Source organism: Accumulibacter sp., from assembly GCF_036625275.1.
GTDB lineage: Bacteria > Pseudomonadota > Gammaproteobacteria > Burkholderiales > Rhodocyclaceae > Accumulibacter.
The window spans coordinates 1-113,073 of sequence record NZ_JAZKUD010000001.1; the positions used below are offsets into that span (position 1 = coordinate 1).

The following is a 113,073-nucleotide window of genomic DNA, read 5'->3' on the forward strand; positions in this document are numbered from 1 at the left end:
ATGGCCATTCCGGACGAGACGTGGGGCGTCGTGGCCGAACTGACTGTCGTCGAATTCGCTGCCCTCTTGAAAGAGTGGGCGGGCTACGCCCGACTGGCGGCCTACAAGAAGCCCCCCCGTGGCCCCAGGAAGCCCCACCCACCCCGCGAAAGGTGCGGCAAGATCAAGCATGTAGCCACCTCTCGCCTTCTACTCGTCAGGCGGCCCGCAGGCTGAGAAAAACACCCGCAAAGGGTTGGTTGTAGAAACCCATGCTCACCAGCGCGTCGAAGGCGGGTCGGAAGGTGGGCAATCCGGCGGCGTTGACCAGCGCCAGGCGATCCGGGGTGCTGACCGGAAACACCTCTTCGCTGGTCTTTTCCGGAACCCCCCCCGGACATCAGAAAGCTGGGGCCGACATCCGGCGCGCCGATCGCACACTCTTCTCGCTGGACCTCGAAACCACTCGCCGGGCGGGCGCCGACATTGAAGGCGTAGTAGCCGTCGCGGCCATCCGGCAGCCGGAAATCCAGTCGGATTCCAAAATGTGTCGGGTGGCCGCCGGAACGACGCCTCACCTCGGACAAGCCACCGCGCACCTGCAGTGCGTTTTCCAGGGAGCCCTGCAAAGCGTCTTTGACGAAGTGCAGAACATCCAAAAAGTTGCCCTTGCTCGAGCCGTTGGCACCCACCAGATACGAAACAGACCCGAGTTCCACATCGCACGCTGCGATGCTCCTGTAATTCTTCGCCCGAACGCGGCAGATGAAAACGGTGTTTTTCATGATTCGGTCCAAAGATCATTAGGGGGCATGCCTTCGAGTTGATTCCAGGCCATTGTGCGGCCCCGCCAGTGGCTCTCGATCTGCTGCGTGAACTCAGCCCGGACCAGCTTGGCACGCTGGTGCAGCCAAAGCTCGTCCTCCACCCGGATCACCACACCCTCCATGGGTCCGTCGCGGTATCGGCTGCGATGCTTGCTCAGCAGGCTCTTCAATCCCGGCAGATCGGCCGAACCATCCATTAGCGCGGGTATCGCTGGCAGGCCCAGGCAGTGCGCCCAGTCGTCGCGGCGGCGGGTGCACCAGAAGCGGCCCTCGCGCCGGTCATAAACATCGAACACCAGCCACCAGTCGGGTAGCGCCGTATAGTCCAGCGAATGCCGTGCTGCGCACCACTCGCCAAACGCGATCAGATGCGTATCCAGGGCGTCGAACAGGGCATCCTCATGGGCGGTCAGCCACGGCCCCAGGCGGGCGAACTGGCCGCCGAAGGGTGGACGCAGGAACTGCCCCCGGTTCTGCGCCCGCACGTGGCCGTCGCCGCCGACCGACAGCCCCAGGTTGGCACCATCGAGCTTTTCCTCCACCACGACGTCGGTGCTGAGCAGCGCCCTCGCCTCGGCCGCTGACAACACCTTGTCATCGCGCGGTTCACCCGTGCCGAGCCAGGCGAGATGCGGAGTGTGGGGAAAACGGAAGAAGTCGGTCATGGGCGATCCGGCAGCTCGGGGACCGGTTGCTTCGGGAACTTGGACGCATAAAACCGCAGCACGTCCGCGCGGCAAAGGAACTCCACCTTGACGCCATGTGCCGCGAGTTGCGGCCACCAAGCCAGCCACTTGCAGTCGGCGGCCTGCCAGACCGGCGGTTTGTCCGGGTGCGCATGGGCAACGGCGGCGAACTTGCGATCAGGCGCGTCGAACTGCGGCTGCGTAACTGTTCACACCCCCTCAACAATTTGCGCGACAGCGTGAAGTTGTATGTCATAATGCGCGGAACTTAACGACGACACGACGCGATGCACCTGCGCAAGCACGACCTTCTGCAAATGAACGACGAGTGGCTGAAGAAGCTACCGGCGGAGCGATTGCTGGAGGTGTCGAAGCGTCTGCTGGACGACGTCAAAGAGTGACATGATCGGCTGAACCAAAACCCGGACAACAGTTCGCGCCCGCGCACCAGCCAAGCCCCTTGGGAGAGAGCCAGCGACGCGGAGGTGAGCCGGGATTCGCCAAGCGAGAGCGACACATCAGAGGCGGATGAAGGGGAGAGGGAAAGCGGGGAGGTAACGGAAGAGACGGCCAAATCGGAAGTGAAGTCCCCCTCAGCGCCGAAGACGGCAAAGAAGAAGGCAGGCAAGCAGCTTGGCAGCCAGGGCTTTGGCCGCACCCAGAAACTGACGGTCACCGCCACTTGCGAGCACCGACCGGAGAACTGTGCGGCGTGTGCGTTAGCGCTGGCGGCGGATGCCAAGTCAGAGGCTTACACGGGCTGGGACGAAATTGACATTGCGCCGCAGGTCGACGGCACGATCGGGCTGCTGTTCAGTGTGACGCGTCACCTTCTGCTGGAAGTCGTCTGCTCCTGCGGCCATGTCAGCCGTGCGCAACCTTGGCGGGCGCCGCCGGACGGCCAGTGGGAGAAGGTCGAACTGGGCGAGTGGCGTCTGGTGGGTCCCCAGTTGGCCGGACTCCTCGTTTTCCTCGGGCTGCGTATGCGGCTGTCGCGGGGGCGTATTCGCGAGGGGCTGATGGAATGGTTCGGCCTGATGCTGAGCACCGGCGTGATCGACGAGACGATCCGGGAAGCGGGGCGCGCCAGTTTCCCGTTGGAGGACGTGTTGGTGGCCGACATCGTGCAGGCACCGCCACTGAATGTGGATGAAACGCCGTGGAAGGAATCCGGCCTGCTGCTGTGGCTGTGGGCTTTGGTCACCACCCACACGGTGCTGTTCCTCATTGGCCCGCGCAGCGCGGAAATGCTGGAGAATGCCTTGCAAGACGGCTTCTACGGCATTCTCATCAGCGATGGCTACGGGGTCTACCGCGCCTGGAAAAACCGCCTGCGCTGTTGGCCGCATCTGATGCGCAAGTTGCGAGGCCTGGCCGAATCGAGCGACCGACGGGTGTCCGGGGTCGGCAAAGAGATGGAAGGCCTCATGGAAACGCTGATGGCCGCCATCTACGCGGCCCGGATTGATCCGCCGCCGGAAGGGCTGCCGTTACGCTACGCCGCCGACATCGAACGGCTGCGGCACCTGTGCGAGGCGCATCGGATGGATGACCACAAGGGGCTGCGCAGCGTCGTGCGCGAATTCCTCTACGACTGGGAAGTGATCCTCCGCCCGGTCGCCGAGCCCCATCTGCCACTCTCCAATAACGCTGCCGAACAGGCGCTACGTCATTGGGTGATTGCGCGCCACATCAGCCACGGTACCCGCTCCGAAGCGGGGTCTCGCGCCTTCGCGCTCCTGGCCAGCGTCATCGAAACCTGCCGCCGTCGTGGGGCCTCCTCCTGGCGCTACCTCGGCACCGTCATCGCCGCCGCGCGCAAGGGCTTGCCGCTCCCTCCGCTCCCAGCCATCCCGGCAGCAGCATAGGGGGAGTGAACGATTACGCGGCTGCAGCGCGGCATCAGGAAATTCGGCAAATGCATCAGGCTGTGTCTCGGTGATCGCGATGCGATGAACGCGCTTGTCATTGGCGAGGTTTTGCAGCAGCCATTTGAGAAATGCGTCGCCCACGCCCTTGGGTTGGTTCGGACGCGTCTTGTGCTGGTACTCCTTCAGGATTCTGAAACCATCGTCGATCACCACCACGCCTGCCTTCTGGCGCGCCAGAAGCTTGCTGACGCACTCGGCACGGCATGTTGCAGACACGTCCTGATGACTCCCGTTGGCTACCAACAATACGTTGGTGTCGATCACCACAGCGTTCACGAACCTTCCCCATCGGCGATGGCGGCCTGTCGGTGCATTGCCGCCATCGTGCGCGCCGCGATGTCACCCATCTCGTCGCCGAAGAAGTTTTCGGGCCAGTTCTCGATCTCGCCGAACATGTTCAGGCGCAACTCCTCCATTTCTGCCGCCGCTCCCTTGCGATTGACGAAATAGATCGCCACGTCGCTGGCATCGATCACCTGTTCGGCCACGCGCCGCTGCAGCCGCGTCAGGAAGTGTTCCGAATGGGTTTCGACGATCAACTGCATGTTGCGCGGCGCGCCGTCCTCGTAGGACTTCACCGCACTGACGAACACGTCTGCCAGGTTGGACTGCGCCATCGGGTGCAGGTGAATCTCCGGCTGCTCCATCCACACCGTCGAACCAGGCGGTGCGTAAAAAGCCTGCACCAGTGCCGGCAAGACCTGCGACACCCCAAAGCCCACGTCGGTCAGCCGGACCTCGGGCGACTTCGGATGCGTCTTCACCAGCACTTCATATTCCTTGCGTCCCTTGGCGACCGGTCGAACGGCGAAGCTGTCGATGACGCCGAGGTCGGCCAGCCAGCGCGCGATGAACTCGTCGAACCGTTGGACACGTTGTCTATGCCCACGATTAAGTTTTCGCTCCTGCGCAGTTGCAGCCAGCAGCGCGGGAATGGCGTATTGACCCTGTGCCCCCACGTCCGGGAGGGTGTCCCCCGACCATTGATAGCTGCGGCGCGGCGGCTGACGGAGCGGTCCAAGGAAGTACAACTGTTCCAGCACACGCTCGGTCTGTAGCGCGAAGTCGGCCAGAAAGTCCGCGTTCTGGTAGCGCAGCAGGGTACGGTCGGAGAAACGGTAGAACTTTTCCGGCGGCTCGACCGGCCATCCTCGGTCGACCGCACGGACCAGCTTCAGCGGAGAACATTCGAGCTTCGCCTGTGACGTGCCGCGCGCATGCTCGACGGAGAGAACCCCGTTTTGCCGATCAAACAATTCGTACTTGAATGCTGCGGTCTGTGGCTGCTCGGCTTTGTCGGCGCGCAGAGTGCTTGAAAGCCGGAGTTCGTCGCCACGATAAATCTGCTTGGAATCCAAAGCGTTCTTCACGGTCAGCACCGAAGGCAGGCGCCAGCGCAGCGAGAATTCAAGCGATTGCGTCAAATCGTGGGCATATAGACAGTCAACGAAAGTGCCCAGATCAATCAACGAATTCTCGTCGCCCAGATGCAGGGCGCGCTTGCGGTCGGCGAGGGCAACGGTCTGTTTCAATGCAATCAAGAGGTGACCTAAGCTGGACTTGCCGGAGCTGTTGGCACCGAAGATCACGGTCAGCGGCGCCAGGCGAATCGGCCCGGTGTCCTGCCATGCCTTGAAGTTCTTGATCTGCAGCTGGGTCAGCATTTCGCCATCTCCATGGGAATTGTCATGTTGAGTTCGTCCCAGGCTTCGAGCACCAGCCGCCGCGTGCGGTACTCGCCGTAGGCGTGGATTTCTCCTTCCCTGACTGAGCACGCGGAAAGTTTCGGAGGGGTAGTCGGCGCCCATCACTTCGGCCGGGTCTAGGAGGTAGCGCAGTTCGGTGAGGTTTGCATGATCTTCGTCGGATTTTCCGGCCAGGAACCACTTGATGGCCACGCTGGCATCGACGACGACAATCATGTCATTGCCGGCCGGATTCCCGTGCAGCGCGAAATTCCGCGTCAGTGACGGCGGGAGCGTGCTTTCTGCGCTCCAGAATGCGTTGGCCAGCGGCCTCGCTTCGCTGCCGGCTGCGTGCCCGCTCGACGGCTTCCCGCATCAGGTCGGCGATGATGGCGCTCTTGTTCTGGCCCTGAAAGGTCTCGTTGAAGACCCGCTTCACTTCTTCCGGGACGCTGAAGTTGACGGTACTCATCGGGAGCCTCAATTGTTGAAGATTTCCACAATTGTCGACGGGGTTGCGGCAGAAGGTCAATCCCGATCTTACGTGTGCGGGCCGTCGATGAAGACCGCCAACGGGTATTCGTCGTAGAAGAAGTCTGCGCAGGTCTGCGCCGAGGCGATGGTGTGCTGCCCACGGTCGGGCGGTGGCCATGTTGCCCGACATAAGCCAGCCAGCATGCTCCAGCGAACTGCCTGCCGTGCGCGCCAGCTCGGCGCTGTGCTGCTTGGGCGCACGCCCGTGCGTGCCGAGCTTGGCTTCAGACTGCGTCAGGCGGCACAACATCCCGAGCACCAGGCCACCAGCCTCCTTGTCCTGTCGGTCGATGAGCGGGTGGTCAGGCTGGTTGTAGTAGGAAAGCAGGCATTTGTAGCAGCCGGCTTCGCAGAGGGGCTGGCCGTCGTCGCCCAACTCGTCGTCGAGCGCCGCCCTGACCCACGACTGTCCTCCGGCTGGGCGCTTGAAGTGCATGATTTCCAGCGCCTCGGCAGCCACGGTCGCCAGTGCGCTGGACTCGGTCGCGAGGCGGGTCAGGACGCCGGCACCGCCCTCGGCAGCTTCATAAAACAGGATCGATGGCCGGTTGTCACGCGTCGGCAAGGGCTCGGCCATCAGCTCGCTCTCTTCGAGCTGTGGTGTTCGCACTCCGTGGCGGGACGCACTAAAAGCTCACATCAGCACGATGTCGTATTGCTCCTGCGAGTAGCTGGGCTCCGCCTGAAGTGAAATCGGTTTGCCGATGAAGTCGGAGAGCATGGCCAGACCCTGCGACTCTTCGTCGAGAAAGCGGTCGATCACCGCCTGGTTGCCGAGCACGCGATATTCGCGCGCGTTGAACTGACGGGCTTCGCGCAGCAGTTCGCGCAGGATTTCGTAACACACGGTGCGCGCCGTCTTGACCTCGCCACGCCCGCCACAGGTCGGGCATTCCTCACACAACACATGCGCGAGCGACTCGCGCGTCCGTTTGCGGGTCATCTCGACCAGTCCAAGCGCGGTGAAGCCATTGACCGTCAGACGCGTATGGTCGCGCGCCAGGGCCTTGTTGAACTCGCTGAGGACCGCCGTGCGGTGCTCTTCGTTCTCCATGTCGATGAAGTCGATAATGATGATGCCGCCCAGGTTGCGCAGGCGCAGTTGGCGCGCGATCGTCTGTGCGGCTTCGAGATTGGTCTTGAAAATGGTGTCGTCGAAGTTGCGGACGCCGACGAAACCGCCGGTATTGACGTCGATGGTGGTCATGGCCTCGGTTTGATCGATGATCAGGTACCCCCCGGATTTCAGATCGACGCGGCGGGCGAGGGCTTTCTGCAATTCTTCTTCCACGCCATACAGGTCGAACAGCGGCCGTTCACCAACGTAGTGCTCCAGCAAGGGGGCGACCGTCGGGGTGTACTCGGCGGCAAAATTGGTGAGCCGCTGGAAGTTTTCGCGCGAATCGATGACGATACGTGCCGTCTCGGGGTTGACGAAATCGCGCAGTACCCGCTGTGCCAGCGACAATTCCTGGTAGAGCAGAGAAGGGGGAGCGGCGGTGGTCGATTGCGTCAGGATGTCACGCCAGAGTTTGCGCAGGTACTCGATGTCCTTGGCGAGTTCGGCCTCGCTCGCGCTCTCGGCCATGGTTCGGACGATGAAGCCACCGGCCTCGTCGCCGGGTACCAGGCGACCCAGTTTCTCGCGCAGCGCTTCACGTTCGGACTCTCGCTCGATGCGCTGCGAAATTCCGATGTGCTTGTCCTGCGGCAGGTAGACCAGCATCCGTCCGGCGATCGACACCTGCGTAGACAGGCGTGCGCCCTTGCTGCCCATCGGGTCCTTGATCACCTGCACCAGAATGCTTTGCCCTTCGAACAACAGGCGCTCGATCGGTCGCAGCGGTTCGTCGCTCGGACGCGGCTCGCGAATGTCGGCAACGTGCAGAAATGCGGTACGGCCGAGGCCGATGTCGATGAACGCCGATTGCATGCCTGGCAGGATGCGAACAATGCGTCCCACGTAGATATTGCCAACGAAGCCACGACTGGCGCTGCGTTCGATGTGCAGTTCCTGCACGACGCCCTGATGCATGACGGCGACGCGCGTTTCCTGCGGGGTAAAGTTGATCAGGATCTCTTCGGACATGGTGGGGCAATCTGGAGAATGGGAGCAGGAATGGGAGTAACATGGCGGTTTGCCACATTCTACCCGTGCCGAAGCTCTCCCGGATGCCCGCAGTCCTGAACGCTCCCGAATTGCTCGCGCCCGCAGGGTCGCTGGCGATGCTGCGCGCCGCCCTGGCTTTCGGTGCCGACGCGGTCTATGCCGGCCAGCCGCGCTACAGCCTGCGGGTGCGCAACAACGACTTCGGAGACCTCGCCACACTCGGCACCGCCATCGGCGAGGCACACGCCGCCGGCAGCAAATTCTATGTGGTCAGCAACGTCCTGCCGCACAATCGCAAGGTCCACAGTTACCTGGCCGACATGGCGCCGGTCATCGCACTTCGGCCTGACGCCCTGATCATGGCCGACCCCGGTCTGATCGACCTGGTGCGCGAGACCTGGCCGCAGATGCCGGTGCATCTCTCGGTACAGGCCAATACCGTCAACTTTGCGGCGGTGCGTTTCTGGCAAAAGCTCGGCATCGGGCGGGTCATCCTGGCACGCGAGCTGTCGCTCGACGAAGTCGCCGAGATTCGTCAGCAATGTCCCGACATCGAACTCGAAGTCTTTGTCCACGGTGCGCTCTGTGTCGCCTATTCAGGGCGATGCCTGCTTTCCGGATACTTCAACCATCGTGACCCCAATCAGGGCACCTGTACCAACTCGTGTCGCTGGGATTATCGACTTCAGGCAGGCGAAGTGGATGCGGCGGGCGATGTCCATGCCACCGGTTCGCCACAACCACCCAATTCACCCCATGCACGATCAGGCGATCGCGTCTGGCTGCTCGAGGAGAAGGCGCGGCCGGGCGAACTGATGCCGGTCGACGAGGATGAGCACGGGACCTATCTCATGAACTCGAAGGATCTGCGGGCCGTCGAGCATGTCCAGCGTCTGACCGAGATCGGTGTCGACTCGCTGAAAATCGAGGGGCGCACCAAGTCGCCCTACTATGTGGCGCGTACCGCGCAGGTCTATCGTCGTGCCATCGATGATGCCGTCGCCGGGCGGCCGTTCGACCCCGGACTGCTTGGCGAACTGGAAGGTCTGGCCAATCGCGGCTACACCGACGGTTTCTACCAGCGTCACCACGAACACGAGAGGCAGAATTACCTGCGCGGCCATTCCGAATCGGGACGCAGTCTCTATGTCGGCGACGTACTGGCGTGGGACGCAGCGCGCCAGTTGGCGCTGATCGAGGTGAAGAATCGCTTTTCGGTGGGCGATCGCCTCGAGATCATCCATCCCACGGGCAACCGCCAACTGGCTCTGGAGCGAATGCAGCACATCGATGGCGCCGAAATTCGCGTCGCCCCCGGCAATGGCCATCGCGTGTGGATTCCACTGCCGGCCGAATTGCCCGGAGCGTTGCTGGCACGCTTCGTCTGATTCGGCCATGATGCCGGACCTCCACCTCTTCGTCGACATCTCGGCACACGGCTTCGGCCACCTGGCGCAAGCGGCGCCGGTGCTCAACTGCCTGGCGCGGCAACTGCCGGAGCTGCGCATCACCGTCCGCAGTGCGCTGCCCACTGCTCGACTGCAAGCCCGCCTGGTGGCTCCTTTCAGGCATCTGGCGGAGAGCAGCGATTTCGGTTATGTGATGTACGACGCGATGCGCGTCGACCTCGATGCAACGGCCCGTGCCTACTGCACCCAGCATGCCGACTGGGAAGCTCGTGTGGACCGTGAAGCGCGCCTGCTCGCCGAACTGCAACCCCGACTGGTGTTCAGCGATGTCGCCTACCTGCCGCTGGCGGGTGCCAAACGCGCCGGCATTCCCGCACTGGCCATGTGTTCCCTCAACTGGGCCGGGCTGTTTGCTCACTTTTTTGCCAATCAGCCTTGGGCAGAGCCGATTCTTGAGCAGATGCTGGTCGCGTACCACGGCGCCGAGTGCTTCCTGCGGCTGACTCCCGGCATGGCCATGACCGAATTGTCACGGGTACGTCCCATCGGTCCGGTCGCCGATCTCGGCAACGACTGCCGCCAGGCCGTGCGGGCGCAACTACGCTGCGCCCGTGACGAGCGACTGGTCCTGATCGCCTTCGGCGGTGTCAGCCAGCAACTACCGATCGCCAACTGGCCGCGCATCGCCGGCGTGCGCTGGCTGATTCCGCAAGACTGGCAGGTGGCACACCCGAATGCCAGTAACTTCGAGCCGCTTGACCGACCCATGACTGATCTCCTGTGCGCGGTTGACGCGGTGATCGCCAAACCTGGTTACGGCACATTCACCGAAGCCGCCTGCAACGGTACACCGATTCTTTATGTGCGCAGGCACGACTGGCCCGAACAGGATTGCCTGATCGACTGGCTGCACAGGCACGCCCGGTGCCGCGAAATCAGCACGGCGGACCTGCTGGCCGGCCATCTCCGGGAAGCGCTGGCGAGTGTGTGGCAGCAAGCTGCTCCAGCGCTGCCTTTGCCGTCGGGTACTGACGAGGCGGCTGCCGCACTGCTGCCGTGGCTGACGAGGTGCTGCGGGAATGGCTGCCGGAAGGCATGACCGTGACCCAAGCCGTGGGCTAGCAGAAGATCCGTCAAAGCAACGGCGACTTTGGCGATACCGTGCCGCTCGGCAAGTTCGGTCGCTCGCGACCACAGATCTTCCGGAATGCGAGAACTGCGCGAGAGGGTGCTCCGCCATTACTATGGAAGTCGTGAGCGACTCTCGAATCTCCCCTCCCCCTCGCGGGGGAGGGGTCGGGGAGAGGGAAACGGTCATGACTTTCATCATCGGGGGTATCTTGCAAAGTCATGACCGTTTGGCTAGGGCGGCCGCGGCATCGGCCAGCTACGGGTCGGACAAGGAGCGGGACGGCGGCATCGGGAGAGTCAATACCGGTCTACCACGCGACCAGACCGCCGCAGCGTTCCTGCGCTGCCGGGGTGGCGACGATCAGCTTGCCACAGCGCCGGCGGCTGATGCCGTGTGTAGCGCAGAACCCGTAGAGTTTTTGCCGGCCAGTAATGCATAGCGCTGCCTTGAGCGAGCCTGTCGGGTAATACAGCCCGGCGTGGATCCCCTCGCTGTTGCGGGCGCTGGTTTCGCTGCCGAAGGTGTCGTTGCGTTCGAGAATCACGGTCTCGATACCCCGCCGTGCCAGCGCGCGGGTACAGGCCAGGCCGACCACACCGGCCCCGATGACGACCGCGGCAACGTTTTCCATGGCGCTCTCTCCGTAATCGATCCTGTCTCCCTGCAGGGGTGGCATAGTCAGGCTGCTTAGAAGCTTCTGTTGTATCGCTACTTCGTCAAGGTTATGGTGGAGACTCGCCTATCATAGCCGCAAAAAAACGCGACCTCATCGAGGTCGCGCCCAATCGTCCTTGCCCTGTTTTCCTGGATCAGAGCGCCTCTCGCTCAAGCGGCGACTTGCGTCGGCGGCTCATGAAGCCCGCAAGCGTAAAGCCTGCAGCGAGCAGGGCCAAGGTTTGTGGCTCGGGAATTACGCTCCCAACAATGGCCGTTCCCATGAAAAGCTGCTCATAGCCATTATTCAAGCAGGTGCCGTTGCCGTTGGCATACGCGGAAGACATCCAGGGCGACACACCCGGTGGCGAGCTGGTGATCGTGGTGTCGTAGCAGCCCATGCGGACGTCCAGGTGCAACGTGTAGTTGGCCAAAGCGGCATCGGTCACAGTGCTGAACAGACCTGCCAACGCGGCGTTCAGTTCCGGTACGATGACAGAGTAGGCGACGTGGTCCGCACCCAGATTGTGGTTGATCGGAGCCGAGATCGTCGTGCCGCCGACCGCAGTCGGATCGGAGCCACAGGGCACCGGCACCGGTAGCGGCAGGATGCCACCCGTCGCCACGCAATATTGCCCGCCAGCCATGAGAAAATCCGTTGTGCCTGGCGCTACTGAGGACGGGTTGCTGGCGCCCGCTCCTGGCGCTGTGTAGGTGGTCGGATCACCCAGGAAGGTCCCACCTCCACCCTGCGTGGTGAGGTCGTACTTGCTGTCGTCGTTGGTCAACTCATACGCGACCCCGACATTGTTGCCGCCTGCGTCGGTGATCCAGATCCTCGCCCATATGGCCAGGGTCTGGTCCGCAGCACCACCGGAATTCACCTGGTTGTTGTTGAAGAAGAACACCATCTGGTCACTGCCGAGGATACCCTTCAGCGCCGAGAGCGACGCGTCCCAAGTGTTGGCGCCGTTGTTGGCGATCGAAGCGCCGTTGGCATTCGGGGTGTTCAGGTTCCCTGCATTGGGATAAAAATAAGGCAGCCCCGCGTTCGGCGTCTCATAGGCGTTGTCCACGCCCGGAACGTTTTCCGTGACGGGTTTGCCAGTCGCTCCGGTGGCAATCACCGTCAGGTCTTTAATTGCCCCGGGAGTCGAGCTGATTGCATACGGGCCCGTGTTCGTGTTGAAACCGAACTGGTAATTGGCAACCGGCATCGAGTACACCAATGCGTCCCCGTGCTGAATGTAGCCTAAGCCTGTCAAGTCGATATTCGCGGCCTGTACGCCAGACACCACCAACGAGCTGAGCGCAAACACTGTACCCGCCTTCCGAATTGCGCTTGGGCGATATCCTCTCTTCTTCATACCATTCTGCTTCATTTCAGATTTCCTCCCGATGAGATTGGTGACAATTGAAGCCATGATCGAGCGGCAATTCTAGGAAATGCTGACACCTTGATAGCTCAGCAACGCTGCAAGCAATGTTCATGCCAGTTTGTTCATTTATTTTATATAATGAAATAATCTTTTTTTTGAGTTAAACCAATTGTCGCGAACTGTAAAATTTTCCGACAGTCCCGCTTGCGCCAGGACGGGAGGGGCACATTGGGGTTACGGCTCAAGACAATCGCCGGTTCGTCGAGGCGGTGCTGTATCGGTATAAAACGGGCATCCCCTGGCGAGACTTGCCCGAGCATTTCGGGGACTTCCGCGCGACCGCGCAGTTGGCGTCCGTTTCCCAGCAGGACACCGCGGGTCTCTCGGCAATCGCCTGCAGGGTGGGGTGACACCGGCCTTCCACAGGCTCTATGGATTTCAAATGGCGGAACCTGGGTACCGGCGACCCATCCTCCTTCGGCAGGGTCATGCGTCAGTACAGCCCCGATTGCACTTGATGGGACTGAATGTATCGAATCGACAGATTGCCCACGAATTGGGGTTGAATGAAAGCGATAGCCAGCAGATGGCGGATTTGCTGCGTCAGGGTGTCTTCAAACGTCGATCCGTGGTACGCCTGGAAGGCGAAGTGGCGTGTGACGAGGTCTATGGAATTACCGGACACCAGGGGCGGCCGGACAAGATCGAAGGGCGTAAAGCGCGACGCAATCGGCTCAAGGGGGCCTGCGGGCGGGGCACCTTGGCGAAGGAAAAGCCGCCGATCTTCGGGATGATTCAACGGAATGGGGAAGTGCGGATCGAGAGGCTGGAGAATGTACAACGGCTGACGATACGAGCATTGATCAAGCATAAAGTGGTCTCCGAAGCCAAGACAAAAATTAGCTCGGTTTAAGCAGCGCTTTCAACTGCGGTACAAGACAGTGCCGCGAGTTATTCATTACCATTCTGCTTCTGAATGACTGCCCTGAGGTTGTCTTCCCCGATTTCCGGGCAGACTTTTTCGATGAACGCCAGCGCATAGCTGCGCAGATAGGTGCCGCGGCGCACTGCCAGGCGGGTGGTGCTTTCCGGGAACAGGTGCGGCACCGGGATCAGTGTCAGGTTGCGGTCCTTGAAGCCGTCGTAGGCCATCGACGCAATGATGCCCACGCCGAGGTCGAGTTCGACATAGGTCTTGATCACATCGGCATCAATCGCCGAAAGCACGATGTCCGGCACGACGCCCGCGTCGGCAAAGGCTTTGTCGATATGCGTCCGGCCGGTAAAGCCCTCATGATAGGTGATAATCGGATACTCGCCGATCAACTCCAGCGTCAGATCCCTGACCTTCAGGAGGGGATGGCCGTAGGGAACGATCACCGCGTGGTACCAGCGATAGAACGGGAAGGTCGCCAATTCCGGAACCTGGTCGAGTCGTTCGGTGGCGATGCCGACATCGGCTTCGCCCGTCACGAGTTTTTCGGCGATGTCCACCGGACTGCCCTGGTGCAGGGCGAGATGGACGCGCGGGTAGTCGGTCTTGAACCACTTGATGATCTGCGGCAGCGCGTAACGCGCCTGCGTGTGCGTGGTCGCGACGACAAAGTGACCGGTTTCCCGGCTCGCGAACTGGTCGGCGATACGGCGCAGGTTATGGGTGTCGAGCAGAATACGGTTCACCACCTCAGCAAGTTCCTTGCCTGGCTCGGTCAGTCCCAGCAGACGCTTGCCGCGGCGCACGAAAATCTCGATGCCGAGTTCGTCCTCGAGATCCTTGATGTGCTTGCTGACTCCCGGTTGCGACGTGTACAGGGCATTGGCCACTTCGGTCAGGTTGAAGTCCTGGCGAACGGTCTCGCGAATGATGCGCAGTTGTTGAAAATTCATCCCGTCCTCAAGCCGCCCGGGCTTCCTCCGAGAAAACGCGGATGTGGCGCGGGCGCAGCGATACCGGGTCACCCTCCGCGAGACCGAGCAGGTGGAAGGTCTCGCGGGCGAGGCTGACCTCGATCAGTTCGCCGTCCGCGCGGCTCAGTTCGATCTGTGCGCTCGGTCCAACCGAGACGACGCGAACGATTCTGGCCGGCAAGCCACCCCCCACTTCCCAACCCGGTAGCAGATCGAACTCGTGCGGGCGAACGAAAGCCACCGCCTGGCCGTTGCTGCCGTCGGTCGAGCCGAGGGCCAGCGCGTCATCGCCGACATGCAGGTGCCCATTTTCCACACGGCCGTGGAACAGATTGACCGACCCGAGGAAGTTGGCGACGAAAGGCGTCGCCGGATGGTCGTAGACCGACTCCGGCGTCCCAATCTGTTCGACCTGGCCCTTGTTGATCACCACTACCCGGTCGGAGACCTCCAGGGCCTCCTCCTGATCGTGCGTGACGAAGACGCTGGTGACGTGGATTTCGTCGTGCAACTGCCGCAGCCAGCGCCGCAATTCCTTGCGCACCTTGGCGTCGAGGGCACCGAAAGGCTCGTCGAGGAGCAACACCTTGGGCTCGACCGCCAGAGCGCGCGCCAGGGCAATCCGCTGGCGCTGGCCGCCGGAAAGCTGTGACGGATAACGATCCGCGAGCCAATCGAGTTGCACGAGTTCGAGCAGGCGCTTGACCCGCCGTTTGATTTCGGCTTCGCTGGGACGCAGTCGCCGCGGCTTGACGCGCAGGCCGAAGGCGACATTATCGGCAACGCTCATGTGGCGGAACAAGGCGTAGTGCTGGAAGACGAAGCCCACGTGCCGGTCACGGACGTGGCGGGCCGATGCGTCGTCGCCTTCGAGCAGGATCTGACCCTGGTCGGCGAAGTCAAGACCGGCGATGATCCGCAGCAGCGTGGTCTTGCCGCAGCCGGAGGGTCCGAGCAGGGCGACCAGCTCGCCTGAAGGGATATCGATCGAAACGTTGTCGAGGGCCTTGAAGGCTCCGAACTGCTTGCTGATGTGACGAATCGCAATACTCATCAATCATTCTCCGGAAGGGGTGCCGATGTCCTGCAATGGGCGACGTGTCTGACGTTCGACCAGCGTCTTCAGGCCCAGGGTGACGATCGCCAGAACGGCCAGCAGGGAGGCCACGGCAAAGGCTGCGGCGTAGTTGTATTCGTTGTAGAGAATCTCGACGTGCAGGGGCAGGGTGTTGGTCTGGCCGCGGATGTGCCCGGAAACCACCGATACCGCCCCGAACTCGCCCATCGCGCGCGTTGCAGAGGATGACGCCGTACAGCAGCCCCCACTTGATGTTCGGCAGCGTGGTGTATCGGAAGACCTGCCAGCCGGACGCGCCGAGAACGACGGCGGCCTCCTCTTCCTCGTTCCCCTGCGCTTCCATCAACGGAATCAGTTCGCGGGCGACAAACGGAAAGGTGACGAAGATCGTCGCCAGAACGATGCCCGGCACGGCGAAAATGATCTTGATGTCGTGTTCGTAGAACCAGGGGCCAAGCCAGCCTTGCGCGCCGAACATCAGCACGTAGATCAGACCCGAGACCACCGGCGATACCGAAAAGGGCAGGTCGATCAGGGTGATCAGCACGCGCTTGCCGCGAAACTCGAACTTGGCAATGGCCCAGGAAGCGGCCAATCCGAACACCAGGTTCAGCGGCACGGCGATCACCGCGACCAGCAAGGTGAGCTTGATCGCCGACCAGGCGTCGGGGTTGACCATGGCGTCGAAATACGCGCCCCAGCCCTTGCGCAGACCTTCGGCGAAAACCGCGCCCAAGGGCAACAGCAGGAAGACGCTGAAGAAAGTCAGCGCGATGCTGACCAGAACCACCTTGACCCAGGCCGGTTCGCGGGTGCTGGCGGTTTCCTGGCGCTCCAGGCTGCCCGCAGGCAGTGCAATACTCGCGCTCATTTCAGTCTCCCCTGGCGTAGCGGTTCTGCATCCATCCTTGCAGGCCGTTGATGATCAGCAGGAGGACGAAGGAGATGATCAACATCACCGAAGCCACGGCGGTGGCACCGGCGTAGTCGTACTGCTCCAGTTTGGTGATGATCATCAGTGGGGTGATTTCGGAGACCATCGGTACGTTGCCGGCGATAAAAATGACCGAGCCGTATTCCCCGACCGCCCGCGCAAAGGCCATCGCGAAGCCGGTCAGCAAGGCGGGCGCGATGTGCGGCAGGATGATCTTGCAGAAGGTCTGCCAGCGCGAGGCGCCGAGACCGGCGGCGGCTTCCTCGACTTCCCTTTCGAGGTCGGCGAGCACCGGCTGCACCGTACGCACGACAAACGGCTGACCGATGAATACCAGCGCCAGCAGCACACCCTTGGGGGTATAGGCAATCTCGACACCCAGGGGCTCGAGCAGCTTGCCGACCAAACCGTTCTGCGAATGGATCGTCGCCAGGGCGATGCCCGCCACCGCTGTCGGCAACGCGAAAGGCAGATCGACCAGCGAATCGACCAAGCCCTTGCCGGGAAAGCGGTAGCGCACCAGAACCCAGGCAAAGATCAGACCGAAGACGACGTTGATGCCCGCCGCCAGCAAGGAAGCGCCGAAGCTCAATTGATACGAGGCCAGCACGCGCGGACTGCTCACCGCAGACCAGAAAGCTTCCCAGCCGAGGGTCAGCGTCTTGGCGCCGACTGCCGTGAGCGGAATGACGACGATGATGGCCAGGTAGACCAGGGTGTAGCCCATTGCCAGACCAAAGCCCGGCAATGGGCTGAATCGCCTCAGGCGGGTCATGTGCGACTCCCGAAAAACACTTGGATCATTCTTAACTCCTGCTGCGACGCAACATGACATGCCGCTAGTCTACGGTCAGGCAGGTTATGAAGAGAAATACTCAAATGTGAGAACGTAATGCCTTTTTGTAATAAGGCCGGACTGGACGCCAGTATCCTCGGCCCCGTCGTCGAGGGCTCAGCGTTTGCCGCCAGGGACGTAAATCTGGTCGAAGATGCCGCCATCGGAGAAGTGGGTCTTCTGGGCGTTGCGCCATCCACCAAAGGTGTCGTCGATGGTCACCAGGTTGACCTTGCCGAACTGCCGGGCGTACCTCGCCGCGATCTTGGCGTCGCGCGGGCGGTAGTAGTGCCTGGCGGCGATGTCCTGGCCTTCGGGGGAATACAGGTATTCGAGGTAGGCCTGCGCGACCTTGCGCGTGGCGCGCTTGTCGACCACCTTGTCGACGACCGACACCGGCGGCTCGGCGAGGATCGACAGCGACGGCGTGACGATCTCGAACTTGTCCGGACCAAGTTCCTTGATCGCCAGATAGGCTTCGTTCTCCCAGGCGATCAGGACATCGCCGATGCCCCGCTCGACAAAGGTGGTGGTCGAGCCGCGCGCGCCGGAATCGAGAACCTTGACGTTGCCGTAGATCTGGCCAACAAATTCACGGGCTTTTGCTTCATTCCCCCCGGGCTGTTTCAGTGCGTACGCCCAGGCTGCTAGATAATTCCAGCGTGCGCCGCCGGAAGTCTTGGGGTTGGGGGTGATGATCGAGACGCCGGGCCTGATCAGATCGTTCCAGTCCCTGATAGCCTTGGGGTTGCCCTTGCGGACCAGGAAGACGATCGTCGACGTGTAGGGCGCAGCATTGTGGGGCAGCCGTTTCTGCCAGTCGACCGGCACGATGCCCTTGTCGGCAATGGCGTCGATGTCGTAGGCCAGCGCCAGGGTGACCACGTCCGCGTCGATGCCGTCAATCACCGATCGGGCCTGCTTGCCCGAACCGCCGTGTGACGTATTGACCTTGACAGTGTCGCCGGTCTTCCCCCGCCAATGTTTGGCAAAAGCGGCGTTGAAGTCCTGGTACAACTCGCGGGTCGGGTCGTAGGAGACGTTGAGGATGGCCTGGTCGGCAGCGACGGCGCTGCCGACCAGCAGGGTGCCGACCAGCAGGCCGGCCAGCAGGCATTTGAACTTCATGGGAACTCCGTTCGATCAGGGGACGGGACAGAGTCTAGAAAAGTGCCGCCGCCCGGCCAACGAATCTTTGCTTATTAGCTTATAGGGTCTGGCCTCCGTTCCAGGCTTCCAGGCGCCGCGCACGATCGAAGCCGGCCTGGTGTACAATTCGCGGCCGCACCGCAACACCCACCGCAGCAAGGAGAAACTTAATGTCTGGTCAAGGATTTCATGTACACGGCCCGCACGATCACGAGGTCGAGCACGTCGCTCAACATGGTGGCGATCACTTCACCTCGCGCGTTGCCGTTCTCACCGCCGTGCTGTCCACCATCGGCGCCATTTTCGGCTACCTCGGCGGGCACTCGCAGAATGCCGCCCTGCTTTACAAGAACGAGGCCGCGATCCAGAAAACCGCGGCGTCGAATCAGTGGAACTACTATCAGGCCAAGAGCAACAAACAGAACCTTGCCGAGCTGTCGATTACCCTGACGAGCGGTGAAGCGCGCGAGAAATACGTCCAGGAAGTCGAGCGCTACAAGAAGGAAAAGCAGGAGATCAAGGCCGAGGCCGACAAGCTCGAAGCCGTCGCCAAAGCGGCCGACCAGAAAAGCGAACTCGAAATGCACGTGCATGAGCGCTGGGCGCTGGCCACTACGCTGCTCCAGGTCGCCATCGCGATGGCCGCGATCACCCTGCTGACGCGCAAGCGCTGGATGCTGTTCGGCGTTTATGGCGCCACTGCGCTTGGCCTGCTTGCCGGGGCCGCAGGTTATCTGCACCTCTGATCAACGAACGCTGCCGATTTGCGACGAGAGCCCGTGATGCCCATCCTGCCTCAGACGTCATCAGAAACTCCCCTCCGTGCCGGCGTACTGCTGCTTGCGGCCGTCGGACTGCTGGCGGGCTGTGCCGGCCAGCCGGTCAGCCATGGCACGTCGATCAGCCGCTGGACGCAACTCGGTGCGCAGGACACGATCAGCCTGCGAGCCATCGTCGCGGCTGCCGACACCTGCCCGACGGCGATCGTCGACGGCCGTGCCCAACCCTTGCTGCCGCGTAGCCGGGCAACGCCACCGCATACCCCGGCGCGTGACAACCCCGCGTTCGAGCCCGACTTCGCGGTGGTCTCGTGCGAACTCGATTTACCCCGGTCGGCGCGCCAGGCAAGCATCGATGGACACGCCATGCCAATGCCCGGCGCCGATCCTCCCCGGCGCATCGTCGTGATCGGTGACACCGGCTGCCGGGTCAAGGTCCCCGCCGATGCACCGGGGGACCCGATCCAGGACTGCAGCAGCCCGACGGATTGGCCCTGGTCGCGAATTGCACTGGCCGCGGCCCGCACGCAACCCGATCTGGTGATTCACCTCGGCGACTACCATTACCGCGAATACTGCAAGCAGCCTGCGCTCTGCTCGCCACTCCGGGAGAACGACGTTGTCGTCGGCTACGACTGGGCTGGCTGGCATGCCGATTTCTTCGCCCCGGCCACCCCGCTGCTGGCGGCAGCAGCGTGGGTCACGGTGCGCGGCAACCATGAGGACTGTGACCGCGGCGGCGAAGGCTGGATGCGCTTCCTCTCGCCGCTCCCTTACCAGGCCTGCCCCGACCAGCGCTTCAAGACCGGCAGCCAATCGGTACTGGCCAACAATCTGACCGCCGACGCCTACCGCATCGATCTCGGCGGCAAACTGACACTGGTCGTCGCCGACAACGCCGGCCACGAGGACTATCGCCCGGCCACGCCGCAGGAAGTGGCGATTTTTGCACGTACGCTGAGCGCGCTGACGACACTGCCGGCACTTCCGCAGGCGTCTCCGGTCTGGCTGCTGCTGCACCGGCCGATCTGGTACGACGGGCTTGACGCGGCAGCACCGCCCAACGCGCTGCAGACCGCCCTCGCCGGCAAGCTGCCGGCAAACGTGCAGTTCGTCTTCGCAGGCCATCAGCACGCTTTCCAGACGATCAATTTTGCTCATGCAGCCGACCCGGTCCACTATCCGGCGGGCCGGCCGGCGCAGGTGGTGATCGGCGCCAGCGGCACCCAGCTCGAAGCGCTCGATCCCGAGTCACCCGTCTACGAAGGGAAAGTCGGCCCCGGCGGCATGGAAAGGGCACACCCCGACGGCAGGCTCTACGATGGCGTCGTTGCCAGCAGCGGCATCTTTCTCAACCGCTACAGTTTCCTGCTGCTCGAACTTGACGATAGTGGCTGGGTAGGGACGCTGCTCGACGCCGACGGGAAAACGATCAGCCGCTGCCGTCTCAACGGCGAACGCAAGGAAATCGCCTGCAGTTTTCCCGGTGCCTGAGTCCTTGCTGCATGGGGCAGGGCGGAGCCTCCGGTCGTGTCAGTCCGGCGCAGTGTCGCACCGGAACGGCAGGTGCATGGCCGCTGCATCACGGTACTCGGCAACCGCTTCACTTTGCCGTGCCAGGTGACGGCTGAGTAGCTGGCGCATCTGCGGATCGCTGATCCAGTGCGCCGAATGCACGATGGTCGGCGTGAAGCCTCGTGCGAGCTTGTGTTCGCCACCGGCCCCCGGTTCGAAACGCCGCAGTCCCTCGCGCAGGCAATAAGCGATTCCCTGGTAGAAACAGAGTTCGAAATGCAGGCTGTGGTAGTGGCCGGAGCCTCCCCAGTAACGGCCGTAGAGCGCTTCGTCACTGCGAAAACACAGCGCGATGGCGACCGGCACGCCGGCATCGCGGGCAATGAAGGCGACCATCCGCCGCCCCAGCGCCGCGGCCAGATCGGCGAAGCAGGCCGCCGAAAAGGCGGCGTGATTGTTGAATCTCTCGAAGGTGCTGGCGTAGAGCGCGTGCAGCAGCGGCCATTCGGCCGCCTCGATCTGATCGCCATGGCGGGTCTCGATCGACAGGCCACTTTCTGCCACGCGTCGCCGTTCTGCCCTGACCTTGCGGCGCTTGGCGGCACTGAAAGTCGACAGATAACCGTCGAAATCGCCGCAGCCGGGGTCGACCCAGTGAAACTGCACATCATCGCTGATCAATAGACCTTCATTCTGCAGCAGATTGATTTCGTCATCGCCGGGCAGTGCGACATGCCACGAAGAAGCTCCAGCGTGCTTGCTCAGCTGTTGCGCGCCATCGACCAGAGCCTGCCGGATGGCAGTGGCGTCTGGCCCATCGGCGACCAGCAAGCGCGGGCCGGCAACCGGCGTGTGCGGCACGCAGCTCATCAGTTTGGGGTAGTACTCGCGGCCGAGTTGCCGGTAAGCCGCCGCCCACGACCAGTCGTAGATGAAGTCGCCATGCGAATGGGTCTTGACGTACAGCGGCAGCAGACCGACGATCGTGTTGCCGGCGTCGCTCGCCACGAGATGGCAAGGGGTCCATCCCCAGGGGCGAGCCGCCGCCCCGTGCTGCTCGATGATCGCCAGAAAATCGGCGTTCAGGAAAGGGTGTCCGGGCGGGCAAAGGCGGGTCCATGCCGCGCGCGGAATCGCGTCGGCAGAAGCTGCACGGCTGATCGAGATGGGCAAGAGGGGAGACAAGCAGCGGTTTCCGCAATCGTTAAGGCATCGTCATGATTGTACACGGCCATCGCATCAGTGCCGAAGTCGTATCCTTTCGGAAATGGTCGTTGACCCTCGGGCAGTGACGAAGGGGCGAGGGAAAGAGAAACTGGATGGGCTACGGAAGTCTTTGCAACTGGAGTCGGGTATCCCGTGCCATGACACGTTCGGCCGCGTCTTCGCGGCGATTGATCCCGACGAGTTGGGGGCGGCGTTCCTGCGCTGGGTGGGCCAGGTCATGCCGATCTTGACGTCAGGGGAAGTCGTCGCGATCGACGGCAAGACGAGTCGTCGATCAGGAAAGGTGGGGGGTACGCCGTTGCATCTGGTCAGCGCGTTTGCCGCCCAGGCGGGTTGGCGACCAGCCTGACTGCCTGCACGCCCCCGAGCGCTGGCCAGACCTGAAGTCGTTCGCGATGGTTACGAGCGGGCGGACGATCAAGGGACAAACCTCCGTTGGTCGCCGTTTTGTAACTGCTCAGGCTCCCATTCTGGCTGGGACGTGGAGAGGCAAGCGGTGCGCGATGCCATGCAGTCGGGATCAATCCGCCCGCCAACTGCGGACGCGAATCAGATTAGTATTGAATTTCAATGACATGGCGAGGTGTGTATGATGTCGCGTCTTCGACGGCAGCGGCGTCGGTGAGGAAGGCGATGATTCGCCTCTCGCCGCTGCAGCGTGGACAGACGAGCGGAAAGACCACATCGATCCGCGCCAGCAGCAGCGCCCAGGTGGTGCGGGCGGCGCGACGGAGGATCGCTGCCGCTTTCCCCGGTGCTTCCTCTGTCCCCTTGGACGACCGGCTTGGCGTGACGATTGGCGCAGCGATTGACCCGGTTGCGTCTGCCGCCGGGACCCGGCTTGAGGCGCTCATGGACCCGGTGTTCGGCGTCGATTTCACGCCAGTGCTCCAGCGCGAAGGCCGGTCGAGCGCAGGTGCGCAGCAACCGTTCCAGGTCCGGGCGGTCGGCGCCTTCGATGCGCACGCTGGCGTCGGGCGAGAAGCCGCCACCGTGCGCCGAGTTCGCCATCGCCTCGGCGTCTTCCGGCTCGAGCACACCGCGGCGGGTGAGCGCGCGCAGCAGACGCCGGCAGACCCTGGCCTGGACTTCGTCGAGCCACTTGAAGCAGTCCTCGCCTGCGGCGGGTAAGCCCGCAAGGTCATGGCGGGTGCCCTCTGCTCCGTGACCGGGCTCAGGTCGTCGACGCCGACGTTCCCAAATACAACCGTTTTGCAACGATGCTGTTTTTCTGTCCCGCGCCGAATCGCCATGGCTACCGCCCGTGCGCGCAGGGCCGTGCCTCGCCGGGTCGGGCTTCGTTCCCCGGCCCAGGCCGCGCGCCGTCGGCCCCTCTCCGATCGTCGCGCCGCCTGCCTGTTGGCGGAGCGATCGCCAGGGTTCACAATGCTCGGCGGGTGAGCAGGGAGGAGAACGATGACAACGCTCGAACGGGCAACGCGGCTGCTGCTGCCGCAGATGGGAAGCGAACGCCGCGACACGCTGCTGACGCTGGCCTTTCACGGCGAGCTGCGGCCGCTCTACGACGCCATCGACCAGGCCGGGGCGAGCGACGCTTTCACCGTCGCCTGCGTGCGCACGCTGCTCGAGCGCGGCTGCGTCGGTTCGCGGCATGCGCTGTCGCGGCTGCTCGAGGTGGCGCAGAGCCACGCCGGCGACGAGAAGCGCGCCGACTTTGCCGATCTGATCGGCGAACTCGACGCGGGCTGCGTCCGCGAGCCGGACGCCGACTGCCCGTACCGCGACCTGCGCGCCTTTCGCGAGGAGGACGAGCCGCTGTTCTTCGGCCGCGACGCCTGCACGCGCGAACTCGTCGCCGCCGTCGACCGCTGCCCGCTGGTCGCCGTCGTCGGTGCGTCGGGTAGCGGCAAGTCGTCGGTCGTGCAGGCCGGGCTGATCCCGCTGTTGCGCCGCCGCGGCGGCTGGGCGGTGGCGATCGTGCGACCGGGCCCGGAGCCCTGGCGCAGCCTTGCCGGCTGCCTGCTCGAGCAGATCGAAGGCGAGCCGGCGGCCGACCAGCGCGTGCAGCGGCAGTTGGCGATCGGCGAACTCGCCGGCGAACTGGCGCGCGGCGTCGCCGGCGGCGCCCGCGTCGGCCTGACGCACCTGGTCGACAGCCTGCTCGCCGTCCACCCGGGTAGCCGCCACCTGCTGCTGCTCGTCGACCAGTGGGAGGAACTCTACACTTACCGCGAGGCCGACGCCGCCACGGCCGCCGCTTTCGCCGACCGTCTCATCGAAGCGAGCGAGCGCGCGCCGCTGCGCATCGTGCTGACGCTGCGCGCCGATTTCACGGGTCGCGCGATCGACCACCGGCCGTTGCGCGACCACCTGCAGCAGGCGACCGTCTTCCTCGGCGGCATGAACCGCGACGAGCGCGAGCGAGCGATCCGTGGCCCGGCCGAGACGGCCGGGCTGCGCTTCGAGCCGGGTCTCGTCGCCCGCCTCCTCGACGAGGTCGGCGACGAACCCGGCAACCTGCCGCTGCTCGAGTTCTGCCTGACCCAGCTGCATGCGCGCCGCCAGGATGGCACGCTCTGCCAGGCTGGTTTCGAGGCGATCGGCGGCGTCCGCGGCGCGATCGTCAGGCGCGCCGACGAGCTCATCGACGAACTGGCGGCGCGCGCGCCCGGCAGTGAAGCGACCGCCCGCGACATCTTCCTGCAGCTCGTCCAGCTCGGCGACGGCAGTGACGACACCCGCCGGCGCGCGTCGCTCGGCGATTTCGACGAGCGTGCGCGGGCGCTGATCGGCGAGCTGGCGAACGCGCGCCTGCTGGTCACCGGCCGCGACGCCGGCAGTGGCCAGGAGACCGTCGAGGTCGCGCACGAAGCGCTGATCCGCAACTGGCCGCGGCTGCGCGACTGGCTGCAGCAGGACCGCGACGACCTGCTGCAGCGGCGCGAGATCGGGCGTGCGACGGCGGCCTGGACGGCGCACGGCGACAGCCATCGCTGGTCGGACGAGCGCGTCATGCTCGAGACCGCTCCGATGTTGCAGCGTCTGGCGCCGCGCTTCGCGCTGAGCGCGAGCGAACAGCGCTTTCTCGGGCCGCTGAGGGTCGACGAGATGCTGACGCTGCTCGACGATCCGGCAACGACGCACGCGCTGCGCGCGACGATCGGCGACCGCCTGGCGCTGCTTCCCGGCGGCGATCCGCGCCCCGGCGTCGGCCTGCGCGATGGCCTGCCGGACATCGTCTGGCACGAGATACCCGGCGGCGAGGTCGAACTCGCGGTCGATCCGTCCGGATTGCTGCGCCGCTGGCGCGGTCGCCCGCGCTTCGCCGCCGAGCCGTTCCACATCGCGCGCCATCCGGTGACCGTGGCGCAGTGGCGGGTGTTTCTTGCGGCGGCGGATGGCTATGACGCGCTGGTGCGCCGCGTGCGCGGCTGGGAAGCCGCTCGCCAGCGGGGTCGCGACAACCAGCCGGCGGTCGACCTGACGTGGTACGAAGCGATGGCTTACTGCCAGTGGCTCGGCGCTGCGCTCGGCCAGGCGATCCGGCTGCCGGCCGAGTGGGAGTGGCAGCTCGCGGCGAGCGGCAGTGATCCGCTCCGCGAGTACCCCTGGGGCGGCTGGCAGGAGGGACGGGCCAACACCTTCGAGAGCGGGCTCGGCCGGATGACCGCGGTCGGAGTCTATCCGCCGGGGACTTCGGAGCAGGGCGTATGCGACCTTGCCGGCAACGCTTGGGAGTGGTGCCTCAACCGGTTCGACAAGCCAGGAGACGTCACGACCGGTGGCGACGCCCGGCGCGTGGTGCGCGGCGGCTCCTGGCGCTACGACCGCGGCGTCGCGCGCTGCGCCTGCCGCGTCGTCGATGGCCCGGGCGGCCGCAGCGGCGGTCTGGGTTTGCGGTTGGTGTGTGTCTCCCCCATCCTGAAGCGCTGACCCCTGGATCTCTGATCTCTGTCATCTCTGCTGCACTGGTACTCTGAAACGCCGCGCAGCGGCGTTTTGCGGGGCGCGCAGCAGGCCCCTGTGCCCCCAGGCTTCGCCCCGCTCCGCGCCTTGCCCATGCAAGCCTGCCGCCGACCGCGGCAGGGATGACGCGAAGCCGAATGCGCCGCACCTGCCGGGCAGCGCGGCCTCGTCTTCCTGCCGCCGCGCTGCTTGGCCTGCGCCGGCGATGCCCAAGGCGCGGGCATGCCAGCGCTCGCCGGAGGAGCCGCGGCCGGCAGCGCAGACCCCGCCGGGCGGCGTTTTCGGTTAGCATCATCGCTGCGGCGCACCGACCATCCGGACGCCAGCCAGCCCCCCCATTGCCGCTACCGACCGCAAGCCATGGACGACTTCCTGCCGCGTGCAGCGCGACTGCTGCAACCCCATCTCGGCGAGGAGCACCGCGCCGCCCTGCTGGCGCTCGCCTTCCACGGCAGCAAGCGGGCGATCCTCGACGGCATTTCGCAGCGCGGCAGCAGCAGCGACTTCACGGTGCGTTGCGTCAGTCAGCTGCTCGACCGCGGTTGCGTCGGCGCGCGGCACGCGCTGTCGCTACTGCTCGAAGTCGTTCGCGCGGACGCCGGCGACGAACTGCAGGCGAGCTTCCAGACGCTGATCGACGAACTCGACCGCCGCTGCATCGCGATCCCGACCGTCGGCGCGGCCAACGCCGCCGGCAGCCCGTCGCCGCCGTCGACCAGCGCGGCAGCGGCTGCAGCGGGCGGCGCTACCCGGTGCGCGAAGCCCGCGCCAGCCTTTCCGGCCGACGCAGCAACGGCGCCGCGCGACTTCTTCGTCAGCTACAACGGCAACGACCGCGACTGGGCCGAATGGATCGCCTGGCAGCTCGAAGACGCCGGTTACAGCACGATCGTTCAGGCCTGGGACTTCCTCGCCGGCGGCAACTTCGTCCTGGAAATGGACCATGCGGCGCGCAGCAGCCGGCGGACGATCGCCGTCCTCTCGCCCGACTATCTGGCGGCGCGCTTCACCGCCGCAGAGTGGGCCGAGGCCTTCGCCCGCGATTCGACCGGCAGCGATGGCGTCCTGCTGCCGGTGCGGGTTCGCGACTGCGACCCCGCCGGGATGCTGCGCGCCATCGTCCATGTCGATCTGCTCGGACTCGACGAGCCGGCGGCACGAGACACGCTGCTCGCCGGCATCGGCGGCGGTCGGCGCAAGCCGTCGCGTTCGCCGGGTTTTCCGGGTCGGGGCGCGGCACCGGCGTTTCCGCAGCAGCGCCGGGAGGGCGCACTGCCGGCCGGACTGCTGGCGCTGCGGCAGGCGCTGCTCGCCGGCCAGCCGCTGCCCGAATTGCCAGCGGGCGCGCTGCAGGAGATCGTCGGCCACGCGCCGCGAACGCTCGCCGACTACCGCCTGGCGCGAATCGCCGAATGGTCGCAGCCGCGCCATGCGCTCGACAGGCGCTTCACGCGGCTGACGCTGCTGCTCGACCAGGGCCCGGAGGCGCAGGGAACGCGCTGGCAGCCGCAGCCACAGACTTTCGACGACCTGCGCGAAGTGCTGGCGCAGGCCGGCGAGCGGGCGCTGGTGCTGCTCGGTCCGCCGGGTTGCGGCAAGAGCACACTGCTGCGCCGGCTCGAACTCGACCTCGCCGCGGACGCCCTGCGGGCAGCGGCTGGCGAGGCGTCGCCGCTGAGCTTCCTCGTACCGCTCAACCGCTATCGACCGGCCCGCCCCGGCGAAGCCCTGCCCCTGCCGGGCGACTGGCTGGCGCAGGAATGGGCGCGACGCTGTTCGCAACTGCCGGCATTCGGCGAACTGCTGGCGAGCGGGCGGCTCGTCCTGCTGCTCGACGCCGTCAACGAGCTGCCGCACAGTGACCAGGCCGACTACCGCGAGCGCATCGCGCTCTGGCGCGACTTCGTCGGCGAGCTGCCGGCGGGAACGCGCGTGCTGTTCTCGTGCCGCAGCCTCGACTACAGCGCCAGCCTGTCGACGCCCGAAGCGCCGGTGCCGCACGTGCGCATCGAGCAGCTCGGCGATGCGCAGGTCGCAGCCTTCCTCGCCGCTTACGACGCCGAACGTGGCCCGCTGCTCTGGCAGCAACTGCGCGGAACGCCGCAGCTCGAGCTGTTCCGCTCGCCGTACTACCTCCGCCTGCTGCTCGCCCAGGCCGGCGCCGGTGGTCCGCTGCTCAACGGCCGGGCGGCGCTGTTCACCGCCTTCGTCCGCCAGGCGCTGCAGCGCGAGATCACCGCCGGCAATCCCTTGTTCCGCCCCGGCGCGCTGCTCGACCAGCGCGACCACGAACGGCTGGCGCAGAGCGCCCGCGCCTGGCGCAACGCCACCGACCTGCCGCAGCGCGGCCCGCTGCTGCCAGCGCTCGGCCGCTTCGCCTACGACCTGCAGTCGCGCCGCGCGCCCGGCGAAGCGTCGCGCCTGCGCGTGCCGTGGGACGACGCGCGCGAACTGCTCGGCGGCGAACGCGGCACGCAGCACGGCGACGATCTGCTGCACGCCGGCGTCGCGCTGCAGGTGCTCGACGAACAGTGGGACGACGTCTTCTACGTCCATCAGTTGCTGCAGGAGTATTTCGCCGCGCGTGCGCTCGCCGCCGATCCGCAGCCCGAACTCGCCGCCAGCGCCTGGCGCGCCGACGCGATGCGGCCGAGCCTGGCGGAGGTGCTGGCCGGCCTCGCCGACGCCGATCCGCTGCCCGAAGCGCCGGCGACCGGCTGGGAAGAGACTTTCGTGCTGGCTGCGGCGATCGCGCGCGACGCGGACGCTTTCGTCAGCGCGCTGGTCGACCGCAACCTGCCGCTTGCCGGCCGCTGCGCCGCGCCGCCCGACGTGCCGGTTTCCGTCGCGCTGCGCCGTCGTCTGCAGCAGGCGCTGGTCGAGCGCAGCCGCGACCCGGCTGCCGACCTGCGCGCGCGCATCGCCGCCGCCCGCGCGCTCGGCGAACTCGGCGATCCGCGTTTCGCGCAAGGCCGCGGCCCCGACGGTGACGACTTCCTGCTGCCGCCGCTGCGGACGATCGACGCCGGGCGCTACTCGGTCGGCAGCGACGAAGGTCTCTACGAGGACGAATCACCGGCGCACACGGTCGATCTGGCGGCCTTCGCGATCGCCTGCTTCCCGGTCAGCAACGCCGAGTGGCGGCTGTTCATCGCCGCCGGCGGCTACGACGACGAGCGCTGGTGGCAGGGCGACGCGGCGCAACGCTGGCGGCGCGGCGAGGGAACCGCCGACGGGCCGAAGCAGCAGGCGCGAGCGAACCGGGAGTGGTGCCGCGACGATCCGCAGCGAATCGGCGAGCTGCTGCGGGAAGGCCGCATGCATTCGCAGGAGGCCAAGTGGTGGGAAGACCTCGTGCGGATGCCCGACGCCGAATTCGAGGCGATGCTGGAAGAACGGTACCCCGGTGGCCGGCAGACGCAGCCTGGGTTCTGGAACGACCCGGCGTACCACGACGCGTCGCAGCCGGTGGTCGGTGTCTGCTGGCACGAGGCGCGCGCCTACTGCGCGTGGCTGTCGGCGCAGACGGGGCAGCTCTGGCGGCTGCCGAGCGAAGCCGAATGGGAAGCGGCGGCGCGCGGGCCGGAGGGCCGGCGCTACGCCTGGGGAGACGAGTTCGACGCGAGCCGCTGCAACTGTTTCGAGAGCCACGTTCTCGGCACGACGCCGATCGGCGTCTTTCCCGATGGCGACACGCCCGAAGAACTGGCCGACGTGAGCGGCAACGTCTGGGAGTGGACGAGCAGCGCTTATGAGCCGTATCCCTATGCCGCCGATGCCCGACGTGAGGGCGCCGACTCAGACGCCCGGCGCGTGGTGCGCGGCGGCTCCTGGAGCCTCTTCCGCGACCTCGCGCGCTGCGCCTTCCGCAACGACGATGGCCCGGGCGACCGCTACCTCAATCTGCGTTTGCGGTTGGTGTGTGTCTCCCCCATCCTGAAGCGCTGACCACTGGATCTCTGATCTCTGTCCACTCTGTTGCTCTGACACTCTGAAACGCCGCTGCGCGGCGTTTTGCGGGGCGCGCAGCGCCCCGCGCGCACGGGAAGCCCCTCGGTTTGCTCGCCTGCAGCCACTTGTCAGCGAAGCGCCGAGGCGCGATACTGCAGGCGCCGGTGCAAGCCGGCGGGGCGGCCTGATACGACCCGGCGCGTGGTGCGCGGCGGCTCCTGGAACAACAACCGCGACAACGCGCGCTGCGCCTACCGCAACGACAATGACCCGGGCAACCGCAACAACAATCTGGGTTTGCGGTTGGTGTGTGTCTCCCACATCGTGCAGGCCTTCTGAAAACCCGGCCCGCGAGGGCCGGGCCGGAAATGCCCGACAACCACGGTTGGCGGGCCGAGGCGAAGGCACTGTGGATGGCGCAGGCTGGTCCCGTCCGCACGGATTGCCCCCCGGGGCGCGCGCCGTCGGGCAGATAGAGAAGAGAGGCGCCTCCCGGGCGTAAGCCCCGAGGCGCCTCGCCCTGCGTCAGCGTGCGCTCTGCTTCAGCCAGCCGCCGAGCAGGCGGCCGATCTCGGCGACGATCGCGCTGACGTGTTCGTACTGGCCGGCGTTGAGCCAGCGCCAGTCCCACGCCAGGCGCAGGTACAGCCGCAGGTGGTTGAGCGCGGCGTCGGCGCGGCGAAGCGCGTCCAGCCGTGGCGCGCCGCGCTGGCTCTGCGCCTCGAACAGCGCTTCCTGCAGGTTCAGCGCGGCATCGATCAGGCGCTGCGTGACGGTGAAACGGAAGGCGCGCGGGAATTTCTCGGCTCTCGGCAGCAGCCAGGCGAGCAGGTCATAACAGCGGGTGAACACGATCATTTCTTCAGGCATCGGCTTCTCCGGTGAGCAGGCCAGCACTTCAGGGATGCCGGGTGCGGGCGCCAGCGCAGCGTACCAGCGGATTGCCGGCTGGGAGAACCTGCTGGCGTCGCATGGCAAGGCGGCGCGGGGCAAACGCGGCGGGCACGCGGCGGCGGCTTTCGAGTACCAGCTCGCCGACCACCTGCTGGCGATCCGGCGCGATCTGCAAGGTGGCAGCTACCGCCCGGGGCCCTACGTCCATTTTTACATCGAGGAACCGAAGCGGCGCAAGATCAGCGCCGCACCGTTTCGCGACCGGGTCGTCCAGCACGCGCTGTGCCGCGTCATCGAGCCCCGTTTCGAGCGCCTGTTCATCGCCGACAGTTACGCCAATCGCGCCGGCAAGGGAACGCACCGGGCGGTGGACCGTCTGCAGCAGTTCGCGCAGCGTTACGCCTACGTGCTGCGCGCCGACATCGTCAGGCACTTTCCGTCGATCGACCACGCGATCCTGCGCGCGACGCTGGCGCGGACGATTCCCGAGGACGACGTGCTGGCGCTGGTCGATCGCATCCTGGCGAGCGGTATCGGCGTGCTCGACGACGAGTACGAGATGGTCCATTTTCCGGGTGACGATCTGCTCGCCGCCTGCCGCCCGCGCGGATTGCCGATCGGCAATCTGAGTTCGCAGTTCTGGTCGAACTGCTACCTGCACCCCTTCGACCAGTTCGTGACGCGAGAACTGCGCTGCCCGGCTTACCTGCGCTACGTGGACGACTTTGCGCTGTTCAGCGACAGCAAGCGCGAACTGTGGGCCTGGAAGCGTGCGCTCGTCGACCGTCTGGCGCAGTTGCGGCTGACGATTCATGAGACCGAGGCGCAGGTGCTGCCGACGCGCTGCGGCATCCCCTGGCTGGGCTTTGTCGTCTACCCGACGCACCGGCTGCTGAAGGCGCGCAAGGTCCGCGCCACCGTCAGCCACCTCGGCGAGCGTCTCGACGACTACCGCGCCGGGCGGATCAGCTTCGGCGAGTTCGACGCCAGCGTCAAGGGCTGGGTGAACCACATCCGCTACGCCGATTCGTGGGGGTTGCGGAAGGAGGTGTTTCGCGGGCTTCGGTTCACGATGCGGCCGCGGTCGCCCAAGGCTGTGCCGGAGTGGGCGGCGATCGGTGATGGCGGCATGACAGGCGCAGCCTGCGAACCCGGGCGGCCGCTGCGCGTCGCCCGCAAGCCGTAGCTTGGGCTGAGCCTGCGAAGCCCAACGCCCGAGGGCAGCGGCGCCCCCAAAGGGCGAAGCTCGACGGCGAGGAGCCGCAGCCCGCCGTCGCGGGCGCGTTGCAGCTGTTGGGCTTCGTTCCTCAGCGCAACCTACGTGCTGCGTCCGGCCTGGCTGCCGAGGAGGCAGTGCGGCTGGCCGCCGCAGCCATTGCCGGCCGGTGCACGGACAGGTTGCTCGCCATCGATGGCGGCAGCAACGCAAAGGCGTCGGGCGGCCAGTTCACCCGGATTCGGCCGACCGTCCGGCAGCCACCCCCCCATTTTTTTGCGCGCGGGGCGCTTCGCGCCCCGCAAAACGCCGCTGCGCGGCGTTTCAGAGTGCCAGTGCCGCAGAGTTGACAGAGATCAGAGAACCAGTGGTCAGCGCTTCAGGATGGGGGAGACACACACCAACCGCAAACCCAGATCGCCGTTGCGGTTGCCCGGGACATAGCCGAGGCGGCAGGCGCAGCGCGCGACGACGCGGCCGTAGCCCCAGGAGCCGCCGCGCACCACGCGCCGGGCGTCGGCCCTGAGCGCCGTCTGGCGAGGATCTGCGTGCTCGCTGAGGCACCACTCCCAGACGTTGCCGGCGAGGTCGAGGACGCCCTGGGCGGAAGCCCCGGCCGGATACATGCCGACCGCCGTCGTTCGGCCCAGCCGGCTCTCCGAAGTGTTCGCACAGCCTTCCCGCCAGTAGCCCCAGGGGTATTCGTTGCCGCGTTGACCGCCCAATGCCGCCTGCTGCCACTCGGCTTCGGTCGGCAGCCTCACCTCGTGCCCCAGCCGCGCGCTCGCCCAGCGGCAGTAGGCGATGGCGTCGTACCACGAGACGTTTTCAGCCGGGCAGTTGCCGATCGGCCGAAACTGCTCGCCCGGTGAGGCTTCGCGTTGCAGCCCCTGCCACCAGTGCTGGTGGTCGGCGTAGCCCTGCGGGTCGGCGACGAAAGCCTGGTACTGCTGCCAGGTCAGCGGGTAGCGGGCGATGAAGAAGCGCTCGACTCGGAATTCGCCACGACCGTCTTCGAGTTCCACCGTCCCAGCCGGGATCTCGCACCAGTCGATGTCCGGCGCGCCGTCGGCCAGCATGCCGACGCCGGGCCGCGCATCGCCGATGCTCGCCAGCCGGTCGCCGATCTCGGCGCGGCGGTAGTGGCTCGTCGCCGGCTGAGCGATCTCGGCCAGGAGCCGTTCGGCTTCCGGACGCAGGAACGAGCACGCCGGCTCCGCGAGGTCCGCTCGGTCCTTGCCCAGCCGCGCCAGCGCTTCGAGCACCGGCTGCAGGCGCTCGTGCGGCCACAGGTGGCTGGTCGCACCGCCGCTGCGCTGCCATTCGGCGGCCGCCGCCTCGGCCTGGCGCAGCGTGCGCAGGTCGTCGGCGCGTTCGCCGATCCAGTCGCGCAGTCGGGGCCACTCGCGGAACAGCGCCTCGTGCGCGACTTCGATGACGGCGCCGGCGGCGCCCTGGCTGCTGACCAGCAGCCGCGCATCGATGAATGCGTCGAGCAGGCGTTCGGCGTCCTTGCCCGACGCCAGGCGCGAACGCGGCAGCCGCCGGCGGGTGGCGACGCCGCGTTCGTCGACTTCGACGAGTTCGCCGAAAACCGGCTGCAGCAGCGCCTGTGCGGCAGCCGGCAGCGCCTGGAAGGTCTTTTCGGCGCGGCGGCTGATCGCCCCGCGGACGCCGCCGAAGCCGTCGTAGGCGGCGTGCGTCAGGCGGCCGGCTTCGTTTCTCGCTTCATACAGCTCGTGCAGCGCGAAGGCGAGCAGCGCGAGCGCGCCGGCATCGCTGCCGGTCTCTTCGAGGATGCGCGCCGCGAGGCCTTCGTCGAGGTCGAGTCCGGCGCGCGCCGCCGGCGCGGTGATCATCTGGAACAGCGCGGCGAGGCCGGGGGCGACGACCGGCAACTGCTCGGCGCACAGCGCCTCGGGCAGCCGCGGCCAGGCCAGCCAGCGCGGATAGAAGTCGGCGCGCATGGTCACCAGCAGACGCAACCGCGGCGTTGCCGCCGCCGCCGCGAGCAGCTCGACGAAAGGCGCGCGCTGGCTTTCGGCGACGACGGTGAGCAGTTCCTCGAACTGGTCGATGAAGACCAGCATCTCGGCCCAGTCCGGCTGCGTGGCGAGGATCGCGGTCGCGTCGGCGGCGACGCTGGCGGGATCGCCGGCGAGCTTCGCCGCCAGCTCGCGCGGTGTGATCGGCTCCGGCAGCAGCGGCGCCAGGCGGGCGGCGAGTGCCAGGAAGGGGTTGTCGCCGAGTTCGCCAGGGGTGAAGCGCAGCCCGGACCACTGCCTGCGGTCGGCCGCGCCGGCCGGCTGTACCTGCGGCAGCAGCCAGCCTTGACTGCCCTCGATGGCGTTGTCGGCGAGCCGCGGCAGCAGTCCGGCGGCGACCAGCGACGACTTGCCCGATCCCGACGCGCCGACGATGGCGATGAAGCGGCCACCGTCGGCGAGCCGGCGAACGAGCTGGTCGGTTTCGCGGCCGCGGCCGAAGAAGATCGGCGCGTCGGCCGGCGTGAAGGCGCGCAGGCCGGGGAAGGGTGATCCCGTCCAGAGCGGCAGCGGCGCGGCAGCCGGTCCGGCGGGCGCGGCCGGCGCTGGGCTGGCTGCCGGCTGCGGTCGGCGGCGCAGCAATCCAGCGATCAGCGATCGCAGGTGCAGGCCGAGGTCGCGGCCGAAGGCTGCGGGGGCGGCATACTCGTTCACCCCGCCGCGGATCGACCCGTCGGGGTTGCGGAACGTGGCGAAGAACGCCTCGACGCGGCGGCGCTGGCCCAGCCGGTCGTCGAAATCGGCGTCGTCGGGGTCGAGCAGGCATTTCCCGGTGCGGCGATAGACGAGGATCTGCGGCCGCCCGCAGCGCTCGGCGGCCGCCAGCGCGTCGAGATACTCCCATTCGGTTCCCGAGACGTAGGTGCTGCCGTCGGGCTTGCGGTACGGGTCGGCCGGCAGTGGCGTTCCCATCCGCGACCAGACGATGACGACGACGATGTCGCATTGCGCAGGCCGCGGCAGCCCGGCGGCGATCGCCGCCTGTGGCGTCATCGTCGCCAGCATCGGCGTGCCGCCGCCGGGCTGGTCCCAGGCGACGGTCTCGATCGTCAGCTGGCCGCGCAGCAGCGGGTCGTAGGGGATCTGTTCGAGGACCTGCCGCGCCAGTCCACGCTCCTCGCTGACGTCGCCCGGCGAGGCGAGAAAGACGCGCAGGTGCAGTGGCGTTGCGGTGGCGCTGGTGGCGCTGGCGGCGGTCGAGGTGGTGGCGGGGATCATCGCCGCGAGCGCGGCGACGCGCGCTCGGCAGCCGTCTGCCACCCGCTCGCGCGCGAAGTCGAGCAGTTTCGCCAAGGCCGGCGGACCCGTCTCGTCAGCGCGCGCCAGCGCGTCGACCAGCCGCAGGACGAAGGCTTCGACCGGACTCTGCCACTCGCTGCCGGTGATCTGCCGCAACGCCGGGCTGTCGGCGCCCAGTGCCAGCGCCAGCAGCTCGCGGCGCCGGTCTTCGCGGGCGAAGATCGGCGCGAGCAGGGTGATCAGTTCGTGCCGGGTGGTGTCGTCGAGACGGATCATCGGGTGCTGTCGGTGGTGGTGGCGCAGCGGCGTCAGGCGTGCCAGTATGCCCCGGTTGGCGGTGCCGCGACAATCGTTTGCCGTCGCGGCAGGCCAGCGGATGGGTGTCCGTGGTGCCTGTCCCGCTTGCCACACCCGGCGAATGGTCAACCCCGCCGCGCATCTGGCCGACCACCTTCTTCCGCGACTGCCGGTTCGCAGGTGGCTGCGCTTTTCCCCTGCAGCACGATCCGGCGATCGAGACGCCGGCGCTGCGCATTTTCCGGAGCGTCGTCGAACGGGTTTTGCAAGGATAAGAAATCCAACGGCACCGACGAGCGTATATGAACCTTCATCAGGGGGCGTCAATCTCGACATCACCGACCAACTCGGGCCCGGCGGCGAAGGCGACCAGTTCAGCTTTGGGCAGGCCGTCTGAAGTCCCCGGCACCTCCATCGGGATGGTGCCAAGCCACTGCGGCGCGCCGGTCCCGTTGAGCTGGAAGATGCTGCCGCCACCGGCGGGAGGCGTTGCCCGGCTAAAGGCGTTCACCACGACTTGATGGGTGACCAGGATCACCGGCGGGCCATCGACGGGCAACCTGGCGAGGAAAGCCCGCAAGCCGTCGAGAATCACTGGCCTGTCGTCCTGCCTTTCAAAAAACGAATTCAGTGCAGGCAAGGGCTCTACCCGGCCAAGGTCCAGCAGGCGGGCCGTTTCGAGCGCGCGGCACCACTGGCTTGCGAAGACGCTCGCTTTCGCCACGCCGGCCGCACGCAGACGCTCTCCCAGCCGTCGCGCCTGAGCCCGGCCACTGGCATCGAGATTGCGCTGTGTGGAACAATCACCGATGACGAAATTCGGCGGGTCGCCGATCCCCGGCGCGTGCGCATGCCTGAGCATCAGCACCCGACCTGGCTTGGCCAGTTCGCCAAGCGGCAAGGACGACTCATCGGCACCCGCCGGCACGGAGGATGAGATGAGCACAAGAGAAAGAATGAACGCTTTGAACATCGTCGTGCTTCCTTCAGCGAACCCGTTCGATCGTCCGCAGATCGAGCCTGAACGGACCCAACTGTCGATCGGCGATCAGAAGACCCACCTGTCGTGCGCGTGAGAGGCCAAGCGGTGGCAGATGGTCGACGACACGTCCTCGCCAGGTCGGGACAAAATCGGCTGCGGCCAGTCGCAGTATCGTCCATTCGCCGGCAGGTGGCTGCAGAGCCGCCTGGTAACGGATGCCTCCCATCCGACCCGGCAGCAGCCGGGAACACTGGGCATGGAATCCATCGCCACGAGGGCTGCTAGCGGCCATCCGAAGAATCCGGGCTTTCCGAATCCTCGACGGGATCAACGTCCGCCACGTCAGCCGGACCTTTCATCACCATGACGATGAACGCGGCAATCGCGACCGTCAGCACCGCCGTCCGGTGCAGGACCAGAATACTGATCGCCACAATGTCGACCAGGCCAGCAGTGCCGGGACGATACTCCAGACGAAGCGCCATGTCCGCAGACTCGCACGCAGATCCCGAGTCATGGCGAATCCCCAATGCAGGGCGCCGACGAAGCTCGGGATCACCGTAGCGTAGGCAAGCCGCGCCTCGTTCCGGAGCTGCGCGTGCTGCGCATTGCCGAGGCTGGCGGACGCCAGGACGAGAAAGGGCAGCAGCCCGCCGTAACCGAGCCAGGCGACACGGCGCGCAAGGGGCTCAGGATGAGGGTGATCCATGCCGCCTTACCTGACCAGTGGTCGAAGGGTGGAAAAGCCGGCGTCCATCGACCAGACCTGACCGGTGACCCGCGCCGCCTTGTCCGAGAGCAGCCAGACCATCAGTTCGGCCAGTTCGTCCGCGGAACCGATTCCCGGCAAGGGGTACTGGCGAGCCGCTGCGTCGCGGCCCATCGCGCTGCCCAGAATGGCGGTCGCGGCCGGCGTGTCCATGATGCCGGGGGCGACGGCGTTGATGCGGATGCCATTGCCCGCATAGGTCGCCGCAGCACTGCGTACCAGTCCTTCGACGCCGGCCTTGGTGGCTGCTACCGCCTCGTGATTGGGAGTGCCGATGCGTGCCGCAGCCGACGAGACCAGCACCGCCGACCCGCGAGTCTTGGCGTCGCGCAAGGCACCGACGAAAGCCGCCAGGGTATGGAAGGCACTGATCAGATTGGCGTTGAGGCAGGCAGCAAAGTCGCTCTCGGCCTGTCGATGCAATGCGCCCAGCCGAATGTTGCCGACGCAGTGTGCGAACGCCGTGGGCAGCATCCGATGTGCCTTGGCCACCGCGAAAATGTGGCGTGCTCCGGCCACGCTGGAGCAGTCGGCGACCACCTGAAGAGGGTTGTCGCCGAAGCTGCCGGCCAGGCGCTCGCCATCCCGGCTGGTCACGATCAGTCGCCAGCCTGACTCAGCCAGCCTGGCCGCCATCGATTGACCCAAGCCGCCGGCTGCTCCCGTGACCAAGGCTATTCTTTCCATGACATCTCCGCGTCAGTCCTTCTGCTGCCCACCACGCCCCCGCCCTAAAGAAGTGCAGGACGCTTTGACAGGCCAGCGAGCAGCATCTGGGGAATTGTAATGGACACTAATGAAAAAAACGTTAAAATAAACCAGAAGTGGCTAGAATATAGGGTGTCAAATGCAAATTGTCCAGGACAATATTCCCGTGATCATGAAGACAGGCGATGGCTCAAGATCTGGCGTCGACCATTGACAGGAAAATCATGAATTCGACGCCGCGTGTTGCGCTGATCGGCGCCGGCATCGCCGGACTGTCCTGTGCCTCGCAACTACAGCAGGCTGGCCTCGAAGTCAGTCTGTTCGACAAGCGTCGCGGCGCGGGGGAACCCTTGGCAGGGAGACCGCTCGACGGTTGGCTCGGCCGCGCACCGGGCCTGCTCCCATGATTCCCGCGCGGCTGGCCTTCATCGCCCTGGAAACCACCGGGGCCAATCCGCTACGGGACCGCATCACGAGGATCGATGTGCTCGAAGCAGAGGGTGATCGGGTCGCGACCTGGAGCACCCTGGTCAACCCACAGCGATCGATCCCTGAGTTCATCCAGCAAGTCAACGGTATCCGCAACGAGACGGTAGTCGACGCGCCTCCCTTCGCTCAGGTCGCGGCAGAACTGGCCGATCGCCTGCATGGGCGTCTGTTGATTGCCCGCCATGCCCGCTTCAACTATGGCTTCGTCAAGAGTGAATTCCAGCGCCTGGGGAAGTCCTTCCGGGCCGACGTGCTGTGTACTGTGCGCCTGTCTCGCAAGCTTTTCCCGGCACACCAGAAACACAAGCTGGACAGTCTCATGATCCGTCATGATCTGGCGACGGGCGACCGCTGCCGCGCCTTGACCGACGTCCACCGGCTTTGGCAGTTCTGGCGCCTGTTGCAACGGGATTGCGGCGAAGAGGCTCTGGCCGAGGCCGTCCGTCAGCAGCTCGAACGCCCCAGCCTGCCGCCTCATCTCGATCCTGCCCTGCTCGACGATCTGCCCGAATCCCCCGGGGTGTACCTGTTCTACGGCGACAACGACGCGCTGCTGTACGTGGGGAAAAGCGTCAACCTGCGTCAGCGCGTACGGGCTCACTTCGCGTCCGATCTGCGTGATTACAAGGAGATGCGCCTCAGCCAGCAAGTGCATCGCATGCACTGGCATGAGACGGTCGGCGAACTCGGCGCCCTGCTGCTGGAATCGCGACTGGTCAAGGAATGCCAACCGATTCACAATCGTCGCTTGCGCCGCTCTTCGGATCTGTGCACCTGGCAGTGGGTGCAAGTGGTCCCAGGCGAATGCCGGCTCACACTGGTCAGTGGCCAGGCTGCCGATTTCGTGCGTTCGGAAGGTCTTTTTGGCCTCTTTGCCAACCGTCGGGAAGCCACCGAAACCCTGCGCGAGATGGCTGCAGCGCATCAACTGTGTCCGATCATCCTCGGTCTGGAAAGACCCGCCCGGCCTGGACGACCCTGCTTCGCCCACCAGGTCGGGCAATGCCGGGGTGCCTGCGTGGGCAAGGAAGCCCTTGGCGTGCACAGCGCTCGTATGCTGTCGGCGCTGACGAAGCTGAAGCTTGCCGCCTGGCCCTACCCCGGAGCGATCGGCATCGTCGAGCGGGACGAGCTGCGGGAAGTGGAGGAAGTCCACGTCGTGAACGGCTGGCGGCACCTGGGCAGCGCGCGCAGCGAGACCGGGATCCAGCAAATCCTGCTGGGTCAGTCGGGTCAGGGGCGGTTCGACCGGGATACCTACAGACTGCTCGCCGCGCATCTGGGAAAAGGGCGAGTACGGGTGCGCTTGTTGTCCGAGCGGTAAGGCCTCGCCAACGGTGCGAGATTCCTGTCGTCTGTTCAGATCTGGATTGCCGTGCCTGGCATGAATCTTCCCCGCCGGCCATGGCTGGTCCTCTACTGCGGCGATGAAATCGTTTTGCGCGCAGCGCCGGTTGATGCCACCGGGATCTTCGATGCGCTGGTGAGCCTGACCGCCGACTTCATGGCCGATGGCCGCGACGATGCCCCGCCGCAGGAGCGGGAAGCCCTCTGATCTGTGGCTCGCCGCCCACGTCCGTGCCGAAGGGTGGATCCTGGTGACCAACAACGAACGGGAGTTTATCCGCGTGCCGGGTTTGCAGGTGGAGGTCAAGGAAGGCCGGATAAATCGGCTAGAATCCTTCAGACATGACCTGCGGGGGGGGGCCTCCGCACCGTCACCCGGAAAACGGCCAGATCCTGGCGCAAGGGAGTTGGCGACTGCATGGACAGACTTCAGCACATGAAGGTACTCGTGGCCGTGGTTGATGCCAACGGCTTCGCCGGTGCGGCGCGCAAGCTCAACCTGTCGCCATCGGCAGTGACGCGAGCCATCAACGAACTCGAGCGGCAGCTCGGTGTTCGTCTGCTGGCGCGCAGCACGCGCATCGTCCGGGTGACTGACTCCGGTGCACGCTATGCCGATGACTGTCGGCGCATTCTGGCCGACGTTGCCGAAGCGGACGAGTCGGTCGGCGGCACGCACAGGGCACCGCGCGGACGCCTGACGCTGACGGCCCCGGTGCTGTTCGGTGCCCAGTTCGTCACCCCCATCGTCACCGAATACCTGTTGCGCTATCCCGAGGTCAGCGCTGTCTGTCTGTTTCTCGATCGTGTGATCAACCTGCTCGACGAAGGCGTCGATGTGGCGGTGCGTATCGGCGCACTGGCCGACTCCTCGCTGCAGGCCGTGCCGGTTGGACACGTGCGCCGGGTCATTTGCGCGGCCCCGGCTTATCTTCACCAGTGTGGCGAGCCGCGTACGCCCGATGACTTGTTCGGCCACCGGATCGTCTCGGCGGCAGGCGTCACGCCGACGCCGGAATGGCGACTGATGGAGAACGGTGCGCCACGCGTCGTCAAGCTGCAAGCGCGCATGACCACCACCAGCAACGATTCGGCGCTGGCGGCGGCATTGGGCGGCTTTGGCCTGACCCGTCTGCTCTCCTACCAGGTCGCTGAACACTTGCGCAGCGGCCGCCTGCAGGCCGTGCTCGGCGACTTCGAGCTACCGGCGCTGCCCGTGCACGTGCTGCACCGCGAAGGACGACATGCTTCGCAGAGAGTACGCGCGTTTCTTGATCTGGCGGTCGAACGTTTGCGGGCGGAGCCGGCGCTGAGTTGAATCGGCGTTTTCTGGCGGCCTGAACGCGGTAGGCAAGCCCAGGTTCTGCGGCCGTCCAGCCTGGCGTCAGCAAGAGCGTCCACTGCAAAAGCAGGGTGCCCGGGCCGCAGTTCACGCGCCCGGACCACAGTCGAGGCAACGCTCGACGGGCGGCGGCCCCATGCGCAATGCGCGTTGTAGTCCGCGCAGCGCCGTTCGCAGGCCCTCCTCGATGACCGGGTGGTAGAACGGACTGTCGAGCATCTCCTGCACGCTGTCGCCTCGCTGCACCGACCAGGCGAGCAGATGCCCCAGATGCTCCGCCGCCGGACCGACCATTTCGGCCCCCAGCAGGCGACCGCTGCGCCGCTCGGCGTAAAGATGCAGGGCGCCGCGATTCTTCAGCATCACACGGCTGCGCCCCTGATCCTCGAACGAGACCTCACCCACGGCAAAGTCCAGCCCGGAACGCAACAACTGCGCGTGGCTCTGTCCGGCGAGCATGACCTGCGGATCGGAGAACACCACCGACAGCGGGGCGCGACGCGGACGCACGCGCACATCGGGGAAGCGGCCGGCATTGTCACCGGCGATGCGACCCTCGTCCGCCGCCTCGTGGAGGATCTCCCGCTCATGGGTGGCGTCGCCGGCGATGAAGACGTGGCTGTCGGCGATCTGGCCCGTGCATGGATCGAACACGGGCACGCCGCGCGTATCTAGCGGCAGCCCACTATGCTCCAGGCCTAGCGCCTGCAGATTGGGACGGCGGCCGCTCGCGGCCAGTATCCACGCGTAGCGTTGTTCAGCGGCCGGCTCCTCGTCACCGACGCGGACGGCGACCTCGTTGCCGACACGCCGAAGGTGTAGGTCGGAAACGCCCAGGCGCATCGGCAGTTCCTCCGCGAAGATCTTGCGCGCTTCGACCTGCAGGGTGGGGTCGGTGAGCGGCCCGACGCGCTCGCTGCGGCCGTAGACACCGACGCGCACGCCCAGTCGATGCAAGGCCTGCGCCAGCTCCAGGGCAATCACCCCGGTACCGAGCACGGCGACGGACTGCGGTAGCGATTGCCAGGCAAAGACGTCGTCGTTGACGATCAGCCGATCGCCGGCGGCCTCGCGCCATTCGGCCGGCACGTTCGGGTGTGAGCCGGTGGCGATGACGATGCGCCGCGCCTCGACACGCGTGTGCTCGCCAACCTGCAGCGTGTGACCGTCGAGAAAACGGGCGTGACCGCGCAGGCGGTGCTCGGCCGGCCAATGGTCCACCGCCTCGGTGACGAAGCCGACGAAGCGGTCACGTTCATTGCGAACCCGCTGCATGACGGCGGCGCCATCGATGCGCAGCGAATCGGCGACGACACCGAAGGCGTCGGCGTGTCTTGCCGCATGCGCGGCCTCGGCAGCGGCAATCAGCAGTTTGCTGGGCATGCAACCGACGCGCGCGCAGGTGGTCCCGTACGGCCCTCCCTCGATTACCAGGACGCTGCGGGTATGCGCCAGCGCGGCGCGGTAGGCGGACATTCCGGCAGTGCCGGCACCGATCATGGCGACATCAACTTTCAACGTGTTCATGGACAAACTCCTTTCCTCGAGTCATTTCTTGCCGATGCCCGCTGCCGGCGAGAAGCTGGCATCGGCACCTTACAAGTCCAGCACCAGTCCTGTCGCGCTGCCGACTCCCGCCGCCGGCACCGAACAGCAAATCAGAATCTCGTCGGTCCCCATGGCGACCGCCGGCGGCGACGTGTAGCTGACCTGGCCTGCCATTATCCGGGTCTTGCATGTGCCGCACGAACCGCCTCGGCAACTGAATTCCGGCGTCAGCCCGCGCGCTTCGGCCAGTTCGAGCAGGCTGCCGTCACCCGCTTGCCAGCGGGCCTCCTTGGCCGACCGCGCAAACACGACCGCGACGGAAGTTTCGGTCACCGGCAGGGTGGGCCGGCGGTCTTCCGTGACCGCTTCCGTTACCCGCCGGCGCAGCGACGAGGGGCCAAACTGCTCGACGTGAATTCGCTCGTCGGCAATCTGCATCGCCCGCAAGCCGTCGTACAGGTCCTGGGCAAACGCCGCCGGGCCGCAGAGGTAGAAGTCAAAATCGTCGAAGGGCAGGATGGCCTTCAGCAAGCGCAGGTCGATGCGGCCCTGAACGTCATAGTCACGGCCGAGAACGGCCGTGGGTTCGGGCTGACTGAGAATGCGCACCGCCTCGACCGCACCATCGGCACGCTCGACCAGTTCCTGCAGTTCGCCGGCGAAGGCCCGCTCGGCCAGGGTGCGCGACGCATGCACGAAGAAGGTCTGGCGTACGCCGCGGGTACGCAGGCCTTCGTACACCACTTCGCGCAGCATGGCGAGCAAGGGGGTGATGCCCACTCCGGCCGACAGGAGCACCAGCGGTCGGGTTTCATGCGGGTCCACGACGAAATTGCCCAGTGGCGCACGGGCTTCGATTTCATCGCCGACGACGGTGTGGTCATGAAGGAACTGCGAAACCCGTCCTTCGCGTTTGACGCTGATGCGATAGCAGCCATCCGACGGCGCCACCGACAGGGTGTAGGTGCGAATGACCGGCGTGGCTCCCGCGCCGACGGCCAGCCGGATGGGCAGGTGCTGCCCGGCCTTGAAGAGCGGCAAACCGGCATCGTCGGCGGCTTCGAGATGGAACGACTTGATGGTCGAGCTTTCGTTGGTGATGCGTGCGATGCGAAAACGCCGCCACTGGTTGCGCAGTGCCTGTGCTTGCTGGCGGGCCAGGGCTTCTTCCCACGACCCGGTCAACAGCGAATTGGGAGAGACCTCTCCAGGGCGCCAGCGCAGTTTCAGCACGCCGCGGCGGCGTACCGCCTTGTCGACGTGCAGACGCCAAAGCCGCTCGGCCCCCTGAAAACTGCTGACTTCGTCGCCCGTCAGAACGAGGTCGGTGCGGCCGGTGAGCTGCAACAGATCGCCATTGGCAAAGTCGATGAACAGCAGGCCCGCCCGCGGATTGACCCGCAGATTGCCGAGCGTGTTGAAATGCAGGTTGCCGGCAAAATCGGGGATGGTCAGCACATCGCCGTCGATACGCACGAAACCGGCCTTGCCGCCGCGATGCGAGGCGTCGACCTGGCGTCTGCCGGCATCTCCCTCCGGATCCACGTAGCTGGCGACGAAGAAGGTGTCGGCAGCCCGGATCATGGCATTGGCCTCGGCGTCGAGTGTCGACAGGACTTCCGCATGACCGGTGAAAGGCTCGGCGGGATCAGCGGAAAACGTGACGCTTCTTGCCTGAATGTACTGCGGACAGTTGCCGAAGGCCTGCTCGACCTGCAGCGTCAGCCGGCGGTCGTCGCGCGCAACGACTCTGCCATTGACGCGGTTGCGGCGGCGCGTGTGCAGCTCGATGCCGAGCACGCCGATGCCGTCGCCCGGCCTCAGGGCATCGCCAGCGGGATCTCCCTGGCCGGGCAGGGCGTTGATCTGCAGGTGCTGCGCATCGGCTGACTGCGCCAGACCGGTGCGCGCCTCGACGAGTGTCGCCCAGGGATCGCCGGTGGCGTCGACGGCGGCGATCACCAGGAACGGCAGCTGCCGGTAGAACGCGCGATGCTGCTCCGGCATGAAGTCGCGGATGACCTGGCGACCAAAGACCTCCATGCGCTCGGCGACGCCAACGCTTTGTTGCAGCTCGCGTTCGCCGCGGTGCCAGGGGGAAGCTGTTGTGGCGTTCATCCTTGCCGACTCCCGGTTGCGGTGGTCAAGCCGCCAGTCCAGCGGCGGTCTGCTGCATGCCGACAAAGCCGGGCAGACCTTCGATCCTCGCCAGCCAGTCGCGCACCTTCGGGTAAGCGTCCAGGGACACGTTGCCCTCGGGCGCATGCGCGAGGTAAGTGTAGGCTGCCACATCGGCGATGGTCATTCCGTCACCGACGAGGAAGGCGTGCCGCGACAACTCCTCTTCAATGACCTTCAACACGGCGTGTGCAAGAGCAATCGCTTCGTCGGCATTCTTCTTCGCCCCGAATACCGTCACCAGACGCGCCACCGCCGGCCCGAAGGCAATCTGGCCGGCGGCCACGGACAGCCACCTTTGCACCGCGGCTTCGCCGACGGCATCGCTCGGCAGCCAGCGCTCGCCTCCGTACCGGCGTGCCAGATAGACGAGAATCGCGTTCGAATCGGCAACGATCGTTCCGTTGTCGTCGATCACGGGAACCTGCCCGAACGGGTTCAGGGCCAGGAACTCGGACTGCTTGTGCGCGCCCTTCATCAGGTCGACGTCGACGAGTTGCGTCGGCAAATCGAGCAGTGAGAGCATCAGTTGCACGCGATGGGCGTGACCGGACAAGGGGTGGCGATAGAGTTTGATGGGGGTGGCGGGGGTGGCGGACATGAGGATTCTCCAGAGGTGAGGGACGAGGCGATGACGCGGGGCAGTGGCCGGGAGGCCAATGCGAGCGCCAGTCACGGGTAGACATGGTCGGCGCAAAATCCTCTGAGGGGAATCGTCGTGCAGCGCAAATCACCATTCCAGTTCGCGCAATAATCCGTGCTTCGCCGCCACCCTTCGGCCGGCCACGGGTCGCCGTCAACGTCGACCCGCACGGGCGCCAAGTCTTCACGACATGGACGTCAGCCGAGAGCCGCTGGCGGCAGCAGCCGTGACCAATCCCTACCTGCGGCACCCTCGAATACACGCCCGAGGGCAACGCGGTCGCGCTTACTACGTGACTCGCACCGGCGAGCCAGGGGTCGTGCGAGGGGGACCGGATTGTCTTGCGTCGGGTTGTCGGAACGGGTTGGACGGTATCCACAAGATGGCTACCATGCCTATCTCTTCAGCCAGTCGGGCGCGTCATGACCATGCACAGTCAATAGCACGAGGCATGCCATGTACCTGAGTAGTGACGCCGTTTTTTACGTGCGCAGCCTGGTTCCCGATGCGCAACGATAAGATTCATGCGATTGCCCTGCCACAGGCCTCTGCCAACCGTGCCGACAGCCAGCTCTATGGTATGCTTGGCTCTCCGCCGCACACCCCCGCCACACCACGCCCCCACGCCAAGCGACGACATGAGCGACCAGCAGAAACCGGCCATTCACCTGTCCTTTTCGGACAAGTACACCGATACTCATTCACAGGAGTACTTCCGGAAGCACAACGAGAAAAAGCTCTCCGACCGCATGGAGCATCGCATGGCCGCCCGCGCCCTGGCCCTGGCCGGCAACCCGGCGTCGGTTCTGGACCTGCCCTGTGGCACGGGGCGCTTTTGGTCGATGCTGGCCGAGAACCCGCAACGCGAACTGCTGGCAGCCGATTACAGCGCAGCCATGCTCGAAATCGCCGGGAAAGTGCGCGACCCGGCCGTCGTGCGACGTTTCCACCTGTTGCAATGTTCTGCCTTCGAGATCACCTTGCCCGACGACCGTGTCGACTGCATCTTTTCGATTCGCCTCATGCACCACATTGGCGAATCGGCCGACCGCCTGGCGATGTTGAAGGAATTTCGTCGCGTGACCCGCGATACGGTGGTGCTGTCGCTGTGGGTAGACGGCAACTACAAGGCCTGGCGCCGCCGCCGGCTTGAACAGAAGCGCCTGCAACAAGGCGAAAAGAGCGACAACCGCTTCATCGTACAGCGCGCCCAGTTCGAACGTGAGTGCCGTGATGCCGGCTTCGAGATCGTCGGCCACCTCGATTTCCTGCCGCGCCTGTTCATGTGGCGCACCTATGTTCTGCGCAAGAAAGCCGTCTAGCCTGTGCATCGCACGGCATTCCCGGTGAAGGCTCGCGCTTGGTGAAAGCTCGTGATCTGTTTCCGGACGAGTTGGCGCGCGAGCAACTGAGCGCCAGCCAGCTCGCTGACTTCGAAGGGCTGTGGTCACTCAGCACCGACTGGCACGAAGCCCCCAATGAACGCCGTGGCGGCTGGAGTGGCGTCAGCCGGCATGTGCTCGATGATGGCAGCGCCATCTTCCTGAAACGACAGGAAAACCATCTCTGCCGAACGCTACGTCACCCCTGGCGCGGCATCCCGACCTTCTACCGCGAGTACCTGAACATCCTGCGCCTCAGTGCGCGCCAGGTTGGTGCCGTCGAGGCGCTCTATTACGGCGACCGGCAGGAATCCGCCCGCTGGCGTGCGATTCTGGTGACGCGCGCGCTCGACGGCTTCATCAGCCTCGATGAGTGGAATGTCGCGGTCGGGCATGGCCAGCCGTCGCAGCGTCCATCCCTGATCACGGCCATTGCCCGTGCCTGCGCCCGCCTCCATCATCATGGCCTGCAGCACAGTTGCCTGTACGGCAAGCATGTATTCGTCCGTCGCATACCGGCGATAGGCAACACCTATCAGGAAAGTGACGTGCGTTTCATCGATCTGGAAAAGCTGCGCCAGGGTATCAGTCGTGAGCGCGTGCGCAGGCATGATCTCGATCAGTTGCTGCGTCACACCGGCGGCTGGAATGATGGCGACTGGAACATTTTCCATGCCGCCTACCGGCAACAGCGAGTGGCTTTGCAGGAGCAAGCGGTCACGGTTCGCTGAAAATGCGTATCCTCATTCACTCCGCCGCAGTACCCACAGGTGCAGCAGAAGCGCCGCCAACGAAGCACAGGCCGAAGAGAAGGCAAAAGCCACGAGCGGACTGGCGAATTGCCACAACCCGCCGAAGATCACCGAGGCAGGCAGCAGCAGAATACCCGCGGTCAGGTTGAACCAGCCGTAAGCGGTGCCCAGCATTTCCTTGCTCACCAGGTCGGCGACCAGCGCCTTCTCAGCCCCTTCGGTGGCCGCCAGGAACAGACCGTAGAATGCGAACAGCGGCCACAGCAGCAGCGGCTGCGGATTTACCCCGAGCAGCAAGTAGAACACGCTATAGACGCCCCAGCCGCCAACGATCAGACGGGTGCGGCCGAGCCTGTCGGACAGTGCCGAGAGCGGCGTGGAAAAGAGCGCTGCACTGCAGGACACCAGCGCCCAGAGCAGCGGTATCTGGTATTCAGCGAGACCGAGTTCCTTTGCCCGTAGCAGCAGGAACATGTTCGATGAGTTGCCCAGGGTGAACAGCGCCAGTACTCCCAGGTAACGTTTGAACGGTGGCGGCAGGCCTTGCAAGCTCCAATTGAAAGGCTTTCCCGCTGCCGGCGCGTCCCGCTGCGGTTCCCTGACCGCCAGCGTCAGGGCAACCGTGATCGCGCCCCCCAGCGTAGCCCAGAGAAAGATGTTGGCCAATGGCACTCGCTCGGCGAGCAGCCAGGCCGCCAGCAGCGGCCCGACGACGGCCCCGGCGTTGTCCAGTGCACGATGAAATCCGAAGGCCAGTCCGCGCCGGCTCGGCTCCACCGTCAACGCCACCAGCGCATCCCGCGGCGAACTGCGCAGGCCCTTGCCGACCCGGTCGGCAAAGCGCAGCAACAGCAACATCGGCCAGGAAGTGGCGAAGGCCAGCAACGGGCGTGCGATCGCAGCCAGCGCATAACCGCCAACCACCCAGGGTTTGGCCGAGCCGCGACGATCGGCGAGCACGCCGGAAAGAAGTTTGAGCAGACTCCCGGTCGCTTCAGCAATCCCCTCGATGATGCCCAAGGCCTTCGGGCCGGCCATCAATACCGAGGCCAGGTAGATCGGCAGCAGCGGGTAGATCAGCTCGCTGGTGGAATCATTGAAAAAACTCACCAGGCCGAGCAGCCAGACGGTCCGCGGCAATTCGCGCAGGTTTCCGAGCATGTTCACGGTTTTTGCGTCAATCGTCCGTGGCCATATCCGGCGGGTCCAGGGCATCCGGATGGATGATCGCGAACTGAGCCGGGATGCGCGTGTAAAAGATGCGGAAATTCTCCCGGCGAACCAGATCGAGCAGGCGTTTTCCTTCTTCCTCGGTGACCATGAACTCGACCTCGATCCCGCCGCTTCCAGCCAGTTCAAAGAAACGGTCTTCATGCAAGGCATGACGTCGCCCGAAACCACCGATCGAGCGAAACGCCGAACCGCCCCGGATTCCGAGTTGGTTGCCTCGTTCGAGCAACCACTCCCAGAGCTGAACACCGTGACATTCCTCGCGTTCACTGACGTAGAATCTCAAAAATGAGCCTTCCATGCGGGTCTCCCTGTCCTTGAAACCTCTTTGTCGCGTCACTCCCGCCTGCCCCAGGTGGCAGCATCAGGCCGAATTCCTTACCCAGACGATGGTGGCCATGCCGGCAAAAGTCATGAAAACCGAGCCCACGACATGTGCCGCGACAATACCGAGAGCCCACAAGACACGCCCCTGCTGCAGCAGGGTCGCCAGTTCGGCGGAAAAAGTCGAGAAAGTGGTCAACCCGCCGCAGAACCCGGTAATCACCAGCAGACGCCATTCCGGAGAGAGGGCCGAGAACGAGGCGAAGAAAGCAATCGCCAGACCGATCACGTAGGCACCGATCAGGTTCGCGACCAGCGTGCCGGGCGGGATGGTCGGGAAAAGTGCGTTGAGCTTGATCCCGAGCTGCCAGCGCAGTAGTGCGCCGAGTGCAGCACCGACGGCGATGGCAAGGATCGATTTCCACATACACAACTGCGCCTTAGGAACATGTGGCGGGTGCGGTCAGGCAGGAAGCCTACACGGACCAGCCGCAAAGCATGAGGCCCCGGTCGCCGGCGGCTCCAGGAGGAATACAATCTTCCCTTCCGGAGACCCAATATAGCATTGGATCTTGTTTGCTGAATAGTCGCCATCGGGAGGCCCTCCCTAACCGTCATGATTTCCGAACGGGGGGTGTCGGTATCGCCATGACCGTTAGCGGGACTGACTCGCTACCTGTTCAACTGTAAGGAGAGAGATGAAACTTGTTCCTGCATTGGCCGGCTTGTTTGGCTACGATGCGATTTCCCGCCGCAAGAATCACCTGCAACTCGACAGGCACCTGCTGCACGTCCTCGACAAGCACGCGATTGATACGGTCATCGATGTGGGCGCCAATGCCGGGCAATTTTCATTACGCTTGCGCGCTGCCGGATTCGCCGGACGCATCGAGGCCTTTGAGCCGATTCCGGCGATGGCCCGTGCGCTCGCCGAGCAATTCGCCGCCGACCGTTTGTTCACGGCCCATTCTTGCGGGCTGGCCGAACAGGATGGGGCGATGGAACTCAACATCCTTGCCGGCAGCGATTTTTCATCGTTCCTGAAAACCAACGAGAAATCCGAGCAGTATTTCCCTCACCGCACCGGTCTGAAGGAAATCATCGAGGTGCCGGTCAGACGTCTGGACGGCATCGAGGGCATTGCCGCGCCGGACAATCGCCTGCTACTCAAACTGGACACGCAGGGATTTGACCTCAAGGTGTTCTCGGGGGCGACGGCCTTGCTGCCACAGATCAGGGCCGTCCTGATCGAGTGTTCGGTGATCCCGCTCTACGAAGGAACTCCTGGTTTCATCGAATCACTGTCCGTGTTCGAGGAGGCTGGATTCCTGCCGTCCGGCTTCTTCCCCGTCTCGCGCGACAAAACGACCCTGGCGATCATCGAATTCGACTGCATGCTGGTGCGTGGCCTGGCGGCAACCCAGAGGTTGCCGGCTTGAAGGGGATAGGAGCATGGCTTCGCGCGTCTGGTTCTTCCTTTCGATAACCTCAAAGCCAAAACCACGCAGGGCTTTGGCGATGTCTTCGGCGTCATGCACCGGGTTGGCCAGCTTGGGCAGGTTGTCGGGGTACTGGTAGTCGCCATTGCCGATCACCAGCGCAACGCGGCGCCCTCCACCGGAGGAGGGGACGGTAAGCGCTTTGTTGCCGGCGGCTGGCGTCGAGATGGCGGGGCCGGAGCAGCGGCGATCAACAGTTACTGTGAAAGTCGCGTACGCGACTCACGAACCTCCCCTCCCCCCTCGCGGGGGAGGGGTTGGGGGAGAGGGAAACGGTCATGACTTTCATGATTGGGGGGGCCTGGAAAAGTCATGACCGTTTGTCGAGTGAATCCAGGAAGCCAGGCTTCGTCGGCGGCTCCTGCTGCGCATGGACAGGCGAAAGGCAGACGGCCGCGATGGCAATCGCCAAAAGCAGGCAGGCTGACAAGATCGGAAGAAGTCTGGACCGCATAGCCAAAAAAATTTATCCTCCCAATGGCATCAGCACAAGATTTTCCATTTTTGCCTGAAGCGTCAGCGTTCTCGAAAATCACGCCGCCGTCAGAATGAAATCCACATGCACTGCATCGTAAGGAAAACGAAACCCCGCCTGGTCGCGCTCGATCAACCCAGTGGCCAGCAACGAATGGACGTCTGCATGCACGCCGCGCACGTCGCGCGCCACGCGCCGCGCAATTTCCCGTAGTGCGAGCGGCCCAGCACCCGTCATCACCTTGAGGATGTCCCAGCGTAGCGGCGTCAGCGCGCGCCATAGCGCGCGCTCATCGACAAAGCCAATGAAGGGTGCCATGCGCTTGCCGGTGGTCATTGCGCGTATGAAGCGAGCGTTGATCTCTTCGCGCGACGCGACGCCAATGGTTACGGTGTTTGTCATGTCATTTTCTCCAATCATCGACGGCGGCCCAGAAGTCCGCCAAAAGCTGTTCCAGCGAGGTGAACACGTACGGCGCCTCTGCTTCGCCGCGGTGGAAGTGGTCCCCCTTGCCGGCCTCGTTATCGAAGCGGAGCACGCACACCCCATTCACCACGTAAGCCAGGCTGTACTTCAGGTCGTGCATGCTGCCGGGCACCTGGGCCGGCACCCGGAATACACGCACAGCGACAAAAGCATGATCCCCTTGAGGGTAGCGGTCATCGAGGATCAGCATGGCTGACATGTTGTAAATGCTAACAACAGTGATGGGCGTTGTAAAGCAATGCAACAGGCGGCCACCCGCGGTTACAATACGCTGAATACGCTGTCAAGTTTTTCGGTTCCTCGATTGCGAAACGTTCCAAAAATGGCTGGCGCGTCTTTGCTGCTGCCCATCGCTGAGGGCGCTCTTCCGATAGCGAAGCTGACTGTCCGCTTTGAAGTCTACTCCCCCCCGCTCACGCGAGCCTGCCAGGCGCCCACGTCAGCGGCACGACACAACTCGTTGAGTAGTTCAAACGCGGCATGGGCGTGGCGCGTCGCGACGGGGCTCAACCCCTCCCCCAACTCGAAGCGCTCACCGCGCACACAGAGTATGAAAGCCGGCGGTGGCGCTTCGCGACTGATTCGCGGCAGGACGGCGAGCACCGATTCGGGAGGCAGGGAATGTGTGCTCGGACTGGCAGAGTCGATGGCCTGCGCCCGACGAAAGACAAAAGGCGCTGGCGTCTGCTGCCCGGCGTCGATGAACAGCGCTAGGCGCCGTCCGACGAGGTCCAGAGCATGCTCGACCTGCAACTGGAAGTCGGTGATCAGCTCGAAGTCGTCGGCCAGACCGGCGCAACCCGCGGTTTCGAGCCAGGTCTGCAGGCGATCGAGGAGGATCGGTCCGAGTGCGTCGTCACCGCGGCTGGGGTTGCCGCAGGCCAGGATTACGACCGGAGCGAGCGAGACCAGCGGCACTCCCGAGGCCTCAGTTCGCAGGTCGGGTTGGCGTCGCCCTTCGGCATTGCTCAGGACAGGCGCAACCCGACACTTCCGCCGCAGGCTGTTGGGTTACGCCCAGCGGGCTAACCCAACCTACGACTGGGCGCATCTCGGAGTCCGGGCGTTCGATGGGTCTGAACTGATTTGCTCGATGACGCGCCCGGCGGCATCCAGCAATTCAAGCTGCAGCGGCATCTTGCCGAGCGCATGCGTGGCGCAGGAGAGGCAGGGGTCGAAAGCGCGAATCGCAACCTCGATATGGTTCAACAAACTTTCGCTGAGCTGGCGACCGTTGAGGTAACGGCGGGCGACGCGGCGGATCGCCTCGTTCATCGGCTGATTGTTGTGCGTTGTCGAGACGATCAGGTTGCACAGGGTCACCAGATCGTCGTCGTCGACACGGTAGTGGTGGATCAGCGTGCCGCGCGGTGCTTCGATGACACCGACGCCCTCGCGCTTGCGGGTGCCGCTGCTGCACAGTTCGCTCCCGGAAAGATCGTCGTCGTAAAGCAGATCACCGATCTTCTCGGCAGCGTGCAGCATCTCGATCATGCGCGCCCAGTGATAGGCCAGCGGTGCGTGGATCAGTTGGCCATGGCCGTGGTCGATGAACTCGCGGCGCTCGACCTCGGCGAGGGGTGTCGGAATCGAATCGCAGTTCTGCACGCGCGCCAGCGGCCCGACCTTGTACCAGCCCTCCTGCGAGCCGAGCGTCGCGAGGAAGGGAAATTTCATGTAACTCCATGGTTTGACTTCCTCGCGGATCAGCTCATGGTAGTGGCTGACCGCGAAACCGTCGACGAGGATCTTGCCGTCGGCGTCACGCGCGCGCAGCGCGCCATCGTAAAAGTCGAGCGCACCGTCGGGGCCGACCAGCGACAGGAGGTTCGAGCGAAAAGTGCCAAAACCGTCGTAGAGATCCGGATCAGCCGCATGCAGACGCTTGACGAGTTGCACTGCCTGCCGGCTCGAGCAGATGACCGACCCGATTTCGGCCAGCAAGCCCTCGCGTTCGGAGCGACTCAAGGCGCGGTTGACGCCACCGGGAATCGCACCGGTGCCATGCACGCGCTTGCCGGCGGTCAGGCGAATCACTTCCTGGCCGAACTTGCGCAGCAGGACGCCCTGCTTGGCCACTTCGGGATACGCTGCTGCAACGCCGACGATGTTGCGCCGGCCAGCCTCGCTATCGAAACCGAAAAGCAGGTCCGGCGAGGAGAGATGAAAGAAATGCAGCGCATGCGACTGCAGAATCTGCCCGTAGTGCATCAGGCGGCGCAGTTTTTCGGCACTCGGCGTCAAGGGCGCGGCGCCGACCACCCGGTCGAGCGCCTTGGCAGCCGCCAGATGGTGCGAGACCGGGCAGATCCCGCACAGACGCTGCACCATCACCGGCACTTCCCAGTAGGGTCGTCCCTGGATGAACTTCTCGAAACCGCGGAATTCGACGATGTGCAGGCGAACCTGTTGCACCTGATCGTTCTCGTCGAGCAGCAAGCTCACCTTGCCGTGGCCTTCGACGCGTGACACCGGGTCGATCGCCACCCGGCGCAGCGTGCCGATGTCGGCAGGCGCGGTTTCGAGTGCAAACAAGGCGTCTGCCATGCTGGCCTCCATCAATCAAAATGCAGCAGGGGATATCCGAGCCGTGGTGTCCGCCCATCGAGCAGATCGGTCAGGAATTTCCAGATCGCGTCGCCCGACGGTGGGCAGCCGGGAATGAAGTAATCGACGCGGACGATTTCATGAATCGGGTGCACCTTGTCGAGTGGCAGCGGCAATTCCGGATCGTTGGGCACCTGCCCGTTGACGATTCCCGGCCCGGTCAGATAGACCTCCTGCAGGCACCGGCCGAGGTCGAGATGGTTACGCTGCGCCGGTAGCCCGCCATTGACCGCACAGGCGCCGATGGCGATCAGCACCTTGCAGTGGTGGCGAAACTCCTGCAGCACGTGGATGTTCTCGGCGTTGCAGATGCCGCCTTCGATCAGGCCGATGTCGCAAGGGCCGCAGGTCTTGATGTCGGTCAGCGGTGAGCGGTCGAATTCGACCCGTTCAAGCAGTTCCAGCAAACGCTCGTCGATGTCGAGAAAAGCCATGTGGCAACCAAAGCAGCCAGCCAGCGAAGTCGTCGCCAGACGTAGCTTCCGCAGTTTCCGGCTCTCGAGCACAGCGTTCATCTCAGGCCTCCTCCTCGGTCACACTCCGGTTGCCCAGGCGCTCGACCTGCATGCCGATCGGTTCGAGATCGAAGCGACGCTTGCCGATCGGGATCGCAAAGCCCTTGCGTTTCTCGATGATCACCCCGACCGGGCAGACATGCGCCGCCTGGTCGGTCAGCGAAAAATCGGTATCGGCCAGCCGCCCGGACTCGGCATTGACGATCAGATGCTTGGTCAGGCCTCGCCCGGAGAGAGCAAAGACATTCTTGCCATCGACGTCACGGCTGGCGCGCACGCACAGCTCGCAGAGAATGCAGCGATTGAAGTCGAGCAGCAGATCGGGGTGCGAAGCATCGAGCGGCCGGTTTGGGTAGAATTGGTTGAAATGTGGCGACAGCATTTCAAGTTCGTAGGCCAGCGCCTGCAGCATGCAGTTGCCGCTCTGTTCGCACGAGGGGCAGAAATGATTGCCTTCGACGAACAGCATCTGCAGCATCGTCCGCCGTTTGTCGTTGAGATCCGGCGAATTGTTCTCGACCTCCATGCCATCCTTCGCCGGCATCGTGCACGACGACACGTAACGGCCGTTGGCCTTCACCGTACAGAGTTTGCAACTGCCTTGTGGCTTGAACCCAGGGTGATGACAGAGGTGTGGAATGAAAATCTCGGCGGCCATCGCTGCGTCCATGATCGTCTGTCCGTCCTCGAAAGGCACCGGCAGACCGTCGAGCAGAATATGGGGCGTTTTCATGGCGCACCTCCCGTCAGTCGGGCGGCCAGACCGAAGTGCGCTGCCGCATCGTCGCGCCCGGTCATCTGGCGAGCCGCGTCGAGCGTCTGGTCGAGGTCGAACGCCGGCGCGAAGTCGAGTGAGCGCAGGCGTCGCTCATACGCCGGGCGAAACTTGTTGAGCGTATCGAACAAGGGATTGCACGCCGACTGGCCGAGCCCGCAATGGCTGGCGGCATGCAGCAGGCGATGGATCTTGAAAATCTCGTTGATGTCGTACTGCGAGCCCCGTCCGTCGGCGATCTTGTCCATGCAGTTGGCGACCAGCGCGGTGCCTACGCGGCAGGGCGTACAAAAGCCGCAGCTCTCGTGCGCGAAGAAGTGGGCGAAATTGCGCGCTACCTCGAACATGTCGCGATGCGCGCCGAAAACCATGAAAGCGCCTGCCGTCGGCACATCCTCAAAAGCAATGTGGCGGGAAAACTCGTGCATCCCGAGGCAGATTCCCGAAGGCCCGCTGACCTGCACCGCCTGTGCGTTCCCGGCGCCGCAGTCCTTGAGCACCTGCGCCACCGAAACGCCGAAGGGGTATTCGTAGATTCCCGGTGTTTCGACATCGCCCGAGATCGACAGAAGCTTGGTGCCGGTCGACTGCTTGGTGCCCAGACCGGCGAACCAGGCGCCCCCATGGACCGCGATCAACGCCGCCTTGCACAGTGTCTCGACGTTGTTCACCACCGTCGGCTGCCCGCGATAACCGACGCTGACCGGGAAAGGCGGGCGAATCCGCGGTACGCCGCGCTTGCCTTCGAGCGATTCGAGCAGCGCTGATTCCTCGCCGCAGACGTAGGCTCCGGCACCGAGATGAATGTCGATCTCGAAGTCACGACCCGCCTGACCGCACAGCGACTTTCCCAGGAGGCCGCTCTGCCGGCGTCGCGCGAGGTTGGCACGCAAGGCCGGCAGCAGGTACGCATACTCGCCGCGCAGGTAGAGCAGGCCCTTGCCGGCACCGATCGTCAAACCCGCGACGCTCATGCCGTCGAAAACCAGGTCGGCATAACTGGAGAGCAGCACGCGATCCTTGAAGGTGCCGGGTTCGCCCTCGTCGGCATTGCAGACCACGTAGCGGTCGGGGTGTTCGCCCTGGCCTTCTGCCCGGCGTGCCGACTCCCACTTGATCTGCGTGGTGAAACCGGCTCCCCCGCGTCCGCGCAGATTGGACGCTTTCATTTCGGCAAGCATCGCCTCGGCACCGCGCGCAATCGCCGCCCGAATCGCTTCGCCAGCCGGCCAGCACACGTTCAGCAGGACATCGCGGCGGCGCAGATGGTCATCGACCCGGAAGTATTCCCCCGGCCAGTCGGCCAGGGGCACCTGTGCCCGGATCAGTTCGCTGATGCGGTCGATGCGCTCGGCCGACAAGCGTGTCAGCGCCTGCCCATTGACCAGCAGCGCTGGCCCTTGGTCGCACATGCCGGTGCAGGAGGTGGTATCGACGCTGACCAGCCCCTCCTCGGAAACCTTGCCGCGCTCGATCCACAGCCGGTTGCACAGGCGATCCATCAGATCGACGCTGCCGAGCATGCGATCGGTGATGTTGTCCGAGAACAGCACACGATAGCGACCGACCGGCGCCAGGTGCAGGAAGGAATAGAAACCGGCAACGCCTTCGACGCGCGCGCGCGGCAGTTTGAGCGCCCTGGCGATCGCGGTCAGCGCCGCTGCCGGCAGGTAAGCCAGCGCGTCCTGCACTGCCAGCAGAATCTGCAGCAACTGGCCCGGATCACCCCCATGACGGTCGATGATCGGCGGCAGCAGTCCATCCAGCCTGGCGGCATCAAAACATTCTTCCGTCACGACAGTCTCCCGGTGAGTGCAGCGATTTCCGATCCACTCCGGAAAGCCTAGCCTCTCCATCGCAGTCCGTACTGATGCAGGTCAACAAAATGTCCAATCGGCCACCGGACAGTGCTGCGCAGACGCAGATCGCCATGGTATTTTGTGTTGCGTTGCAGCATAATGACATCCATCAGTGAGTCATTGCCGATTCCGGGGGGGGTCACTGCGGCGACTGGCCAGCCTCGTCGCTGCGAGAGCCTGCAGCGGGTCAGTGGCAGACTCCTGGGCAGTGGCGGGTACCTATCCCGACCGCGTTCTGATCACCCCTGCAATCGTCATTCGGAGCCCCAGCATGCACTTTGAGACCCCTCTCGAATTTCTCGAAAGTCGAACCTACGACGAGATCCATGTCGGTGACAGCTCGTCACTGATCCGCACACTGCGCCCGGAGGACGTCAAACTCTTCGCCCTGATGTCCGGCGACATGAATCCCGCACTGGCCAATGCCGAATTCCGCCACAGCGGCCTGTTCCAGGATTTCATCGCGCACGGCATGTGGACCGCATCACTGATGTCGACCACCCTGGGAACGCAGTTCCCAGGGCCGGGAACCGTCCTGATCGAATCGACCGTGCACTTTGCGCGGCCGGTGACCATCGGCGATACCGTCACCGTAACGCTCACCGTCAAACAGAAGTTCGACCACAACCACCACATCATCCTCGACTGTACCTGTTTCAATCAGGATCAGTTGCTGGTGGTGTCGGGCAGCGCCGAAGTGTTGGCGCCGCGGGAAAAAATCCGCACCAAGCGCACGACCATGCCGGAGATCACCATATCCGACAAATATGCGCGGCTGCAGGTGCTGGTCAAGCGTGCCGAAGGCCTGGCACCGATCGACATGACGGTGGTTCACCCCTGCGATCGTGAATCGCTCAGGGGCGCCCTGCTCGCCGCCGAGGCGAACCTGATCGACCCGATTCTGATCGGACCCGAGCAGAAGATTCGCGCCGTCGCAGAGGAAAATGGCTTCGACCTCGGATCGCACCGGATCGTGAACGTCAAGCACAGCCATGAAGCCGCGGCCATGGCCGTGACGCTGATCCGCAGCCACGACGCCGAGGCCCTGATGAAGGGCAGCCTGCACACCGATGAACTGATGGCCGAGGTGATTGCCCGCAGCACGGGCCTGCGCACCGAGCGGCGCATCAGCCATGTCTTCCTGATGGACGTGCCGACCTATCCGCGGCCGGTGATGATCACCGATGCGGCGGTCAATATCCTGCCGACGCTGCACGAGAAGGTCGACATCATCCAGAACGCCATCGATCTCGCGCACATCATCGGCACCGCCGAACCCAAGGTCGCGATCCTTTCGGCGGTCGAGACCGTCAACCCCAAGATCCAGTCTACGCTCGATGCCGCCGCGCTGTGCAAGATGGCCGACCGCGGCCAGATCAAAGGCGGCCTGCTCGACGGTCCCCTCGCTTTTGACAACGCCGTCTCGCTGGTCGCCGCCAAGACCAAGGGAATCAGCTCGGCGGTCGCCGGACGCGCCGACATCCTCGTCGTCCCCGACCTCGAATCCGGCAACATGCTCGCCAAACAGCTCGAATACCTGGGCAACGCACTCAGCGCTGGCATCGTCCTCGGCGCGCGCGTGCCGATCGTCCTCACCAGCCGCGCCGACACCGCCGAAACGCGCATTGCCTCGTGCGTGATCGCCGCGCTGATCGCGCACGCCGCCCGCGAGAAACAGGCGAGCTAACGGCCATGACTTTTCCAGGCACCCCCGATCATGACAGTCATGACCGTTTCCCTCTTTTTTCCACGGCAGGCGGCCCGATGCGCGACAGCGCATCGTCCACCAATCCACGGAGCCCTTTCCGCATGCCTTATGCCGCGGTTCGGATGGCGGAAGCGGGTGCCACGAAGTAGGCGGCGCCCGGTGTCTGGCCATCGAGCGAGCGATGGGGCCGTCGCTCGTTGTAAAAGCGCAGACGTGGCCAGGGTTGGCTTTCGCATCGGCGACGCTGTCATAGGCCTTGAGATAGACTTCCTCGTACTTGACCGTCTTCCACAGCCGTTCGACAAAGACCTTGTCCCGCCAGGACCCCTTGCCATCCAGGCTGATCCGGATGCCGTGCGCCTTGAGCATCCCCGTGAATTCGCCGCGGGTGAACGGGCCACCCTGGTCGGTATTGGAGATCTCCGGGCCACCGTGCCGGTGGATGGCTTCCCGGACCGCGTCCAGACAGAAGTCGGTGGAGGGTGTTGGACAGCCGCCAGGCGAGCGCCCGCCGCGAGTACCCGTCGATCACGGCGAACAGGGAGAGGAAGCCCCGGCGCATCGGGATGTCGGTGATGTCTGCCGCCCACACCTGGTTGGGCCGCTCGATCGCGAGATCGCGCAGGGAGATACGGATGGATTTCCTCGCCGCGCTGCCGGCGAGAGGTGTGGGGCTTTCGATAGAGCGCTTCGATCCCCATGCACGCCATCAGGGTGCCGAGGTGTCGGCGGCCGGCCTGGAAACCCTCACGGCGCAGCAGATCGTGCAACAGGCGGGCGCCGGCGAAGGGGGGCTCCAGATGCCACTCGTCGATCCGGCGCATTAGCGCCAGGTCCTCCGCCGAGACCTCGCGGGGCGTGTCGTACGCGCTCGAACGGGCTACCCCGAGGAGGGCGCGCACTGATGCGCGACAGGAAGCTTGTGCTTGCGGTCAATCCTCGTCTTGCGCTCAGCAAGCCCGCCTGGGTGAGCGCATGTTCTAAAAAATCGTTCTCCAGCGTCCGCTGTCCGATCTTGACGTGCCGTTTCGTCAAGTCCGGATCACTGCTCGCAGGACCTCCGGCATCCCCAAAAACCTGAACCGCACGCTCCGTCAGTGGCCGCTTCCAGTCCGTGATCTGGTTGGGGTGAATGGTCATCCTGCTGCGCCAGCTCGGCCAGCGTCTCGTCGCTCTTCAGCGCCACCAGCGCCACTTGCGCCTTGAATGCCGGCGTGTGGTTCCAACTCGTCCTTCTCGTCATGCTCTTGCTCCTGTTGGGGCTGCTTCCGCAGCCGTTCGTGGGGCAAGGCTACCCCTTATCCTGCTGTCCGAAATTCCGGGGTCACCTCTTCGATCAGGGTCCCGACGAGCAGGGCCGCCGGTTCGGGTGTCGCTCCAGCTTCCGCGCAGAGCCGCCAGGCATGCTGTCCGGCGGTGCTGCCCGCCGGCTGCCGGCTGGTGAGAGTGACCCGCGCGACGGCAGCCACCGAAGCCAGCGCTTCACCACGAAAACCGAGCGTGCCGACGCGTTCGAGATCGTCAAGCGAACTGATCTTCGAGGTCGCGTGCCGGACCAGTGCCAGCGCCAGCTCGTCGCGGGTGATGCCGCGGCCGTCGTCAATGACGCGAATCAGCTTGACGCCGCCTTCCTCGAGCTGGATCTGGAGGGTCGAGCTGCCGGCGTCGAGGGCATTTTCCAGCAGTTCCTTGAGTACCGAGGCCGGCCGATCGATGACTTCGCCGGCAGCGATCTGGCTGATCAAGCGATCGGGCAGGAGATGGATGCGGGGGGTTCAAGCATCGATCCATTCTACCGGCCCGGCTTCCGGTAGAATCGCGCCTTGCCTCCAGCCTCCCTTGCGACGATGGAATACCTGACCAGCTTTATCGACATCATCCTGCACCTCGACAAGCACCTGGCGATGCTGGTGCAGCAATACGGGCCGTGGATCTATGCGATCCTCTTCGTGATCATCTTCAGCGAGACCGGCTTTGTGGTGACACCTTTCCTGCCTGGTGATTCGCTGCTCTTCGTTGCCGGTGCGCTGGCAGCGCTGGGGGGCATGCAGATCGGCGTCCTGCTCGCAGTGCTGGCCACCGCCGCGGTGCTCGGCAACATGCTCAACTACCAGATCGGTCGCTATCTCGGGCCGAAGGTCTTCCACTGGGAACAATCGCGCTTTTTCAACCGATCGGCACTCGAAAAGACGCACGCCTTTTACGAGAAGCACGGTGGCAAGACCCTGGTCATTTCGCGTTTCCTGCCGCTGTTCCGAACCTTTGCGCCGTTCGTGGCGGGCATCGGCGCGATGAACTACGGAAAATTTACGTTCTTCAACCTGATCGGCGGGCTCGGCTGGGTTGGATCGCTGACCCTGGCGGGCTACTGGTTCGGCAACCTGCCGTGGATTCAGCAGAATCTGACCCTGGTGATCGTCGCGATCATCGTGATTTCGCTGCTGCCGGTATTCGTCGGTTGGCTGCAACACCATAAGGCTAGCGCATGATTACGATGGTGATCCTGATCTCCGGGCGCGGCAGCAACCTCACTTCGCTGCTGAACGCAGCAACCTCCGGAGCGATGCCGGCGCGTATCGTCGGCGTCATCTCCAACCGGGCCGATGCCCTGGGCCTGCAGACGGCCGAAGCACACGGCGTGCCGACGTGCGTCATCGACCATCGGGCGTTTGCCGAGCGCGAACAATTCGATGTCGCCGTCGCCGCAGCGATTGACAGCTTCGCACCGGACCTCGTGGTGCTGGCAGGATTCATGCGGATTCTCGGCAAGGCTTTCGTGCGTCGCTACGAGCATCGCCTGATCAACATTCACCCTTCGCTATTACCGGCATTTCCCGGTCTGCACACGCACCGCCGCGCGCTGGCCGAGGGCGTCCGGATTCACGGCTGCACCGTACACTTCGTGACCCCCGACCTGGATCATGGACCGGTCATCGTGCAGGCGGCCGTGCCGGTACTTGACGATGATGACGAAGCGACGCTCGCCGCGCGCGTCCTGGCGCAGGAACATCAGGTCTACCCGTTGGCGGTACGCTGGTTTGCCGAAGGTCGCCTGCATCTGCGCAACGGACGCGTATGGCTGGATATGCCGCAGGCTGGTGGCATGGCGCTGATCGCTCCGCAGTTGGTTGCGGGGTAGTTCGGCAAACCGATGCCTGTTGTTCTGATCATTGCCTTCGTTGCCTCGCTCGGAGTCCACTCGCTGCTGCTCTTTGCTCCGGATATCGACTTGTCGACCGGCAGCGAATCGCCGATGCTGGTCGCTGAACTGAAGATGCCGCCAACACCAATGTCAACACCAACGCCACAGCCGCCGGCGGCAAGGCCCGAGACCAAGCCCGTGGCGGCGAATCGGCGTTCTGTGCGACGCCCGGCGGCCATGCCAGCCGAGCCGTCGGTCATGGCTATGCGTGATTCGCCGGTGCCCATTCCTGCACCGGGGTCAGGGCAGGAACCCGGCCCGGAGCCCGGCCCGGAGCCCGCACAGGAGGGGATGCACCTGCCCGAGGCTGCACCGGATCTGCCGTCTTCCTTGGCGCCGGTCGCGGCGCTGCCGGTGGCGTCACAGTTGCCGACGCACGGCAGGATTCGTTACCGCGTCGATCGCGGCGATCAGGGTTTTGAGATTGGTTTCTCGATTCACGATTGGGAGGTCGTCGACGGCAGCTACCGGATCACAGCGGTGACCGAAACCAGCGGGCTGGTCGGGTTTTTCAGGCCGTTGCGTTTCGAAATCGAAAGTCGCGGTCGGTGGACTGTTGCCGGATTGCTCCCCGAGCGGGTCGTGACTCACCAGAGGGGGCGCGCAACCGGCCAGCAAGCCGAGTTCGACTGGGAGACAGGGCAGTTGCGTATCGACGGTCGGCCCGCGCAGGCCTTGCGCCCCGGTACTCAGGACTTGTTGAGTTTTCCTTATCAGTTGGGTTTGCTGCCTGACCTCGGCACGGGCCGCAGCTTGCCGATCGTGACCGGCAGGAGGTACGCGGATTTTCGCGTCGAAGTCGTCGGTGACGAGGACCTCGAAATTCCGGCAGGAACTTTTCGCTGCCGGCACCTGCGCGTACCCGGCGTGGCCACGACCGAGCTCTGGCTGGCCTATCAGCATGCGTTGTTGCCGGTGAAAATTCAGCATCTCGACCGCAAGGGCGATCTTTACGTGCAGGTTGCGACCGCCATTGAAATCAGCCAGGAACCGCAATGACTACCAGCAGCGCGCGTTTTACTCCCGCCCTTTTTCGTCATGCCGAAGCGTTGCTGTCGGAACTGTTGCGCTCGGTTTTCCCGGCTGACCTGGTGGTTTCCCGCTATTTTCGCCAGCATCGCGAACTCGGTCATGCCGACCGCGGTTTCGTTGCCGAGACGGTGTTCGCGGTGCTGCGCCGCAAGCGCTCGTTGTCGGCGCGTTGTGCCGACGAGCCGACCTCAAGGCGGTTGCTGCTCGCCGCGCTGGCCTGCCTGCAGGGAATGAACCGGCGCCAACTGGCGGATGTTCTGAGCGAATCCGAAAGCAAATGGCTGGCGCAGGCCAAGGCGGTGAAGATCGACGAACTGCCACCGGCAGTTCGCCTCGATCTGCCCGATTGGCTGTATGCCGAGTTCATCGCGCAGTACGCAGCCGATGAAATCGAGCGCCTGGCAAACGGCCTCAATCAGCCGGCGCCGCTGGATCTGCGCGTCAATCCCTTGAAGGCTGGTCGATCGGAAGTATTGTCGCGCTTGCTGGCCGACGGGCTGGCGGCCGAGGCCTGTCGCCATTCGCCGCTGGGAATTCGTTTGCTCGGCAAGCCTGCCCTGTCGAAACATCCATTATTCATCGATGGCAGCATCGAAGTGCAGGATGAAGGCAGCCAGTTGCTTGGTTTCCTGTTGCAGCCCCGGCGCGGCGAAATGGTCGCCGACTTCTGTGCGGGGGCAGGTGGCAAAACCTTGTTGCTTGGGGCGCTGATGCGTTCGCAGGGCCGGCTTTATGCCTTTGATGTCGCCGAGCGGCGGCTGGCCAGGCTGAAACCACGCCTGGCACGTTCTGGCCTGTCGAATGTGTATCCGCTGCAGATCGAATCCGAACGTGACACCAAAATCCGGCGCCTTGCCGGCAAACTCGATCGGGTGCTGGTCGATGCGCCATGTTCCGGCCTGGGCACCCTGCGTCGCAACCCGGACCTGAAGTGGCGGCAGATGCCGGCAAGTGTTGCCGAGCTGTGTGCCAAACAGGCGGCGATTCTCGCAGCCGCCGGAAGTCTGGTCAAAGCGGGTGGCCGCCTCGTCTATGCGACCTGCAGCCTGCTCGAAGTCGAGAACGAGGCAGTGGTCCAGGCTTTCCTGGCGCAGCACCCGGACTTTGTTCCGTGTTCGGCACAGGACATTCTGGCCAGGCAGGGGATCGTGATCGATGTCGGCGAGCGCCTGCGATTGCTTCCTCATCAACACGGGACCGACGCCTTTTATGCGGCAGTAATGGAGCGGCGATGAACGAAAAGGCGATGTTTGCCCTGCTGTTCGAACTCTGGCGGGATTTTCGGGAGCCCGCTTTTCTCTGGCAGGTGCTGGCGTTGGGTGCGAGTCTGCTGCTCGCCTGGGGAGGGTCGCGCTACGGTCGACGGCACGAGTTCGCGCGCGCGAGCACGGCGCATGGGGCCTTGCGCGCCTTCGGTACCGGCAGCCTGAAGCGCGTCGCTTTTCCCCTGCTGGCGCTGCTGTCGGTGCTGATTGTCCGCCAGAGCTTCAGGCACTGGCAGCTCGGGCCGGTCAGCCTGCTTGATCTGGCCGTGCCATTGCTGCTCTCGATGGCACTGGTGCGGGCGGCGATCTATGTTCTGCGCCACGCCTTCTCGCCGAGTGGCTGGCTGGCCAGTTCCGAGCGCTTCATCGCCACCGCGATCTGGTTTTGCCTGGCACTCTATCTGACCGGGCTTGCAGAACCTCTGATCGAGATCCTCGAACAGGTGAGTTTTCACGTCGGCAAGCAGAAGCTGGACCTGTGGACCCTATTGACTGGCCTGGTGACCGTCGTCATCACGGTTCTGGTCGCACTCTGGCTCTCGGGCGAGATCGAGGCTCGTCTGCTCGCCAGCGAGACACTGGACCCGAATCTGCGCGTGGTGCTGGGCCGCCTGGTCAAGGCGGTGCTGTCGGTGGTGGCCTTGTTGCTGAGCCTGTCGATCGTCGGTATCGACATCACTGCGCTGTCGGTGTTCAGTGGTGCACTCGCCGTCGGTCTCGGACTCGGACTGCAGAAAATCGCCAGCAATTACGTCAGTGGCTTCATCATTTTGCTCGACCGCTCGATTCGCATCGGTAACCTGGTCGCCCTCGACGCGACGACTTCCGGGGTGGTCACCCAGATCACCGCCCGTTATACGGTCCTGCGCACGCTGGCTGGCACCGAGGTGATCATTCCCAATGAGTATCTGGTGTCGAACATCGTGCGCAATGAGTCCTTCACCGATTCACGATTACGGGTGGTGGTGCCGGTGCAGGTAGCCTACGGTACCGATCTCGAACAGGCGATGCGCCTGATGACCGAGGCGGCGCAGGCGCAGCCCCGCGTATTAGCCGAACCGGCACCGCAAGCGTTGCTGACACTGTTTGCCGATAGTGGCATCAATCTCGAACTCGGTTTCTGGATTGCCGACCCGCAGGCCGGGACCGGTAGCGTTCGTTCGGCAATCAACTTGTCGATCTGGCGATCATTCCACGAGCATGGCATCGAGATTCCGTTCCCGCAGCGCGAGATCCGCCTGCTGGGTGGTGCGCTGCCGGCGACCGCAGGGGATGGTTCGAGCAACGAAAAAAATCCCGTGCCGAAGTCGGCACGGGATTGAAGGCCCATCGTTGCGATGGGCTACAGGGGAGGGGGTAAAATCAATTGCCGAGGCTTTCAAAGGGAGCCGCGGCGCTTGCGCCTGCTCGACCAGCAGCGTGCGCCGTACCAGATCAGCGCGCCGGTCGCGGCGATCAGCGAAGCCTTCAGAAGTTCCATTTCGCCGGCGCTGAGCACATCCCAGGCGACGATCCCGATGAAGATACCGATTCCTTCGGTTAGCGGGAAGGGCGGCGGGGGGTGCGCCACCGCCCTCATCTACCCGTATGTCCGCCGTGCTCTTTCTCGCCGCAGTGGTGGCTGGTGGAATCGTCTTCAGGAATGCCTTGCCGGCCGGCAGAGGCCGCGTCGCTGGCAAAAAGGTGTTGGCGTGAGGTGGCGAGAAAGTGCTCGCAGTGCAGGTTGAAATCGCTCATCTGGTTTTCCTTTGGCGTTGTTCTGTACATGGGAAGCGATGATAGGGGCGGACCAGACTGTCCGTCTGCAGCAATTGCGTCAGCTTTCCGTGACGTTCTGTGACAGAGGCCAGCTGAGCGTGAAACGTGCACCGCCAAGCGGCGATGCCGCGGCGCTGGCATTGCCGCCATGCTGTTCCAGCACCAGCCGTGCGATCGCCAGTCCGAGACCGTAACCTCCGGTCGCCCGGTCGCGCGAACGGTCGAGTCGGGTAAAGGCCGAGAAAACGCGTTCGCGCTCATCAACCGGGATGCCGATGCCGTCATCGTCGACGTGTACCTGGATCTGGTCATCCAGCACTTCTGCACTGACCATGATCCGTGTTCTGGCATACTTGATGGCATTGCGCAGCAGGTTGGTGATTGCATACGGCATGCTCTTGCGATCGAGTTCGACACGCAGCAGCGGCGGCAAGGTGCTGTGGTCGACCTGCAGTTCCAGCCTGCGCGCCAGCATGCGGCTGGCTTCCACCTGTTCTTCAAGCCAGGGAGCGATTTCGACTGCAGTCAGGTCGAGTTCAGGCTGTTCGCGCTCGAAGCGGGCATAGGTCAGACTGGAATCGATCAGGCCATCGAGTTCATCGAGGTCGGCTTCCATGGTTCGCGACAAACGCTCGCGCTCGCACGGGTCGGGGGTGTCCGCCAGTATCTCGAGCGCGAAGCGCAGGCGTGCAATCGGGGTGCGCAACTCGTGCGAGATGGCACTCGACAACTCCTTCTGTGTCGCGATCAGTCGCTGGATACGTTCGGCCATGCCGTTCAGGGTTTCTGCCAGTGGTCTGAAAGCGCTGCTGCGCATGCTTGGAGCGCGTGCTTCGAAGAGTCCCTCGCCGAGGGCGCGTGCGGTCTGGCGCATCGCTTCCAGGTCTCGCCAAACCGGATGCACCCATAGCCATACGACAATCGCCAGACAGACCCCGATCAGACTCCAGGTCAGCAGACTGATGCGTAGGTCGAGCGGAATCCCGCGCGGGTATTCCGGGTTGCGCTCGGGCGAGATTGGGCCGACCACCAGAATTTGCGGGGTTTGTTTGAGGCGGTGGTAGATGATGTCTCCCTGCACGTCGATTGCCAGTTCGCCACTATCGAGTCTCGCCGCCTGAGTGGGAGGTAGATTGAGCGTCCAGCGGTCTACGATGCCAAGTTTATAGGCGAATTTTCGATCGAGCGCCTCGATCGCCTTTGGCCATTCCGAACGCGGTCTGCGGAACAGTTCGTCTTCGATCAGGAGCACCGTGCCACGCATGAAGCGGCTGGTGTAGTCGTCGGTGATGCCCTTGACCGCCGTCGAAATGACGAAGTCGGCAAAGATCGCAATCGCTACGAAGGAGCCCATGACCAGCAGGTAAAAATTGAAAAACAGCCGGGACAGACTGTAGCGCCCTCGCCAAGGCGCCGGCTTGTAAGTCGCAAGGATGGCGAGCAATTTGTTGCTATTGCCAGTCATGCTTGCTGAACAGATAGCCCTTGCCGCGCACGGTCTTGATTCGCGTTGGGTTTTCCGGGTCGTCTCCGAGTTTGCGGCGCAGCCTTGAAATGCGGGCGTCGATCGAGCGGTCGAGCCCGTCAAAACCGATGCCGCGCAACTCCTGGAGCAGATCGTCGCGTGACAGGATGTTGCCGGCGTGACGGGCCAACAGCCACAACAGGTCGAATTCGGCCGTGGTCAGGTCGATCGTATCGTTGTCGAGGTGAGTGCTGCGTGTTGCCTGGCTGATGCGAAAGCGGCCAAAAGCCAGCTCGGAGGGTTCGCTCGGTTCCGCAGTGTCGCCGCCAGCGCTGCCCGGATGGACCGGCGAGCGGCGCAGCAGGGCCTTGATGCGCGCCAGCAGCAGGCGCGGCTGTACCGGTTTGGCAATGTAGTCGTCGGCGCCCAGTTCAAGACCCAGGATCTGGTCGAAGTCCTCGTCGCGTGCCGTCAGCATCAGGATGACCCCGCGGTAGTGCGGGCGGACGGCGCGACAGACTTCAAATCCGTCCTTGCCGGGTAGCATGACGTCGAGAATGACCAGGTCGGGTCGCTCGTCGAGAATGCGTGTCTGGGCGGTGTTGCCACGTGCTTCGATCAGGACCTCGAAATCGTTCTTTCGCAGGTACTCGGCAGTCAGATTGGCGAGGCGCTCATCGTCCTCGACCAGCAGGATACGTGTTTTCATTCGCCAATAATAACGGCTTGTGGCGGTGCGTACACACCCGCAGGCCAGAAGGCCAGGATTAGCCTGCCGGCAGCGTCGCTTCCAGGGGTTGTCAGGCCAGTGACAAGACGCTTTGGCGCAGCGGCTGATTGCCTTAGAATCGTGGGCCTGTTCCTCAGAGGATGGTGTTTATGTACGCTGGATTGGTCGATTGGCCCTGGTGGGCTTATATGTTGATGGCACTGGGTCTGACGCATGTCACCATCGCTTCGGTGACCATCTTTCTGCACCGCCATCAGGCACATCGTGCGCTGGATCTGCATCCGCTGATCGCACACTTCTTTCGCTTGTGGCTGTGGTTGAGCACCGGCATGGTGACCAGGGAGTGGGCGTCGATCCACCGCAAGCACCACGCCAAGTGCGAGACTGCCGAAGATCCGCATAGTCCGCAGGTGTTCGGCATCCACAGGGTTCTCTGGGCGGGCGTTTTCCTCTACGTCAGGGAAGCCCGCCAGCAGGACACCATCGCGCGTTACGGCCGCGGCACACCCGATGACTGGATCGAGAACCATCTCTACACGCCGTGGCACAAGCTTGGCGTATTGCTCATGCTGCTCATCGACCTTACGGTTTTCGGCGTGCTGGCTGGCACGCTGATCTGGCTGGTACAGATGGCCTGGATTCCGTTCTGGGCGGCTGGCGTGATCAACGGTCTCGGGCATTTCTGGGGCTATCGCAATTTCAGTTCTCCGGATGCCAGCACCAACATTGCTCCTTGGGGAATTCTGATCGGCGGAGAAGAACTGCACAACAACCATCACACTTTTCCGACCTCCGCCAGATTGTCGATCCACTGGTATGAGGTCGACGTCGGCTGGCTCTATATCCGCATCCTTGCGGCGCTTGGCCTGGCGCAGGTGAAGAAGGTGGCACCCAGGCCGCGTCTGGGTGATCTGCGGCCGGTCGTCGATTTCGACACTCTCCAGGCGGTGATCATCAATCGTTACGATGTGCTCTCTCAGTATGCCCGTTCGCTGAAACAGGTATACCGCGATGAACTTGCCACGCTGCAGAACGGTCGTCGCTTCAAGGGCATGAAGCGTTGGCTGGCGGCGGATGCCGGCGCCGTTCCGCAGGAGCAGCGCAGTCAGCTCGAGTTGCTGCTCGGCGAGAGCCGTGCGCTGCAAATCGCTTATGCCATGCGCCAGGAACTGGCAGTCGTCTGGGAGCGTTCGAATGCTTCCCGCGAGCATCTGCTGCATGTGCTGCAGGACTGGTGCGAGCGTGCCGAAAACTCCGGGGTTCGGCAGTTGCACGAACTCTCGCTGCGTCTGCGCAGTTATGTCCTGGCCTGATCGAATCCCTCTGATGCGTGTTTCGCCACGTGTCGCCTTTGGTCTGCTGGGGCTGGTGGCGCTCGGTTTGACGCTGGCCGGATGGTTGCTCGGCGAGGTGATGAAGCTGCAGGCGTGTCCGCTATGCATCTTTCAACGCCTGCTCTATCTGCTGATCGCCTTGCTCGCACTGGCTGGCGTACTGTTGCCCGGCGGATTCCGCTTCTGGAGCGTGCTGCTCGGCCTGACTGCAGCCGGTGGACTGGCGACTGCGGCCTACCAGAGCTGGCTGCAGTATCTGCCCAACGCGAGCATGGAATGTGGTTTTGGTGAGCCAACGCTGATCGAACAGATCGTCGACTGGTTTGGCATACGCTGGCCGTCGCTGTTCATGGCCACCGGTTTCTGTTCGAGCAAGGATTGGGTGTTCCTCGGACTGTCGATGGCCAACTGGTCAGGTCTTTGTTTCCTGGCCTTTCTCGTCGCTGTCGGGTTGCTGGTGGTGAGGCGTGGCGAGCGCAGGTAGAACGTTTCTCTACTGCCCTTCAGGAATGACCGGTGCTCCCGAAACCGCACGCGCCCCGTGCGCTGCCGATGAATTCTTCGACAACGTCGAACTTGACTCGCAGGACCGGGACCACCACCAATTGAGCCAGACGATCGAGTGGCTGCAAGGTGAAGGGCTGCTGACCGCGGTTCCAGGTCGACACCATGATCTCGCCCTGATAGTCGGAGTCGATCAGCCCGACCAGGTTGCCAAGAACGATGCCATGTTTGTGGCCGAGTCCCGAGCGCGGCAGGATCATTGCGGCCAGTCCAGGGTCGCCGAGGTGGATCGCGATGCCGGTCGGAATCAGCAGCGTTTCCCCAGGCCGGATTTCTACCGATTCGGCGATGCAAGCGCGCAGGTCGAGGCCGGCCGATCCGGGGGTGGCATAATGCGGCGGCTGGTCACGCAGGCGAGGATCGAGCAGCCTGACGTCTACCCGCAGGTCCGGGCGGTTCATCGGCGCTGCTCGAGCAGGGCGGCAATGCGGTCTACGAGCTGGCGCGCAAGCTGGAGCTTGGGCGCGGGTGCCAGCGGGTGCGCACCGTCATCGTCGAACAGGATCAGCGTGTTGTCGTCGCCGCCAAAGCCGTCTGCGATCAGGTTGCCGACGAGTAGCGGGATGTTCTTGCTGCGCCGTTTGTTTTCCGCGTATTCGTGCAGATTCTCGCTCTCGGCAGCAAAACCGACGCAGAGCGGTGGTGTGCGCAGAGCCGCGATCTCGGAGAGGATGTCCGGGTTCTGCACCAGTTCGATCGTCGGCGGCGTCGCCTGTGCGCCTTTCTTGATCTTTTGTGCGATGGGGTTGGCGGGGCGGTAATCGGCGACGGCGGCGACGGCGATGAAGACGTCATTGCCGGCGATCTGGCGGTGTACCGCGGCGTGCATCTGCAGGGCGCTGCTGACCTCGATGCGGTGGACGCCCTGTGGGCAGGGCAGGCTGACTGGGCCGGAGACCAGCGTTACCTGGGCTCCCGCTTCGCGGGCGGCGCGGGCAATCGCATAGCCCATCTTGCCGGTCGACAGGTTGGTGATTCCCCGTACCGGGTCAATCGCCTCGAAGGTCGGCCCTGCGGTCAGCAGCACGCGCCTGCCAGCGAGCCTCTGTGGCTGAAAATGGGCGATCATTTCGGCCAGAATCTCTGCCGCTTCGAGCATCCGTCCCGGCCCACTCTCACCGCAAGCCTGATCCCCACAGCCCGGACCGAGGATGTCCACACCGTCGGCGCGCAGGCTGGCGATGTTGCGGCAGGTAGCCGGGTTGTCCCACATCTGGCGGTTCATGGCGGGAGCCACCAGGAGCCGGCAGTCGCGTGCCAGGACCAGGGTGGTCAACAGGTCGTCGGCCAGTCCGTTGGCCACCTTGGCGAGAAAGTCGGCCGAAGCGGGCGCGACCAGCAGCGCATCGGCTTCCCGGGACAGATCGATATGTGCCATGTTGTTGGCCACGCGCGGATCCCACTGGTCGGTGAACACCGGCTTGCCGGAGAGCGCCTGGAATGTGACTGGTGTGACAAAGTGCGTCGCCGCCTCGCTCATCACCACCTGCACCGAGGCGCCCTCACCGCGCAGCAGGCGAACTAGCTCAGCCGCCTTGTAGGCTGCAATGCCACCGCTGACACCGAAGACGATACGTTTTCCTGCCAGTTCCATGGCGATGCCCTTCAAAGGCGAAAGGATTCGGCTGCAGCACGCAGGCGATGCGCTATCGTGGCGAGGTCGGTTGCCGTGGTGGATACCTGCGCAGCCGCCGAACTGTTCTCCTGCGATCCGATGGCGATGCCTGCGACCGCCGAGGCGATCTCGCCACTGCTTTGGCTTTGCGCACCGAGTCCCTGGGCAATCTGCTGGATATGGCTGACCAGGAGGCCGGTCTCGACGGCGATGGCGTCCATCGTCGCCTTGGCTGCCTGGACAGCGTGAATGCTTTCGCGTGCCTTTTCCGATCCCGAGCCCATCGCGTTGATGGCATTCTCGATGCCTGACTGGATCTGGGTGATCATCGCCGTGATGCGGTCGGTCGACTGGGCCGTACGTTCAGCGAGCTTTCTCACTTCGTCGGCGACGACCGCGAAGCCACGCCCCTGTTCGCCGGCGCGTGCCGCTTCGATGGCCGCGTTGAGGGCAAGCAGGTTGGTCTGGTCGGCAATCTCGCGAATCACGCTGACAATACTGGAAATCTCACGGGAATGTTCGCCGAGGGAGCGCATCGAATCCGCCGTGCCTTGAACATCACTGGCGAGGTGCTCGACCACCCGCGTCGTGCTGGTGATTTCAGCGCTACCCTGATCGCAGTGTTCACCGGCCTGCTGGACCTTGATTTTTGCGGCATCGGATTCTGCAGCCATCATCGAGAGGCCGCTCGACATCTGTTCGACGGTGGCGACCATGTCATTGACTGACGTACTCTGACTGTGCGCGCTGTCGGCAATGGTGGCGATCGTCGCAGAGAGCTGTGCGGCGGAAGTGCTGACCGTCTGGGCCGCCGCACGAATTTCTCCGACGGTTCGTCGCAGGTTGCTGGTGGTGGTATCGAGGGAGCGCAGCAGATCCCCGATTTCGTCGGTGCGCTCACTGGCTTGGGGTTGCTGGTCGAGCACTCCGTTGGCGATGTCGCCCAAACGTTTGCTTGCCTCCCGGATGCCCGCCAGCAGCGATCTGCCAAAGAAGTAGTTGGCAGCGGCGGCGAGTGCAGCACTCAGGACAAAGACCAGAAGCAGCACGCTCAGATCGGATCGGGTGGCGGTGGCCGTGCTGGTCTCAACGTCTGTTTGCTCTCGTGTACTCAAGGAAACCACATCGTCAATGGCCTTGCGATGTTCAACATAGTTTGCAGCGAGTTTGTTCATCGAGGTCCGCACCGCTGTCGCGTCACCGGTCTTGACGGCTGGCACGAACTCCTTGTCGGCAATCTCGAAGAATTTCATGGCGGGTACATGCGCGTCGTTCAGGAAACGGGTCTTGATGCCTGCGGGTAATGGTTGTCCGGACCAGAATCTGTGCCGCCCGTCGTAGTCCTGCCGCAGTTGCTGTAGCTTGCCGATCAGTGGGGCAAGCTCGTCAACCCGGTCGGGGTCGGCGATCTGCAGGACGGTGAGATAGGCCTCGATAATGTAGTTGGGGGGAGGGAGGATGTCCGCGACCAGATCCTTGTAGAGGACGATGCGATTGTAGTTCGGGCCGCCGACCTTGGTCTGGTTGATCGTGTGCCAGGTCCAGGCGCCGAAAACCAGGAAGCCGCTGGCCAGGGCCAGGGTCACCATCAGGAGTTGTATGCGTAGTCTGAAACGGGTCATCTGGAGGACCTCCGGAGCATCGGGTTGCGGGGTTGCGGGTTTGCGGTGGTTGATGATCACCGCTCCAGGTCAGCGCTTTGCCGAAGCAAACACCACGTCGCTGTGGCCACGACAGGGCTCGATTGTAGCGCCAAACGGCTGCAGCCGCCGTGCCTGCCGGCTGGTGACCGGGAGGTGTGAATGAAAGTGTTGGTCGAAATTACTCCGTATAAAGTGGCTTGGCTTCCTTTAGAACGGACTCCGCTATCACCGCTTTGAGGCCAGCGCGCGGCACCAGATCAACGCCGTCCGAACAACGCGGACAACTCGCGCTGCATGCGACGCAAGGCGAGAAAGCCGAGCCTGGCCTCTGGCCGAAATTCGACCAGCAGATCCACATCGTTCTGCGGCCTGAAGTCGACGCCGGTTGCCGAACCGAACACTTCCAGGCGGCTAATGCCATTGCGCCGGCAGTAGCCAGGAAGCTCAGTTTCCGGCAATTCGAGATCCTTGTGTACCATCCGAGCCTCCGTACCGCGCATTGGGTGACTCCCAAGGAGAGGAAATTCAAGCACCCTCCGGCAAGTATTTCCGCTCTGGCGATTCCAGAGAGAAGCTGCCCCCCGTGCTTGCAGCGGCGCATGGCTTCGCCATCGGTCTGGTCCAGCAGGCCGCGCCGAACGAAGAGGCTGACGATCCGTTGGCGCAGGGTTGCCTGCCGGGCTGGCCCTGACGCCGAACCCGCAAGCATCGCGCAGGTACCTGCCACGTGTCAGGCCTGTCCATCGGCGTCTGAGCAGCCGCTTACGCAGCGAGCCACACCTCGTTGCTTCCCTGCGGCCCGGTACCGCCGACCTCCTGGCCGGTCGCATCACGCAGGACAATGCGCACCGCGTTCGTGCCCTCGCGGCTGGCGAGGCTCCAGCTCCACAGATAGTACCACTGCGACAGATCACCACGCCGCTTGTCTGCCGGTTGCTGCAACCAGGCGTCGCTGACCTGCAACTGCAATACCTGGTCAGCATCGACATGCGCTGCAATGATGTGGGTGGCCTCCAGGCCCATTTCCCGACCGGCGACGACAAGAAGCCATGCATGAAACTGTCGGAGATGCCTGGTGCCGGCCTGACGGCGATTGAAGATGCCCAGGCCGTTGAGCACGATCACGACGATTACCGGCGCAAGTACGCCGACCATGCCCGCCGTCGTGCGTGCGACCTCGAATCTCATCAGGGCCAGAGCGATGGCCAGGGCAGTGAGCATCCAGGCCACCAGTCCCAGCAGCACGCGGCCAGCCCGAGCCAGGAAAATTCCGACGGTCATCGGCGGGAAAAGCACTTCACGCAATATGCTGCCGACGGCGTCGTAGTCGACGACGGTGGTCGGCCTTGTGGGGTCGATTGGCACGTCAGGTACCTCAGCCATGCGGTTTTCCTGATTTGCCCCCTGATCTTGCCCGGAGGGTCAGCCAGCGCATTCCCAGCGGCAGACCTGCCAGTACCAGCAAGCCGAGAATGACACAAATCCAGACGCCGGCAAGCGCGTCGCCAAGGAAGGTGGCGAGCGCCGGGTCTGCTCCCGTTTCCAGGACGGCATTGCCGGGCGCTTGCGGATCATGAAAAACGGCTACCGTGCCGCCATTCTGCAACCGCATCGAATACATCTCAAGTTCCTGCTCGACTGCGGCCTTGTCGCGGTTCGGGCGCATGCCCAAGCGGATGACGTTGCCACCATAAACGATATTGCCGACACGATAGCGGTAATGGATCTCGGCCAGCCAGGCTGGGCGCCAGCCGCGCCCAACACTCACCCGTGTTTCGTCCAGGCGAATGCTGCGTAGCTGTCCCTCGGTCACGGGCCAGGCGCGCGTGGCCTCGGCTCGTCGCCACTCGGTCGACAGGGTACGATAGTCGTTCCAGTACGTCGCAGCAGTGACCGCAAGGATACTTTCGAGAACCAGTACCATGACTGCCACACCGAGCCAACTGTTGCGCCGGTCGCGCACCGCATCGGGCGCTTGTCCCCACAGCACGCCTCGATCCCAGACAATGGCGAATCTGGCCGGATCGGGTGTCGCCGACGTTTTTTCCGGATCGACGCGATGCTGCATGGCGGTCACCGCGATATTGTTCGGCGGCACGGTGTCGCCAACGACCTGGTCACAGCGGATGCGGATCGATTCCTTGGGTTCGTTATCGTGATGCCCGGTCAGGCAGACAACGAGCTCGCGGGTGGAGGTTTCCGTCTGCAGTTGAATCGGGTGGCCCGGTACGGTGGCAATTACGGCGGATACTTGCCGAAGCAGCCGACGACGGAAGAGGTCAATGACCAGCAGTGGTGCCTGCAGCAGTAGTGCGGTGATGACCAGTAGGCTGATGAGGCCGGCCGGATCGGCTGGCTGTGGACCGTCCAGGGCAAGCGGCAGCGCGGCCAGCAACAGTCCGCCCAGGGTGACGGTGCGGTAAAGACGTACCATGGCCTGCCAGTGAGCAGAGGGGGTTTGCAGCAATGGATGAATGGGAAATGTCAATGATGAATCAGTCATGGGCATCCCGAGGTAGATACCGCCGCTTCGGAGCCGAGACAGTATCGTGCCTTCAAGACTGCGTCAATCCGGAAGACTGCGGAGGTGCTTTTCGGCAGGCATGCCGGAATGCGTCCTGCACGGGAAAGAAACGGCGATGACTTTCATGATCGGGGGTGCCTGGAAAAGTGATGACCGTTAGAATGCATGGCAGCACATTGTTGGGGGAGGCAAGATGGCGATTAGCGACTGGCCGGAGGATGAACGACCCCGTGAGCGCTTGCTTGCCCATGGCGCAGCCTCCTTGTCGGATGCCGAATTGCTGGCCATTTTCCTGCGCGTCGGCGTCAAGGGAAAAAGCGCCGTCGATCTGGGGCGCGAACTGATCAGCCGCTTCAGTGGCCTGAACCGCATGTTTGCGGCAAGCCAGGCGGAGTTTTCGGCACTGCCCGGCATGGGGCCGGCAAAGTACGCACAGTTACAGGCAGTCCTGGAAATGGCCCGGCGTGCGCTTGGCGAGGAAATGCGCCAGGGAATTGCCTTTGCCTCGCCCGGCGCGGTGCGCGACTACCTGCGGCTGCATCTCGCGGGCCTGGAGCACGAGGTTTTTTTTGCCCTGTGGCTGGATGCACAGAATCGCCTGATTGTCGCTGAAGAACTGTTTCGCGGCACGCTGACGCAGACCAGCGTCTATCCGCGCGAGGTCGTCAAGCGGGCGCTGCGGCACAACGCTGCAGCCGTGGTGCTGGCACACAATCACCCCTCCGGGGTGGCCGAACCGTCACGCGCCGATGAACTCCTGACCAGCGAACTCAAGCAGGTGCTGGCCTTGGTGGAAGTGCGGGTGCTCGATCATTTCATCGTTGCCCAGCAATCACTCCCCTTGTCTTTCGCTGAACGGGGGCTGTTATAGGCGCTTGCGAGCCAGTCAAACCCTGCACAAGGTGAAGGTATGCTAACGGTCATGACTTTTCCGGGCACCCCCCGATCATGAAAGTCATGACCGTTTCCCTCTCCCCCGATTCCTCCCCCGCAAGTGGGCAGGAGGAGATTCGTGAGTCGCTGACGCGACTTTCACCTTGAAAAGGTGACAAACTTTCGAGTGATCCGAGTTTGGATGACTACAAGAAACCCATGTAGGCACGAGTCAGAGGTTTTCCGCAAAACAGCGCCAGCATCCCTGCCACCGCCAGATACGGGCCGAAGGGAATCGGTACGCTTCGGCCACGTTTGGTTACCACGATCAGGGTGATGCCGACCACGGCACCGAGCAGTGACGAGAGCAAAATGGTCAACGGCAGCATCTGCCATCCAAGCCAGGCACCCAGCGCTGCAAGCAGCTTGAAATCACCGTAGCCCATACCCTCTTTGCCGGTTGTCAGCTTGAACGTCCAGTAAACCAACCATAGCGAGAGATAACCAGCGGCCGCACCGATCACGGCTGACGGCAGGTCGACGAAGATACCATACAGATTGAACAGCAAACCAGTCCAGAGTAAGGGCAAAGTGATCGAGTCCGGCAATAACTGGCTATCCAGATCGATACCGGTCAGCGCGAGCAGGCTCCAGATCAGCAGCATCGCACCGACAGCAGCCCAACCGTAACCGAAATGAAATGCGGCAAAAGCACACAACAGGCTGCTGGTCATCTCGACCAACGGGTAACGCAAGGATATCGGCGCATGACACGCCGAACAGCGACCACGCAGGAACAGCCAGCTCAGGACCGGAACATTCTCCAGGGCAGTAATCGCATGCCCACAGGCCGGGCAACGCGAGCCTGGCCTGGCCAGCGAGAGCACTTCACCCTCTGCAGGCTTTTCGCCTCTAAGCTCTGCGCAATGGATGCGCCATTCGCACTCCATCATTTTTGGCAAACGATGAATGACGACATTGAGAAAGCTGCCGACCAGCAATCCAAGAATGCCACAGAGGAAAATGAACAGTGTCGGTTCCAGTTCTGTAGCCAATCCAGAAAGCATTATCCGACCACAGCCCCCAGTTTGAAGATTGGCAGATACATGGCGATTACCATCCCGCCGATCAACACTCCGAGAACAACCATGATCATCGGTTCCATGAGGCTGGATAGTGCCTCGACTGCGTCGTCCACTTCTGCTTCAAAGAAATCGGCCACTTTGCCGAGCATTGAATCGAGTGCGCCGGATTCTTCTCCAATCGCCACCATCTGATTCACCATGTTCGGAAAGAGTTCGCTGCTCTGCATCGCTGAGGTGAGACTGGTGCCGATACTTACCTCGCTCTGAATTTTTCTGGTTGCCACCTTGTAAACATAGTTGCCGGCAGCACCGCCGACCGAGTCGAGGGATTCGACCAACGGGACGCCCGCTGCGAACATGGTTGCCAGCGTGCGTGTCCAGCGGGCGATGACCGACTTGCGAATGATGTCACCAAAGACCGGGATGCGCAGGAACATGCGGTCGAAAGCAATCTGCATCATCTCCGATCGCTTCAATGTGTAAAAAAAGGCAAAGATCGATCCGCCGATGCCTCCGAAGATCGCCCACCACCAGGCAATGACAAAATCCGACATGGCGATCACCATCAGCGTGGGTGCCGGGAGGTCGGCACCGAAACTCCTGAAGACCTCCTTGAAGGCGGGAATCACGAAGATCATGATCACCACCGTAATAATGAAGGCGACGAAAATGATGGCCACCGGATAAAACAGGGCGGACTTGATTTTTGCCTTGATGGCGAGCATTTTTTCCTTGTAGGTGGCGAGTCGATCAAGCAAGGTTTCGAGAATACCCGCCTGCTCTCCAGCAGACACCAGGTTGCAGTACAAGGTATCGAATTGCAGGGGGTACTTCCGGAAGGCTTGGGAGAGTGAACTACCGGTTTCGACATCCGACTTGATATCCAGCAGCAGCTTGCCGACAGCCGGATTGTCGTGGCCCCGACCGACGATCTCAAAGGTCTGGAGCAGCGGCACCCCGGCTTTCATCATCGTCGCCAGCTGGCGGGTAAACAACGTGATGTCCTTCTCGGAGATCTTCTGCCCGCCCTTGAAGCGTTGCCGAGATATCTTGCTGACCAGAATTCCCTGCCGCCGCAGAGTCGCCTGAACCACCGTCTGGCTGGAAGCCCGTTGTTCGCCACGGACGACTTTGCCAAGTCTGTTTTTCCCCTCCCAGAGAAATACATGTTCCTTGACCTCCGTCGCGATCTTCCTGGTAGGTTTTGCTGCGGTTGCCATGGCTACCTCTTTCTCAAACGTTGGTACTGCCGAGAACCTCATCAAGGGAAGTCAGCCCTTGCATGACCTTCAGCAAACCGGAACGACGCAGATCATTGACGCCTTCCTGGCGAGCCTGGATCGCGATATCCAGCTCGGTTCCATTGGCCATGATGATGCGCTGAATCGCTTCCGTCACCGGCATGACTTCGTAGAGGCCGAGACGACCCTTGTAACCACTTCCCTTGCAGAGTTCGCATTCTCCCGGGCCGTATAAGGTCCAGCTTCCATCAAGATCGCTTTCCAGAAATCCAGCATTGAGTAGCGTTTCGATCGGTGTATCGAGGGGTCTTTTGCAAGTACAAAGCCGACGAACTAGCCGCTGTGCAGTGATCAGCAGAATGCTTGCAGCCAGATTGAAAGTCGGAATGCCCATGTTCATCAGACGGGTCAAGGTTGCCGGAGCATCATTGGTGTGCAGGGTCGACAGAACCATGTGTCCGGTTTGCGCTGCCTTGATCGCGATCTCCGCCGTTTCGATGTCACGAATTTCGCCCACCATGATGATGTCCGGGTCCTGGCGGAGGAAAGCCTTGAGAGCCACCGGAAAGCTCAACCCGGCCTTGTCGTCGACGTTTACCTGATTGACCCCTGGCAGGGGGATTTCGGCAGGGTCTTCGGCAGTGGAGATGTTGACCCCCGGTTTGTTGAGAATATTGAGACAAGTGTATAGCGAGACCGTTTTTCCTGAACCCGTGGGCCCGGTCACCAGAATCATGCCGTAAGGGCGATGGATGGCGTCAAGCAATATCGCTCTCTGCTCAGGCTCATACCCCAGGGCATCAATTCCCATGCTGGCACTGGCCGGGTCCAGAATCCGCAAGACCATCTTCTCGCCGTACATCGTTGGCAAGGTGCTGACCCGGAAGTCGATCGATCGATGCTTTGAAAGCACCAGCCGCATGCGGCCGTCCTGGGGGACACGCTTCTCGGCGATGTTCAGGCGCGAAATCACCTTGATACGGGAGGCAATCTTGTCCTTGATGACCAGAGGCGGGGAGGCAACTTCCCGCAAGATGCCGTCAATACGAAAGCGGATGCGATAGTTTTTCTCGTAGGGTTCGAAATGGATGTCCGATGCGCCATCGTTAATGGCGTCGAGCATCATTTTTTGTATGAACCTGACGACCGGAGCATCATCAACTTCAAGGTTTGCGACCTCTTCCTTTTCCTGGCTTTGCTCGTCGGTGAATTCGAGATTGAAATCATCGTTACTGAAACCCTTCAAGGCGTCTTCGGCTGATTCGGATATCTTCGCGACCAGCGGAATAAGCTTGTTTTCCTCAACGATGACCGGGTCGACCGTTAACCCGGTCTGAAAGCGGATCTCGTCCAGCGCACGCAGATTAGTTGGATCAGCGATGGCAACCGCCAGGCGATTGCCGCGCTTGTGCAGTGGTACGACCTGGTGAGCCGTGATCAGCTTTCGGTCAATCGCATTTTTCTGGATGTTCGTGTCGTCGAAGGCGGTCAAGTCGAGCAGCGGAAAACCGAACTTGTCTGACGAAAACCGTGCCAATTCCAGGAAGCTCGCCTTCTTCGTGGCGACCAGTTGTTCGATGAGCGAAGTCTTCTTGGCAATCGCTTGCTCAAGCAGAGACTCTGCCTCTGCCTCCTTGAGCCGGCCGGCTTGCACAAGCGCACGGGCAAGCCCGCTCAGCTGGGATTGTTGCGGATTGACTGCCATTATTCGCGATAGGACTTTACAAGGCTTGTTAAACCATCAGATCCCGGTATACCCTGGCATACCGGGCTGGCCCAGTTTGATAATGCATTGGCTACGCGTGTTTGTAAAGAAGCGTCCCGAGTCCTTACTTGCTGGCGGCGTCCACCACGACCAGGGCAGTCATGTTCACTACCCGGCGAACGGTTGACGTTGGTCCAAGTACATGCACCGGCCGCGCGGCACCGAGCAGGATCGGGCCGACCGCCATACCATCACTGCCGATCATTTTGAGCAGGTTGAAAGAGATGTTGGCGGCGTCCAGGTTTGGCATCACCAACACATTGGCCTCACCGGTCAGTGGCGATTGGGGATCAAACTGCTTGCGTATCTCCGCTGAAAGTGCGCTGTCACCGCGCATCTCCCCGTCGACTTCCAGATCCGGCGCCTTGGCACGCACAATCGCCACGGCCTCGGCCACCTTGCGGGCCGAAACGGTCTGCGACGATCCGAAGTTGGAATGCGATAGCATCGCCAGCTTCGGACGGATCTTGAAACGGCGAACTTCTTCGACGGCCATGAAGGCAATTTCAGCCAGTTGTTCGGCGTCGGGATTCTCGTTGACATGGGTGTCGCAGATGAACATGGCGCGACCAGGGAGCAAGAGATGCGCCATGGCTGCCATCGTCTTGCAGCCCGGCGCTTTACCGATGATCTCGTCAACATGTCGCAGGTGATGCAAGAAACGGCCGGTCAGCCCGCAGATCATTCCATCGGCGTAGCCAAGCTTGAGCAGCATGGCGCCGATAATGGTGTTATCGCTGCGCAAGCGTGTCTTGGCAATGTCGATTGTCACGCCCTGGCGCTTCCTGAGCTGATGATAGGCCGTCCAGCATTCTTTGTAGCGATGATCACTGTTTGGATCGACGACATCGAAATCCGTACCGACTCGCAATTTCGAGCCAATCCTTTCCAGTCGCGTCACAATCACGCTCGGACGGCCAATCAGGATGGGACGGGTCAGCCCTTCATCAAGAATGATCTGGACAGCGCGCAACAGGCGCTCATCTTCGCCATCAGGATAGACAATGCGGGTCCTTCGCCCCCGTTTGGCGGCCGAGAACACCGCGCGCATGCCGACTCCCGTCTGGTAAACGAATTCCTTGAGCTTTTCCCGGTAAGCAGGCATGTCGGCAATTGGCCTGGTCGCTACACCGGAATCCATCGCTGCCTGCGCCACAGCTGGCGCAATGATGGTGATCAGGCGCGGATCGAAGGGTTTCGGGATCAGATAATCCGGGCCAAACGCAAGTTCCTCGCCAGGATAGGCCATCGCCACTTCAGCACTCACCTCTTCCTCGGCCATCGCCGCCAGTGCCCTGACACAGGCCATCTTCATGTGTTCGTTGATGCATGTGGCACCGACATCGAGTGCGCCGCGGAAAATGAACGGGAAACACAGAACATTATTGACCTGGTTGGCGTAGTCCGAACGACCGGTTGCGATAATCACGTCGGGACGGACCTCGCGAGCCAGTTCGGGCATGATTTCCGGAATTGGGTTGGCAAGGGCGAAAACGATCGGCTGCTTGGCCATGCGGGTGAGCATCTCCGGTTCGAGCGCGCCCGCGGCAGAAAGTCCGAGGAAGACATCGGCCCCCTCGATGGCCTCGTAGAGTGTGCGAGCCTCGGTGGTGCGCGCATAGGCTGCTTTCGTCGGTTCCATATTGGCGTCACGTCCGGCGTAGATCACTCCTTTCGAGTCGCATACGGTGACGTTCTCGCGACGAACCCCCAGCTCACACCAGAGATTGAGACAGGAGATCGCGGCAGCGCCCGCGCCGGAGCAAACCACTTTCACTTCGTCAATCGCCTTGCCGGCCACCTTCAGTGCGTTCAGGATCGCAGCCGATGAAATGATTGCCGTGCCGTGCTGGTCGTCATGAAAGACCGGGATCGACATCCTTTCCTTGAGCTTGGCTTCGATGTAGAAGCACTCCGGGGCCTTGATGTCTTCCAGATTGATGCCGCCCAGCGTCGGCTCCATGGCAGCAATCAAATCGATCAGCTTATCCGGGTCGCCCTCGCTGAGTTCAATGTCAAAAACATCAATCCCGGCGAACTTCTTGAACAGGCAGCCCTTGCCTTCCATGACCGGTTTGGCCGCCAGAGGGCCGATGTTACCCAGTCCGAGCACAGCCGTACCGTTGGTGATGACGCCCACCAGGTTGGCTCGTGAAGTGTATAAGCTGACCGCCGCCGGGTCATCAACGATGGCATGGCAAGCATAGGCAACTCCTGGAGAATAGGCGAGAGCCAGGTCGAGCTGATTACTCAGGCCCTTGGTGGGCTGTACCGCGATCTTGCCCGGAGTCGGGTAGCGATGATATTCGAGGGCGGCCTCGCAAGGACCCGCCTGACGGGGATTATTTTCCATGGTTGCCTCCTGATGCGGCGTTCGTCGACGTAAAAGCGCGTTACTTTAGCCGACTCGATCGATTTACACAAAACCGATGTGATTTGCAATGGCACGATGTCGCCCGGTTTTGCACGCCAGCGTTCGCAAGCAAGCGCACGACGAGCAAGCGTAGCGACTGTCACCGGGGTAAAATGATGAACGCACGCGCAGCCAACTTACCATGGGGTTATTTCTGCAGCTGCGGCTTGCGTTCGACTTGAATGGGAGATGATGAATGGGCCAAACCGCCACCAGTAACCTTCGCACCGTCGCTCTCGTCGGCCACGGTGCCGCCGGCAAGACGACGCTTGCCGAAAGCCTGCTCGCCGCATCCGGCGCAATCAGTAGCCGGGGTTCCGTTGAAAGAGGCAGCACGGTTTGCGATTTCGATGCGCAAGAAAAAGAATTTGGCTACTCGCTGAATTCGGCGCTGGCGAGCTTTACTTGGCAAGGGGTCCTGGTTCATTTGCTCGATACGCCGGGATTTCCCGACTTTGCCGGACAGGCGATTGCCGCGCTCGCTGCCGTAGACACGGCCCTGGTGGTCATCAATGCGCAAAACGGTATCGAACTCTCGAGCGAACGCATGATGAAGCTGGCCGCAGCTCGCGGTGTTTGCCGGATGATCGTGATCAACAAGATCGATGCGGAGAATGTCAATCTCCCAGCCTTGGTCGGCGAGATCCGTGAGCGCTTCGGTCGTGAGTGCATGTTGCTCGACCTGCCGGTGAAACAGGGCAGTGAAGTCGTCGAGTTGCTCGGCCATGACGATGGTGAAAGTGATTTCGAATCGGTAGCAGCAGCACACCGTGCGCTGATCGACCAGATCGTCGAGGAAGACGAAGATCTGCTGGCAAAGTACCTTGACGAAGGAATCGATCCGACTCCGGATGAATTGCATCTGCCCTTCGAGAAGGCGCTGCGTGCGGGCCACCTGATTCCAATTCTCTTCGTTTCAGCAAAGACCGGGGCCGGGATCCCGCAACTGCTCGACGTTCTCGCCAGACTCGCACCTAATCCGGCAGAGGGTAACCCACCGCCTTTCTATCGCGGCGAACCCGGCGAATCGGCCGAACCCTTCGCGGCCGAGCCCGATCCGCAGAAGCATGTACTGGCGCACGTCTTCAAGGTCGTCAGCGACCCGTTCATCGGTAAGGTCGGGGTGATCCGCGTCCATCAGGGAACGATCCGGAGGGATTCGCAGCTTTTTGTCGGTGATGGCAAGCGTCCGTTCAAGGTCGGTCACATCTATCGCCTACAGGGGAAGGATTATGTCGAGGTCGAAACGCTGGTCCCTGGCGACCTGGGTGCCCTCGCCAAGGTCGAGGAACTCGAATTCGACTGCGTATTGCATGACTCACACGACGAAGACCATATTCATCTGCGGCCACTCGAGTTCCCGCTACCGATGCACGGCCTGGCCGTTCATGCACGGCGCAAGGCCGACGAGCAACGGCTGTTCGAGATCCTGCACAAGCTCGAGGTCGAGGACCCCTGCTTCAGGATCGAACGTCATCCAACGACCAACGAGACGGTGATTCGCGGCCTCGGTGAAATGCATCTGCGCGCCAAGCTGACGCGCCTCGCTCAGCAGTACAAGCTGGAACTTGACACCAAACCGCCACAGATTGCCTATCGTGAAGCGATTACCGGCTCGGCCGAAGGGCACTGCCGGCACAAGAAGCAGAGCGGGGGCGCGGGCCAATTTGGCGAAGTGATGTTACGGGTCGAGCCGCTCGAACGGGGCGCCGGCTTCGAGTTCGTCGATATCGTCAAAGGCGGCGTGATTCCCGGGGTCTTCATGGCGGCAGTCGAGAAAGGCGTTCGTCAGGCGCTGGCTGATGGCGTCGTTGCCGGCTTCCCGGTGGAGGACCTGCGCGTCACCGTGCATGATGGCAAGTCACATCCGGTCGACGGCAAGGACATCGCCTTTTTCATGGCCGCCAAGAAAGCGACCGTCGAGGCGATTCGTGCCGCCAGGCCGATCATCCTTGAACCGGTCGTCGACATCGAAATTCTGGCGCCGGACGCACTCACTGGTGACGTGACCGGCGACCTTTCCAGCAAACGTGGTCATCTTACCGGCACCCAGCCGCGGGGCCCAGGGATCATGGCGATTACCGGTCAGGCACCGTTGGCCGAACTTGAAGGCTACCAGTCGCGCCTCAAGTCACTGACCGGCGGACAGGGTTCGTACAGCATCGCCTTCTCGCACTACGCACAGGTACCGCCAGCCACACAGCAACATCTGGCGGCACAGCACAAGGTCGTCGAGGAGGAATAAGCGGGACGACCAGAACGGGCAGCGTCGTCGTGGGGAAGATCTTCAAGATCTCCAACTGGTTCATTCCTCTGGCACGACGCCTGCTCTACGCTTGGGTACGGACCTCGGTTTTTCCGGAGAATCTGCAGGCTTTGGGCCTCGACCCGACGATACCGGTCTGTTACGTCCTGCAGGATCGACATCTCTCGAACCTGCTGGTCCTTTTCGAGGAATCGCGGCGAGCCGGTTTGCCGCGTGCCGAGGTGCCGATGGTGCTGGGCAGGCAACGACTGCTTCGCTCATTCTTCTTTCTCAACCGTGACCGCAGCCTGGCCGGCAGAGCACGCGACGGCGGCCACTACTCCGCCTTGCTGGCCAGCCTGATACGCCAAACGGTCGCCGACCCGACGCTCGACGTTCAGTTGGTGCCGGTGCTCATCCTCTGGGGACGCAGTCCCGACACACAGGATTCGGTCCTCAAGGCGCTGTTCTCGGAAACCTGGCGCCCGCCTGGCGCATGGCGGCAATTGCTGGCGATCCTGCTGCACGGTCGCAATGTTCTGGTGCGCTATAACACACCCATTTCGCTGCGCAATCTCCTGCAGGGAGGACTGGATGAGGAGCAGGCACTACGCAAGCTGTCGCGCGTCTTGCGGGTGCACTTTCGTCGCCAGCGCCAAATGGCCATCGGGCCCGACCTCTCGCATCGCAACACCCAGGTGGATGCGGTGCTTGCCGGCGAGCAAGTCCGTGCAGCGATCATCAGCGAAGCCGCAACACAAGGCATCCCGCTCGGCGAGGCCCAAGCAAGGGCTGTCAACTTCGCGCTGGAGATCGCCTCCGACTACTCCTATGGAGTTCTGCGTGCCCTGGAACTATTCCTGTCCTGGTTGTGGACTCACCTGTACGACGGCATTCAGCTGCATCACTTCGACGTTGTCACCCGCATCGCATCCGGGCATGAAATCGTTTACGTCCCCTGCCATCGCAGCCACATCGATTACCTGCTACTGTCCTACATCATCGTTCGTCAGGGGTTGACGCCGCCGCATATCGCCGCCGGTGCCAACCTCAACCTGCCGATCGTCGGATCGCTGCTACGCCGCGGCGGCGCCTTCTTCCTGCGTCGCAGCTTCAAAGGAGAACCCCTGTATGCTGCGGTATTCCACGAATACCTGCACCTGATGCTGGCACGCGGCTTCCCGATCGAGTACTTCATCGAAGGCGGCCGCAGTCGCAGTGGCAGAATGTTGACCCCCAAGGCAGGCATCCTTGGCATGACCGTGCAAAGCTTCATCCGGGAACACGTGCGACCGTTGGTATTCGTTCCGGTATACATCGGTTACGAAAAACTGATGGAGGGTCGCACCTACCTCGGAGAACTGGCGGGCAAACCCAAGCAAGGTGAATCATTGTTGGGCATTCTGAAAAGCGTGCGCAACATCAAGCGGGTATTTGGCCAGGTGCATGTGAACATTGGCGAACCGCTGCCGCTGGCCGGTTTTCTGGATGCCCATCACCCGGGCTGGAGCGAGGAAAATACCGCCAGCCAATCATTATGGGCGCGCGCCGCCACGCGCAACGCGGCAGCCGAACTTGCCAAACGGATCAACGAAGCGGCTGTGCTCAATCCGATCAACCTGATCGCCCTCGCCCTGCTGGCGACACCCAAGCACACCGCCGACGAGCACGCCTTGCAGCGGATGATCGAGCACTACCAGGCGCTCGCCAGAGAGGCCCCATATGCGCCGACGACCATCGCCTGCGGACTTGCGGCGCAACCCATCGTGGCTTACGCCGAGCGACTGGCCGTCGTCGAACGTTTCGCCGATCCGCTGGGAGATCTGATCCGGGTCCGCGAAGAACAGGCCCCTTTGCTCGCCTATTTTCGCAACAATGTCCTGCACCTGTTTGCCTTGCCGGCAGTGCTCGCCTGCCTGCTGAGCCACAATCGCCGCTTGGATGGCGCGCGCGCGGCCAAGGCGGTGACCGGCATTTGCGCCCTGATGCGGGCAGAACTGTTTCTTCGCTGGCCTCTTGATGAGCTGGCGACCGCCACCGAAGAGGTCATTGGCGTGCTCGTCAGGCGCGGCCTGCTGGGTCGCTCGGACGTATCGGGAAGGCTTGTCGCGCCTGAGCCGATCAGTCAGGAATTTGCCGAACTACACCTGCTCGGCGAAACTATCCGTCCACTGCTGGAACGTCACTTCCTTACGCTGTCGCTGCTGCAGCGACACGGGACGGGTCAATTGACCCGCCAGGCACTCGAAAATCACTGCCATCTGCTGGCGCAACGGCTCTCTCTGCTCTATCAGTTCAACACCCCGGAGTTTCCAGAAAAGGCGACCTTCTCCGCCTTCATCGCCAATCTGATCGAAGCGGAATTCCTGCGCGAGGACGACCATGGACTGCTGCATTTTGATGAGCGACTGATGACCCCACTGGCCCATTCCGAACTCGTCCTCTCGGTCGAGGCCAGACAAGCCATCCGGCGCATTGCGGGAGCTGGCGTGGCCAGTTGATGCGCCGCGCACGCCGTCGCAATGGGTACGTCCGCAACACAATCTTCAGACGCGTGCGCCAGAACTTCGCCTGGCTGCCTGCTCGAGTCGCTCCTTTTCGGCAAGAACCTTGTTGGCATAGCCTGTGTCAGGATCATCGGGCGCGCCACCATAGTGCTGCAAGCCGGCAGTCAGGCTGCCGCGCCAACGGATCGCTTCCTCGAGAACATGCACGCCGACCTGGATGTTGGTCACCGGATCGAGAAACGGCTGCAGCCCGGCACCTTGCGGTATCTTGTCAAGATGATAACCCGGGATCACCTGCATCAGGCCTTTGGCACCACTCGCGCTTTCGGCAAAGGGGTTGAAGCGCGACTCGATACCAATGATGGCAATGATCAGCAGGGGATCAAGGCGACGTTCCCGGCCAACCGCCTGCGCCGCCTCGAAGATCGGGACCAACGCTTCCGGCGCCACCCGATAGCGTCGTGAAACGAAATCCAGAACGCGTTGCAGACGCAGCGGCAACTCTTCTGCCGCGGGCTTGATGGCTTCCGTTTCGGGTACTTCAACAACGTTCGCAGAGTCGGCAGCAGGCTGGCTGTCTGCGATCGTGTTGTCGACAACCAAAGGCTTGAAGGTACCCAATGCGACCATCAGCCCAACGATGATCAGACTGTGCTGAATCAAACTCAAAGTGGCGTCAACATGACGCCCCTTGATCGTTCCAAGTGCAATTGTTGCGGACATGCTCTCTCCTTCACTGTGTTCGTCGCGCCAAGAAACAGCTCGACGACGGACGGTTACAGGCGGGTGCAAAGCCTCGAATACTTGGGGGACATTTCCCCTGAGGCCGGAACTCTGTGTGCTTTGATGGATAGCGGACAGAGCGGCGAGGATGCAGCTGTCTAGCTGCAATGCGTTCGTTTTCTACTGCAGGGAGCCCAGTCTATTGATAAGTATGAACTTTGTCAACCCGCTTCGAAATGGCACAAAAGTAACACTCGTTCCCGCCGCGCCAACAATGCCATTCGGATGCGGTGGGCACAAACCTTGACAGCTTCTCCCGTGATTACCAGAGAACCTTATAATGCCGTTCAATAGCGCTGCCAGCGTTGCCATGCACGAAAAATTCCCAACTACCGAGCCCTCGTGGACATTGCCCTGTTACTCTTTCTGATCCTGCTCAACGGCATCCTGGCGATGTCGGAAATCGCTGTCGTCTCTGCACGGCAGTCACGCCTGCTGAAGCTGGCTGACGACGGTAACGTGGGCGCGCGCTCGGCCCTGTCATTGCATCACGAGCCCTCGATTTTTCTTTCCACCGTCCAGGTCGGCATCACCACGGTGGGCATTCTCAGCGGCGCCATTGGCGAAGCCACCTTGGCCATTCCGCTCGCCGCATGGCTGGGAACATGGCCAGTTCTCGCAGACCACGCCAGCTTGATCGCACTGACGCTGGTCGTCGCCGTGCTGACCTATTTCTCGGTCGTGGTCGGCGAACTGGTTCCCAAACGTCTCGGCTTGCTGGCTCCGGAGCGCATCGCTGCGCTGATGGCGCCACCGATGAACCTGCTCTCGCGACTGGCGCGTCCCCTGGTATGGCTGCTTGCCTCGTCGTCCAACCTGCTGCTGCGCCTGCTTGGCGCGCATCAAACGCAGGAGTCGCCAGTGACCGACGACGAGATCAAGGTCCTGATGAGCCAGGGAGCCAAGGCAGGTGTCTTCCACGCAAGCGAACAGGCCATCGTCGCCAATGTGCTGCGACTCGACGAACAGCACATCGGTGCAATCATGACTCCGCGCAAGGATATCTACCTGCTCGACCTGAACGCGAGCGAAGCGGAAATTCGCAAGCGTCTTGCCGAGAGCCCTTACAAGCGGATTGTTGCTTGCCGCGATGGTCTGGAGAATGTGATCGGCATTTTGCGCACCAACGATCTCCTCAAGGGCGCTCTCTTTGGCGAGCCACTCTCGGTCGAGCCCTTTGTCCGGCCGGCGCTGTATGTGCCCGCCAGCGTCACCACCACCCAACTGCTTGAAACCTTCCGCCGCGCGCGCCAGCAGTGTGCGCTGATGATCGACGAATACGGCGACTTGCAGGGTTTGGTCACCCTCAGCGACGTACTGACTTCGATCGTCGGCGATCTTCCGAGTTGGGATACCGCCGAAGAACAGGAGATCGTCACCCGCACCGACGGTTCATGGCTGGCTGACGGCAGCGTCACCGTCGAGCGCCTGAAAACGATTCTCCAGATCAATGCCGAGCTGCCAGGCGAAGAGGAGAACGCCTTCAACACGCTGGGCGGCTTCATCATGTATGTCCTCGGCCGCATTCCGGTGGCAGCGGATCACTTCGAATGGGCCGAATGGCATTTCGAAGTCGTCGATATGGACCGAAATCGGGTGGACAAGGTGCTGGTTGCGCGCAGGCGATGCGTCAGCGAGGCGACGGTCAATACCGGCGAATGATTGCATCGGCGGCGGTCATGAAACAACATAGGTAGTAGGGTCGTCAACACCGGCTGCAGCAAAACCAGCTCGTCGCAATCGGCATGAATCACACCCCCCGCAGGCGCGCCCCTCCTGGTCGGCCTGATAACATGAAACCGTCAGTCCATAGTCGACACCCAGCTCGTTGCCCCGAGCAATGATCTCAGCCTTGCCCAAATTCAGCAGCGGCGCGTGCATGCGCAGCGTCGCACCTTCGACGGCAGCTTTGGTGGCGAGATTGGCCATGCTTTCGAAGGCTGCAATGTACTCCGGCCGGCAATCCGGGTAACCCGAGTAGTCGACTGCGTTGACACCGATGAAAATATCGCGGCTACCCAGCACCTCGGCCCAGGCCAGGGCGAGCGAAAGCATGACGGTGTTGCGTGCTGGTACGTAAGTGACGGGAATTCCCGGCTGCAGGCCAGCGACGGGAACAGCGATGCTGGTGTCGGTCAGAGCCGACCCCCCGAAATCTTCCAGCCGAAGGCGCAATACCCGATGCTCACGAGCGCCGAGTGCGCCGGCAACCGCCGCTGCCGCCCGCAGCTCGGCACGATGACGCTGACCGTAGTCAACCGACAGGCAGTAGCACGCGAAATCGCTCGCGCGGGCAATCGCCAGCGTGGTCGCCGAATCGAGTCCGCCAGAGAGGAGAACGACCGCCCGCTTTCCGGGAACTGGAAGGGGTATGTTCATGGTCTGGCTAACACGACGTGGGTCTACCCGGCAAGCAGCACCGCCAGCTCCCGCTGCAGCAGGTCGGCATCGCCAAGGTTGAGTTCGACCAGGCGACGCAGGTGAGTGACGCTGTCGATGTCGATGATCTGGCACTCCAGGCCGACCTGCCTGCCTTCGAGATGAGCGACGGTGGTCTGCATGCGAATCCGGCTGCCCATTTGATCGAGAGGCAGGTCCAGGTCGGCAGCCTTTCCCATCGTCAGATCGGCTGCATCCGGCAGATGCAGCAGCGCACCCTTCAAGGAAAGGTCCAGCACCTGCACCTCGAACGTTCGCTTGCCCAGCAGCAGTTGCGCGGGTGATGCAAAAGAGATTCGGGAATACTGGCGGCGTTCTTCGCTCACGGCACGGGTCTCTCTCAAGTTATCTACCCCGCATCTTACCCCAAAGCACTTTGTGGAGTTGCAACTGAAAGCGCACCGGTAGCCGATCGGTGAGTATCCAGTCCGCCAGCGTCGCCGCCGGGAGTTCCCCTTCGACAGGGGAAAGGAGCACCGGACAGAGCGCAGCAAGTTGGCGGTCGACGATCAACTGGCGTGCCCACTCGTAATCGACACGGTCCTTGAGAACCAGCTTGAGTTCGTCGTTGGCGGTCAGCAGTGCCAGGTTCTGCCAGCGATTGCGGTGGAATTCCCCGGAACCCGGTGCCTTGAGATCAACGATTCGTGAAACCCGTCGATCGACACCGCCGATGTCGAGCGCGCCGGACGTTTCCAGCGACACTGCATGGCCCGCATCGCTCAATTCGCTCAACAGCGGCAGACACGCTGGCTGTGCGAGCGGCTCACCGCCGGTCACGCAAACGTGAGGTACCGCGTGATGCGCCACCTCGGCGAGAATTTCCGGCAGGGACATGGCCTGGCCACCGCTGAAGGCGTAGGTCGTATCGCACCAGACACAACGTAACGGGCAACCGGTCAGGCGGATAAAAACCGATGGCAACCCGACACGCGAACTTTCACCTTGCAGGGACAGGAAGATTTCGCTGACCTTCAGCGCAAACGGTCGAGCAGGGGCCTTCACCAGCCTACTTCTTCAGGCGTTGCCTGGCGGTAGTTGCAGCAGTGCTGTCGGGATATTTGGCAAGCAGCGTGTCAAGCGTCATCCTTGCCGCCTTGGCGTCGGCAAGTTCCTGCTGGCAGGTCGCCATGTTGAGCAGCGCATCCGGTGCCTTCGGATGAGCAGGCCATTTGCTGGCCACTAGCCGGTGTGCATCGATCGCTTTCTTGCAGTCACGCAACGAGTAATGGGTATTGCCAAGCCAGTACTGGGCGCTGGGAGTCAGCGTACTGTCCGGATGTGCCTTGGCAAAAGATTCGAAAGCGGCGGCGGCTTCCTTGAGCTTGTTGGCTCGAAACAGGTTGAGGGCCGCCTCGTATTCGCGCGTCTCGGCTGCTGGATCGCTGACTGCTTTTCTGGGGGGATCAACCGACGGCTTGCCATCGTCCGCGGTCCTTGCCTCGGCGCTTTGCGCGGCCTGCGGTTCGAGCTTGCGCAGGCGACCGTCGAGGTCGACGTAGAAGTCCTGTTGCCGCTTCCTCGCCGAATCGAGTTCATAGGTCAGCGTCTCGACCTGGCCACGCAGACGCGAGTTCTCTTCGCGCAGCGCCTGAATCTGATTGGCCAGCTCGATCTGTCCCTTGGCGAAAGTATCGAGACGCTCGTTGGTCTTGATCGAGATGTCCCTGATTTGACGACGTGCTTCCTCGTCATCAAAGAGCCCGGCATGCACATGGCGCACGCCGAATAGGCATGGCGCGCCAAGCAACAGGGTCAGGATGAGAACGTGGGTTCGACCGGAGCATCGCCGCATCGACATTCCCGACATGCTAGAACTCGCCGTTGTAGAGCATGTCGCCGCGCCGGTTCTCGGCCCAAGCGCTCTCGTGATGACCCTCGTTCTTCGGCTTCTCTTCCCCCAGGCTGACCGACTCGAGCTGCTCCTCACGGGCACCGAGCAAGGCCATCATCTTCCGGATCGCGTCGGCGCGTTTCTGACCCAGCGCCAGGTTGTACTCGCGACTGCCTCGCTCGTCGGTATTTCCCTGGATCAGCATCTTGAACTGGCGGTTTTCGGTCAGAAACTTGGCGTGTGCGGTCACCAGATCCTTGTACTCGGCCTTGACTTCGTAGCTGTCGTAGTCAAAGTACACGCTGCGCTTCGACAGAATGCTCTTCGGATCGGTGAGGACCGCTGGCAAGCCACGGCCATTGACACCGTCGGTCGTCACCGTTGCCACTCCTGGTCCGCCTCCGCGTGTTTCGACAGGCGCTCCGGTGGCCTGCTGACCATTCTCTGGAGTCGAACTGCAGGCGGCAATCAGAAGGCTCAAGACGGCCGGGATGAAGAGTGGTTTCATGGGGTTACTCCTGCGCAAGAAGCTAAAGTGAAAATCGTGATTCATTTGTTGAAGGGCCCCCACGCCGGTTCGCGAACATCACCCGCCGTAATGGAAAGACGTTGCTTGATACGGCCATCGATCGAAACCGCCGAGAGCACCCCGCGACCGCCCACCTCGGTGGCAATCAGGATCATCCGGCCGTTCGGGGAAAAAGTCGGTGATTCATCCTTGTGCGAGTCGGTCAGAACCTGCACCTGCCGACTGGCAAGGTCCATCACCGAAAGACGGAACCCTCCGTCACGCCGACTGATGAACGCCATCGACTTGCCGTCAGGGGAAAGACGCGGAGTGACATTGTAACTTCCTTCAAAGCTCACTCTCTGGGCTTCGCCACCACCGACGCCGACCCGATAAATCTGCGGGCTACCGCCACGATCCGAGGTGAAATAGACGAATTGCCCGTCAGGCGAGAAATTGGGCTCGGTATCGATCGCATTGCTGTTCGTCAGACGCTGCGCACCAGAGCCATCAGCGTTGACGGTGAAGATCTGCGAACCGCCGTCCTTGCTCAGTACCACCGCCAGCTTGCGGCCATCAGGCGACCACGCCGGCGCCGAGTTGGAACCCTTGAAATTGGCAACGACGACCCGCTTCCCCGAGGCCAACGAGTGAACATAGACCACCGGTTTTTTGTTTTCGAAGGAAACATAGGCCAGACGGCCCCCGTCTGGCGACCAGGAAGGCGAGATGATCGGTTCCTTGGAGATCAGCGCCACTTGCGCATTCTGGCCATCCGCATCGGCGATATGCAGCTCGTAGCGCACGGCGCTGACCCTGAGTACATAAGCGACACGAGTGGAGAAAACGCCAGGCTCGCCGGTCAGTTTTTCGTAGATCATGTCGGCGATGCGATGACCGGCAGCGCGCAGCATGGCCTTTGAGGTCACAAAAGCGGAGCCGCCAAGAACGGCCTGCTTGTTGACGTCGTAAAGACGGAAACGTGCTTCCTGCCGGCCGTCGTCACTGCTGCCGATACTGCCGGCCGCCAATGCGTCGGCACCACGGCTTTTCCATTCCGGGTAGGCCGGGTTGGACGTCTCGGTCATGGCCACCCCGCCGGTGTCAATCATCTTGAACACGCCGCTCCGTTCAAGGTCGCCACGCACCACCGAAGTCACCACCCGCGAGGCGCTCGCCTCGCCGCCAAAATCGGCGATCGCCACCGGAATTCGATTGGCCCCGGCCCCGGTGATCTCGATGGTCAATTGGGCGTATGCCGACGCCTGTAGACAGGCCAGCACGATGACGGCAAGCAGGCCAATAATCCGGTGCAGTTTGAGTCCGATTCCAGACATGGGACAGTCCAATACAGAATGCGCGATTATATCGCCTCTGAAGGTTCTTGATTTGTAACCAAACGTGATCTTGTCTCGTGAAAGATGTCGAATGGGCGTGTTGCCAGATCGCTGCGCCGTAGTGCGTCGAGAGATCGCTGCCGGGCTGTCCTAGTCGTCACGCGGCCGGTAGGGAATCCTCAATATCCGCTCGAAGAGATCCGCCTGTGCAGGCTTGGGCAGTGGGGACGACTTGCGGATCGCTCGTTCAACGGCTGCATCAAGCGCCGGGTTGCCACTCGAACGGCGCACCTTGACATCAAGAACTTCACCCGAGGGAAGCTGAGTGACCTCGAACACGGCTTCCGGATTGCCCTGTATGCCGGGTGGCAAGGAAATATTGCCGCGAATCTTGAGACGCACTTTGTCGATGTATTCGCTCAGCCCGCGTCGATGTTCTGCCGCTGCCTGCTCGGCCTGTTGCTTGAGCTGGCGCGCCTCGGCGTCGGCCTCGGCAGCGCGCGCGCGTCGATCTTCAGCCGCCCTCTGCTGCTGCAACTGTTTCTGTTCCCGCTTCAGTTCATCGTCGAAACTTGGGCGGCGCTCCGGCTCCGGCTTTGTTTCTTTCGGTTTTGGCTCTTCCTTCCTGGGCGGCTCCTTTGGCTTGGGTTCTTCCTTTTTCGGGGGAGGGGGCGGTTCTTCCTTTCGGGACGGTTCCTTCACCCTGGGTTCTTCCTTCCGCGGCGTTGCCTTCGCTTTGGGTTCTTTGGGCGCTTCCGTCGGCTTGGGTTCCTTGAGCGTTTCCTTGACCTTGGCTTCCTTTGGTGGCTCCTTGGGCTTTTTCTCCTCTTTCAGGGGGATTTCCGGTTTGACGGGGGGCTTGACCTCGGGTTTCGGTTCCGGTTTTGCAACTGCCTTGGCAACGGGTTTGGGTTCTGGTTTGGTCTCCGGTTTCACCACTGCTTTGGCAACCGGCTTAGGTTCGGGCTTAGGTTCGGGCTTAGGTTCGGGCTTAGGTTCGGGCTTAGGTTCGGGCTTAGGTTCGGGTTTAGGTTCGGGTTTAGGTTCGGACTTGGGTGCGGGCTTGGGCTCCACCCTCGGCTCGGGCTGGCTGGCTACGGTTGGAGCCGGTGCAGCACGCCAGACTTCGACTTCGACTGAAGCAGGCGGCTGACTCTTCCACTGCACGCCCAGAAACAGCGCGCCGATCAGCAGCAAATGGACAGTCGCGGAGAGGGCCAGCGACGGCCATTTGGCCGGATCGTCCTGCGGCGGCCGGATGATGGGTTCGACAGCGTCCACGGATCAGGAACTCACCGGCCGCTTTGCTCGACGAGAAGGCCGATGCGTTTGACCTGCGCCTTTTGCAGCGCGGCCATCACATCCATCACCGCTTGATAGTTGACCTTCTTGTCGCCGGCCACGAGCACCGCTTGTTCGGGGGTCTTCTGCACCGCCACGACCGCTTCTCCCAGATCACCGAGATTCACACGCCTGCCCTCGGTCTTCCCGGGGAGGACCAGAGTCAGCTTGCCGTCAGTGGCGACGTCTACCCGCAGGGCTTCTCCAGGCGTCTGCGCTGCCTTGCCCACCGAAGGCACATCGATCGTGCCGGTGGTCATCATCGGCGCCGTCACCATGAAGATGACCAGCAGCACGAGCATGACATCGATGTAGGGGACGACATTGATTTCGTTCTTCAGACGGCGCGGACGCATGGCCTTACCTCATCTGCCGTTGCAGGATGTTCGAGAACTCCTCCATGAAGGACTCGAAGCGCGACGAGAGCCGATCGATCTCGTGCGCAAAACGGTTGTAGGCGACCACCGCCGGGATCGCCGCGAATAGGCCGATGGCGGTGGCGACCAAGGCTTCGGCGATGCCGGGGGCAACCGCGGCGAGCGTCGCCTGGCCAACGTTCGAGAGACCACGGAAGGAGTGCATGATTCCCCAGACGGTGCCGAACAGGCCGACATACGGGCTCACCGAACCCACCGATGCCAGAAAGGCGAGGTGCGAGTCGATGCTGTCCATCTCACGCTGATAGGTGGCGCGCATGGCACGACGCGAACCGTCGATGACGTCTTTCGGGTCGAGGTTCTTCTGGCTGCGCAGCTTGGTGAATTCGCGGAAGCCCGCTTCAAAGATGCGCTCCATGCTGCCGGTGCTGTGGCGATCGTTGATCGCGCTCTGGTAGAGACTGTTCAAGTCGCCACCGCTCCAGAAGTCGCGCTCGAACTGCTCGGTCTGCGCGCGCGCATCCTTGACGGTGAACCATTTGCGAAAGATGTAATACCAGGACATGAACGAGACACCGGCCAGCAACAGCATGACCGCCTGGACCACGGCACTGGCATTGAGGATCAGGTGCAGAATCGAAAGGTCTTGCGAGACATTCATTGCAGGGCTTCCAGTTTGGTACGCAGAGTTGCGGGAATCGGCGTTGCTTTCATCTGCGCCGAGTTGACACAAACGATGTGGATGGTGCCGCTGACCAGTTCCTGCCATCGCCCTTCGCCGGACGCATCGGCACGCCGGATATGCTGGCGAAAGAAGATCTGCGCGCGGCTGATCTTCTCCACTTCGAGGCTGACGAGCAGTTGATCGTCCAGTCGTGCCGGCTTCAGGTAATCGATGCTGACGCCGCGAACGACGAAGGCAATTCCCGGATCGCGCAGCAGTTCGGCCTGCTGATGACCGATCGCACGTAGCCATTCGCTACGACAGCGTTCGAAAAACTTCAGATAATTGGCGTAATAAACCACGCCCCCGGCGTCGGTGTCTTCGTAGTAAATGCGAACGGGGATGGTGAACGCGTTGTCCTTCGGTTGGTGTGGGTGTTTCATGGTCGGCGCCGATTCTACGGCAGCATTCTGGTGGTAAATGTAAGGGTTTGTGACCAGGCGGCGCCTCTCAGGGCGCCTGCCAGAGATCGCCCTGCGCTTCGCCGGGGATCGCCGCCAGTCCCAGATGACGGTAGACCGCCGCTGTCGCCACCCGACCGCGTGGCGTGCGCTGCAGAAAACCTTGCTGGATCAGATACGGTTCAAGAACGTCCTCGATGGTATCCCGCGCTTCGCCGATTGCGGCCGCCAGATTGTCGACGCCGACCGGGCCACCGGCAAACTTGTCGATTACCGCAGACAGCAGCTTGCGATCCATGACGTCAAGCCCGCCATGATCGACATCGAGCATCAACAGCGCCCGGTCGGCGACTTCCTGCGTGATCTGGCCGTTTGCCCGGACCTCGGCGAAATCGCGGACGCGCCGCAACAACCGGTTGGCAATGCGGGGCGTGCCACGCGAACGGCGCGCGATTTCCAGGGCGCCACCGGCGTCGGCTGGCACCTTGAGCAGTTGCGACGAGCGCGTGACAATCAGCGTCAGTTCCTCGGGCGTGTAAAACTCGAGTCGCGAGACAATCCCGAAGCGATCGCGCAAAGGATTGGTCAGCATGCCGGCGCGAGTGGTTGCACCGACCAGCGTGAACGGGGGCAGATCGAGCTTGACCGAACGTGCTGCCGGACCCTCGCCGATCATGATGTCGATCTGGAAATCCTCCAGTGCCGGATACAGGATTTCTTCGACGACCGGCGAGAGGCGGTGAATCTCGTCGATGAAAAGGACGTCGCGGGGTTCGAGATTGGTCAGGATGGCGGCCAGATCACCGGCGCGCTCCAGGACCGGGCCCGAGGTCGAGCGCAGGTTGACGCCCATCTCGGTGGCGATGATGTGCGCCAGCGTGGTTTTTCCAAGACCTGGCGGCCCAAACAGGAGAACGTGATCGAGCGTGTCGTTGCGCCGCCTGGCCGCTTCGATGAAGATCGTCAGTTGCTCGCGAATCTTGGCCTGACCGACGTAATCGCCGAGACGGCGAGGCCGCAGGGCGCGTTCGATCGCTTCTTCCTGGGTGGATTTCGCCTCGGCCGAGATCAGCCGGTCAACGGCGGAGCTGCCAAGATCGTCGGTTTCGATCATCGCTGAGAGATCTCCTTCGACAGTGACGATTCCGAATTGGCATGCGCCAGCCACTCGCGAACCAGCACCTGCCCGAGTGCCAGCAGGGTCGGCCCAAGGAACAGGCCGATGAAGCCGAAGACCAACACGCCGCCAAAGACTCCGACGACGATCAACAACAGTGGCAGGCTGGCGGTTCTCGAAATCAGGATCGGTTTGATGAAGTTATCGACGCTGCTGATGCCGAACATTCCCCAGCCGACCATGAACACTGCCCAGCCGGTCTGCCCCTCGTTGTACAGCCAGACGGCAGCACCCAGCCAGATCAGCGTGGCCCCGATCACCGGCACCATCGAAAAGAAGAAGGTGGCCACGGTCAGGATGATGATCCCTGGCACACTCGCGATGATGAAGCCGATCATTGCCACCAGCGCCTGTGCGGCCGCCGTCCCGACGATGCCGACCATGACCCCGGTGACCGTCCCTTCCGCCAGCGCCAGCATGCGCTCGCCGAGATCACCGGCGAGTGCGCGACTACCGGTGTGCAGTGCATCCGCATAGAGATGTGCATCACGAAAGATGAAAAAAACGAAGAAAATCACCAGCACCAGTTGCAACAGTCCCTGTGCCAGGAGCGCGGCGGTAGCCAGGGCCAGCCTGCGCGTCGGATCCACGAACTGATGCAGCAGGGCATTCATTTCCTCGCGACTCTCGATCAGTTCGTGCCAATAGGCAGCGGCATTGCGACCGACGACCGGCAGTCTCGCCAGCCAGGCCGGTGGGTCGGCAGGCAACCCTTTTTCCATCAATGGCTTGAGGTAGCGAATCGCAATCTCGACGCCGTCGGCAAGCGATCCCGACAGCAGCGCCACGGGCGCGACCAGCAACAGCAACAACAGGATCGACACCAGCAGCGCTGCCAGGTTGCTGCGCCCGCCGCAGAGGGTGAGCAGGCGATTGCGGATCGGCAAGGTGGTGACGCAGATGACGATGGCAAAGAGCAGCGTCCCGGTGAACGGCAACAACACGGCAATGCAGCCGACCAGCAGCAAAGCGACGAGCGCGATCTGGATAAGTTGTTTGTGACCGGAATTCATGATCGGTTCAGACTCTTGACAGCAGCTTGAGCGCCTGCCGAATGCCGTCGGAGGTCGTGACGTCGGCCGCTAGCTGTTTCATTGCCGCCCCTGCTTCACGGTCATTGTAACCCAGAGCCAGCAGCGCATTGAGAATGTCATTGTGCGCGGCAGCGGCAGGCACGGCGTTTGCCGGCAGCGCATCGGCGAGTTTCCCCTTGAGCTCGAGCAACAGGCGTTCGGCGGTCTTGGTGCCGATACCAGGCACCTTGGTCAGACGGCCGACCTCCTGCCGCGCCACGACTTGTGCGAGATCGTTCACCGACAGTCCGGACAGTACCGATAGCGCCAGGCGCGCGCCGACGCCCGAAATTTTCAGCAACTGGCGAAAGGCAAAGCGTTCCCCTTCGCTGGCAAATCCGTAGAGAAAATGTCCGTCCTCACGTACCACGAAGTGGGTCAGCAAACTGATTTGCTCGCCATTCGCCGGCAGATTGTAGAAAGTGCTCATCGGCACATCGAGTTCATAACCGACACCGTGCACGTCGACCACCACCTGCGGCGGATTCTTTTCCAGCAGGGTTCCAGTTAGTCGGCTGATCATCGCTGCTTCTCCCTGGCCACTCTCAGGCGGCCGTTGCGTACCTGCAGACCACTGCTGGCCAGTGGCCCAAGCCCTTGCCCACCATGCGCGTGTGCAATGGCGCAAGCCAGCGCATCGGCCGCGTCCGGGCGGGGGTCTGCCGACAAGGATAACAGGCGGCGCACCATGTGCTGCACCTGAAGCTTGTCGGCGTGGCCGTTGCCGACCACCGCCTGCTTGACCTGCAAGGCCGTGTACTCGGCCACCTCGAGGCCGCTGGCGACCAGCGCCGTGATCGCCGCGCCACGCGCCTGGCCGAGCAGCAGCGTCGATTGTGGATTGACGTTGACAAAAACGATCTCGACCGCAGCCTGATCCGGCCGGTGCTGCACCAGCAGTTCCCGCAGGCCGGCGTAGATCGTTCCCAGACGGCCAGGCAGCGAATCCCGGATGTCTGTACGGATGCAACCGCTCGCGAGGTAGGCCAGATGGTTGCCGGTTTTCTCGATCAGTCCGAAACCGGTGATGCGCAAACCAGGGTCAATGCCAAGAATTCGCAGCACCGGTCTTGCAGCGGCGCTCATCGGTTTTGCGCCCGCGCCAGGTAGACCCCGCCGACCGCCAGCAGCATGCCGGCCAGCGCCAGTCCGCCGAGCGTTTCGCCGAATACCAGCCAGGCGATCACCGCCGTGCTGGGGGGAGTCAGGTAGAAAAGACTGGCGACATTGACTGCACTGCCGCTGCGAATCAACACATTGAGCAGGCTGATCGCACCAAACGAGAGCACCAGCACCAGCCACAGCAGGGCAAAGGCAAACTGCGGCGTCCACTCGATGTGCATGCTCTCGCTGGTCCAGGCGGCGAGTGCCGTCAGCACCGCGGTCGGCAGGAATTGAATGACCGAACCGGTACGCAGGTCGAAATGCGGGCAGAAGCGCTTCTGGTAGAGCGTACCGAGCGTGATTCCGAGCAACGCGGCGAACGCCGGTAGCAGCATCGCTGCCAGTGGCAGGTCGCCGAGTTTGTTGGCAACCACCAACGCCACCCCGGCAAAGCCAAGCACCAGTCCCAGCCATTGCCGTGGCGACACGCGTTCACCGAGCAGAAAACCGGCACCACAAGCGGTCAGCAGCGGCTGCATGCCCACCACCAGCGCCGTTACCCCCGCCGGCAAACCATGCTTGATGGCCGTGAACACCCCGCCCAGGTACAGCGCGTGCACCAGCAGGCCGGAAATGCCGATGTGGACAAGCTGACGCCCATCGGCAGGCCATGGCGCACGCGTCGCCAGGGCAAACAGCGTCATCAGCACGAGCACCAGGAGGTAGCGGGCGAGCAGGAAAGTCAGCGGCTCGGCGTATGGCAGCCCGAACTTGGCGCCGATGAAGCCGGTGCTCCACAGGAATACAAAGAGAAAAGGAAGCAGCGATGGCAAGGGGCGCATGGGCTCGGCTTATGGATACAGACAGAAGTGTAGCAGGCAGCGCAACAGACCACGCTCGGAACGGCAGCCCCTGATCTGCGCAAGGCAGTAATGACAAACCCCGCCAAGGCGGGGTTTGCATTGCATCTTGCCAAGAAAGGCAGTGGAGGGTTACTTCTTCGCTGCAGCCGCATCCGTGCTCTTGGCATCGCTCGTGGCGTCTTTCTTGGCCACCGGTTTGGCCGCATCCTTGCTCTCTGCGGGTTTCGCTGGCTCGGTCTTGGCGGCAGCAGTTGCTGCAGGAATCGCAGCCGGTTTGACGGTTGCCGGCGCTGGCGCGCCTGCTGCGGCAGCGGGAGTAGTGACAGGCTTGGCAGCCGCTCCAGTGGCAGGAGTTGCCGAAGTTTTCGGAGCCGCCGTGGGCGCACTTGTCGGGGCAGAAGCACCTGCCGGGGGCACAGCCTTGGCGGGTTCGGCCTTGGCCGCCGGGGTTGCTGCAGTGGCTGGCTTGGCCGTTGTCGATCCGGTCAGGGTCACGTCGCTCTTCATCTTGCCGAGGACTGCCGGTCCAATGCCGGGCACCTTGGTGAGATCATCGACTGTCTTGAAGTCCCCATTCTTGGTCCGGTAGTCGATGATTGCCTGGGCCTTGGCCGGCCCAATGCCGGTGAGCATCTGTAGTTCGTCCTTGCTGGCAGTATTCACGTTGACCACGGCAAAGGCATTTGTCGCGATCATCAACAAAGCGACCAACAGGGTAAACAACTTGTGCATGGCATTCCTCCTGGTGAGATTGGGGTTACAAACCACCAGGCTCTGTCCACCTGGCGTCCTACGGCTCCATTTAACGCGCTGTAAGGGATTTGCGTTGACCGGACGGCATGACCTTTCCATGGACCCTGACCATGAAAGTCATGGCTGCGTCCCTCGCCTTCTTTCCCCGGCGCGCATGTCTGATGATGCAGTTTATGGGGTCACGGTAACTTGCGCAACTGCTGACGGGGTGCGTGTCAGAGTGAAGTTGTCCTGGCGGCTAACGGTCATGACTTTTCCAGGCACCCCCGATCATGAAAGTCATGACCGTTTCCCTCTCCCCCAACCCCTTCCACGGCCCGCGCTGCATCGCGGGCCGGCTACAGCGGCGCGGAGCAGTGCTCCGCGAAACCCCGCCTTCGCCCCCGCGAGGGGGATGGGAGGTTCGTGAGTCGCATACGCGACTTTCCCCGAAGTTTGACACCGAGACGGCGATTACACGCGGAGGTGGGACAACAGAATCCTCACCCGAGCGAACCATCCACCAACGCAACACGTGTACCCAAGGCCCGGCCCCGGTCGGCGTAGCTCTGCTTGATCGCCTCGCGCACCCAACCCAGTTGCACGTCACCCAGGTCCGGAAAGATGGATGGCAGCGAAGTTGTCGCGTAGCAGGGTAACGTTGTCCATATAAGGCGAGCGGCGCATTGCCCACTACTTGCAGCGGGTTGAAGCCCAAGCCGGCATAATTCACCTTGCACGGCGCATCGCCCCACAAGTCGCCCAGTTTTTCGTCGATGTCCTCGTCACTCGAAGGCTTCGTCGGTCAGCGTGTGTCGCTGCCCTTGTGTGCGTAGAAGCGCAGTACCCGCACCAGACGGGCGCGTTGGACGGTTTTTTTCCAGCAGCGTGGTATCCGGTCCAAACAGCGTTTCCGAAGGCTGGCAGGAAGCGTCGAACTGAGACTGTCGATGATGTCCAACAGGTCGAGCGCACGTGCGGTCTTGAGGTAGCGGCGGAACTTCACTTCCACGAATGCAAACTTCAAGCCACCGCGCCGCGCTGCCGTCACGTACAGCAAATCGGCACGCTGTCCGGTGGCATCCCTGTCCTTGCTCTCGCCCATCGGGCGGATCAATTCCGGCACATCGTCGAGAGGAACGAAAAAGCCAGCCGTTCGGAAAAACCGCGGGCCATCGGGTGCTTCTCGCCTTCTGGCGCGGGAGGGATGGAGGACAGCCAGCGCGGTATTGGCGCAGCCTCGAAGCGCCGATCCGGAGTCAAGGCAGGCCATGGACCTCCAGCGCACCATTGGGTAGCCGCACTTTACCCGGAGTGGATCATCCGTTATGGTTCGCAGGTATGGGAAACCCTCGACGACGAGCATGAGCGACTCTTGCCAGAGTTGCGGCGCCTGCTGCGCCACTTTTCGCGTCTCGTTCTACTGGGCCGAGGCCGACGACGCGCCGGGCGGTCATGTGCCGGTCACGCTGACCGAGGAACTGACGCCGCATCTGCGCTGCATGCGCGGCACCCATTCCCGGGCGCCGCGCTGTGTCGCGCTCGACGGCGAGGTCGGCGGCGCCGTCGCCTGCCGCATCTACCCGCAGCGGCCGTCGCCCTGCCGCGAAGTCATCCCCGGCGACGAACGCTGCCGGCGCGCGCAGGAACTCTGGGGACTGGCCGGGCCGAATTGAGCGGCCGTGCATGCAATCAGCGCGCGGATGGGGGCCTTTCCGGCCTGGCGCCACGGACGCGCTGGCTCAGTTGACGCTCCCGCGCAAACCCTGGAGTAAACCATTGCGCCGGTCTGCGGATCGCGCAGGGCGGTCAGCAACTGCTTGCGGTTGCTTCCCTGCCCCGGCGCCTTCGGCGAGATCTGCACCCAGCCCGAATTCGGTCCTGCGCGCAGGTCGAAGCATTCGACAATGATCGGGTTCCCGGTGCTCAAAGCGCATCGCGGATCGTCGCCAGCGCATCGCGGATCGCTTCCGGCACCTGGTCGGCAACGGCGATGACGAAATCGAGGTGCTCGCGCACCGACGCCGCTTCGCGCGGACTCGCCCCGCGCTGCAAAGCGAGGCGATAGGTGGCGACGATGGTTTCGGCCTGTTGCTGAGGTACGCCGGCCGACCCGTCACCGGCGAGCAGTTGCACCAACAGGCAATCGGCCGCACCGATGGCGCTCCAGAAATTCGGCTTCTCGGCATTGCGCTGGCGGGCGAGTTCGACCATCCGCTGGCAGTCGTCTTCGAGTGACCGGCGCCAGCCCATGTCCGGGGTGTACCCGAGCATCTCGCCGATCAGTGCGGCAAGCGCCCAGTTGCTGAACGGGTAGGGGTCGTCGTGCTGGCTGAGTTCAAAGGCTCGCAGGTAGAAATGGGCCATTTTCTGCACGGCTTCCAGGCGCCTCGACGGTGCCTCGATGATCCACGTCAGTCGTTTGCAGGCGCTGCCGAGCAGGCTGAGGCGCTCGACTGTCGGCGCCCGTTCGGCGATCAGCGCAAGTTCGCCGATGGCCCTTTCGATGCGGTCGACGAGTTCGTCCCGCAGGGCTTCGTCGGGCGCCTCGGTGGCGTTGCGCAATTCCTGCCAGCGCTGTCCGGCCAGTCGCACGTTGAAGTTCGCACATTGCTCGACGACCCGCAGCGGGCAGTCGCCGACGTTCGCGAGCAAGGCCTTGTCAAGCCATTCGACTGCCTGCGCATAGTCGCCGGTCTCGCCCCAGGCGAGGCCGATCGCCGCCGCCACGTCGGCGCGCTTGCGCCAGGCTTCGCGCACCGCCTGCGGCATCCGTTCGAGCGCATCGCCAACCTTGCTGCGATGTGCCGCCAACGGTGCCTCGTCATCGCCCCGATGGCGTTTCTCCATGCGGATCGACTGGCACAGGTTGTCGAGCGTGGCGACCAGTTCGCTCGGATCGCGGTATTCACCCGGCCGGCGGCCGTCGCTGGCGCGGCTATCGGCATGCAGCCTGAAGGCCGGGTCGCCATAACACTGATACGCTCCCCAGGTATTGACATCGGGGAAACGGACCCAGATCGCCTCACGGGCGAGGCGAACCGACTCGCCGAAGGGCAGGCCCTGCAGCAGGTGCGTATAGAAGCTCTCGCAGAAGGCTTCGGCGGCCGCGTCATCGACCGCCCAGCCAGCGGCGACCACCGCCCTGACGCCCATCTCGATGAACTGTACCGCCAGGTTCGCAGCCAGTTGCGGACTGCGTCCGTCGGAGGCCACGCTGGCCGTCTTGCCGAGGTGGCAGCAGTTGATGAAGACCAGTTCCGGCACCCAGCGCATCTGCTCGACGTCGCCGGGCGTCAGGAAGACGTCGTCGCCGATGACCATCCCCGAGAAAGGCTGCGAGGGTCCGTCACGGGTCTCGACCCGATGCTCGTGCACGCCGTGGCCGGCCAGATGCAGAATCCGCCAGGCATCCTTGTGCAGGCCGGACAGGATCGCGTCGGACTTCTCGTCGATGCACTCGACGCTGCGGTAGCCATGGCGACCCAGCACCTCGACCACCTTCTGCGCCTCGCGCCGGGCTCCCGGCAGTTCGCAGAACGCCGCCTTGCCGACATCGGGATTGCCGACGACGAAAGCGGTGTGGGCGCTGGCGTGGCCTGGATGCGGGCGAAAGCGCGCCGTCTTCAGTTGCCGGACAAGACCCGCCTCGACCGCTGGCGGCCGCTGGCTGTGACTCCAGCGGTCCTCGAGCAGCTCCCAGGGAAAGCAGGCCGACTCGCGGTCGACCAGCAGGACCAGGTCATCCTGGCGCGGTGCCAATTCCTTGAGCCGGTTCGGCAAGAGCATTTCGAACAGCGTCTTGGCCACCTCGGCATTGGCGGCCGGCGACTGGCTGGCCTGACGAACGAAGCCTTCGGCGAGCGCCATCTGGCCGGTCGCCAGCGTTTCCTCGGCACGCGCACGGTTGGTGGTGGCGACGAAGCGCAGCATGCCGCTGGACTTGTCCCGGCCGATGTCGAGGCGTTGCCACCAGCCGACGGTTTCCTCGAAGACGACGCGACGGTGGCCGCCGTCACCCGCGACGAGGATCCGTTCCGGCCATTCGACGTCGATCGCCAGTTGCCCGTCGTTCAGCAGATCCTCGAGCGCGCGTGCCGCGCCGATGGCGACGTCGTGCATCAGCTCGACGATCTCGAGGCGGTCGATGACGACTCGGTCTTCCATCCGCGCCTGCATCAGTCGGGTATTGGCCGCCGTCGCCGCGTGCAGCAGCGCCGCCAGCGACTCGCGCGCGGAGATGCCGCCGCCGGCCCCGGTGCCAACCAGCAGACAACTGAGTGCCGCCGAACGTGGCCGGTTCGAGGGACCATAGCGGTCGTCGTCTGGCCAGCGCGCCACGCGGATGGCAAAGTCGAGCATGGCATCGCGCAGCGCCCTGATCAGCAGCCCTGGCGACAACTCACCGATCTGGCCGAGACCGACGACGATGGCACCGCCGGGTCTGGCGTCCTTGTCGGCATTGAAGAACAGCGCGTGGCTACCGAGTGGCCCTGGGTAAAGTCCAAGGTCGAGGCGTTGCGTCAGCGCCTTGTCGAGACGCTCGTCGAGCGCCTGCTCGGCGTTGACGATGGTGTCGCCCTGGTAATGCCCGACGACTACCGGGTGCCGGACATAGGCCAGGTCGCCATGGACGATGCAAACGCGCAGCACCGGCACGCCGGCTGCCGGCGCCTCCTCGGGCGGCCGCGCTGGCCCGAAGCCGAAGCCGCGCACGTCGGAGGGAATGCCGTCAAACTGCGGCCTCGCCGGCAGCACGAAGGGTGCCGGCGCCACCTCGTCGCGCCGCCGTCCGGGCGGCGTTGCCGGTAGCCGGGTGGTCTTGCCGGTCATCAGCAGGTCGAGGTAGCCGGGAAAGGCTCGGGTCTTCGCACACAGTTCGTCGTGCGCGGTATCCTCGACGTACCAGGTCGGCACTTCACGGAGCAGGCCGGACTGCCATGTCACCGTGCCGTCACCTTCGGTGGTGGCGATGAATTCGAGTCGCCGGCGCTTCGCCAGCCAGGTCTCCGGGTACTCGGCGATGCGGTAATCGATGACTGTCGCCTCCTGGCAGCCGGCGATGTAGACCATGCAGTTCGGGTCGAGCGGTGCCTGCCTGAGCAATTCCCAGGTCGATCGCGCCCGTGCCAGCGAACCGGCATCGGCGACCGGCCAGCGGGCGTCGATCTGCTGCTTGATCGCTGTCCACCGTTTTTGTTCGGCAAAGGGCAACTGCGGGTCGTCGAAGGGCAGCAGTTCGAGCAGGCCGGGGAAATTGCGGACGATGTCGACGATCTCGTCGCTGCTGTGGGCGATGTCGAGCAGGCTCAGCTTGGCTTCGGTCGGGTTGGTACCGGTCAGCCAGCGCACCGCCTCGTGCGAACCGAGGTTGGGCGTGCCGAGCATCATCAGGCGGCTGTTCGGCAGGGCGACGATGCGCCGCCACAGCGCCGCGCCACGACCGCCGTCGGCGATCATCGCGCGCACCACCAGTCCGCCCATCGAATGCGCGACGAGATGCACCGGCTGCTGTTGCCGCTCGCATTCCGGCAGCCAGAGTTCGAGTTTGTCGACCAGCTCGCGGGCTGCGTCGCGCACCGACAAGCGCCAGTCGTAGGGGAGAATCTCGACGCGGTGGCTGCGCGCCAGAAATTCGAGCAGCGGCCCGTAGAAATCACCGAGCAGGTCGACTGCCTCGATCTCCGGCCGGCCCATGCGCAGGCGACCGAGGCCCCCCTTGAACAGCGCCCAGTAATCGAGCCAGACTTTTTCCCCCGACGCCTTCAGCGCGCTGCCCATGGTTCCCGGCAGCACGACCGCCAGCGGTCGCGGCGTCGTCACCGCCCGACTGCGGCCGACTGCCTCACGCCAGCGCGGCTCGACCGACCGGGCCTCGAGCAGCGGCTGGAAGCCGCCGTCGCTGCCGTCGGCCCGGCCGAGGCCGGACTGCAACCAGCGGACGCTGCGCTCGTTGAGAAAATAGCTGAAATGATTGACCTGCGCGCCGCGGTCGAGCAGGAAGCGCGCGCCTTTCTCCGGTCGGCGGATGCCACCGTACATCGAGCCGGTGTTGACCACCAGGTCGTGGTCGGCACCATAGAACCAGTCGCTGGCAAAGAGCTTGATCTGGCTCCACAGCGAATCGCCCTGTTCGAGATCGCCGGCAATCACCGTCAGGTCGGCATTGGTGACCAATTGCGGATGCTGCAGCAGACGAGTCAGCGCCGATCCAGGCAGCATCGCCTCGAGGCCCGGCAGCGTGCGCGGGTCGGTCCTCTCCTTGAGTACCGCCAGCAGGAAATCGAGCAGGTCTTCACCGGCACCGTCCGGCACGAAATACTTGAGCACCGATAGCCAGCGGTCGAGTCGGCCGGAAGCGAGCGTCGTGCCGCGCGCCGGACAGGCGACACGGACGAAGCGGCGCACGCGGATGGCTTTGGTGTCGAGAATTCCGAGCAGCTCGACCAGCGCAGCGCGGTCGGCTGCGTAGGCTTGGTCGCGCGCCGCCATCGCCGTTTCGTCGAGCGGGCTCAGCCCGAGTTGTGCGGCGACGGTGCGATCGGCCTTGAACAGGGTCTCGGCAAAACCTGGCGTGAGTGGATCGTCGCGCCGCTCGCGTTCGCCGAGGCACAGCAGTTCGCCGACCAGACCGCCGCGCGAATGCGAAACCAGATGCAGTTCTGCGTTCGGCGGCAGCCGTTTCGCCAGATCGAGCGCATTGCCGATCGGGCTGACCGTCAGGCTGCGGTGCTCGAGCGTATAAACGCGTTCGCCGTAGGTGGCCGCGAACTGCGCGAGTGTTGCCGTGCGGGCCTTGCTGCCGGGCTCCCATAGCTTGCCGTAGCTGCCCTTGAAACTCGACGCCGTGCCGTGCAGGAAGACCAGGAGCGGCCCCGTGGCGCCAGGAATGTCGGCGTCGTCAGCGAGTGCGGTCAGCCGGCCGTGATTGGTGAGGTCGCAGCGGTAAATGCCCGGTGCATTGCCGCCGAGCAGCCGCTCCTCGATCACCGAACCCAGTTTGGCCGCCGAGGTCCCGGTCAGGTCTACTCCGAAGAACTCCAGTGCCCGGACGCCGAGTCCCAGCCAGCCGCGACTGCCGGCGCGATCGGCAGCACGCGCGCGCGGCCGGGTGTCGATCTCCCAGGCGGCACCGCCGTCGCGTCCGACCGTCTGGCGGCCACGTTCGCGGATCAGGTCGTCGGCTCGCGACCAGAGCACGAAACCGTTCGCCAGTTCGAGCCGGACCGCTTCGTCGCCTCGCACCGTCAGCTCGCCGAGCGCTGCATCGCGCCCGCTGCCGGGAACGACACGGCGAGCGCTGGTGATGGCGATGCCGGGGAGGCTCGACTTGCTGATGTCGCTGACCGTGCCGCGGATCAGATAGGTCTTGTCACTGGACATGGGAGACTCCTCGCAGAGGGGCGGGGCGAACAGAATTTCCGGCGCCCGCCGCGACGGGCGGCGAGCCCCGGTGACGGCCATTCACTCGAAGACGCGGAAACGGCGGGCCGTGGCCGAGCCGAGGATCTGCGGCGACTGCGGCAGACGGGTGCTCGGCAGGTAGCCGCGAATCGCAGCGAACCAGGCCTCATAGGTCGCCGGCTTCTGCTCGCGCAGGCATTTCAGCGCGTAGTAGGTGAAGGCGCCGTTGGGCCGGCCACGGAAGCTGGTATCCCAACTGTATTCGGTGTCCTGGCAGCCAGCCAGGAGCAGGTCGCCACCGCTGCGCCGCAGACCACCGACCAGGGCGCGCGGCCGGTTTGCCGAAGCCGGCAGTTCGTTGCCCGGCATCCAGTCCTGCAAGGGCATATAGCGTGCCCGTGGCATGCCCGGATCGATGTCCGACTCGTCGCCGCGCGTGACCGAACCCGAATGGCAACTGTCCGAGATCAGCAGTACGCGCACGCCGGCGGCGCGCTGGGCGAACAGGACCCTGATTTCGTCATCGAGTAACGGCCCGACCGTGCTGATGTCCCAGGGGCAGAGGCCCTCGTCACGACCGTCGGGTTCGTCGCCGTTGCTGTCCGGTACCCAGGTGCCGTGGCCGGAATAGGTGATGACCACCGAATCATTGGGCTGGGCGCCGGTGATCAGGCCGCCGATGCCGGCGCTGATCGCCGCCCGTGTTGCCTGGGCGTCGATCAGCGTGGTAACGGTGAAGCCGCGGCCACCGAGTTCGGTCGCCCAGTCCTTGGCGTCATTGACGCAGCCCGACAGGTCGTTGCGGGTGCCCGGATAATCGTTGATGCCGATGCATAAAGCGCTTCTTGCCATGACAAGTCACCTCCCGAGGGTTGCAGGCCAGCGCGGAATGGCCAGCCCGGCATGGTTCGTCGGCCCCGGCTGGCACCGTGGCCAACAACAGACATGCGACATTGATACGACATTGCCAGTGCACCGCAGCACGCCGAAGCAAGGCCGCCGGCACTGACGGCCATGACTTTTCCGGGCACACCCGATCATGAAAGTCATGACCGTTTCCCTCTCCCCCAACCCTTCCCACAGCCCACGCTGCATCGCGGGCCGGCTACGGCAGCGCGGAGCAGTGCTCCGCGAAACCCCGCCTTCGCCACCGCGAAGGGGGAGGGGAGATTCTTGAGTCGCATACGCGACCTTCACATTAACGAAATCAGCATGGAACATGGCCACGCCGATGTCAAGGTGGCGGTCATGCCGTGATGCCGTTCATGGCAGCCCGATCGATCAGCCAGACGGGCGGGATGTTCAGGGGCCTCAGGATCGGCTGGCCTGGCGCCGCGGCAACGCCAACCGACCCCATTGAACGAGTCCTGCTCCGGAGGGGCATGGCCAAGAGGCATGGCGAAGATTCGCCGCGCGATTCTGATCCTATTGTGTTGCCCACGCTGCAGGCATAAGATTCGCGGGCCATGCCATTCCGATTGCTTCGAACGACATTCCTCTCTGTTCTGCGCGCGCTGATCGTGGCGGCAGCATGCCTTTCTGCCGCGCCTGCGCAGCCGCAGCCGGCGCCGCCGGGACGGACGGATTCGCTCGGCAAACCCCTCGCTCCGTCGCCCGCCGGATTGGCGCCGGGGACGGCAAGCCGAATGGCCGGCGTCACCCCCTCCAGTCAGGGACGGCGCATCGCCCTGGTGATCGGGAACAGCGCCTATCAGCACCCCGACAACCTGCCCAAACTCGTCAACCCCGCGCATGATGCAGAGGACATCGCCGCTGCCCTGCGCCGCTTCGGTTTCGAAGTCATCGAGCGAAAGAACCAGACGCTCGAAGCCATGCACCAGAGTATCGCCGAATTTGGCAGCACAATCGGTGGCAGCGAAGCGGCCTTGTTTTTCTTTGCCGGGCATGGCATTCAGGTCAAGAACCAGAACTATCTGATGCCGGTCAATGCGAGGGTGGAAAGCGAAGCGATGGTTCCCTACCAGGGCGTCAACGTCAACCAGATCCTCGACGAAATGGACAATGCCAAAAGCAGCGTCAACATCGTGATCCTCGATGCCTGCCGCAACAATCCGGTCAGTGGCAAGTTCCGCTCGGGCCGGTCGCGCGGCCTGGCGAGCCCTGACGTCGTACCCAAAGGTACGGTGATCGTGTATGCCACCGATCCGGGTAACGTGGCGGCCGATGGCGATGGCCGCAACGGCTTGTTTACCGCCGGGCTGCTGACCGCTTTTCAGGGCAGGGATCTGAGCCTCGATGGCGTTCTGACGATCGCCAGCGCGGAAGTCGAACGTGCCAGCCGGCAAACCCAGACGCCCTACGTCAACGGTCCCAAGACCCTGCAGAAGAATTTCAGCTTCAACGTCGCCATGGCACCCGACCCCACAGAAACCGAAGCCCGATTCTGGAACGAAGTCAAGGCAAGCGGCACACGGGAAGCTTTTGAAGCCTACCTCAAGCGCTTTCCGTCGGGTACCCATGTCGCACTCGCACGGGGAGAACTCAGAAAGTGGGAAGAACCCGAGCGTGCGTCGAAGCCACAGGAAAGCATCGAACGTAAGGCGGTCGGAGGAACGGTACCGGCCAGAACCGAAAAGACCCAGAAAGGCCCCGCTCCGGTACTCGCCCCGGTGGACAAACCGGATATCAAGGTCGGTGACCGATGGGTTTATCGAAACATCAACCTCTGGAAGAACGAAGAAAGCACTCGTGTCGAATTGAAAGTGGCGGCAATCAAAGGAGACGCCATGACCGTCGATCGAACATTGATCGATTCG

At 63.4% G+C, this 113,073-nt stretch carries 100 protein-coding genes and 9 pseudogenes (1 of these 109 only partly in view); 39 read left to right on the forward strand and 70 right to left on the reverse strand.

The window, feature by feature from the left end; all coding sequences use genetic code 11:
• Window positions 1-216: pseudogene (locus tag V5B39_RS00005) on the forward strand (hypothetical protein); the annotation flags it as partial.
• On the opposite strand, the gene V5B39_RS00010 reads toward V5B39_RS00005, so the two are convergent.
• Window positions 197-343, reverse strand: a complete 147-nt coding sequence (locus tag V5B39_RS00010; protein ID WP_332340375.1) for a hypothetical protein — start codon at window positions 341-343, stop codon at window positions 197-199. The pseudogene V5B39_RS00005 and the gene V5B39_RS00010 overlap by 20 nt on opposite strands.
• Here V5B39_RS00010 and V5B39_RS00015 point away from each other — a divergent pair.
• A complete protein-coding gene (locus V5B39_RS00015) occupies window positions 327-806 on the forward strand; it encodes a hypothetical protein (protein WP_332340377.1) in 480 nt (159 codons plus the stop codon). The genes V5B39_RS00010 and V5B39_RS00015 overlap by 17 nt on opposite strands.
• Here V5B39_RS00015 and V5B39_RS00020 read toward each other — a convergent pair.
• Complete coding sequence (locus V5B39_RS00020) at window positions 761-1,471, reverse strand: RNA ligase family protein (protein WP_332340379.1); 711 nt, start codon at window positions 1,469-1,471, stop codon at window positions 761-763. The genes V5B39_RS00015 and V5B39_RS00020 overlap by 46 nt on opposite strands.
• A 506-nt stretch (window positions 1,472-1,977) precedes the next feature.
• On the opposite strand from V5B39_RS00020, the gene tnpC reads away from it, so the two are divergent.
• Window positions 1,978-3,360 (forward strand): IS66 family transposase, encoded by a 1,383-nt coding sequence (gene tnpC / locus V5B39_RS00025; RefSeq protein ID WP_332340381.1) that lies wholly within the window; start codon window positions 1,978-1,980, stop codon window positions 3,358-3,360.
• Window positions 3,361-3,695: 335 nt separating this feature from the next.
• Here tnpC and V5B39_RS00030 read toward each other — a convergent pair whose 3' ends face one another.
• The 3 genes from V5B39_RS00030 to rng are packed head-to-tail and all read right to left on the reverse strand — an operon-like array spanning window position 3,696 to window position 7,731.
• Window positions 3,696-5,345: a DUF3696 domain-containing protein gene (locus tag V5B39_RS00030; RefSeq protein ID WP_332340383.1), complete on the reverse strand. Its 1,650-nt coding sequence runs from the start codon at window positions 5,343-5,345 to the stop codon at window positions 3,696-3,698.
• A gap of 1 nt (window position 5,346) precedes the next feature.
• A complete protein-coding gene (locus tag V5B39_RS00035) occupies window positions 5,347-6,219 on the reverse strand; it encodes a DUF1998 domain-containing protein (RefSeq protein WP_332340385.1) in 873 nt (290 codons plus the stop codon).
• A gap of 57 nt (window positions 6,220-6,276) precedes the next feature.
• The gene (rng, locus tag V5B39_RS00040; protein WP_332340387.1) at window positions 6,277-7,731 is read right to left on the reverse strand and encodes a ribonuclease G; all 1,455 of its coding nucleotides are present in this window, start codon (window positions 7,729-7,731) and stop codon (window positions 6,277-6,279) included.
• A gap of 83 nt (window positions 7,732-7,814) precedes the next feature.
• Here rng and yegQ point away from each other — a divergent pair, with 83 nt between their 5' ends.
• Window positions 7,815-9,140: a tRNA 5-hydroxyuridine modification protein YegQ gene (gene yegQ, locus V5B39_RS00045; protein ID WP_332340389.1), complete on the forward strand. Its 1,326-nt coding sequence runs from the start codon at window positions 7,815-7,817 to the stop codon at window positions 9,138-9,140.
• 7 nt (window positions 9,141-9,147) lie between these two features.
• Window positions 9,148-10,260, forward strand: a complete 1,113-nt coding sequence (locus V5B39_RS00050; RefSeq protein ID WP_332340391.1) for a hypothetical protein — start codon at window positions 9,148-9,150, stop codon at window positions 10,258-10,260.
• A gap of 370 nt (window positions 10,261-10,630) precedes the next feature.
• Here V5B39_RS00050 and V5B39_RS00055 read toward each other — a convergent pair.
• Window positions 10,631-10,924 (reverse strand): annotated as a pseudogene (locus tag V5B39_RS00055) (FAD-dependent oxidoreductase); the annotation flags it as partial.
• A gap of 178 nt (window positions 10,925-11,102) precedes the next feature.
• Window positions 11,103-12,329, reverse strand: coding sequence for a PEP-CTERM sorting domain-containing protein (locus tag V5B39_RS00060; protein WP_332340394.1), 1,227 nt, complete (start codon window positions 12,327-12,329; stop codon window positions 11,103-11,105).
• A gap of 206 nt (window positions 12,330-12,535) precedes the next feature.
• Here V5B39_RS00060 and V5B39_RS00065 point away from each other — a divergent pair.
• Window positions 12,536-12,667, forward strand: a pseudogene (locus V5B39_RS00065) (transposase); the annotation flags it as partial.
• A gap of 176 nt (window positions 12,668-12,843) precedes the next feature.
• Window positions 12,844-13,239, forward strand: a complete 396-nt coding sequence (locus tag V5B39_RS00070) for a hypothetical protein (protein ID WP_332340396.1) — start codon at window positions 12,844-12,846, stop codon at window positions 13,237-13,239.
• Window positions 13,240-13,277: 38 nt separating this feature from the next.
• Here V5B39_RS00070 and V5B39_RS00075 read toward each other — a convergent pair whose 3' ends face one another.
• The 5 genes and pseudogenes from V5B39_RS00075 to V5B39_RS00095 form a co-directional block, all read right to left on the reverse strand.
• The gene (locus tag V5B39_RS00075) at window positions 13,278-14,213 is read right to left on the reverse strand and encodes a CysB family HTH-type transcriptional regulator (RefSeq protein ID WP_332340397.1); all 936 of its coding nucleotides are present in this window, start codon (window positions 14,211-14,213) and stop codon (window positions 13,278-13,280) included.
• Between the two features lie 7 nt (window positions 14,214-14,220).
• Window positions 14,221-15,288, reverse strand: a complete 1,068-nt coding sequence (locus V5B39_RS00080; protein WP_332340399.1) for a sulfate/molybdate ABC transporter ATP-binding protein — start codon at window positions 15,286-15,288, stop codon at window positions 14,221-14,223.
• Window positions 15,289-15,291: 3 nt separating this feature from the next.
• Window positions 15,292-16,183: pseudogene (gene cysW, locus V5B39_RS00085) on the reverse strand (sulfate ABC transporter permease subunit CysW).
• 1 nt (window position 16,184) lies between these two features.
• Window positions 16,185-17,021 (reverse strand): sulfate ABC transporter permease subunit CysT, encoded by an 837-nt coding sequence (gene cysT / locus V5B39_RS00090; protein WP_332340401.1) that lies wholly within the window; start codon window positions 17,019-17,021, stop codon window positions 16,185-16,187.
• 177 nt (window positions 17,022-17,198) lie between these two features.
• A complete protein-coding gene (locus tag V5B39_RS00095; protein ID WP_332340403.1) occupies window positions 17,199-18,209 on the reverse strand; it encodes a sulfate ABC transporter substrate-binding protein in 1,011 nt (336 codons plus the stop codon).
• Window positions 18,210-18,400: 191 nt separating this feature from the next.
• Here V5B39_RS00095 and V5B39_RS00100 point away from each other — a divergent pair, with 191 nt between their 5' ends.
• Together V5B39_RS00100 and V5B39_RS00105 are read left to right on the forward strand one after the other, a co-directional pair.
• Window positions 18,401-18,976 carry a DUF4337 domain-containing protein gene (locus V5B39_RS00100; RefSeq protein ID WP_332340405.1) on the forward strand — a complete coding sequence of 192 codons (576 nt, stop codon included), beginning with the start codon at window positions 18,401-18,403 and terminating at the stop codon, window positions 18,974-18,976.
• A 36-nt stretch (window positions 18,977-19,012) separates the two neighbouring features.
• The gene (locus tag V5B39_RS00105; protein WP_332340407.1) at window positions 19,013-20,503 is read left to right on the forward strand and encodes a metallophosphoesterase; all 1,491 of its coding nucleotides are present in this window, start codon (window positions 19,013-19,015) and stop codon (window positions 20,501-20,503) included.
• 39 nt (window positions 20,504-20,542) lie between these two features.
• Here the strand turns inward: V5B39_RS00105 and V5B39_RS00110 are convergent, their stop codons facing one another.
• The gene (locus V5B39_RS00110) at window positions 20,543-21,709 is read right to left on the reverse strand and encodes a GNAT family N-acetyltransferase (RefSeq protein ID WP_332340409.1); all 1,167 of its coding nucleotides are present in this window, start codon (window positions 21,707-21,709) and stop codon (window positions 20,543-20,545) included.
• 121 nt (window positions 21,710-21,830) lie between these two features.
• On the opposite strand from V5B39_RS00110, the pseudogene V5B39_RS00115 reads away from it, so the two are divergent.
• From V5B39_RS00115 to V5B39_RS00135, 5 genes and pseudogenes are all read left to right on the forward strand, one after another.
• Window positions 21,831-22,085 (forward strand): annotated as a pseudogene (locus V5B39_RS00115) (ISAs1 family transposase); the annotation flags it as partial.
• Window positions 22,086-22,321: 236 nt separating this feature from the next.
• Window positions 22,322-22,882, forward strand: coding sequence for a hypothetical protein (locus tag V5B39_RS00120; protein WP_332340411.1), 561 nt, complete (start codon window positions 22,322-22,324; stop codon window positions 22,880-22,882).
• Between the two features lie 285 nt (window positions 22,883-23,167).
• Window positions 23,168-25,645 (forward strand): SUMF1/EgtB/PvdO family nonheme iron enzyme, encoded by a 2,478-nt coding sequence (locus tag V5B39_RS00125; RefSeq protein WP_332340413.1) that lies wholly within the window; start codon window positions 23,168-23,170, stop codon window positions 25,643-25,645.
• 393 nt (window positions 25,646-26,038) lie between these two features.
• Complete coding sequence (locus tag V5B39_RS00130) at window positions 26,039-29,626, forward strand: SUMF1/EgtB/PvdO family nonheme iron enzyme (RefSeq protein WP_332340415.1); 3,588 nt, start codon at window positions 26,039-26,041, stop codon at window positions 29,624-29,626.
• 66 nt (window positions 29,627-29,692) lie between these two features.
• On the forward strand, window positions 29,693-29,968 hold the full coding sequence (locus V5B39_RS00135; protein WP_332340417.1) for a formylglycine-generating enzyme family protein: 276 nt from the start codon (window positions 29,693-29,695) through the stop codon (window positions 29,966-29,968).
• A 186-nt stretch (window positions 29,969-30,154) separates the two neighbouring features.
• Here V5B39_RS00135 and avd read toward each other — a convergent pair whose 3' ends face one another.
• A complete protein-coding gene (avd, locus tag V5B39_RS00140; protein WP_332340419.1) occupies window positions 30,155-30,499 on the reverse strand; it encodes a diversity-generating retroelement protein Avd in 345 nt (114 codons plus the stop codon).
• Here avd and V5B39_RS00145 point away from each other — a divergent pair.
• Window positions 30,474-31,709 carry a reverse transcriptase domain-containing protein gene (locus tag V5B39_RS00145; protein WP_332340421.1) on the forward strand — a complete coding sequence of 412 codons (1,236 nt, stop codon included), beginning with the start codon at window positions 30,474-30,476 and terminating at the stop codon, window positions 31,707-31,709. The genes avd and V5B39_RS00145 overlap by 26 nt on opposite strands.
• A gap of 401 nt (window positions 31,710-32,110) precedes the next feature.
• Here V5B39_RS00145 and V5B39_RS00150 read toward each other — a convergent pair whose 3' ends face one another.
• The gene (locus tag V5B39_RS00150; RefSeq protein ID WP_332340423.1) at window positions 32,111-35,299 is read right to left on the reverse strand and encodes an SUMF1/EgtB/PvdO family nonheme iron enzyme; all 3,189 of its coding nucleotides are present in this window, start codon (window positions 35,297-35,299) and stop codon (window positions 32,111-32,113) included.
• Between the two features lie 113 nt (window positions 35,300-35,412).
• Between V5B39_RS00150 and V5B39_RS00155 the strand changes: the two genes are divergently transcribed.
• Entirely contained in the window at window positions 35,413-35,595 is a 183-nt protein-coding gene (locus V5B39_RS00155; protein WP_332340425.1) for a hypothetical protein, read from the forward strand.
• A 38-nt stretch (window positions 35,596-35,633) separates the two neighbouring features.
• Here the strand turns inward: V5B39_RS00155 and V5B39_RS00160 are convergent, their stop codons facing one another.
• Genes V5B39_RS00160 through V5B39_RS00180 form a run of 5 tightly spaced genes read right to left on the reverse strand, consistent with a single transcriptional unit; the run spans window position 35,634 to window position 37,758 of the window.
• Window positions 35,634-36,293 carry a histidine phosphatase family protein gene (locus V5B39_RS00160; protein ID WP_332340427.1) on the reverse strand — a complete coding sequence of 220 codons (660 nt, stop codon included), beginning with the start codon at window positions 36,291-36,293 and terminating at the stop codon, window positions 35,634-35,636.
• A gap of 13 nt (window positions 36,294-36,306) precedes the next feature.
• The gene (locus tag V5B39_RS00165) at window positions 36,307-36,594 is read right to left on the reverse strand and encodes a CIA30 family protein (protein WP_332340429.1); all 288 of its coding nucleotides are present in this window, start codon (window positions 36,592-36,594) and stop codon (window positions 36,307-36,309) included.
• Complete coding sequence (locus tag V5B39_RS00170) at window positions 36,584-36,787, reverse strand: hypothetical protein (RefSeq protein WP_332340819.1); 204 nt, start codon at window positions 36,785-36,787, stop codon at window positions 36,584-36,586. Before V5B39_RS00170 ends, V5B39_RS00165 begins: the two co-directional genes overlap by 11 nt.
• Window positions 36,694-37,011 (reverse strand): DUF3429 domain-containing protein, encoded by a 318-nt coding sequence (locus tag V5B39_RS00175; RefSeq protein WP_332340431.1) that lies wholly within the window; start codon window positions 37,009-37,011, stop codon window positions 36,694-36,696. Before V5B39_RS00175 ends, V5B39_RS00170 begins: the two co-directional genes overlap by 94 nt.
• Window positions 37,012-37,017: 6 nt before the next feature.
• Complete coding sequence (locus tag V5B39_RS00180) at window positions 37,018-37,758, reverse strand: SDR family NAD(P)-dependent oxidoreductase (protein ID WP_332340433.1); 741 nt, start codon at window positions 37,756-37,758, stop codon at window positions 37,018-37,020.
• 206 nt (window positions 37,759-37,964) lie between these two features.
• Between V5B39_RS00180 and V5B39_RS00185 the strand changes: the two genes are divergently transcribed.
• From V5B39_RS00185 to V5B39_RS00205, 5 genes and pseudogenes are all read left to right on the forward strand, one after another.
• Window positions 37,965-38,186, forward strand: coding sequence for an FAD-dependent oxidoreductase (locus V5B39_RS00185; RefSeq protein WP_332340435.1), 222 nt, complete (start codon window positions 37,965-37,967; stop codon window positions 38,184-38,186).
• A complete protein-coding gene (locus V5B39_RS00190; protein WP_332340437.1) occupies window positions 38,183-39,592 on the forward strand; it encodes a 3'-5' exonuclease family protein in 1,410 nt (469 codons plus the stop codon). Before V5B39_RS00185 ends, V5B39_RS00190 begins: the two co-directional genes overlap by 4 nt.
• 60 nt (window positions 39,593-39,652) lie before the next feature.
• Window positions 39,653-39,823, forward strand: coding sequence for a hypothetical protein (locus V5B39_RS00195; RefSeq protein WP_332340439.1), 171 nt, complete (start codon window positions 39,653-39,655; stop codon window positions 39,821-39,823).
• Window positions 39,819-39,917: pseudogene (locus tag V5B39_RS00200) on the forward strand (VapC toxin family PIN domain ribonuclease); the annotation flags it as partial. The gene V5B39_RS00195 and the pseudogene V5B39_RS00200, both read left to right, overlap by 5 nt.
• A 116-nt stretch (window positions 39,918-40,033) precedes the next feature.
• The gene (locus V5B39_RS00205; protein ID WP_332340441.1) at window positions 40,034-40,933 is read left to right on the forward strand and encodes a LysR family transcriptional regulator; all 900 of its coding nucleotides are present in this window, start codon (window positions 40,034-40,036) and stop codon (window positions 40,931-40,933) included.
• Between the two features lie 111 nt (window positions 40,934-41,044).
• Here the strand turns inward: V5B39_RS00205 and V5B39_RS00210 are convergent, their stop codons facing one another.
• The 3 genes from V5B39_RS00210 to V5B39_RS00220 all read right to left on the reverse strand — a co-directional run bounded on the left by V5B39_RS00210 (window position 41,045) and on the right by V5B39_RS00220 (window position 45,284).
• Window positions 41,045-42,484, reverse strand: a complete 1,440-nt coding sequence (locus tag V5B39_RS00210) for a dihydrolipoyl dehydrogenase (RefSeq protein ID WP_332340443.1) — start codon at window positions 42,482-42,484, stop codon at window positions 41,045-41,047.
• 69 nt (window positions 42,485-42,553) lie between these two features.
• Window positions 42,554-44,623, reverse strand: coding sequence for a 2Fe-2S iron-sulfur cluster-binding protein (locus tag V5B39_RS00215; protein WP_332340445.1), 2,070 nt, complete (start codon window positions 44,621-44,623; stop codon window positions 42,554-42,556).
• 25 nt (window positions 44,624-44,648) lie between these two features.
• Window positions 44,649-45,284, reverse strand: a complete 636-nt coding sequence (locus V5B39_RS00220; protein ID WP_332340447.1) for a glutathione S-transferase family protein — start codon at window positions 45,282-45,284, stop codon at window positions 44,649-44,651.
• 680 nt (window positions 45,285-45,964) lie between these two features.
• Between V5B39_RS00220 and V5B39_RS00225 the strand changes: the two genes are divergently transcribed.
• Window positions 45,965-46,648, forward strand: a complete 684-nt coding sequence (locus tag V5B39_RS00225) for a class I SAM-dependent methyltransferase (protein WP_332340449.1) — start codon at window positions 45,965-45,967, stop codon at window positions 46,646-46,648.
• A 41-nt stretch (window positions 46,649-46,689) separates the two neighbouring features.
• Complete coding sequence (locus tag V5B39_RS00230) at window positions 46,690-47,439, forward strand: lipopolysaccharide kinase InaA family protein (protein WP_332340451.1); 750 nt, start codon at window positions 46,690-46,692, stop codon at window positions 47,437-47,439.
• Window positions 47,440-47,451: 12 nt separating this feature from the next.
• On the opposite strand, the gene V5B39_RS00235 is transcribed toward V5B39_RS00230, so the two are convergent.
• From V5B39_RS00235 to crcB, 3 genes are all read right to left on the reverse strand, one after another.
• On the reverse strand, window positions 47,452-48,621 hold the full coding sequence (locus V5B39_RS00235) for an MFS transporter (protein ID WP_332340792.1): 1,170 nt from the start codon (window positions 48,619-48,621) through the stop codon (window positions 47,452-47,454).
• 16 nt (window positions 48,622-48,637) lie between these two features.
• Entirely contained in the window at window positions 48,638-48,991 is a 354-nt protein-coding gene (locus V5B39_RS00240) for a DUF190 domain-containing protein (protein WP_332340453.1), read from the reverse strand.
• A gap of 63 nt (window positions 48,992-49,054) precedes the next feature.
• Window positions 49,055-49,441: a fluoride efflux transporter CrcB gene (gene crcB, locus V5B39_RS00245; protein ID WP_332340455.1), complete on the reverse strand. Its 387-nt coding sequence runs from the start codon at window positions 49,439-49,441 to the stop codon at window positions 49,055-49,057.
• Window positions 49,442-49,712: 271 nt separating this feature from the next.
• Between crcB and V5B39_RS00250 the strand changes: the two genes are divergently transcribed.
• Window positions 49,713-50,453 (forward strand): FkbM family methyltransferase, encoded by a 741-nt coding sequence (locus tag V5B39_RS00250; protein WP_332340457.1) that lies wholly within the window; start codon window positions 49,713-49,715, stop codon window positions 50,451-50,453.
• A 21-nt stretch (window positions 50,454-50,474) separates the two neighbouring features.
• Here V5B39_RS00250 and V5B39_RS00255 read toward each other — a convergent pair.
• A pseudogene (locus V5B39_RS00255) lies at window positions 50,475-50,681 on the reverse strand (caspase family protein); the annotation flags it as partial.
• Window positions 50,682-50,791: 110 nt separating this feature from the next.
• On the opposite strand from V5B39_RS00255, the gene V5B39_RS00260 reads away from it, so the two are divergent.
• Window positions 50,792-51,025 carry a hypothetical protein gene (locus tag V5B39_RS00260; RefSeq protein WP_332340459.1) on the forward strand — a complete coding sequence of 78 codons (234 nt, stop codon included), beginning with the start codon at window positions 50,792-50,794 and terminating at the stop codon, window positions 51,023-51,025.
• A gap of 20 nt (window positions 51,026-51,045) precedes the next feature.
• Here V5B39_RS00260 and V5B39_RS00265 read toward each other — a convergent pair whose 3' ends face one another.
• The 7 genes from V5B39_RS00265 to V5B39_RS00295 all read right to left on the reverse strand — a co-directional run bounded on the left by V5B39_RS00265 (window position 51,046) and on the right by V5B39_RS00295 (window position 57,167).
• The gene (locus tag V5B39_RS00265; RefSeq protein ID WP_332340461.1) at window positions 51,046-51,390 is read right to left on the reverse strand and encodes a transcriptional regulator; all 345 of its coding nucleotides are present in this window, start codon (window positions 51,388-51,390) and stop codon (window positions 51,046-51,048) included.
• A 1-nt stretch (window position 51,391) separates the two neighbouring features.
• A complete protein-coding gene (locus tag V5B39_RS00270; RefSeq protein ID WP_332340463.1) occupies window positions 51,392-51,673 on the reverse strand; it encodes a toxin-antitoxin system TumE family protein in 282 nt (93 codons plus the stop codon).
• Between the two features lie 200 nt (window positions 51,674-51,873).
• On the reverse strand, window positions 51,874-52,392 hold the full coding sequence (locus tag V5B39_RS00275; RefSeq protein WP_332340465.1) for a hydrogenase maturation protease: 519 nt from the start codon (window positions 52,390-52,392) through the stop codon (window positions 51,874-51,876).
• A gap of 117 nt (window positions 52,393-52,509) precedes the next feature.
• Window positions 52,510-54,021 carry a Ni/Fe hydrogenase subunit alpha gene (locus tag V5B39_RS00280; RefSeq protein ID WP_332340467.1) on the reverse strand — a complete coding sequence of 504 codons (1,512 nt, stop codon included), beginning with the start codon at window positions 54,019-54,021 and terminating at the stop codon, window positions 52,510-52,512.
• Between the two features lie 11 nt (window positions 54,022-54,032).
• Window positions 54,033-54,596 carry an NADP oxidoreductase gene (locus V5B39_RS00285; protein ID WP_332340469.1) on the reverse strand — a complete coding sequence of 188 codons (564 nt, stop codon included), beginning with the start codon at window positions 54,594-54,596 and terminating at the stop codon, window positions 54,033-54,035.
• 1 nt (window position 54,597) lies between these two features.
• Window positions 54,598-55,329 (reverse strand): 2Fe-2S iron-sulfur cluster-binding protein, encoded by a 732-nt coding sequence (locus V5B39_RS00290; RefSeq protein ID WP_332340471.1) that lies wholly within the window; start codon window positions 55,327-55,329, stop codon window positions 54,598-54,600.
• Window positions 55,326-57,167, reverse strand: coding sequence for an NAD(P)H-dependent oxidoreductase subunit E (locus tag V5B39_RS00295; protein ID WP_332340473.1), 1,842 nt, complete (start codon window positions 57,165-57,167; stop codon window positions 55,326-55,328). The genes V5B39_RS00290 and V5B39_RS00295 overlap by 4 nt, the downstream gene beginning before the upstream one ends.
• 334 nt (window positions 57,168-57,501) lie before the next feature.
• On the opposite strand from V5B39_RS00295, the gene V5B39_RS00300 reads away from it, so the two are divergent.
• The gene (locus V5B39_RS00300) at window positions 57,502-58,917 is read left to right on the forward strand and encodes a bifunctional enoyl-CoA hydratase/phosphate acetyltransferase (protein ID WP_332340475.1); all 1,416 of its coding nucleotides are present in this window, start codon (window positions 57,502-57,504) and stop codon (window positions 58,915-58,917) included.
• Between the two features lie 127 nt (window positions 58,918-59,044).
• Here the strand turns inward: V5B39_RS00300 and V5B39_RS00305 are convergent.
• Together V5B39_RS00305 and mutL are read right to left on the reverse strand one after the other, a co-directional pair.
• Window positions 59,045-60,181: pseudogene (locus V5B39_RS00305) on the reverse strand (IS3 family transposase).
• 88 nt (window positions 60,182-60,269) lie between these two features.
• Window positions 60,270-60,704: pseudogene (gene mutL / locus V5B39_RS00310) on the reverse strand (DNA mismatch repair endonuclease MutL); the annotation flags it as partial.
• An 81-nt stretch (window positions 60,705-60,785) separates the two neighbouring features.
• Here mutL and V5B39_RS00315 point away from each other — a divergent pair.
• Genes V5B39_RS00315 through V5B39_RS00335 form a run of 5 tightly spaced genes read left to right on the forward strand, consistent with a single transcriptional unit; the run spans window position 60,786 to window position 65,759 of the window.
• Window positions 60,786-61,427 carry a DedA family protein gene (locus V5B39_RS00315; protein ID WP_332340794.1) on the forward strand — a complete coding sequence of 214 codons (642 nt, stop codon included), beginning with the start codon at window positions 60,786-60,788 and terminating at the stop codon, window positions 61,425-61,427.
• A complete protein-coding gene (purN, locus tag V5B39_RS00320) occupies window positions 61,424-62,077 on the forward strand; it encodes a phosphoribosylglycinamide formyltransferase (protein ID WP_332340477.1) in 654 nt (217 codons plus the stop codon). The genes V5B39_RS00315 and purN overlap by 4 nt, the downstream gene beginning before the upstream one ends.
• 12 nt (window positions 62,078-62,089) lie before the next feature.
• Entirely contained in the window at window positions 62,090-63,139 is a 1,050-nt protein-coding gene (locus V5B39_RS00325; RefSeq protein WP_332340479.1) for a DUF3108 domain-containing protein, read from the forward strand.
• Window positions 63,136-64,407 (forward strand): RsmB/NOP family class I SAM-dependent RNA methyltransferase, encoded by a 1,272-nt coding sequence (locus V5B39_RS00330; RefSeq protein WP_332340481.1) that lies wholly within the window; start codon window positions 63,136-63,138, stop codon window positions 64,405-64,407. Before V5B39_RS00325 ends, V5B39_RS00330 begins: the two co-directional genes overlap by 4 nt.
• Window positions 64,404-65,759, forward strand: a complete 1,356-nt coding sequence (locus V5B39_RS00335; RefSeq protein ID WP_332340483.1) for a mechanosensitive ion channel family protein — start codon at window positions 64,404-64,406, stop codon at window positions 65,757-65,759. Before V5B39_RS00330 ends, V5B39_RS00335 begins: the two co-directional genes overlap by 4 nt.
• A gap of 56 nt (window positions 65,760-65,815) precedes the next feature.
• Here V5B39_RS00335 and V5B39_RS00340 read toward each other — a convergent pair whose 3' ends face one another.
• The 4 genes from V5B39_RS00340 to V5B39_RS00355 all read right to left on the reverse strand — a co-directional run bounded on the left by V5B39_RS00340 (window position 65,816) and on the right by V5B39_RS00355 (window position 68,369).
• On the reverse strand, window positions 65,816-66,007 hold the full coding sequence (locus V5B39_RS00340) for a hypothetical protein (RefSeq protein ID WP_332340485.1): 192 nt from the start codon (window positions 66,005-66,007) through the stop codon (window positions 65,816-65,818).
• A 5-nt stretch (window positions 66,008-66,012) separates the two neighbouring features.
• A complete protein-coding gene (locus V5B39_RS00345) occupies window positions 66,013-66,174 on the reverse strand; it encodes a hypothetical protein (protein ID WP_332340487.1) in 162 nt (53 codons plus the stop codon).
• A 79-nt stretch (window positions 66,175-66,253) separates the two neighbouring features.
• Window positions 66,254-67,660: an ATP-binding protein gene (locus tag V5B39_RS00350; RefSeq protein WP_332340489.1), complete on the reverse strand. Its 1,407-nt coding sequence runs from the start codon at window positions 67,658-67,660 to the stop codon at window positions 66,254-66,256.
• On the reverse strand, window positions 67,647-68,369 hold the full coding sequence (locus tag V5B39_RS00355) for a winged helix-turn-helix domain-containing protein (protein WP_332340491.1): 723 nt from the start codon (window positions 68,367-68,369) through the stop codon (window positions 67,647-67,649). The genes V5B39_RS00350 and V5B39_RS00355 overlap by 14 nt, the downstream gene beginning before the upstream one ends.
• Before the next feature lie 170 nt (window positions 68,370-68,539).
• Between V5B39_RS00355 and V5B39_RS00360 the strand changes: the two genes are divergently transcribed.
• Complete coding sequence (locus tag V5B39_RS00360; protein WP_332340492.1) at window positions 68,540-69,703, forward strand: DesA family fatty acid desaturase; 1,164 nt, start codon at window positions 68,540-68,542, stop codon at window positions 69,701-69,703.
• 13 nt (window positions 69,704-69,716) lie between these two features.
• Entirely contained in the window at window positions 69,717-70,208 is a 492-nt protein-coding gene (locus V5B39_RS00365) for a disulfide bond formation protein B (protein ID WP_332340494.1), read from the forward strand.
• 19 nt (window positions 70,209-70,227) lie between these two features.
• Here the strand turns inward: V5B39_RS00365 and dut are convergent, their stop codons facing one another.
• From dut to V5B39_RS00395, 6 genes are all read right to left on the reverse strand, one after another.
• Window positions 70,228-70,689, reverse strand: coding sequence for a dUTP diphosphatase (gene dut / locus V5B39_RS00370; RefSeq protein ID WP_332340496.1), 462 nt, complete (start codon window positions 70,687-70,689; stop codon window positions 70,228-70,230).
• Window positions 70,686-71,882: a bifunctional phosphopantothenoylcysteine decarboxylase/phosphopantothenate--cysteine ligase CoaBC gene (coaBC, locus tag V5B39_RS00375; protein WP_332340498.1), complete on the reverse strand. Its 1,197-nt coding sequence runs from the start codon at window positions 71,880-71,882 to the stop codon at window positions 70,686-70,688. Before coaBC ends, dut begins: the two co-directional genes overlap by 4 nt.
• 11 nt (window positions 71,883-71,893) lie before the next feature.
• Window positions 71,894-73,525, reverse strand: a complete 1,632-nt coding sequence (locus tag V5B39_RS00380; RefSeq protein WP_332340500.1) for a methyl-accepting chemotaxis protein — start codon at window positions 73,523-73,525, stop codon at window positions 71,894-71,896.
• A 278-nt stretch (window positions 73,526-73,803) separates the two neighbouring features.
• Complete coding sequence (locus tag V5B39_RS00385) at window positions 73,804-74,025, reverse strand: nucleotidyltransferase family protein (RefSeq protein ID WP_332340502.1); 222 nt, start codon at window positions 74,023-74,025, stop codon at window positions 73,804-73,806.
• Window positions 74,026-74,308: 283 nt separating this feature from the next.
• On the reverse strand, window positions 74,309-74,929 hold the full coding sequence (locus tag V5B39_RS00390) for a hypothetical protein (RefSeq protein WP_332340504.1): 621 nt from the start codon (window positions 74,927-74,929) through the stop codon (window positions 74,309-74,311).
• Complete coding sequence (locus V5B39_RS00395; RefSeq protein ID WP_332340506.1) at window positions 74,922-76,034, reverse strand: DUF3592 domain-containing protein; 1,113 nt, start codon at window positions 76,032-76,034, stop codon at window positions 74,922-74,924. The genes V5B39_RS00390 and V5B39_RS00395 overlap by 8 nt, the downstream gene beginning before the upstream one ends.
• A 229-nt stretch (window positions 76,035-76,263) precedes the next feature.
• Here V5B39_RS00395 and radC point away from each other — a divergent pair, with 229 nt between their 5' ends.
• On the forward strand, window positions 76,264-76,941 hold the full coding sequence (gene radC / locus V5B39_RS00400; protein ID WP_332340508.1) for a RadC family protein: 678 nt from the start codon (window positions 76,264-76,266) through the stop codon (window positions 76,939-76,941).
• A 208-nt stretch (window positions 76,942-77,149) separates the two neighbouring features.
• Here radC and V5B39_RS00405 read toward each other — a convergent pair whose 3' ends face one another.
• From V5B39_RS00405 to V5B39_RS00420, 4 genes are all read right to left on the reverse strand, one after another.
• Window positions 77,150-77,998, reverse strand: a complete 849-nt coding sequence (locus V5B39_RS00405; protein ID WP_332340510.1) for a prepilin peptidase — start codon at window positions 77,996-77,998, stop codon at window positions 77,150-77,152.
• An 11-nt stretch (window positions 77,999-78,009) separates the two neighbouring features.
• The gene (locus tag V5B39_RS00410; protein ID WP_332340512.1) at window positions 78,010-79,248 is read right to left on the reverse strand and encodes a type II secretion system F family protein; all 1,239 of its coding nucleotides are present in this window, start codon (window positions 79,246-79,248) and stop codon (window positions 78,010-78,012) included.
• Between the two features lie 13 nt (window positions 79,249-79,261).
• On the reverse strand, window positions 79,262-80,974 hold the full coding sequence (gene pilB / locus V5B39_RS00415; protein WP_332340514.1) for a type IV-A pilus assembly ATPase PilB: 1,713 nt from the start codon (window positions 80,972-80,974) through the stop codon (window positions 79,262-79,264).
• 124 nt (window positions 80,975-81,098) lie between these two features.
• On the reverse strand, window positions 81,099-83,387 hold the full coding sequence (locus V5B39_RS00420) for an NADP-dependent malic enzyme (protein WP_332340516.1): 2,289 nt from the start codon (window positions 83,385-83,387) through the stop codon (window positions 81,099-81,101).
• A gap of 256 nt (window positions 83,388-83,643) precedes the next feature.
• On the opposite strand from V5B39_RS00420, the gene fusA reads away from it, so the two are divergent.
• The gene (fusA, locus tag V5B39_RS00425; RefSeq protein ID WP_332340518.1) at window positions 83,644-85,692 is read left to right on the forward strand and encodes an elongation factor G; all 2,049 of its coding nucleotides are present in this window, start codon (window positions 83,644-83,646) and stop codon (window positions 85,690-85,692) included.
• A 29-nt stretch (window positions 85,693-85,721) separates the two neighbouring features.
• The gene (gene plsB, locus V5B39_RS00430; protein WP_332340520.1) at window positions 85,722-88,193 is read left to right on the forward strand and encodes a glycerol-3-phosphate 1-O-acyltransferase PlsB; all 2,472 of its coding nucleotides are present in this window, start codon (window positions 85,722-85,724) and stop codon (window positions 88,191-88,193) included.
• 45 nt (window positions 88,194-88,238) lie between these two features.
• On the opposite strand, the gene V5B39_RS00435 is transcribed toward plsB, so the two are convergent.
• Window positions 88,239-88,922: a transglycosylase SLT domain-containing protein gene (locus tag V5B39_RS00435; RefSeq protein WP_332340522.1), complete on the reverse strand. Its 684-nt coding sequence runs from the start codon at window positions 88,920-88,922 to the stop codon at window positions 88,239-88,241.
• Window positions 88,923-89,324: 402 nt separating this feature from the next.
• On the opposite strand from V5B39_RS00435, the gene V5B39_RS00440 reads away from it, so the two are divergent.
• Window positions 89,325-90,644: a hemolysin family protein gene (locus tag V5B39_RS00440; protein WP_332340524.1), complete on the forward strand. Its 1,320-nt coding sequence runs from the start codon at window positions 89,325-89,327 to the stop codon at window positions 90,642-90,644.
• A 15-nt stretch (window positions 90,645-90,659) separates the two neighbouring features.
• Here the strand turns inward: V5B39_RS00440 and queC are convergent, their stop codons facing one another.
• The 17 genes from queC to V5B39_RS00525 all read right to left on the reverse strand — a co-directional run bounded on the left by queC (window position 90,660) and on the right by V5B39_RS00525 (window position 104,258).
• Window positions 90,660-91,361 (reverse strand): 7-cyano-7-deazaguanine synthase QueC, encoded by a 702-nt coding sequence (gene queC, locus V5B39_RS00445; protein WP_332340526.1) that lies wholly within the window; start codon window positions 91,359-91,361, stop codon window positions 90,660-90,662.
• Window positions 91,362-91,384: 23 nt separating this feature from the next.
• On the reverse strand, window positions 91,385-91,747 hold the full coding sequence (locus V5B39_RS00450; RefSeq protein WP_332340528.1) for a PilZ domain-containing protein: 363 nt from the start codon (window positions 91,745-91,747) through the stop codon (window positions 91,385-91,387).
• A gap of 19 nt (window positions 91,748-91,766) precedes the next feature.
• Window positions 91,767-92,426 carry a 7-carboxy-7-deazaguanine synthase QueE gene (gene queE / locus V5B39_RS00455; protein WP_332340530.1) on the reverse strand — a complete coding sequence of 220 codons (660 nt, stop codon included), beginning with the start codon at window positions 92,424-92,426 and terminating at the stop codon, window positions 91,767-91,769.
• 4 nt (window positions 92,427-92,430) lie between these two features.
• Window positions 92,431-93,216, reverse strand: coding sequence for a tol-pal system protein YbgF (ybgF, locus tag V5B39_RS00460; RefSeq protein WP_332340532.1), 786 nt, complete (start codon window positions 93,214-93,216; stop codon window positions 92,431-92,433).
• A 16-nt stretch (window positions 93,217-93,232) separates the two neighbouring features.
• Window positions 93,233-93,763: a peptidoglycan-associated lipoprotein Pal gene (gene pal / locus V5B39_RS00465; RefSeq protein ID WP_332340534.1), complete on the reverse strand. Its 531-nt coding sequence runs from the start codon at window positions 93,761-93,763 to the stop codon at window positions 93,233-93,235.
• Between the two features lie 41 nt (window positions 93,764-93,804).
• Entirely contained in the window at window positions 93,805-95,100 is a 1,296-nt protein-coding gene (gene tolB, locus V5B39_RS00470) for a Tol-Pal system beta propeller repeat protein TolB (RefSeq protein WP_332340536.1), read from the reverse strand.
• 150 nt (window positions 95,101-95,250) lie between these two features.
• Entirely contained in the window at window positions 95,251-96,381 is a 1,131-nt protein-coding gene (locus tag V5B39_RS00475; protein WP_332340538.1) for a cell envelope integrity protein TolA, read from the reverse strand.
• An 11-nt stretch (window positions 96,382-96,392) separates the two neighbouring features.
• Window positions 96,393-96,797 carry a protein TolR gene (gene tolR / locus V5B39_RS00480; protein ID WP_332340541.1) on the reverse strand — a complete coding sequence of 135 codons (405 nt, stop codon included), beginning with the start codon at window positions 96,795-96,797 and terminating at the stop codon, window positions 96,393-96,395.
• Between the two features lie 4 nt (window positions 96,798-96,801).
• Window positions 96,802-97,479 (reverse strand): protein TolQ, encoded by a 678-nt coding sequence (gene tolQ / locus V5B39_RS00485; RefSeq protein ID WP_034948980.1) that lies wholly within the window; start codon window positions 97,477-97,479, stop codon window positions 96,802-96,804.
• The gene (gene ybgC / locus V5B39_RS00490; protein WP_332340547.1) at window positions 97,476-97,925 is read right to left on the reverse strand and encodes a tol-pal system-associated acyl-CoA thioesterase; all 450 of its coding nucleotides are present in this window, start codon (window positions 97,923-97,925) and stop codon (window positions 97,476-97,478) included. The genes tolQ and ybgC overlap by 4 nt, the downstream gene beginning before the upstream one ends.
• 67 nt (window positions 97,926-97,992) lie before the next feature.
• Entirely contained in the window at window positions 97,993-99,057 is a 1,065-nt protein-coding gene (gene ruvB, locus V5B39_RS00495; RefSeq protein ID WP_332340549.1) for a Holliday junction branch migration DNA helicase RuvB, read from the reverse strand.
• The gene (locus V5B39_RS00500; RefSeq protein WP_332340551.1) at window positions 99,054-100,133 is read right to left on the reverse strand and encodes an AI-2E family transporter; all 1,080 of its coding nucleotides are present in this window, start codon (window positions 100,131-100,133) and stop codon (window positions 99,054-99,056) included. Before V5B39_RS00500 ends, ruvB begins: the two co-directional genes overlap by 4 nt.
• Window positions 100,134-100,140: 7 nt before the next feature.
• Window positions 100,141-100,716, reverse strand: coding sequence for a Holliday junction branch migration protein RuvA (gene ruvA, locus V5B39_RS00505; protein WP_332340553.1), 576 nt, complete (start codon window positions 100,714-100,716; stop codon window positions 100,141-100,143).
• The gene (gene ruvC, locus V5B39_RS00510; protein ID WP_332340555.1) at window positions 100,713-101,279 is read right to left on the reverse strand and encodes a crossover junction endodeoxyribonuclease RuvC; all 567 of its coding nucleotides are present in this window, start codon (window positions 101,277-101,279) and stop codon (window positions 100,713-100,715) included. Before ruvC ends, ruvA begins: the two co-directional genes overlap by 4 nt.
• Window positions 101,276-102,139 (reverse strand): DMT family transporter, encoded by an 864-nt coding sequence (locus V5B39_RS00515; RefSeq protein ID WP_169070710.1) that lies wholly within the window; start codon window positions 102,137-102,139, stop codon window positions 101,276-101,278. The genes ruvC and V5B39_RS00515 overlap by 4 nt, the downstream gene beginning before the upstream one ends.
• 150 nt (window positions 102,140-102,289) lie before the next feature.
• On the reverse strand, window positions 102,290-102,892 hold the full coding sequence (locus V5B39_RS00520; protein WP_332340558.1) for a ComEA family DNA-binding protein: 603 nt from the start codon (window positions 102,890-102,892) through the stop codon (window positions 102,290-102,292).
• 805 nt (window positions 102,893-103,697) lie between these two features.
• Complete coding sequence (locus V5B39_RS00525) at window positions 103,698-104,258, reverse strand: hypothetical protein (RefSeq protein ID WP_332340560.1); 561 nt, start codon at window positions 104,256-104,258, stop codon at window positions 103,698-103,700.
• Here V5B39_RS00525 and V5B39_RS00530 point away from each other — a divergent pair.
• Window positions 104,257-104,568 carry a YkgJ family cysteine cluster protein gene (locus tag V5B39_RS00530; RefSeq protein WP_332340562.1) on the forward strand — a complete coding sequence of 104 codons (312 nt, stop codon included), beginning with the start codon at window positions 104,257-104,259 and terminating at the stop codon, window positions 104,566-104,568. The two genes, V5B39_RS00525 and V5B39_RS00530, sit on opposite strands and share 2 nt — an antisense overlap.
• A 250-nt stretch (window positions 104,569-104,818) precedes the next feature.
• Here V5B39_RS00530 and V5B39_RS00535 read toward each other — a convergent pair whose 3' ends face one another.
• Window positions 104,819-110,275 (reverse strand): CHAT domain-containing protein, encoded by a 5,457-nt coding sequence (locus V5B39_RS00535; protein WP_332340564.1) that lies wholly within the window; start codon window positions 110,273-110,275, stop codon window positions 104,819-104,821.
• Between the two features lie 81 nt (window positions 110,276-110,356).
• Window positions 110,357-111,148 (reverse strand): caspase family protein, encoded by a 792-nt coding sequence (locus V5B39_RS00540; protein WP_332340566.1) that lies wholly within the window; start codon window positions 111,146-111,148, stop codon window positions 110,357-110,359.
• Between the two features lie 794 nt (window positions 111,149-111,942).
• Between V5B39_RS00540 and V5B39_RS00545 the strand changes: the two genes are divergently transcribed.
• On the forward strand, window positions 111,943-113,073 hold the 5' portion of the coding sequence (locus V5B39_RS00545) for a caspase family protein (RefSeq protein WP_332340568.1). It continues 441 nt past the right edge of the window; 1,131 of the gene's 1,572 nt are visible here — the first part of the coding sequence; its start codon is at window positions 111,943-111,945; the stop codon falls past the right edge of the window.

What these genes read in the sequence shown, in the direction of transcription:
- V5B39_RS00020 (WP_332340379.1), bottom strand. Translation starts at nt 1,471, where the DNA reads ATGACCGACTTCTTCCGTTTTCCCCACACTCCGCATCTCGCCTGGCTC.
- V5B39_RS00030 (WP_332340383.1), bottom strand. Translation starts at nt 5,345, where the DNA reads ATGATTGTCGTCGTCGATGCCAGCGTGGCCATCAAGTGGTTCCTGGCC.
- V5B39_RS00035 (WP_332340385.1), bottom strand. Translation starts at nt 6,219, where the DNA reads ATGGCCGAGCCCTTGCCGACGCGTGACAACCGGCCATCGATCCTGTTT.
- rng (WP_332340387.1), bottom strand. Translation starts at nt 7,731, where the DNA reads ATGTCCGAAGAGATCCTGATCAACTTTACCCCGCAGGAAACGCGCGTC.
- yegQ (WP_332340389.1), top strand. Translation starts at nt 7,815, where the DNA reads ATGCCCGCAGTCCTGAACGCTCCCGAATTGCTCGCGCCCGCAGGGTCG.
- V5B39_RS00050 (WP_332340391.1), top strand. Translation starts at nt 9,148, where the DNA reads ATGATGCCGGACCTCCACCTCTTCGTCGACATCTCGGCACACGGCTTC.
- V5B39_RS00060 (WP_332340394.1), bottom strand. Translation starts at nt 12,329, where the DNA reads ATGAAGCAGAATGGTATGAAGAAGAGAGGATATCGCCCAAGCGCAATT.
- V5B39_RS00070 (WP_332340396.1), top strand. Translation starts at nt 12,844, where the DNA reads ATGGGACTGAATGTATCGAATCGACAGATTGCCCACGAATTGGGGTTG.
- V5B39_RS00075 (WP_332340397.1), bottom strand. Translation starts at nt 14,213, where the DNA reads ATGAATTTTCAACAACTGCGCATCATTCGCGAGACCGTTCGCCAGGAC.
- V5B39_RS00080 (WP_332340399.1), bottom strand. Translation starts at nt 15,288, where the DNA reads ATGAGTATTGCGATTCGTCACATCAGCAAGCAGTTCGGAGCCTTCAAG.
- cysT (WP_332340401.1), bottom strand. Translation starts at nt 17,021, where the DNA reads ATGACCCGCCTGAGGCGATTCAGCCCATTGCCGGGCTTTGGTCTGGCA.
- V5B39_RS00095 (WP_332340403.1), bottom strand. Translation starts at nt 18,209, where the DNA reads ATGAAGTTCAAATGCCTGCTGGCCGGCCTGCTGGTCGGCACCCTGCTG.
- V5B39_RS00100 (WP_332340405.1), top strand. Translation starts at nt 18,401, where the DNA reads ATGTCTGGTCAAGGATTTCATGTACACGGCCCGCACGATCACGAGGTC.
- V5B39_RS00105 (WP_332340407.1), top strand. Translation starts at nt 19,013, where the DNA reads ATGCCCATCCTGCCTCAGACGTCATCAGAAACTCCCCTCCGTGCCGGC.
- V5B39_RS00120 (WP_332340411.1), top strand. Translation starts at nt 22,322, where the DNA reads ATGACATGGCGAGGTGTGTATGATGTCGCGTCTTCGACGGCAGCGGCG.
- V5B39_RS00125 (WP_332340413.1), top strand. Translation starts at nt 23,168, where the DNA reads ATGACAACGCTCGAACGGGCAACGCGGCTGCTGCTGCCGCAGATGGGA.
- V5B39_RS00130 (WP_332340415.1), top strand. Translation starts at nt 26,039, where the DNA reads ATGGACGACTTCCTGCCGCGTGCAGCGCGACTGCTGCAACCCCATCTC.
- avd (WP_332340419.1), bottom strand. Translation starts at nt 30,499, where the DNA reads ATGCCTGAAGAAATGATCGTGTTCACCCGCTGTTATGACCTGCTCGCC.
- V5B39_RS00150 (WP_332340423.1), bottom strand. Translation starts at nt 35,299, where the DNA reads ATGATCCGTCTCGACGACACCACCCGGCACGAACTGATCACCCTGCTC.
- V5B39_RS00160 (WP_332340427.1), bottom strand. Translation starts at nt 36,293, where the DNA reads ATGTTCAAAGCGTTCATTCTTTCTCTTGTGCTCATCTCATCCTCCGTG.
- V5B39_RS00165 (WP_332340429.1), bottom strand. Translation starts at nt 36,594, where the DNA reads ATGGCCGCTAGCAGCCCTCGTGGCGATGGATTCCATGCCCAGTGTTCC.
- V5B39_RS00170 (WP_332340819.1), bottom strand. Translation starts at nt 36,787, where the DNA reads ATGGCGCTTCGTCTGGAGTATCGTCCCGGCACTGCTGGCCTGGTCGAC.
- V5B39_RS00175 (WP_332340431.1), bottom strand. Translation starts at nt 37,011, where the DNA reads ATGGATCACCCTCATCCTGAGCCCCTTGCGCGCCGTGTCGCCTGGCTC.
- V5B39_RS00180 (WP_332340433.1), bottom strand. Translation starts at nt 37,758, where the DNA reads ATGGAAAGAATAGCCTTGGTCACGGGAGCAGCCGGCGGCTTGGGTCAA.
- V5B39_RS00185 (WP_332340435.1), top strand. Translation starts at nt 37,965, where the DNA reads ATGGCTCAAGATCTGGCGTCGACCATTGACAGGAAAATCATGAATTCG.
- V5B39_RS00190 (WP_332340437.1), top strand. Translation starts at nt 38,183, where the DNA reads ATGATTCCCGCGCGGCTGGCCTTCATCGCCCTGGAAACCACCGGGGCC.
- V5B39_RS00195 (WP_332340439.1), top strand. Translation starts at nt 39,653, where the DNA reads ATGAATCTTCCCCGCCGGCCATGGCTGGTCCTCTACTGCGGCGATGAA.
- V5B39_RS00205 (WP_332340441.1), top strand. Translation starts at nt 40,034, where the DNA reads ATGGACAGACTTCAGCACATGAAGGTACTCGTGGCCGTGGTTGATGCC.
- V5B39_RS00210 (WP_332340443.1), bottom strand. Translation starts at nt 42,484, where the DNA reads ATGAACACGTTGAAAGTTGATGTCGCCATGATCGGTGCCGGCACTGCC.
- V5B39_RS00215 (WP_332340445.1), bottom strand. Translation starts at nt 44,623, where the DNA reads ATGAACGCCACAACAGCTTCCCCCTGGCACCGCGGCGAACGCGAGCTG.
- V5B39_RS00220 (WP_332340447.1), bottom strand. Translation starts at nt 45,284, where the DNA reads ATGTCCGCCACCCCCGCCACCCCCATCAAACTCTATCGCCACCCCTTG.
- V5B39_RS00225 (WP_332340449.1), top strand. Translation starts at nt 45,965, where the DNA reads ATGAGCGACCAGCAGAAACCGGCCATTCACCTGTCCTTTTCGGACAAG.
- V5B39_RS00235 (WP_332340792.1), bottom strand. Translation starts at nt 48,621, where the DNA reads ATGCTCGGAAACCTGCGCGAATTGCCGCGGACCGTCTGGCTGCTCGGC.
- V5B39_RS00240 (WP_332340453.1), bottom strand. Translation starts at nt 48,991, where the DNA reads ATGGAAGGCTCATTTTTGAGATTCTACGTCAGTGAACGCGAGGAATGT.
- crcB (WP_332340455.1), bottom strand. Translation starts at nt 49,441, where the DNA reads ATGTGGAAATCGATCCTTGCCATCGCCGTCGGTGCTGCACTCGGCGCA.
- V5B39_RS00250 (WP_332340457.1), top strand. Translation starts at nt 49,713, where the DNA reads ATGAAACTTGTTCCTGCATTGGCCGGCTTGTTTGGCTACGATGCGATT.
- V5B39_RS00260 (WP_332340459.1), top strand. Translation starts at nt 50,792, where the DNA reads ATGACTTTCATGATTGGGGGGGCCTGGAAAAGTCATGACCGTTTGTCG.
- V5B39_RS00265 (WP_332340461.1), bottom strand. Translation starts at nt 51,390, where the DNA reads ATGACAAACACCGTAACCATTGGCGTCGCGTCGCGCGAAGAGATCAAC.
- V5B39_RS00270 (WP_332340463.1), bottom strand. Translation starts at nt 51,673, where the DNA reads ATGTCAGCCATGCTGATCCTCGATGACCGCTACCCTCAAGGGGATCAT.
- V5B39_RS00280 (WP_332340467.1), bottom strand. Translation starts at nt 54,021, where the DNA reads ATGGCAGACGCCTTGTTTGCACTCGAAACCGCGCCTGCCGACATCGGC.
- V5B39_RS00285 (WP_332340469.1), bottom strand. Translation starts at nt 54,596, where the DNA reads ATGAACGCTGTGCTCGAGAGCCGGAAACTGCGGAAGCTACGTCTGGCG.
- V5B39_RS00290 (WP_332340471.1), bottom strand. Translation starts at nt 55,329, where the DNA reads ATGAAAACGCCCCATATTCTGCTCGACGGTCTGCCGGTGCCTTTCGAG.
- V5B39_RS00300 (WP_332340475.1), top strand. Translation starts at nt 57,502, where the DNA reads ATGCACTTTGAGACCCCTCTCGAATTTCTCGAAAGTCGAACCTACGAC.
- V5B39_RS00315 (WP_332340794.1), top strand. Translation starts at nt 60,786, where the DNA reads ATGGAATACCTGACCAGCTTTATCGACATCATCCTGCACCTCGACAAG.
- purN (WP_332340477.1), top strand. Translation starts at nt 61,424, where the DNA reads ATGATTACGATGGTGATCCTGATCTCCGGGCGCGGCAGCAACCTCACT.
- V5B39_RS00325 (WP_332340479.1), top strand. Translation starts at nt 62,090, where the DNA reads ATGCCTGTTGTTCTGATCATTGCCTTCGTTGCCTCGCTCGGAGTCCAC.
- V5B39_RS00330 (WP_332340481.1), top strand. Translation starts at nt 63,136, where the DNA reads ATGACTACCAGCAGCGCGCGTTTTACTCCCGCCCTTTTTCGTCATGCC.
- V5B39_RS00335 (WP_332340483.1), top strand. Translation starts at nt 64,404, where the DNA reads ATGAACGAAAAGGCGATGTTTGCCCTGCTGTTCGAACTCTGGCGGGAT.
- V5B39_RS00345 (WP_332340487.1), bottom strand. Translation starts at nt 66,174, where the DNA reads ATGAGCGATTTCAACCTGCACTGCGAGCACTTTCTCGCCACCTCACGC.
- V5B39_RS00350 (WP_332340489.1), bottom strand. Translation starts at nt 67,660, where the DNA reads ATGACTGGCAATAGCAACAAATTGCTCGCCATCCTTGCGACTTACAAG.
- V5B39_RS00355 (WP_332340491.1), bottom strand. Translation starts at nt 68,369, where the DNA reads ATGAAAACACGTATCCTGCTGGTCGAGGACGATGAGCGCCTCGCCAAT.
- V5B39_RS00360 (WP_332340492.1), top strand. Translation starts at nt 68,540, where the DNA reads ATGTACGCTGGATTGGTCGATTGGCCCTGGTGGGCTTATATGTTGATG.
- V5B39_RS00365 (WP_332340494.1), top strand. Translation starts at nt 69,717, where the DNA reads ATGCGTGTTTCGCCACGTGTCGCCTTTGGTCTGCTGGGGCTGGTGGCG.
- dut (WP_332340496.1), bottom strand. Translation starts at nt 70,689, where the DNA reads ATGAACCGCCCGGACCTGCGGGTAGACGTCAGGCTGCTCGATCCTCGC.
- coaBC (WP_332340498.1), bottom strand. Translation starts at nt 71,882, where the DNA reads ATGGAACTGGCAGGAAAACGTATCGTCTTCGGTGTCAGCGGTGGCATT.
- V5B39_RS00380 (WP_332340500.1), bottom strand. Translation starts at nt 73,525, where the DNA reads ATGACCCGTTTCAGACTACGCATACAACTCCTGATGGTGACCCTGGCC.
- V5B39_RS00385 (WP_332340502.1), bottom strand. Translation starts at nt 74,025, where the DNA reads ATGGTACACAAGGATCTCGAATTGCCGGAAACTGAGCTTCCTGGCTAC.
- V5B39_RS00390 (WP_332340504.1), bottom strand. Translation starts at nt 74,929, where the DNA reads ATGGCTGAGGTACCTGACGTGCCAATCGACCCCACAAGGCCGACCACC.
- radC (WP_332340508.1), top strand. Translation starts at nt 76,264, where the DNA reads ATGGCGATTAGCGACTGGCCGGAGGATGAACGACCCCGTGAGCGCTTG.
- V5B39_RS00410 (WP_332340512.1), bottom strand. Translation starts at nt 79,248, where the DNA reads ATGGCAACCGCAGCAAAACCTACCAGGAAGATCGCGACGGAGGTCAAG.
- pilB (WP_332340514.1), bottom strand. Translation starts at nt 80,974, where the DNA reads ATGGCAGTCAATCCGCAACAATCCCAGCTGAGCGGGCTTGCCCGTGCG.
- V5B39_RS00420 (WP_332340516.1), bottom strand. Translation starts at nt 83,387, where the DNA reads ATGGAAAATAATCCCCGTCAGGCGGGTCCTTGCGAGGCCGCCCTCGAA.
- fusA (WP_332340518.1), top strand. Translation starts at nt 83,644, where the DNA reads ATGGGCCAAACCGCCACCAGTAACCTTCGCACCGTCGCTCTCGTCGGC.
- V5B39_RS00435 (WP_332340522.1), bottom strand. Translation starts at nt 88,922, where the DNA reads ATGTCCGCAACAATTGCACTTGGAACGATCAAGGGGCGTCATGTTGAC.
- queC (WP_332340526.1), bottom strand. Translation starts at nt 91,361, where the DNA reads ATGAACATACCCCTTCCAGTTCCCGGAAAGCGGGCGGTCGTTCTCCTC.
- ybgF (WP_332340532.1), bottom strand. Translation starts at nt 93,216, where the DNA reads ATGCGGCGATGCTCCGGTCGAACCCACGTTCTCATCCTGACCCTGTTG.
- pal (WP_332340534.1), bottom strand. Translation starts at nt 93,763, where the DNA reads ATGAAACCACTCTTCATCCCGGCCGTCTTGAGCCTTCTGATTGCCGCC.
- tolB (WP_332340536.1), bottom strand. Translation starts at nt 95,100, where the DNA reads ATGTCTGGAATCGGACTCAAACTGCACCGGATTATTGGCCTGCTTGCC.
- tolR (WP_332340541.1), bottom strand. Translation starts at nt 96,797, where the DNA reads ATGCGTCCGCGCCGTCTGAAGAACGAAATCAATGTCGTCCCCTACATC.
- tolQ (WP_034948980.1), bottom strand. Translation starts at nt 97,479, where the DNA reads ATGAATGTCTCGCAAGACCTTTCGATTCTGCACCTGATCCTCAATGCC.
- ybgC (WP_332340547.1), bottom strand. Translation starts at nt 97,925, where the DNA reads ATGAAACACCCACACCAACCGAAGGACAACGCGTTCACCATCCCCGTT.
- ruvB (WP_332340549.1), bottom strand. Translation starts at nt 99,057, where the DNA reads ATGATCGAAACCGACGATCTTGGCAGCTCCGCCGTTGACCGGCTGATC.
- V5B39_RS00500 (WP_332340551.1), bottom strand. Translation starts at nt 100,133, where the DNA reads ATGAATTCCGGTCACAAACAACTTATCCAGATCGCGCTCGTCGCTTTG.
- ruvA (WP_332340553.1), bottom strand. Translation starts at nt 100,716, where the DNA reads ATGATCAGCCGACTAACTGGAACCCTGCTGGAAAAGAATCCGCCGCAG.
- ruvC (WP_332340555.1), bottom strand. Translation starts at nt 101,279, where the DNA reads ATGAGCGCCGCTGCAAGACCGGTGCTGCGAATTCTTGGCATTGACCCT.
- V5B39_RS00515 (WP_169070710.1), bottom strand. Translation starts at nt 102,139, where the DNA reads ATGCGCCCCTTGCCATCGCTGCTTCCTTTTCTCTTTGTATTCCTGTGG.
- V5B39_RS00520 (WP_332340558.1), bottom strand. Translation starts at nt 102,892, where the DNA reads ATGCACAAGTTGTTTACCCTGTTGGTCGCTTTGTTGATGATCGCGACA.
- V5B39_RS00530 (WP_332340562.1), top strand. Translation starts at nt 104,257, where the DNA reads ATGAGCGACTCTTGCCAGAGTTGCGGCGCCTGCTGCGCCACTTTTCGC.
- V5B39_RS00525 (WP_332340560.1), bottom strand. Translation starts at nt 104,258, where the DNA reads ATGCTCGTCGTCGAGGGTTTCCCATACCTGCGAACCATAACGGATGAT.
- V5B39_RS00535 (WP_332340564.1), bottom strand. Translation starts at nt 110,275, where the DNA reads ATGTCCAGTGACAAGACCTATCTGATCCGCGGCACGGTCAGCGACATC.
- V5B39_RS00540 (WP_332340566.1), bottom strand. Translation starts at nt 111,148, where the DNA reads ATGGCAAGAAGCGCTTTATGCATCGGCATCAACGATTATCCGGGCACC.